Raw genomic sequence first — 110633 nt, 5'->3', positions numbered from 1 at the left:
CGTGGTCCGTCCCGGTGCCGAAGCGGTCGCGCTTGCTGGTGGGTACGTCGAACGCCCGGCAGGACAGCCCGTCCGCCAGGGCGAGACCGGCGCCGGGGACCACCGCCTGCCACTCCACCGGGCAGTAGCGTTCGAGCGTGCGCAGGACCCCCGAGCCGCTGAGCAGGGTCTCGTGCATCGCGGGTGTGGCGTACAGCCGCAGGGCGCGGGCCTCGCGCAGCAGAAGCAGGCCGAGCGTGTGGTCCAGCTCGGCGTCGGTGAGCAGCACCGCCTCCAGCGGCGTGGTGCGGCCGTCGTGCGGGTGCAGGCCGGGGAAGGCCTCGATCTGGGTGCGGACGTCGGGTGAGGCGTTGACGAGGAACCACCTGCGGCCGTCGGCGCTGACCGCGACCGACGACTGCGTGCGCGCGAGTCCGGTCCGGGAGCGGACCTCGGTGCACACCGGGCAGCCGCAGTTCCACTGCGGGGAGCCGCCCCCCGCCGCCGAGCCCAGTACGCGCAGCAACACTCCGGCACTCCGTTCGTCGAGGGTCCGGGCCCGTCACGGGCCCTGCGTTCACGGCCGCCCGTGGCCGTTCGCCGTCCGTGGCCGTACCGAGCGTCCGGAGGGCGCCGGACCAGGTCCGGCGCCCTCCCGCACCCGCCGGTCCGCGGTTCGCTAGTCCTCCAGCCGGGCGACGTACATGGTCACCTCGGCCGCGACCGCGATCTCCTCGAACTCGGGCGTCTCCCACACTTCGAGCTGGGACTCCATGGATTCACCTCCTCTCCGCCCGCCGGGGCAGGCTCCGGTCACGCGCTACGGCGATTCCGGGAGGGCGAAGACCATCAGGGCGCTTCCGTGCCCCGCACCAAGCATGCCGGGCAGGAATCCCTCGGCCCAGCCACCCCAGCCGACGGGCACGGCGATGTACTGCCTGCCCTCGACCATGTAGGTGGTCGGGTTGCTGTGGTGGCCGCTTCCGCACTGGAACTGCCACAGCGTCTCCCCGGTACGGGCGTCGAGCGCGACGAACTCCCCTGAGGGTTTACCGGCGAACACCAGGTCGCCGCCGGTGGCCAGCACCGAGGCGCACATCGGGAGTTCGTTGCGCCGGCGCCACTTCTCCTCGCCGTTCGCGTCGAACGCGCTGATGGACCCGGCCATGTCCTCGATGTCCACCTGAACGCCCGCGCCCCAGTACGGAATGCTCTCCTTGAACTCCCGGCGCCGCCGGGTGGCCGTGGCCCCGGTGTCCTGGACCGGGACGTAGAAGAGCTCGGTCTTGGGACTGTAGGCCGCGTGGGTCCATTCCTTGGCGCCGGCCGGACCCGGGTAGAAGTGGACCGGCACTCCCTCCTTGTCCGGGTACACCTTGGCCGTCACCTGGCCGTCCCGTGTGATCGCTCCCCAGGTGATGCGGTCCACGAACGGGGTGATCCGGATCCGCTCGCCGTTGGTGCGGTCGAGGACGAAGAAGTAGCCGTTCTTGTCGAAGTGACCGAGCAGCTTGCGGCCGTCGTGCTCGAAGAGGATGCACTCGGCGATGCTGTCGTAGTCCCACACGTCGTGCGGGGTGCACTGGTAGTGCCAACGGATCCGGCCGCTGTCCACGTCGACGGCGATGATGCTGTCGGTGAAGAGGTTGTCGCCCTCGCGGACGGCTCCGTCGAAGTCGGGCGCCGGGTTGCCGGTGCCGACGTACAGCAGGTTCGTCTCGGGGTCGAACGTGCCGGTGACCCAGCAGTTCGCCCCGCCCCGGGCCCAGGCCTCGCCGTCGGCGGGCCAGGTCTCCGAGCCCGGCTCGCCGGGCTTGGGCACCGTGTAGCAGCGCCACTGGTGCTCGCCGGTCTCGAGGTCGAACGCGTCGAGGTGGCCCCGTACGCCGAACTCGCCGCCGGAGCTGCCGACGATGACCATGTTCTTCACGACCAGCGGCGCGAGCGTGGCGCTCTCCCCGGCCCGGACGTCACCGTAGGTCCTGTCCCAGACCCGCTTGCCGGTGCTGGCGTCGAGCGCGATCACACGGGCGTTCGCCGTGACGAAGAAGACCTTCCCCTGGGCCACGGCGACCCCGCGGTTGACGTTCCCGCAGCACAGGGACACGTCGAAGGGGACCGCGTGCTTGTACCGCCAGATCTCCACACCCGTCTTCGCGTCGAGGGCCCAGACCCAGCCGTCCCAGCCGGAGACGAACATGACCCCGTCCACGACGATCGGGGCGGCCTCGAACGAGTAGGTCGACGCGCCCGCGATCAGGCCGGTCGTGCCGGCCTGGAACACCCACGCGGGGACCATGCGCTTGACGGTCTCCGTGTTGATCTGGTCCAGCGGACTGTACCGCTGCCCGTCGTAGGCGCCGTAGTAGGTGAGCCAGTTCTGGGGTTCCTGGCGGGCGTTGAGCAGGCGCTCGTAGTCGACGTGGGCCACCACGGGGGGCGCGATGTCCCCGCCCGCGACCTTGCCGCTCAGGGTTCCCTGGTCGACGGCCCAGCCCGCGTCCACGTAGTCGACGGACATGTGCTCCACCTCCTTCTTCCTACGGGCGCGGCTGTGCGGGGCGGTCGAGGCGGGCCTCCGGCGGAGCGTCGCCCATGACGACGATGGCCCCGGTCAGCCCGCGGCCCTCGTCGTTGCCGGTGGGCGAGCCGTACCAGTAGTAGCCGGGCCCGTCGAGGTTGAGGGCCGCCCGTCCTCGTGACTGGTTCACCAGCCAGATGAACTTCCGGTCGCCGTTGCTGGGCAGGAGCGCGCAGTGCGTGTTCTTGTCGTCATTGACGAGTTCGAGCTCGATGTCGCCTCCATGGGGCATGACCAGGATGGAGGGGTCCCAGGCCAGCTCGTCCGGGTTGATGCGAAGGGTGGCGTGCATGCGGCCGTCCGGCCCCACGGTGGCCTGCCCAATGGTTCCCGTCCCGAGCACCTGGCCCAGCGCTGCCTTGTTCTGTCCGACCAACCCGATCTTGTCCAGCAGATCGGATCGTTCCTTCGCGGTCGTCATCGGGGCTTCACTCTCCTCACCCGAATCCGAAAGGGTAAAAAATTGGTCATCGACAAGCACGCTACGCCGCGGGAACAACACCGGTCGGCTCCTGCCGTTCGTCCGCGATCGGCCGCCGTTCGCACCCGATGGGCCGCCGCCGGCAGGCACGCACACATCAGGCGGGCATCAGGCATCAGGCACCCGGCACCGGGGACCGGGCCAGGTCGTACCGATCGAGATTCATGACCTTGTCCCAGGCCGCGACGAAGTCCCGTACGAACTTCTCCCGCGCGTCGTCGCTCGCGTAGACCTCCGCGAGGGCACGCAGCTCGGAGTGCGCGCCGAAGACGAGGTCGACGCGGCTGGCGGTCCACTTGACCTCTCCGGTGGCGCGGTCGCGGCCCTCGAAGGTCTCCGCGGCCGCGGACGTCGGCTGCCATTCCGTGCCCATGTCGAGCAGGTTCACGAAGAAGTCGTTGGTCAGCGCCCCTGGCGTCGCGGTGAGGACGCCCAGCGGCGAGCACTGATGGTTGGCCCCGAGCACCCGCAGGCCGCCCACGAGCACGGTCATCTCCGGCGCGCTCAGGTTCAGCCGGCCGGCACGGTCGATCAGCGAGTGCTCGGGCGGCAGCCGGTCGCCCTTGCCACGGTAGTTGCGGAACCCGTCCGCGGCCGGTTCGAGCGCGGCGAAGGACTCCACGTCGGTCCACTCCTGCGAGGCGTCCGTACGCCCCGGGGCGAACGGGACCCGGACGTCGTGGCCGGCGGTCCTGGCGGCCTGTTCGACGGCGGCGGCTCCGCCGAGCACGATGAGGTCGGCAAGCGAGACCCGCTTGTACCCGTCCTGGGAGCCGTTGAAGGACTCCTGGATCCCCTCCAGGGTGCGCAGCACCTGTGCCAGTGTGTCGGGCTCGTTGACCTCCCAGCCCCGCTGCGGCTCCAGGCGGACGCGCGCGCCGTTCGCCCCGCCCCGTTTGTCGCCGGCACGGAAGGTCGAGGCCGACGCCCACGCCGTCGAGACGAGCTGGGGGACCGACAGTCCTGAGGCGAGGATCCGGCTCTTGAGCGCGGCGATGTCCGCCTCGCCGACGAGTTCGTGGTCCACGGCGGGTACCGGGTCCTGCCACAGCAGCGTCTCCCGGGGGACCAGCGGTCCCAGGTAGCGCTGGACCGGGCCCATGTCGAGGTGCGTCAGCTTGAACCAGGTCCGGGCGAACGCTTCCGCGAGCCGGTCCGGGTGTTCGAGGTAGCGCCGCGCGATGGGTTCGTAGACCGGATCCGAGCGCAGCGCGAGGTCCGTCGTCAGAATCGTCGGGGCGTGCCTCGCCGACGGGTCGTGGGCGTCCGGCACGGTGCCGGCCCCGCCGCCGTCCCTGGGGATCCACTGCCACAGCCCGCCGGGGCTCAGCTCCAGTTGCCACTCGTAGCCGAACAGGGTTTCCAGGAACCCGTTGTCCCAGGTCGTCGGGGTGGGCGTCCACGTACCCTCCAGGCCGCTGGAGATGGCGTCCGCGCCCTTGCCGGTGCCGTAACCGCTCTTCCAGCCCAGGCCTTGCTGTTCGAGCGGGGCGCCCTCGGGCTCGGGGCCGAGATGGGTGTCCGGGTCGGCCGCGCCGTGGGTCTTGCCGAACGTGTGGCCGCCCGCGATCAGCGCGACGGTCTCCTCGTCGTTCATCCCCATGCGCCGGAACGTGTCGCGGATGTCCCGGGCGGCGGTGAGCGGGTCCGGGACGGTGTTCGGCCCTTCCGGATTGACGTAGATGAGGCCCATCTGGTCGGCGGCCAGGGGGCTGTCCAACTCGTGGACGCCGTTGTGGCGTTCGTCGCCGAGCCAGGCGCGCTCGGGACCCCAGTGGACGTCCTCGTCGGACTCCCACACGTCCGCCCGGCCGCCGGCGAAGCCGAAGGTCGTGAAGCCCATCGTCTCCAGGGCCCGGTTGCCCGCGAAGACCATCAGGTCCGCCCAGGAGATCCTGCGGCCGTACTTCTTCTTCACCGGCCACAGCAGCCGGCGCGCCTTGTCGAGGTTGCGGTTGTCCGGCCAGCTGTTCAGCGGCGCGAAACGCTGCATGCCGGCACCCGCGCCGCCGCGGCCGTCGGCGGCGCGGTACGTTCCGGCGCAATGCCACACCATCCGGATCACGAGCGGCCCGTAGTGGCCGAAGTCGGCCGGCCACCACTCCTGCGACGTCGTCAGCACCTCGTCGACGTCCCGTGCCAGGGCGTCGAAGTCGAGGGTCAGGAACTCCGCGGCGTAGTCGAAGTCCGCGCCCATGGGGTCGGCCTCGGCGGGGTGTTTGCGGAGGACCCCCAGGTCCAGCCGGTTCGGCCACCAGTCGCGGTTGGCCGCGCCCCCGACACTCCTCCCGCCCCCGCTCCTCCCGCCAGCGACGGGACCCTGGCTGCCGGTCACGGGAACCTCCTTCCGGGACAGTGGTGGTACGGGCGGACTCAGAGGTCCAGTGCCCGGCGCACGGCCGGCGCGTTCCGCCGGGAGACCGGCACTACGCCGTCGGCGTGGCCGTCCATGACCAGGGACAGTTCGCCCTTGAGTCCGCGCTCGATCTCCCGGATGCGGTCGAGGTTGACCACGTACCGGCGGTGCACCCGCAGGAAACCGGCGTCCGCCAGCTCTCCGTCGAGCTTGTCCAGGCTCATGGAAGCGGCCCGCAGCCGGCCCTGATCGGTGGAGAGCCACACGTCGTTTCCCCGCGACTCGGCGAAGGAGACCTCCGGCAGCCGCAACAGCACCAGCCGGTTGCCGCGCACCGCGACCAGCCGGCGCGGCCCCACTCGAGGACGCGTGGGCCGGGGGTGTGCGGGCCGGGCGTCCGCGGGCCCCTCCACCCGCGGCACCCGCGCGCCGTCGGAGGCACCGAACGAGACCAGGTGCCCGATCAGGTGCCCGGACGAGAACACGGGCCGGAATCCGATCGACGTCGGCTCGTCGGCGAGGCGGGGGAAGATCTGCGTCGAGCCCACCCAGCCGGGGTCGTGGGCGGCCTGCCCGGTGGCGTACCGGACGGCCGCGATCAGCTCCGGCAGCCCGGGACTCCAGCGCAGTGTCGGGTCGACCGCCGGAGTACAGGCGGGGACGCCAAGGAGCACGCTCGCCATGTCGTCGGCGATCACCACCTTGCCCGCGGTGTCCACCGCCGCGAGCGCCCCACCGGAGTGCGCCCTGGCCTGGGCACAGGCCGCGACCAGCTCGGCGCCGCTGTCCCGGGCGCGCCTCTTCAGCGGGTACTGGGTCATGGTGAGCGCGTTCGCCAGCCACCCGCCCGCGGACTCGGGAAGCGGGTTGCGCCAGCAGCAGATGCCCAGGACCGCGAGCGGTTCCCTGGTCACCACGTCCCGTACCGCGACGCCCGCGCACACCCAGTCGTGGAACGCCCGGCACCAGTGCTCCGCGCCCGTGATCGCCACCGGGCCGTGCGCCTCCAGCGCGGTGCCCATGCCGTTCGTGCCGGCCGCGCACTCGGACCAGCAGAACCACGGCGCCAGACGGGACTCGCCGGCTCGGGCGAGCGTGGCCTGATCACCCCACTCGGCCAGGATCCGGCCGGTGGCATCCGTGACGGTGACGACGCCGCCGAGACTGCCCACCTCGTGCGCCACGGAGGCGGCACGGAAACCCAGCTCGGCGAACACGACATCCTGCTCGGGCGTGTGGTCGGGCTCCGCCACGGCCACCGGGGCCCGCGTGAGGTGCGGATCGACCCGGTACTGCTCCCGGCAGCGATGCCAAGAGATCGCCACCAGGGGCCTTACGTCCGGGACGTGGTCCTCGCCCTGCACGAACCGTTCCCACGCCGCGAGCACGCTGCCGCTGCCCCGGCTCGTCGGGACGGACTGGAGTCGATGTACATCCCTCATGGTTCAGAACCACCCTTGGCCCCTCCCCGTCACCACGGAACTGCATTCCCCACCCTAGTGCCGCGACCGGAAAGGTTCACCGGCTCGCGACGCCCGGCACTAAGTACCGCGGCCTGACTGCGCGCGTCCCTCCTCGGGGCGGTCCGAAGATCCCTTACTCCCCTGACCGTCGTATACGAGCAGTCCGTCCTCACGCAGACGCACACCCTCGCTCAGCCGGTGAGGGACGAGCCGGCCGTCGGGCATCAGGTGCAGGACGGGCCGTCCCCGGGCGAGTACCACGAAGTCGGCGACGATGCGTCGGTGGCAGCGCCACCAGACCGCCTCCGCGCACATGACGGCCGTCCGCCGCTTTGCGGCCTCGTCCAGGAGCTGCGCGATCGCGTCGACGAACTCAGCCGTGCGCGTATGTGCGGCGTAACCGCGGAAGGCGTCGTTGCGCCAGACCGTGTCGGGTGAGTCCGCAGGCAGTTTGCGGAAGCCGCCCAGTCGCGATTCCCAGCGGTAGGAGATCCCGGCCTCGGGCAGCCACTGCCGCAGCCGCTCACGGCCCGCATCCGGGTTGTGGCGGCTTCCGGGTGCGGTCCTGATGTCCACGACGGCGGCGATCCCCGCCCCGCGGACCAGCTCCGTGAGGCGTTCGCGGTCCGCCGTACCGTGTCCGAAGGTGACGAGCGGCTGCTGCTCCATGTTTCCAGGATCGCCGCTCTCAGGATCGCCGCTCTCAGGATCGCCGCTCTCAGGATCGCCGCTTCCAGGATCGCCGTCCGGCTCCGGAGCGTCGAAGGATCTCGCCCTGTGCGAGGGCGATGGGCACGGCCCCAGGACATACAAGGGCGATGTCGGATTCCCGCTAGCTCCGGCCCGTCCGGTGCCGGATGCTGGAGGCATGCAGAAAGGGATGCACACCCACCGGGAGCGCTGCGTGCGCGCGGTCCAGTCCAAGGACGCGCGCTTCGACGGCTGGTTCTTCACCGCGGTGCTGACCACCGGCATCTACTGCCGGCCGAGCTGCCCGGTGGTGCCGCCCAAGCCGGAGAACATGACCTTCTACCCAAGCGCGGCCGCCTGCCAGCAGGCCGGCTTCCGGGCCTGCAAGCGCTGCCGCCCCGACACCAGCCCCGGCTCACCGGAGTGGAACCAGCGCGCGGACGCCGTGGCCCGCGCCATGCGGCTGATCGCCGACGGAGTCGTGGACCGCGAGGGCGTGCCGGGACTCGCCGCCCGCCTCGGCTACAGCACCCGCCAGATCGAACGCCAGCTCCGCGCCGAACTCGGCGCCGGACCGCTCGCACTCGCCCGCGCCCAGCGCGCCCAGACCGCCCGGCTGCTGATCGAGACCACCGATCTGCCCATGGCGGAGATCGCCTTCGCCGCGGGCTTCTCCTCGATCCGCACCTTCAACGACACCGTGCGCGAGGTGTTCGCCCTGTCGCCGAGCGGGTTGCGCACGCGGGTTCCGGTGCGGGCGCGTACGACCGGGAGCGGCAAGCTTGCCGGCGCCCCGGGCACCCCGGGCGCCTCTTCGGGCACCCCGGGCGCGCTCTGCCTGCGCCTGCCGTTCCGTGCCCCGCTCAACCCGGACAACCTCTTCGGCCACCTCGCGGCCACCGCCGTACCCGGCGTCGAGGAGTGGCGCGACGGTGCCTACCGCAGGACCCTGCGCCTGCCCTACGGCCACGGGATCGCCGCGCTGACCCCGAAGCCGGACCACATCGCCTGCCGCCTCACCCTGGGTGACATGCGGGACCTGCCGGTCGCCATCAGCCGCTGCCGGCGCATGCTGGACCTGGACGCCGACCCGGTCGCGATCGACGACCAACTGCGCACCGACCCGTTCCTCGCGCCCCTGGTCGACAAGGCCCCGGGGCGGCGCGTGCCGCGCACGGTGGACGAGGAGGAGTTCGCGCTGCGGGCCGTGCTCGGCCAGCAGGTCTCCACAGCCGCCGCCCGCACCCACGCCGGCCGCCTGGCCGCCGCGCACGGCGAGCCCGTCGACGACCCCGAGGGCGGCCTCTCCCACCTCTTTCCCGCGCCCGAGGCCCTGGCCGCCCTCGACCCCGAGTCACTGGCGATGCCCCGCACCCGGCGCACGACCCTGCTCACCCTGGCCCGTCAACTAGGCGACGGAACACTTCACTTGGGCGTGGAGAGCGACTGGGAGGAGACCCGCGCCCGGCTTCTGGCACTCCCCGGCTTCGGCCCCTGGACCGCCGACGTCATCGCCATGCGCGCCCTCGGCGACCCCGACGCCTTCCTCCCCACCGACCTCGGCATCCGGCGCGCCGCACAGGAACTCGGCCTGCCGTCCACCCCGGCCGCGCTCACCGCCCGCGCGGCGGCCTGGCGGCCCTGGCGCGCGTACGCCGTGCAGTACCTGTGGGCGACCGACAGCCACCCGATCAACTTCCTTCCCGTCTGAGGACGTTCGCCATGAAGCGGTACACCGTGATCGACAGCCCCTACGACCTGCTCACCCTCGTCGCCGACGACGGCGTCCTGTGCGGCCTGTACATGACCGAGCAGCGACACCGCCCGCCTGAGGAGTCCTTCGGCGAGCCGGACGACGCCCCCTTCGGCGAGGCCGTCGAGCAGCTGGACGCCTACTTCGGGGGCGAGTTGAAGGAGTTCACCGTCCCCCTGCGCCTGCACGGCACCCCGTTCCAGCGCAGCGTCTGGGACCAACTCCGGAAGATCCCCTACGGCGAGACCCGCTCCTACGGCGACCTCGCCACCGCCCTCGGCAACCCGGGCGCCTCCCGCGCGGTGGGCCTCGCCAACGGCAAGAACCCCGTCGGCATCATCGTCCCCTGCCACCGCGTGATCGGCACGGGCGGCAGTCTCACCGGCTACGGCGGCGGCCTGCCCAGAAAGCAGCGCCTCCTGGACTTCGAACGGGGAGCGGCCCTCTTCTGAGGAAAGAGTTCGTGATCTGCCTGAGTATGGCCAACAGGTCCGGTCTCCATCAACCGTTGTCCTGGGCAGCGCCTATGGTGCACCCGTGAGTGTCCCAGATGCCATCCCGATCAGACATGAGCCTGACTACCGCACGAGCACGATCGGGCGGTGGCGGGGCGGCCAGTTCTTCGCCTCAGTCACCGCGGCCTTCCCCGAGGGCTGGAGTGGCGACGACTGGGAGTCCCAGAAGCGTTGGTGCGCTGTGCTGCATCAGTTCGACGAGACCGGCCGGCACCTGAACTCACGGATCCAGTTCACCGGCACCACGGCAGACGGCGAAAAGAAGGCGATCAGTGCAGCCCGTCGGCTGCTCGCCGAGTGGCTGGACGCCCTTCCGGAGCGGCAGTACCAGGACATCGCGATCGCACCCTTTTCCGTCCAGTTCGAGGGAGCCTTGTTCGGCCTGGTCCTGGAGGAAGAGGAGGAAGAGGAAGGCGACGACGCCGATGGCGTGTGGGCCGAGTTCTATCCCGACGGCCTGGGCTTCTACGCCCCCTGGGACGGCTGTTACGACACCTGAGTCCGAGCCGGCGAGGAGTAATTGGCACTACGTGTGGAGGAGCCGGCCCGGGTGGGGCTTGTTTCGTTACCGAACTTGAACTCGTGATGCCGGCCCAGGGTCTTGCCGTGCCCGCCCTGGGCATCGCGTGACGATTTCGGTGATCTCCGGCATCGCCAGGTTTTGCTCGGTGGTGACGATGCACAGCACCGTGCCCTTGTGAATGGTCGAGGTGCTGTTGGAGGTGCTGAACCGCACGGCAGCGCCGGGGCTGCCCGGCTGGTACCTGACGGCGTAGCCGACACAGGCAGCGCTCCCACAGCAGGCGGCGGTACTTGTCGAAGTCATACCCCCGGTCGGCATACAGGTCCCGGCTTCCGGTCGCTACGCGACGCTCGCAAGGAACGTGTGCATCTCGGCGGCGAGAGTGCGCATGTCCTCACCTGCCGCGTGCACCGTGGTGGTCTCGAGATGCCAGGTCTCGGACGGTGCCCGGTCGTGGATACCCCAGGTCAGTTCGACGTAACCACCGGAGCGGTGCTCCGCCGAGAAGATCGATGCCGACTCGGCGACGGCGACCGTGCAGCCAGGCGTCATCGGAAGCAGATTCGTGAGGGTCGTTCCAGGCGGTCGTTCAGCCGCCGATTGGGATCGCCCGCAATCCTTGCGGACGGAGCACGACCCGCGAAGTCTCTTCTTCCCCACCTGTCCTCCTGAGACCGCCTGGCGCCCTCTCGAGCTCCCCGCTGCGACGGAGACGCTGACGGTCCCGGCGGACCGCTACCCCGTTGGCCTAACAGCGGTGGTGGTGTGCAGCCGGTCGCGTCCAAGCTCGGATAGCCAACCCATGGTGTGCGCGCCGCACGGACAACGGCGTCACGCCTGGGCGAACGCGGCCACAGCGCGGCACGGCCAACGGTTCCTGCGACCGCCAGGAGGACGATGTGGTACTCACGGAGAGCGACCTGCTCGACGCCGGTGATGACGGCCTCGTGGAACTCTTCGGCAGGAGCCCGGCCGGTGACATTCCCAAGGGTCCGCTGGAGGGCACCGGCATCGTGCGGTGGGGTGGCGGTTGGCTCGCCCGTCCTCTCGCCCGGCTGGTCCGCGTGGCCGTGTGGCGGGGCAAGGTCTTCGACTCCGAGGGCTACCTGAGCAACCGGATGACCTCATTCGATGTGCTCGCCGTCCTGGCCCAGGTCTACAAGGGCCCGAGCCTGATGGACGAGCAGGAGTGCATCGTCATCGACTACTCCAGGATCTCCCTTGCCGCCCGCGGGGTACGCGACGAGATGCGCCAGGTCGGCCAGGGCCTGTATCTCGGTGTGGTCTGGCTGTTCGGGGTCAGGGTCGGCTGGTTCGCTCTCAGGGTGCCGGAGGTCGACCGCACACTTCCTGGGACCGGGGAAGCCGTAGCCGGATAGCCGCAGCGACGGGCCTGCCCCGTACCCGATCGGTCCGCGCCCGCCGGGCCGCTCGGCCGCCCGAGCCGACTACTCCAGTGAAAGGTTCACGGCCCATGAGCTCCTCTGGCATACCCGGCCGAAGGCCGGCATCCGTAAGTCGCCTCCGGAGGCAAAGACGCAAGGGGTCCTCGCTGTGGGCTTCTGCCGCTGCGGCGTCGGCGGCCATGGTTCTGGGCGTGGCGAACGTCCCGGCCTCGTCCCCAAGCGCAGCGCCGGGCCCGTTGCACGGCACCGTCACGGGCGCGGGCAAGCCTCTTCAGGGTGTCCAGGTCACGCTTTTCGCCGGCTCCCGCCAAGGGGTCAGGGAACTGGGCCGCGCGAGGACCGACGCCACCGGAGCCTTCGAGATTCCCTACGCCCGGACCGCTGCCGGAGTGCTGTACGTGGAGGCCGCACCGGCCGATGCCCGCCGACTGCGACTGCGCTCCGTGGTGGCGGTCGGTGAGGGCGGCGCGGTTCCCGCACGGACGACGAGCCAGGTACGGGTCAACGAACTCACCACCGTCGCAGCCACCTACGCCCTGGCCCAGTTCAGCGGTCAACACGGTATCGACGGGCCGGGTCCGGGACTGCAGAACGCCGCGGCGACGGCGTTCAACCTCGCCGACCCGGTCACCGGCAAGCCCGGCGGGGTGGTCACCGACGCCAACAACGGCAACACCAATGAAACCCTCGCCACTCTCAACACACTCGCCAACCTGGTCTCCCTCTGCGTGTCGGACACCACGCGGTGCGAGAGCCTGCTCCGGCTGGCGACACCGCCCGGCGGCGCGGCTCCCCGAGACACCGTGCAGGCGGTGCTGAACCTGGTCCGCAACCCCACACTGGCCCCGGCAGAGCTCCACCGCCTGGCGCGTACCTCGAACCACTACGCCCCGGCGCTCGCCGCGCCTCCCACGGCCTGGATACTGGCGCTGCGCTACACCGACACCAACCTGTACGCCCCCGGTCGCATCGCCTTCGACGCGAAGGGCAACGCCTGGGCGTCCAACAACTGGCTGCCCGGCACCCGGAACCCCACTCCGTACATCAGCGTGCTCGACCCGACGGGCCGCCCGATCCTGGGCAGTCCGATCCAGGGTGGCGGTATGAAGGGCGGCGACTGGGGTGCCGCCGTCGCCCCGGACGGCTCCGTCTGGATGAGCAGCTACGGAGGCAACTCGGTCGCGCATTACTCGGCCACCGGCAAACCGCTCTCGCCTCCCACCGGGTGGAAGAACGGCGGGCTCGTCCACCCGCAGGGAATCGCCGTGGACCAGCGGGGCAATGTGTGGATCGCGAACAACTACGGCCTGGAGACCGCACCGGGCGAGGGCAACGTGGTCGTCTACCCGCACGGTGACCCGTCCAAGGCGATCAAGATCACTGGCGGCGGTCTCAACCACCCGTTCGCCGTCCAGATCGACGGATTCGGACGGGCCTGGGTCAGCAACGCGGGCCTCGGCGGAGCCCAGTTGGTGAACACGCGCCTGGCGCCTCTCATCGGCAAGTTCGGCGGCAGCGTCACCGTGATCGGGCCCGACTTCAAACCCACGGCGACCTCGCCCATCGAGAGCAGCTCGTTCAAATGGCCCCTGGGCATCGCCATCGACTCCAAGAACAACGCCTGGGTCAACAGCTACTTCAGCAGCGCGGTCACCCGCATCACGCCCAACGGGACCGTCGCGGGCGTGCACAAACTGCCCGAGAAGACACTTCCCTGGTCGGTCGCCGTCGACGGATCCGACCGGGTGTGGGTCGCCGGCTTCCTCACCCCGAGCGTGTGGACGCTGTGCGGCACCAACACCGCTGCCTGTCCGCCCGGCAGCACCACCGGCACCATCCTGTCGCCCTCCCAGGGCTTCCGGAGCAAGGCGCTCCAGCACCTCACCGCGGTGCAGATCGACCAGTCCGGCAACGTGTGGCTGGCCAACAACTGGTCGAATCTCGTCCCACCCGCCGGCGGCACAGGGCTGGTGGAACTCATCGGACTCGCCACCCCGGTCTGCACCCCCCTCACCCCCGTACCGACGCGGCCCTCCTCAGCGACTCCCACCTCCTGCAGCCAGCAGACCGCGGCAGCCGATCCGCCCACCGGAAAGCGGACCGGGACTGTCGCCGACCCCTACATCGTGCAGCCCGGGGACACCCTCAGCAGCATCGGCCGTGCCCACGGTGAGTCCTGGTCGGCGCTGTACGGGAGGAACAAGACCGTCATCGGACGCGACCCGAACCTGATCACGCCGGGTCAGCGCCTCACCCTTCACTGAGCACTCGTACACAAGTGGCGGTGGCGCTCAGGAACCGGTCTCCCCAAGCAGGCGCAGCAGCTTGGGGAGTGCGGTCCCGATCGGTTCCCGTACGACTTCGTCGGCGATGTCGTCGTAAGGGGTGGGCTCGGCGTTCACGACAATGAGCCGCGCGCCGTGGTCGGCGGCCACGCCCGCGAGTCCGGCGGCCGGCTGCACCTGGAGGCTGGTGCCGACCGCGATGAACACCTGGCACGCCTTGGTGATCGCGACTGTCTCCCCGAGCACCACCGGGTCGAGTCGCTCGCCGAACATGACGGTCGCCGACTTCAGGATCCCACCGCAGTCCAGGCACGGCGGATCGTCCTCGCCTGCGTCGACGCGGGCGAGGACGTCCTCCATGGGCCCGCGTGCATGACACCGCGTGCACACCACACTGCGCGCGCTGCCGTGCAGTTCCAGCACTTTGCGGGCGGGCATCCCGGCGAGCTGGTGCAGTCCGTCCACGATCTGCGTGATCACCCTGACCGGCACCCCGGCCCGCTCCAGCTCGGCCACGGCCCGGTGCGCGGCGTTCGGCTCGGCGGTGAGCGCGCGGTTCTTGCGCCGCATCTGCCAGGACCGCCGCCGGATCTCCGGATCGCCCATGTAGTACTCGTACGTCACGAGCTTCTCGGCCTCGGGATCCCGCCGCCACAGCCCGTTCGGCCCGCGGTAGTCGGGGATCCCCGAATCGGTGGAGACGCCCGCACCGCTGAGGATGGCGACGAGGGGTTTGGTCATGCAGCCGAGGGTAGGGCGGCGGGGGCTGGGCGGCGAACGGATATTCGTGTGGGACCGGTCCGTGGGCGGCCTGGGGTCAGCCGGGGCGGTGGCCGTTCTCCAGTTCCGCCGTGCCCGTGCCGTCGGCGAGGACGTCGAGGGCGATCAGGACGCGGCGGCCCAGGGCGCCCGGCAGGTGGGCGGCGAGGTCGTCGCGGGCGACCAGGCGCCAGGACAGGAGTTCCTCCTCCTGGAGACGGATCGACTTGAGGTCGTCGTCGGTGAGGAGCCCGCCGTCGTAGACGTACGCCACCAGCGGCGGCCGTCCGGTCCCGGGGACCCAGTCCACGGTGAGCAGCCGCCCCGGCTCGCGGTCGAGACCGATCTCCTCCAGCGTCTCGCGGCGAGCGCCCTGGCGCGGGGTCTCCCCGTCGTCGGACTCGACGGTGCCGCCGGGCAGCGTCCAGCCGTCCCGGTAGTTGGGCTCGACGAGGAGCACGTGACCCTCCGCGTCACGGAAGACGCAGGCGGCGGCGGCGAGGACCCGGGGGAGCCCGGCGATGTACGTGGCGTAGTCCGCAGTGGTCATCCAAGAAGGGTAACGAGCCTCGTGACAGTCGGTGCGACGCGCCGAAGCGCCGGTCCCGCACCCAGGCGCCGGGACCGGCGCTTCGGCGTGCTCACATCCGGGCGGAGACCTTTCGGGCCAGCTCCTCCAGACGCCGGTCGTTGTCCGGCCGGTCCGCCACCACGGTCATCGCGACCCAGGTGCCCGACTTGCGGAACAGGAGCCCGAACGTCCCGTGCTCCTTGTCGTCGTAGGCGGTCGCCTCGTCGCCGATGCCGGCGAGCGGCTTGCGATCGGCTGCCCGGAGCATGTCGTCCATGAACTGCCGGGCCTCGTCCCCCTGAATGGTGGACGCGATCGGTACCCCCTCGTGGGTGTATCTGCAGCCGCCCGCGGTGTCCTCGCTCTTCTGTCCCTCGACGGATGTACCTCCCAGCTCCTGCGCCTCCTGAAGGGAGATGAGCGCGCAGGGGTCCGACGGGGCCTTCTTCGGCGGAGCGGAGGGGGCGGCTCCACCCTGTGAAACTGTCGCGGAAGGCGCGGTGCCGGCCGCGGGCGCCTTCTCGCCGGAGCCGCCGCAGCCTGCCAGGCCGAGGACAGCGAGCAGAGTCGTGGACAGCAGTGCCGAGCCTCGGTGCACACGGGTCAGGGTCATGGCGTTCTCCTGGTTTCTGGCGTCGCTTCTGGAGTCGCTTCTGCGTTTCTGCCGACCGTCAGGGCTGGTGGGGACGTTGCCGGACCAGGATCCCGGCTCGCGGGGTGGGAGTCCGCGTGTGTGCGGATTGGTGACCGTGGCGTGTTCATGTTGTGAAGAAGCGTGAGAAGACCGGACGGAACGCACCATGCCGTAGCAGAAGTCGGCGGCCACCGGACCCCGACTGTCCGGTTCCGTCAGGCGTCGAGGAGGGCCAGGCGCAGGGTCCGTTCGGCGAGTTCGCTGACGCGGACGCCGTCGAAGCCGAAGACCGCGCTGCGGACCGTGTCCTCGAGGGGATCCTTCCACTGGGCCGGTACGGCCGCCGCGCCCGTCATGACGCCGGCCACCGAGCCGGCCGTCGCGCCGTTGGAGTCGGTGTCCAGGCCGGCGCGGACGGTCAGCGCGAGGGTGCGGGTGAAGTCGCCGCCGCCGTAGAGCAGACCGGCCGTGATGACGGCGGCGTTCGGGACCGTGTGGATCCAGCCGAGGCCCGCGGTCTCGTCCGCGAGCACGTCGAGCGCGTCCTCCCAGGCCAGGCCGGCCTTGTGCAGGGCGACCGTCCGGCGCACCGTGCGGGCCAGGCGGCTGCCGGCCGGGATCACCGTCAGCGCGGTGTCGACGGCGGCGCGGACGGTCGGCGCGGTGAAGGCCGCCGCGATCAGTGCCGCCGCCCACATGGCGCCGTAGACGCCGTTGCCGGTGTGCGACAGCACCGCGTCGCGGCGGGCCAGCGAGGCGGCGCGGCGCGGGTCGCCGGGGCTGGTCCAGCCGTGGATGTCGGCGCGGATCAGGGCGCCGATCCACTCCTGGTACGGGTTGCCGTACGTGGCCGTCAGGGGTGGCTTGAGCCCGTTGGCGAGATTGCGGTACGCGGCCCGCTCCGCGGTGAACGTCTGGAGGTACGGCAGGCGCAGCAGCCACAGCTCGCCGACCTGCTCGGTGGTGAAGCCGAAGCCGTGCGTCTCCAGGAGGTCCAGGCCCAGGATCGCGTAGTCGACGTCGTCGTCGCGGCAGCTGCCGTGGATCCGGCCGCGTACGCAGCTTCGCCACTCGGGGCGAAGCGGCGGGCCGGCGTCGTCGACGGCCGGTTCGGGGAGGTAGTCGGTGAGCGGCAGCGCGCCGGCCGCGCGCAGATAGCGGTCGATGCGGTCGCGCGTCCACACCTCGCCCTGCTCCACCGGCTTGCCGAGCATGTTGCCGGCGATCCGGCCGAGCCAGCCGCCGAGGATGCGGTCGGCGAGCCCTGGTCCGGCGTCCACGGCGGTGTCCACAGCGCTCATGGGAACCGGTCTACCGGATTCCGGGGGTGGCCGCGCGGGGTTCACCGGCACGTCAGGGGCTTCTCACGGTCCGGGCGGGGCATGACGGCGGGGGCGGTCGCCGGTTAAGGTCGCAGCGGCGCGACTGGCCCTGACGTGCGGGGCCCCGGAGAGCAAGGGGATGTCAAGGTGGCGGACGCTGCAGTGGGAGGCACCCGGAGGGTGCTGGTCGCCGCGGACAAGTTCAAGGGCTCGCTGACGGCCGTGCAGGTCGCCGAGCGTGTGACGGCCGGGTTGCGCCGGGTCGCGCCGGACGTGGAGGTGGAGGCGCTGCCCGTCGCCGACGGCGGCGACGGGACCGTGGACGCGGCGGTCGCGGCCGGGTTCGAGCGCCGGGAGGTACGGGTCGCCGGTCCCCTCGGGGACGAGGTGACCGCCGCGTTCGCGCTGCGCGGCGACACGGCGGTCGTGGAGATGGCCGAGGCCAGTGGGTTGCAGCGGCTGCCCGCCGGTGTGTTCGCGCCGCTTACGGCCTCCACGTACGGCTCCGGGGAGCTGCTGCGGGCCGCGTTGGACGCGGGGGCGCGCACGATCGTGTTCGGCGTGGGCGGGAGCGCGACGACGGACGGGGGCGCGGGGATGCTGTCCGCGCTCGGGGCGCGGTTCCTGGACGCGGACGGGGAGCCGATCCCTCCGGGGGGCGGGGGGCTGGCGGAACTCGCCCGGGCCGACCTGTCCGGGCTCGACCCGCGGCTCGCCGTAGTGGAGCTGGTGCTCGCCAGTGACGTCGACAATCCGCTGACCGGGCCGAAGGGTGCGCCGGCGGTCTACGGGCCGCAGAAGGGTGCGTCGGTGGAGGACGTGGCGACGCTGGACGCGGCGCTCGCGCACTTCGCGAAGGTGCTGGAGGGTGTGGGCGGGGCCGGGAACCGGGCCGCTGATTATGCGGCGTCGCCGGGGGCGGGTGCGGCGGGTGGTATCGGGTTCGGGGCGATGCTGCTCGGGGCGCGGTTCCGGGCGGGGATCGAGGTCATGCTCGATGTGCTGGGCTTCGCCCCGGCGCTGGAGCGGGCCTCGCTGGTGATCACCGGTGAGGGATCCCTGGACGAGCAGACGCTGCACGGGAAGGCTCCGGCGGGGGTCGCGGCGGCGGCGCGGGCGGCGGGGAAGGATGTCGTCGCGGTCTGCGGGCGTCTTGCGCTGGCGCCGGAGGTTCTGGAACGTGCCGGGATCCGGCGAGCGTACGCGCTGACGGAGATCGAGCCGGACGTTGCCACGTGCATCGCGGAGGCGGGGCCGATCCTGGAGCGGGTCGCCGAACGAATCGGCACCGACTGTCTGGGCTGAGCCGCGCCCTGCCCACCGGCCTGTGGGCGCCTTTTGCCCGGGGCTCCGCCCCGGTTCCGGCCCACCCGCCCACCCGACTCGGTGGGTGCGGTGGTGCCCGTCCTCTGGGGCTCCGCCCCGGACCCCGGCGGGGCTGCGCCCTTGCACCCCCGGGGCGGGGCTCCGCCTCAGGCCTTGGCGGGCTCTGTCGCAGTCCGCGCCGGGGCTCCGCCCGGTTTCTGGCCCACCCGCCCGCCCGACTCGGTGGGTCGAGGGGGCCTGCTCTGGGGCTCCGCCCCGGACCCCGGCGGGACTGCGCCCCTGCACCCCGCGGGGCGCCGCCCGGGTTCTGGCTCAGCCGCCCGCCCGACTCGGTGGGTCGAGGGGCCGTGCCCTGGGGCTCTGCCCCGGACCCCGGCGGGACTGCGCCCCTGCACCCCGCGGGGTTCCGCCCGGGTTCTGGCTCAGCCGCCCGCCCGACTCGGTGGGTCGAGGGGGCCTGCTCTGGGGCTCTGCCCCGGACCCCGGCGGGACTGCGCCCCTGCACCCCGCGGCGCTCCGCCCCAGACCCCGGCGGGGCTCCGCCCCTGCACCCGTAGGGGTGCGCCCGTGTGTCCCGGCGGGGCGTCGTCCCAGGCCTCGGCTGGCTCCGCCCCCGTGTCCCGGCGGGGCGTCGTCCCAGGCCTCGCCCCCGCGGGGATGCGCTCCCCCTGTCGCCTCCGCCCAGCCCCAGCCCACCGCTCCTGCTTCCGCCCCCAAACCCGGTCCGCGCCCCCGGCGTCCCACCTCACAGCGAAGGGCCCCGAACCTCTCGGTTCGGGGCCCTTCGGAGTCCGGCGGGTGCAGCGGAGCGTTACGGCTGGGCCGCTCGTGCCTCGCGGCGGTTGTCGCGGAAGTTGTTCACTCGGCGGGCCGTGGCGAAGAGGGGGATCACCGCGCCCATGACCAGTTGCAGGGCGCAGCCGGTCTGGAGGAGGAGCTGGCCGCTGGGGGCGTCGAAGGCCCAGGCTGCCAGGAGGCCCATCGAGAGGACGATCCAGGACAGCATGGCCACCGCGAGGCGGCCCCTCGGCTTCGGGTACTCCACGCGGCTCACCATCAGCCATGCCGTGCCGAGGATCGCCAGCAGCGTGGCCACGAAGGGCAGCTCCAGCAGGACGATGGAGACCACCGTCAGCGCGCCGAAGGGCGAGGGCATGCCCTGGAACATGCCGTCCTTCAGCGTCACGCAGGAGAACCTGGCGAGCCGCAGGACCACAGCCAGCAGCACCACGATCGCGCCGAGGGCCGCCACCCTCTGGTGGGCGTCGTCCGCGACCATGCCGTAGACGAGGACGAAGTACGCCGGCGCCAGGCCGAAGCTGATCAGGTCGGAGAGGTTGTCCAGCTCGGCGCCCATGGGGGAGGAGCGCAGCTTCCTCGCGACCAGGCCGTCGAACAGGTCGAAGACCGCCGCGCACAGCATCAGGATGACCGCCGTGGCGGCGCTGTGCCGGGCCATGCCCGCCGACTCGTCGTTGCCGGTCAGGTGCGGGATCAGGATGCCGGTGGTGGTGAAGTACACCGCCATGAAGCCGCAGGTCGCGTTGCCCAGGGTGAGGGTGTCCGCTATCGACAGCCGCAACGAGAGGGGCATCTCCTCCTCTTCGTCCACCTCGTCCGCCTCCGGCACCCAGCCGGCCTGGGTCTCGGGATCAATCACGGTCAATGCGAGTCACCCCAGCCACGGTCTTCTGGCCGACCTCGACCGCGACGTCCACACCCTCGGGCAGGTACAGGTCGACGCGCGAGCCGAAGCGGATCAGACCGACCCGCTCGCCCTGCTCGACCTTGGTGCCGGACGGGATGTAGGGGACGATGCGGCGGGCCACCGCGCCGGCGATCTGCACCATCTCGATGTCGCCGAGCTCGGTGTCGAAGTGCCAGACGACCCGCTCGTTGTTCTCGCTCTCCTTGTTGAAAGCCGGAACGAAGCCGCCGGGGACGTGCTCGACCGACGTGACCGTGCCGGAGAGCGGGGCGCGGTTGACGTGGACGTTCAGCGGGCTCATGAAGATCGCGACGCGGGTACGGCCGTCCTTCCACGGCATGATGCTCTGCACCACACCGTCGGCCGGCGAGATGACGCGACCCTGGGCGATCTCGCGCTCGGGGTCCCGGAAGAACCACAGCATTCCCGCCGCCAGCGCGGTGGCGGGAACGGCTACGGCCTTGGCGGCACCCGAGCGGCGGGCGCGCAGCAGGCTGACGGCCGCGGTGGCGACGGTCGGGAGAAGCCACGGCGATGCTCCGCGCGCAAGGCGTACGCCGGCCAGGCTGTCACGATGTGCAGGGGTTTGGCTGTGGGGCATGGATGACCTTCGTAAGCGGATGATGCCGCGCTTTCGACGGGGGACGGCGGCTTTCCGCGATCGTAGCGGTTAAGGGCCACAACTGGGTAAGCCGAGCTGCCGAGTCGGCTGTCGAACACCGTTGACGGGGTGTGATCTTCTTCTCGAAGAAAACACCCCGTAGACGGACATTCAGCCCTGGAACCGATACTCTTCGAGCAGTCTGCGGCCGATGATCATTTTCTGGATCTCGGCGGTGCCTTCACCGATGAGCAACATGGGGGCCTCACGGTACAGGCGCTCGATCTCGTACTCCTTGGAGAAGCCGTACCCGCCGTGGATGCGGAACGCGTCCTCGACGACCTCCTTGCAGTATTCGGAGGCCAGGTATTTTGCCATGCCGGCCTCAAGGTCGTTGCGCTCGCCCGAGTCCTTCTTGCGGGCGGCATTGACCATCATGGCATGGGCGGCCTCGACCTTGGTGGCCATCTCCGCCAGCTTGAACTGGATGGCCTGGTGCTGGGCGATCGGCTTGCCGAAGGTGTGGCGCTGCTGGGCGTAGGCCACGCCGAGCTCGAAGGCGCGCTGGGCGACGCCGCAGCCCCGGGCGGCGACGTTCACCCGGCCGACCTCGACGCCGTCCATCATCTGGTAGAAGCCGCGGCCTGTGGTGCCGCCGAGTACCCGGTCGGCGGGTACGCGCAGGCCGTCCATGATGAGTTCGGTGGTGTCGACGCCCTTGTAGCCCATCTTGTCGATCTTGCCGGGGATGGTGAGGCCGGGGCGGACCTCCCCGAAGCCGGGCTCCTTCTCCACCAGGAAGGTCGTCATCGACTTGTGGGGCGCGGTGCCCTCGGGGTGACCCTCGTCACTGCGGACCAGGACGGCGACGAGGGAGGAGGTGCCGCCGTTGGTCAGCCACATCTTCTGGCCGGTCAGGACGTACTCGTCGCCGTCCTTGACCGCCTTGGAGGTGATCGCCGACACGTCGGAGCCAAGGGCGGGCTCCGACATGGAGAAGGCGCCGCGGATGTCGCCGGCCGCCATCCGGGGCAGGAAGTGGTCCTTCTGTTCCTGCGTGCCGTGCTGCTTGAGCATGTACGCGACGATGAAGTGGGTGTTGATGATGCCGGACACCGACATCCAGCCGCGGGCGATCTCCTCCACGCACAGGGCGTAGGTGAGGAGCGACTCGCCCAGGCCCCCGTACTCCTCGGGGATCATCAGGCCGAACAGGCCCAGTTCCCTCAGGCCGTCCACGATCGCTTGCGGGTACTCGTCGCGGTGCTCAAGGCCGGTCGCGACCGGGATGATCTCCTTGTCGACAAAGTCACGGACGGTGGAGACGATCTCCTGCTGCACGTCTGTCAGACCGGCGGTCTGGGCGAGTCGGGCCATGGCCTACTTCTCCGTCTTTTCCGAAGGGACGTTCGGCTCCGGGCGGCCCGGCTGCTCTCCGCCGCGCTCCTTGGTGTACGTCTCGGTCGGCACCATCACCTTGCGGCGGAAGACGCACACCAGCGTGCCGTCCTGCTTGTAGCCCCTGGTCTCTACGTGGACGATGCCGCGGTCGCTCTTCGACTTCGACGGCCACTTGTCCAGCACCGTCGTCTCGCCGTAGACCGTGTCGCCGTGGAAGGTCGGCGCCACATGCCTGAGCGACTCGATCTCCAGGTTGGCGATGGCCTTGCCGGAGACGTCCGGGACGGACATGCCGAGCAGCAGGGAGTAGATGTAGTTGCCCACGACGACGTTCCTGCCGAAGTCGGTCGTCTTCTCGGCGTAGTTGGCGTCCATGTGGAGCGGGTGGTGGTTCATGGTCAGGAGGCAGAACAGGTGGTCGTCGTACTCCGTGACCGTCTTGCCCGGCCAGTGCTTGTAGAGGGCCCCGACCTCGAACTCCTCGTAGGTCCGTCCGAACTGCATGCCGCTCAGGCCTTTCTAGTCGGTGGGCGTCTCGAACTTCGACGTGCGCCGCATGCCCGCCGCGCGGCCCTTGCCCGCGACGACCAGCGCCATCTTCCGGCTGGCCTCGTCGATCATCTCGTCGCCGAGCATCGCCGAGCCCTTCTTGCCGCCCGCCTCGGACGTGCAGTACTCGTACGCGTCCAGGATCAGCTCGGCGTGGTCGTAGTCCTCCTGGGACGGCGAGAACACCTCGTTGGCGGCCTCCACCTGACCGGGGTGCAGCACCCACTTGCCGTCGAAGCCGAGCGCGGCGGCCCGCCCCGCCACCTCACGGAAGCCCTCGACGTTGCGGATCTGCAGGTAGGGACCGTCGATCGCCTGGAGGTCGTTGGCGCGCGCGGCCATCAGGATCTTCATCAGGATGTAGTGGTACGCGTCCGCCGGATAGCCGGGCGGCTGCTCGCCCACGACGAGCGACTTCATGTTGATCGACGCCATGAAGTCGGCCGGGCCGAAGACGATCGTCTCCAGCCGCCCGGAGGCCTGCGCGATCTCGTTGACGTTGTTCAGGCCCCGGGCGTTCTCGATCTGCGCCTCGATGCCGATGCGGCCCACCTCGAAGCCCATCGTCTTCTCGATCTGCGTCAGCAGCAGATCGAGCGCCACCACCTGCTGGGCGTCCTGCACCTTCGGCAACATGATGCAGTCCAGGTTCCGGCCCGCGCCCTCGACCACCGTCACGACGTCGCGGTACGTCCACTCCGTCGTCCAGTCGTTGACCCGCACCACCCTCGTCTTGCCCGTCCAGTCGCCCTCGTTGAGGAACTTGACGATGGTGTGCCGCGCCTCCGGCTTCGCCAGCGGCGCGCAGGCGTCCTCCAGGTCCAGGAACACCTGGTCGGCGGACAGACCCTGCGCCTTCTCCAGGAAGCGGGGGTTGCTGCCCGGCACGGCCAGGCAGGAGCGCCGGGGACGAAGGCGGTCGAAAGAAGGCCGTGCGGCGGAGCCGCCCGTTGGAAGGGCGGTGGTGGGCGACGGGTGGGCGGTCATGCGGGGACCTCCAAGGGGTCGAGCTTGTTCGCTTTCCGGATCTCGTCGACGATACGGCCGATGATCCCGGTGATGTCGAAGTCCTTCGGGGTGAACACCGCGGCCACTCCGGCGGCCCTGAGCTGCTCGGCGTCGCCGTTCGGGATGATCCCGCCGGCGATCACCGGGATGTCGGCGGCGCCGGCCCGGCGCAGCCGCTCCAGCACGTCCGGCACGAGCCGGGCGTGCGAGCCGGACAGGATGGACAGGCCGACCGCGTGCACGTCCTCGGCCAGGGCCGCGTCCACGATCTGCTCGGGGGTGAGCCGTATGCCCTGGTAGACCACCTCGAATCCGGCGTCGCGGGCCCGTACGGCGATCTGCTCGGCGCCGTTGGAGTGCCCGTCCAGGCCCGGCTTGCCGACCAGGAAGCGCAGCTTGCCCACCCCGAGGTCACGGGCCGTCAGTTCCACCCTGCGGCGCACCCCGGCCAGCGCCGAGCCCTCCTCGGCGCTGACGGCGACCGGCGCCGACGACACGCCGGTGGGCGCCCGGAACTCGCCGAACACCTCGCGCAGGGCCCCGGCCCACTCGCCGGTCGTGACACCCGAGCGGGCGCACTCCAGCGTGGCCTCCATCAGGTTGCCGGTGCCCTTGGCCGCCTCCTTCAGCCGCTCCAGCGCCTTGCAGGGGCGCGGGTGGTTGAACGGCGGCTGGTAGCGGGTGTCGCGCCAGCGCTGGAGCGAGTCGGTCACGCGGGCCTCGACCGCCGGGTCGACCGTCTGGATCGCGGTGTCCAGATCGGCGGTGAGCGGGTTCGGTTCGGTGCCCTCGAACACGTTGACGCCGACGATCTTCTCCTGGCCCGACTCGATCCGGGCCCGGCGCTCGGCGTGCGAGGCGACCAGCTGCGACTTCAGGTAGCCGGACTCCACGGCGGCCATCGCGCCGCCCAGCTCCTGGATGTGCTCCATCTCGGCGAGCACCGCCTCGACCAGGTCCGCCACCTTCGCCTCGATCACCTTCGAGCCCTCGAAGATGTCCTCGTACTCCAGCAGGTCCGACTCGTAGGCCAGCACCTGCTGGATGCGCAGGGACCACTGCTGGTCCCAGGGCCTGGGCAGGCCGAGGGCCTCGTTCCAGGCCGGCAGCTGCACGGCACGCGCGCGTGCGTCCTTGGAGAGGGTGACGGCCAGCATCTCCAGGACGATCCGCTGGACGTTGTTCTCCGGCTGCGCCTCGGTCAGGCCGAGGGAGTTGACCTGGACGCCGTAGCGGAAACGGCGGTGCCTGGGGTCCTCGATGCCGTACCGCTCGCGGGTGATCCGGTCCCAGACGCGGCCGAACGCCCGCATCTTGCACATCTCCTCGACGAAGCGGACGCCCGCGTTCACGAAGAAGGAGATCCGTCCGACGACGTCGCCCATGCGCTCCTGCGGCACCTGGCCGCTGTCGCGCACCGCGTCCAGGACGGCGATCGCGGTGGACATCGCGTACGCGATCTCCTGCACCGGTGTGGCGCCCGCCTCCTGGAGGTGGTAGCTGCAGATGTTGATCGGATTCCACTTGGGCATGTGGGAGACCGTGTACGCGATCATGTCCGTGGTCAGCCGGAGGCTCGGGCCCGGCGGGAAGACGTGGGTGCCGCGGGACAGGTACTCCTTGACGATGTCGTTCTGCGTCGTGCCCTGGAGCTTGGTGATGTCCGCGCCCTGCTCCTCCGCGACGACCTGGTACAGCGCCAGCAGCCACATGGCGGTGGCGTTGATGGTCATCGAGGTGTTCGTCTGCTCCAGGGGGATGTCCTGGAACAGCCGGCGCATGTCGCCGAGGTGCGCGACCGGCACGCCGACCCGGCCGACCTCGCCGCGGGCGAGGATGTGGTCGGGGTCGTAGCCGGTCTGCGTCGGCAGGTCGAACGCCACCGACAGACCGGTCTGGCCCTTGGCGAGGTTGCGCCGGTACAGCTCGTTGGAGGCCTCGGCCGTGGAGTGGCCGGCGTAGGTGCGCATGAGCCACGGCCGGTCTCTGTCCCCGTGGGCCCTGGGTGTCTGACGCTCACTCATGTGCGCCTCTCAGATGTTCCGGAAGCGGTTGATGGCGTCGAGGTGCCGGGCGCGCATCTCCTCGTCGCGCACGCCGAGGCCCTCCTCGGGCGCCAGGCACAGGACGCCGACCTTGCCCTGGTGCACGTTGCGGTGCACGTCGTACGCCGCCTGACCGGTGTCCTCGAGGGAGTAGACCCGGGACAGCGTGGGGTGGATCTTTCCCTTGGCGATGAGGCGGTTGGCCTCCCAGGCCTCGCGGTAGTTGGCGAAGTGGGAGCCGATGATGCGCTTCAGGGACATCCACAGGTAGCGGTTGTCGTACTCGTGGGTGTAGCCCGAGGTGGAGGCGCAGGTGACGACGGTGCCGCCCTTGCGGGTGACGTAGACGCTCGCGCCGAACGTCTCGCGGCCGGGGTGCTCGAAGACGATGTCGACGTCCTCGCCGCCGGTGAGTTCGCGGATGCGCTTGCCGAAGCGCTTCCACTCCTTGGGGTCCTGGGTGTGCTCGTCCTTCCAGAACCGGTAGTTCTCGGCGGTGCGGTCGATGATCGCCTCGGCGCCCATGGCGCGGCAGATGTCCGCCTTCTGTTCGCTGGAGACGACGCAGACGGGGGTCGCGCCGCCGGCGAGGGCGAACTGCGTGGCGTAGCTGCCGAGTCCGCCGCTGGCTCCCCAGATGAGCACGTTGTCGCCCTGCTTCATGCCGGCGCCGTTGCGGGAGACCAACTGACGGTAGGCGGTGGAGTTGACCAGGCCGGGGGCGGCAGCCTCCTCCCAGCTCAGATGGCCGGGCTTGGGCATCAGCTGGTTGGACTTGACGAGCGCGACCTCGGCGAGGCCGCCGAAGTTGGTCTCGAAGCCCCAGATGCGCTGCTCCGGGTCGAGCATCGTGTCGTTGTGGCCGTCGCTGGACTCCAGCTCGACGGAGAGGCAGTGCGCGACGACCTCGTCACCGGGGTGCCAGGCGTTGACGCCGGGGCCGGTGCGCAGGACGACACCGGCCAGGTCGGAACCGATGATGTGGTACGGCAGGTCGTGGCGCCTGGTGAGTTCGCTGAGCCGGCCGTAGCGCTCCAGGAAGCCGAACGTCGACAGCGGCTCGAAGATCGAGGTCCACACCGAGTTGTAGTTGACCGAGGAGGCCATGACGGCCACCAGGGCCTCACCGGGGCCCAGCTCGGGCACCGGCACCTCGTCCAGGTGGAGGGACTTGCGCGGGTCCTTGTCGCGGGTGGCGAGCCCGGCGAACATCTCCGTCTCGTCCTTGTGCACGGTGATCGCGCGGTACGACTCGGGCAGTGGCAGGGCGGCGAAGTCGGCGGACGTGGCGTCCGGCGACTGGATCGCGTCCAGGATGTCCTTCACGGTCACGGTGTTGCCTCCGGCGTCGAGCGCCCCGGGGGAGGGGCGCTGAGGATTACGTCGGTGCTGCTGAGGGGCGGTGTGAGGGGGCCGGTGGTCCGGCCGGGTGCCGTCGGTTCGGCGGGTGGGGCTTTCGGCAGCGCTTTGTGGCGCGGGAGGTTGCCTGTGACGCAGGCGTCCGGGCGTGCGAGCCGTCATTGGCTTGCTGGGACAGCCGGCGTGCGTGCGGTTCTGCCGCCCGCCGGCCGCCCGGACTCCTTCAACGTATGACACCGCGTGTCATACGGCAAGGCACTCAGTGCCAGAATCCTCGCTCAGACGAAAACTTTACGCAACAGATGAGCGATGATCGATCGAACGGGGGCGCCGAGCCGGCGGAAAAAGGGCTCCGACATGCCAAAACGGCCACCCCGTGGGGTGGCCGTGAGTAGGTGCGCGTCCACGGTCCTCGCTGTCGCGAGGCTTCTCAGCGCTCTTTCAGCGCCTCCTCGATGGTGCGCATGACCTCTTCCAGCGGGGCGTCGGTGCGGGCGACCGCCACCAGCACCTCGCCCTGCTGGGACACCGCCGCCGAGGGCCCGGGACCGGACCCGGGCGCCGCCGCGCGGCCGGCCCCGATACCGGTGCCGAACGTCTTGCGCACGATCGCGAAGGCGTGGTCGAGCTGTGCCTCGACGTCTCCCCGGCCCTCGGCCCGCAGCCAGCGCCGCAGCACGTGGTTGTGCGCGGTGACCACGGCAGAGGCGGCGACCTCCGCGAGCAGCGGGTCGTCGTTGGCGTCGTCGGCGTGCACCCGCTCGTCGAAGTGACCCAGCAGATAACGCGTGAACAGGCGCTCGTAGCGGGCCACGGAGGCGATCTCCGCCTCGCGCAGCGTGGGCACCTCGCGGGTCAGCCGGTAGCGGGCGACCGAGATCTCCGGCTGAGCCGCGTACATCTTCATGACTTCCTTGATGCCTCGGCACACCGTGTCGAGCGGGTGCTCGTGCGCGGGGGCCGCGTTCAGGACCGCCTCGGCGCGGATCAGGGTGTCGTCGTGGTCCGGGAAGATGGCCTCTTCCTTGGAACGGAAGTGGCGGAAGAAGGTGCGCCGGGCGACCCCGGCCGCCGCGGCGATCTCGTCGACCGTGGTCGCCTCGTACCCCTTGGTCGCGAACAGCTCCATCGCGGCGGCCGCCAGCTCCCGGCGCATCTTGAGCCGTTGGGCGGCCGCGCGGGAGCCCGCGGCGCTCTCCGGCGCGTCGGGCGTGGCGGGTGTACGTGTGGACCTGGCGGGCTGGGGCATGACCCGAACGTACTGCATGTGCGCGGCCTGGTGCGCACGTCCCCGCCGTCCTCCGTCCCCGGTGGACGGGGGAGCGGCCGCCGGTTCCAGCAGGCCGCCCCACTCCCGTCCGTCCGCGGACCGGTCGCCGGAGCGGTCAGCGCCGGGCATATTCGCGGAAGCCGCGGCCCGTCTTGCGGCCGAGGCAGCCCGCGGCCACCAGATGCTCCAGGAGCGGGGCGGGGGCCAGACCCGGATCGCGGAACTCGCGGTGCAGGACCCTCTCGATGGCCAGCGAGACGTCCAGGCCGACGACGTCGAGCAGTTCGAACGGGCCCATGGGATAGCCGCCGCCGAGCTTCATCGCCGCGTCGATGTCGTCCAGGGACGCGTAGTGCTCCTGCACCATCTTGACGGCGTTGTTGAGGTACGGGAACAGCAGGGCGTTGACGATGAAGCCCGCGCGGTCCCCGCAGTCGACGGCGTGCTTCCTGATCCTGGCGCACACCTCGCGGACCGTCGCGTGGACGTCGTCCGCCGTCAGCACCGTGCGGACGACCTCGACGAGCTTCATCGCGGGCGCCGGGTTGAAGAAGTGCATGCCGATCACCTCGTGCGGGCGCGAGGTGGCACGGGCGCAGGCGACCACGGGGAGCGAGGAGGTGGTGGTGGCCAGGATCGCGCCCGGCTTGCACACCTTGTCCAGCGCCGCGAACAGCTGCTGCTTGACCGCCAGGTCCTCGGCGACGGCCTCGACCGCGAGATCCACGTCGGCGAAGTCGTCGAGGCTGCCGGTCGCCGTGATCAGGTCCAGGGTCCGCGCGGCGGCCTCGGCGGTCAGCCGCCCCTTGTCGACGGAGCGGGAAAGGGACTTGCCGATACGCGCCTTGGCGGTCTGCGCCTTCTCCGTGCTGCGGGCGGCCAGCACGACCTCGTACCCGGCCTTCGCGAACACCTCCGCGATCCCGGAGGCCATGGTGCCTGAGCCGGCGACGCCGACGGAGCGCACCGGGCGGCCGGGGCCGAGGACGTCGCCGGACGGCGGGGTCAGCGCGTCCCGCACGACGGCGCCGCTGCCCGGGGCCTCGTAGGTGTAGAAGCCGCGGCCCGCCTTGCGGCCCGTGAGGCCGGCCTCGCTGAGCTGCTTCAGGATCGGCGCGGGGGCGTGCAGCCGGTCGCGGGACTCGGTGTACATGGCCTCCAGGACCGTGCGCGCGGTGTCGACGCCGATCAGGTCGAGCAGTGCCAGCGGGCCCATCGGCAGTCCGCAGCCGAGCCGCATCGCGGCGTCGATGTCCTCGCGGGAGGCGTACCTGCCCTCGTACATCGCGGCGGCCTGGTTGAGGTAGCCGAACAGCAGCCCGTCGGCGACGAATCCGGGCCGGTCGCCGACCGCGACGGGCTCCTTGCCGAGTTCCAGGGCGAGGTCGGTGACCGCCTGGACGGCCTGCGGGGCGGTCAGCACCGAGGAGACGATCTCGACCAGCCGCATGGCCTGCGCGGGGTTGAAGAAGTGCACTCCCAGCACCCGCTCCGGGTGGGCGGAGTCGGCGGCCAGGCGGGTCACGGACAGGGCGTTGGTGCCGGTGGCCAGGATCGCCCCCGGCCGCACGATGCCGTCCAGCTCACGGAAGATCTGCTGCTTGGTCTCGTACGACTCCGGCGCCACCTCGATGACCAGGTCGGCGCCGGCCGCCGCGGTCAGGTCGGTGCACGTGCGCACGCGGGCGAGCGCGTCCGTGCGCTCCCGCTCGGTCAGGCGCCCGCGTTCCACGGCGCGGGCGGTGGAGTGCTCCAGGGCGGCGACGCACTGGGCGGCCGCCGCCTCGCTGATGTCGATGCCGACGACCTCGCGGCCCGCGCGGGCCAGGACCTCGGTGATGCCGGTGCCCATGGTGCCGAGGCCGACGACGGCGATCGTCTTCAGCGGGGACAGGGAGGTGTCGGAGAGGGGAGCGGCCATCGCGGGACTCCAGGAATGAGAGTGACGACTGGGAACGCGTCCCGGGGACGCCCAGGGGCGTACCGGGTGCGGAAGGAAGGAATCTGTGGGTGTTGCCGGGCCGGGAGCACAGGCCCGGCGCCGGTCGCCGCGGGCGCCTGTGCGCCCGGCAGCCGGTGAAGGCCGACCGGCTCTGTCCCGAAGCCGGGTCGTACTGCGGTACTCGGGGTACCGAACCGACAACACTCGTCGTGGCTGCGTCACCAGGCCACTGCGAGAGGATCGCGAGAGGGTGCCTCGCTCGTCTGAGCTTAACCGGTGGGTAACGAGCGCGCCACCCCTTTGGGTCTGTGATGTGGTCCCGCGCGGGTGGCCGCGCACCAGGGAGAGCGACTTGGCTCAGCGACTAGGGTGGCCGTCGTGGACGAAGAGTTGCGATCGCTCACGGAGCGCTTACGGCAGGAGTCGGGCGGGTCGGTGGCGTACGAGCACCTGGTCGCCACCTTGGACACGGACGAGCTGGCCGAGGTGCTCACGGCGCCCGGGCAGCCGCTGTGGGCCCGGGAGTTGGCCGCGTTCCGCCTCGGGCTCGCGGGGGACCGGCGGGCGTTCGAGTCGCTGGTCCTGCTGCTGAACCACCGCGACCCGCAGCGCTGCGTCGGCGCCGCGTACGCCCTGGCCCGCCTCGGCGACCCCCGAACCGCCCGCGCGGCGGCGGCCCTCGCCACCAACGAACTCCGCGTCGCCTACGCCCTGCATCCGGTGCGCCTGCTGGTGGAACTGCGCGCCCCCGAGTCCGCCCCCGCCCTGATCACCACCCTGGAGCGCCGGCTCCGCCCGCACGACCCCTACCGCCGCGTGGCCCTCGCCTGCGTCGAGGGCCTGGGTGCGCTCGGCGACGTCCGGGCCCGCCCCGTCCTCACCGAGGCCCTCGCCCATCCGGCGCTGGCGCAGGCGGCGGTGGCGGCCCTGGCCCGCGTACCGGAATCCGGGTGAGCGACCGGGACCCGCGGGAACCCGGCACTCGGGCGCCGCGACGGGGAACGGCTCTCTTGGCGATACGCCTCATTCGGGCAGTACGGCGAACGCCTCGACCTCCATCAGGAACTCCGGGCGGACCAGGCCAGCGACCTGGACGGCCGAGGAGGCGGGCAGGCGGTCCTCGGGCATGTGGGGGGCGCGGGCGGCGCGGAGCGCCGGGAGGTGGGCCGTGTCCGTGACGAAGCAGGTGAGCTTCACGACGTGGTCGAAGGTCGTGCCGGCGGCGGCCAGGCAGCGGCGGAGGTTCTCGAAGACCTGCCGGGCCTGCGCGTACGGGTCGCCCTCGCCGACGAGTTCGCCGTTCTCGTCCAGGGCGACCTGCCCGGAGACCGCGACGAAACGGCCGGTGCCCATGACGACATGGGAGCAGTGCGCGGCGGGGGCGACCCCGTCGGGGGCGGGGATCCTGGTGGGCTCACTCATGTGTCCAGGGTGGACCACGGGTGGGACATCCACGAGCAGGTCATCGCCCCCGACGGGCCGTCAGGCCGCTTGCCGCGCCCCGGTCGAGACGGCTGGGCCGCTCAGCCGCGGAAGCCGACGAGGGCGTGCAGCGCCGTCCCGCGTGCGGCGCCTGCCGGGGAGGTGGCCGACGGGGAGGTGGCCGCGGCGGACGGTGCCGCGCTCGCCGGCTTCGGGTCGGGCAGCCGCTTGCACACCGCGTCCGCGACGCCCTTTCCGCGCGGCACCTTGCCGTTGGTCAGATACGTCGCCAGGTGCTTGTCCAGGCAGGCGTTCCCGCTCAGCGTGATGCCGTGGTTGCCGCCGCCCTGCTCGACGACCAGGCTGGAGTTCCGCAGCAGCCGGTGCACCGTGACACCGCCGTGGTACGGGGTGGCCGCGTCGTCGGTCGCCTGGAACAGCAGCACCGGTGGCAGCTTGCTGTTGGCGACGTTCACCGGGCGTTTGGCGGGGACCGGCCAGAAGGCGCAGGGCGCGTTGTACCAGGCGTTGTTCCAGGTCAGGAACGGTGCCTTGGCGTGCGCGGCCCAGTTGTCCTTGCGCCACTGCCGCCAGTCGCGCGGCCACGAGCTGTCACTGCACTGCACGGAGGTGTAGACGCTGTAGCCGTTGTCGCCGGAGGCGTCCACGGCGCCGAAGTTCCCGTACGCCTCGACCAGCGGTCCGGTCTCCTTGTCGTTCGCGTACGCCGCGAACGCCTGGGCGAGGTAGGGCCAGTAGCCGTTGTAGTAGCCGCCCGGGACGAAGATGTCCTCCAGTTCGGAGGCGCCGACCTTCCCGCCGGCGGGCTTCTTGGCGAGCGCCGCCCGCATCGCGTACCACTTGGCCTCGATCCGCGCCGGGTCCTTGCCCAGCCCGTAGGTCGAGTCGTTCTTCGCGATCCATGCCAGGAAGGCCTGCTGACGGCCCTCGAAGGCGTAGTCCTGCTGGATGTTGTTGTGGTACCAGACGCCCGTCGGGTCCACGATCGAGTCGAGGACCAGCCGGCGTACGCGCTCGGGGAAGAGCTTGGCGTACACCGCGCCGAGGTAGGTGCCGTAGGAGTAACCGAAGTAATTGATCTTCTTGGCGCCGAGGGCCTTGCGGATGGAGTCCAAGTCGGTCGCCGCGTTGACCGTGTTGATGTGCGGCAGCACGTTCGCGTACTTCTTGCCGCAGGCGGCGGCGAAGGACTTCGCGCGCGCGAGGTTGGCGTTCTCGATCGCGGTCGTGCTCGGCACCGAATCGGGGCGCACCGGCTTGAAGGAGCCGGGCTTGCAGTCGAGCGCCGGGGAGCTCTTGCCCACCCCGCGCGGGTCGAAGCCGATGACGTCGTACTGGGCCGCGACCTTCTTGGGCAGGGACGAGGCGACGAAACCGGCGAGCGAGAGACCGCTGCCGCCGGGACCGCCGGGGTTGACCAGCAGGGGGCCCTGGTAGGTCTTGGCGGTGTGCGGGACGCGGGACAGCGCCAGCGTGATCGTCTTGCCGGAAGGATGCCGGTAGTCGAGCGGTACCTTCACGGACCCGCACTGCAGGGTGGGATGACTGGCGGTGCCGCACTTCTTCCAGGTGACCTTGGCGGCGGACACGGCGGCTGCGGAGTGCGGCGTGCTCGCGTCGGCGGGGACGGCCGTGAGGGATCCGGCCATGACGACGGCGGCACCGCACAGTGCGGCAGCGCTTTTTCTCATAGGTCCTCCGAGGACGGAGAGGCTGCGGACCGCGGTCTCGCGATCCTCGCCGCATCGTCCCGGAAAGACCTAGCGGAAGAACGCGTTCTGACAATTCTTGACCCAATTGGGCCGAGTGATGCGCTCGAACGATCTCAAATGAGCGTGAGTTGCGTCGGTTCGGGCATCGTGGACTGTTTCGGCTCGGCCGGCTGGATGCGGCGGGCCGCTCCCGCGCGTGCGGGTCCGATCCCGTACTCCCTTGCCAGTTCGTGCACCTGACGGGTGATCCGGCGCTGGTACCACTTGGGGGCGTAGGCGCCCTCGGCGTACAGCCGCTCGTAGTCGCGCACCAGACGCGGGTGGTGCTGTTCGAGCCAGGCCATGAACCACTCGCGGGCGCCGGGCCGCAGATGCAGTACCAGCGGGGTGACGGAGGTGGCCCCGGCCGCCGCTATCGCCCGTACGGTGTCGCGCAGTTGGGCCGGCCGGTCGCTCAGGAACGGGATCACCGGCGCCATCAGCACCCCGCAGCCGATGCCGTGCTCCCCGAGGGTCCGTACGACGTCCAGGCGCCGCTCGGGCGCGGGGGTGCCCGGCTCGACGGTGCGCCACAGCTCCGTGTCGGTGAAGCCCACCGAGACGCAGACGCCCACGTCGGTGACCTCGGCGGCCTGGGTGAGCAGGTCGAGGTCGCGCAGGATCAGCGTGCCCTTGGTCAGGATCGAGAACGGGTTCGCGTGGTCGCGCAGCGCGCTCAGGATGCCCGGCATCAGCCGGTAGCGGCCCTCGGCCCGCTGGTAGCAGTCCACGTTCGTGCCCATGGCGATGTGCTCGCCGTGCCAGCGGCGCGAGGCGAGCTGGCGGCGCAGCAGCTCCGGCGCGTTCACCTTGACCACGATCTGGGTGTCGAAGCCGATGCCCGTGTCGAGGTCCAGATAGCTGTGCGTCTTGCGCGCGAAGCAGTACACGCACGCGTGCGTGCAGCCGCGGTACGGGTTGACCGTCCACTCGAAGGGCATGCGCGAAGCGCCCGGCACCCGGTTGATGATCGAACGGGCCCGGATCTCGTGGAAGGTGATCCCGCGGAACTCGGGAGTGGCGAGAGCTTGCTAAGGGGGTTCTTTATTGGATGAACTGAAGGCATGTCATTGCAGCTTGCGGGGCGCGACGTCGTCGCGCGCGATTACAGACGCCTGTCCGACGCCAAGGGCGGCACGAGCATCGACCGGCAAGGGGCCGGGAACTCCACGGCGGCGATCGAGAACGGCTGGCAGCTCGGCGAGCCCTACTCCGACGACGGCCTCAGCGCCAGCCGCTACGCGCGAAAGCGCCGCGACGACTTCGACCGCCTGGTCGCCGACCTCGAAAGTGGCCCGACCGGACGGGAGTCCCGATTCGGCGCCGACGTCCTCATGCTGTGGGAGTCCTCCCGAGGCTCACGCAAGGTGGGCGAGTGGGTGTCGTTCATCGAGCTGCTGGAGGACAAGGGCGTCCTGATCTGGGTCACGACCCACGAGCGGCTGTACGACCCGCGCAACGGCCGCGACCGCAAGAGCCTGCTCGAGGACGCCGTCGACTCGGAGTACGAGTCGTACAAGACCCACAAGCGCGTCACGGGAACTGCGGAGTTCGAGGCCCGCCGCGGCCGGCCGAGCGGCCGTGCCCCGATCGGTCTGCGCGCCGTCTACGACGAGAAGACCGGCGACCTGATCACCTGGGTCGAGGACACCGAGCGCTCCGGAATGATCACGGAGCTGTTCCGCCTGCTCGAAGGCGGCACGAGTCTCACCAGCATCGAGCAGCTGTTCATCGAGAAGGGCTACCTCAACCAGTCGGGCACGCCGTACAGCCGTAGCCACCTGCGCAACATGGCGGTGAAGCACGCATACGCGGGCCTGCGCATCCATCACGGCAAGGTCTACGAAGGCACCTGGGACGGCATCGTGCCGCGCGAACGGTTCTGGAAGGTCTACCGCCTGCTCAACTCCCCACGGCGCCGCACGTCCCGCGACGGCCGCGCCAAGCACGAGCTGACCAATGCGCTGTGGTGCGGCAGGTGCGGCGACATCCACCGCGTCACCAAGAACAAGTCCGGTGTCCCCGTCTACGCCTGCCGCCAGGAATGCGTCACGATCCAGAAAGGCCCCGTCGACGCCTTCATCATCGGCACCCAGGAGGAGCCCGGCGTCCTGCTGCAGTACCTGTCCCGCCCGGACATTCACCAACTGCTTGCGGGGCCCGGCGTGGATGAGGCGGCCGTCGCCAAGGTGCGCGCCGAGCTGGCTCAACTGCGCGCCGAGCTCGACGAGCTGAACGAGGCCACCCCCAACAACCTCACCGAAGCGCGGACGTTCGCCAAGTCCATCGACGCCAAGCAGGCGGACATCTCAGCGCTGGAGGAAAAGGAGCGTGAGCTGACGCTGCCCCCGTCGGTCCTGTCCCTCATCGAGCCCGGCGCGGACGTCTGGACGTCGTGGCAGCAGGCGCCCATCGGTGCCCGCCGGGAGGTCGCGGGGATCGTCCTCGCGCCCCGGTACCTCGGCAAGGTCATCGTCCATCCCTCGCCGAGGACGGGACCCAATCAGGATGTGATCGAACGCCTCGAGTGGCGCAAGGAGTCAGGCCCCCTCCGTCTCATGAGGGCCTGACGTCAGCCACACGGTAGGCAGGAAGCAGCGGCGCGCTCGGCGCCCGCAGGCTCCTCGGCGGGCCTGTCCGTCGGCCTGTCCGTCGGCCTGCCGGTGGGCCTGCCCGTGGGCCTGTCCGCGGGCAAGCCGGGCGGCCCAGATGGGGAGTGGGACGGCTCATTGTCCTCGGCCGAAGGGCTCGGCGTGGCCCGGCCGTGCTCAGGGCCGGCGTCGGCGGGCCGAGCCGTGGGCGTCGGCGTGCGCTCGTCTGCAGGTGGCTCATCGTCGGTGGGAGCCGGTGCCGGGGAGGGGTCGGCCTGATGCGGCAGGCTGCTGGGGCTGGGTGACTCGCTGGGCCTGGGCGTAGGCGTGTCCGCGGCCGAGGCCTCGGGCAGCGTGGGCGAGAGGGGCTCGGGCACGCTGGCAGGCTCAGGCTCTGGTGCTTCCCGGTCAGCCTGCGGCGGCACACGCCACGGTGACGATGCGGCAGGTATGGGGATCGGGGGCGCGCCGTCGATCAGGTACGGCATCAGCGTGGCCGTGCTTGCGGCGGTGGCGCCGACCAGAGTGACGACGACCTGGTTGCGGGACGTGTGCCAGGCCTCGCGCAGCACTGCGCCGGCCGACGCCAGGAGCCCGACGCTCACGAAGGTGAGCATGGTCAGGTGCCGCTTGCCGCGCACCGCTACGGCTCCGTGGCGCGCCCTGGTGGCGGCTGCTGTTCGGCATCGGGTCTCCAGTTCTGCACCGAGGGGGAACGTTTCTGCGGCCGTGCGGAGCTGCTCGTCGGTGGCGGACTCTCGCGAGCCGCTCCCAGCTGACTGTCTGGCGAGGAGGTCGAAGCCTTCGGCGGCGATCTGCGCGGCGGCCTCGATCCGCCACTCTCGGTCGTCGTGGTCGTCGGCTCGGGGGCGTATGTCGTGGGTGGGTTGAGCGGGTCGGGGACGGCCGTACACCCTGAAAACAAGAGTGGTCGCGACCGTGAGCAGACATCCTGCTGCGACGGCCGCGACCACCTGAGCGACGTTGATCACTCCAGGCACCTATCCGTGAACGTGTACGTGACATATACGGAGTGTGATGCACGCGATCAGTCGCGATTACGTCACCGTCAGGCGCTATTCAGTCGATCGTGACTGGAACGTTACGAAGCGGAGCGGCTGCTTCGGGGGGCCGTCGGCGGGTCGTTCCGCCCTTCGGCTGCCCGCTGCTCCTCGATCTTCAGGCGGGCGCGCCGGTACGCCTCGTCTGCCTCTTCGGGCGACAGGTTCAGCCGGGCTGCCGTCATCTCGATGAGGTCCTGCAGGATGTCCAGCTCTCGGGAGGACAGCGTCGGCTGCTGCTCGGGTGCGGACCCGAGATCTCGTGCCGCGAAGGGCCCGCCCTCGGAGGTCGCCGTCGCTCCGGCGAGGGTGGGGGTGCCGCCGTTGAGCACACTGAAGACGGAGCCGTGCTCCCACCGAAGGGCTTCATCAAGGCCGCGCGAGGTCAGTTCGGTCGGCCGGTAGTCGCCGCGACGAATGGCGCGCAGTGCCTCGTACGAGATGCCGGCGGCCTGTGCCAGCTCTCGCCAGTTCATCCGTAGCGCGAGGCGACGCTGATTCATCGCCTCGTTGAGCCGCTCGTGCGGTTCTGGCATCAGCACCCTTCCTGACCAGCAAAACACAGGTTAACGCAACCTACCGCAGCATGCGGCTGGTGCACCTCCCGGGCACACCTACTTGCGTCCACTTGTGTTTTCTGGGCTTGCTACCTGTGTGGTCCTGCGTTAGCTTGTGGCGCATGCCAACCGCAGCAACAAGTTCAGTGAAGCGGGAGCGGCTCCGACGCGGTCTGACTCAGCAAGATCTGGCCGAAAAGTGCGCTAACGCGGGGGTCCCCGTGGACGAGTCGCACATCAGCCGAATCGAGCGCGGCATCTTCACGCCACGCCCGAGACTGCGGGCCCTCCTCGCCGAGCTCCTTGACCTCGACATCGACGACTTCGAGCGGCGGCCGCAGCCGGACGCCGAGACCAGGAACGTGGCGTGACGCGCGAGGAGCGGCGGCGGCTGATCCGTGAACTGGTCGACGCCGCACCGGCGCTGAGCCCGGAGGACGCCGACCGGATGCGCGCTCTGCTCCCCGTCGGAGCACGCGCCACGAGGCCGCCGGCTGTCCTTCCGCGGCAGGCGGAGCGCAAGGCCGCCTGACACAAGTACGGGGCCGTGCCCGGCTCCACCCGTGCACGACCCCTGAGCAACCCACACCCGCACCTACTGAGGAGTGGATCGCATTGAACGCATCTTCCCAGACCTCGCCCGGGGCGCCGCCCTGGGAACCCGCGGACCGGCCCGTGCCCGTGCCGCTGCCGGAGGCCTTCCGCGCCGCGACCGCCACGCCGCCGCTGCCCCCCGTCGCCCCCGCCCCGACCGCCGAGGTCGTGGCGCCGGTGTCGGCGGACGTGCCGCACCGCCTGCGGGCCCGGGCACCGGAGCCGGACGGCCCCGAGTGCTTCACCTGCGGCACCGACCAGAGTCTCCTGTACCCGGACCCCGGCGGCCGCTGCTACGAGTCCGGCGCCCCAGTCCTGTACTGCGGTCCTCACGTGTCCGACGGCAGCCCTGTCCGGGCCGCCGCCAAGGTCATGAACGCGGCCATGGAGAACGGCTCGGCCACGCCGCGCGAGCTCGCCCAGGCCGAGGAGGACGCCGGCCTCCTCTTCGACCCGCAGCGCGCCCAGGACATCGCCGACAACGCCCGCATTCAGGCCCACTTGGAGTTCGCTGTCGACCTCGGCCGCATGCAGGAGACCGTCGCCACGCTCTCGTACTTCAAGCAGCAACTCGACGGCATCCGCCGAGCGCTGTCCGGGCGCCCCGACAACGACCTCGTGTTCGTCCGGGAGGTCCTCGCAGCCGCCGACCCGCAGGCTCCGTTCGGCGCGCCGCTCCCGGTCACCTGGGACGGCATCGTGTGGGGCCCGAGCGGTGACACCGAGGGCGAGAACACGCTCGTCCCGATGACCACCTCCCACGGAGGCGCGGCCGCGCTCGTCCTGGACACCGAGCAGCGCCTCGCCCTTGGTGGCCTGCTGCTCACCCACGCGCACACCGGCTGCCCGACGCCCGGCTGCGGCATCGACGCCGTCACCGTCGACGAGGCCGATCCCACGATGTGGGGCTGGGTCCTCGTCCAGGTCGCCGGCACCGACACCCCGGCTCGCTGGTACTGCAACCCCTGGTGCGCGTCCGGTGCGATCACCGCGGCGGGCGCCGAGCTCGCCGCCGACGACCAGGCCGCGGCCGCCGACCCCGACGAGCAGGCGCCGGCCCCCGCCACGCCCGCCGCCGAGGAGGCCCCCGAGCCGTCCGCCACCGCCGTCGACGCGAGCGAGCCGCGTTGCGTGCGCTGCGGCTGCACCGACAACCAGGCGTGCCTGGGCGGCTGCCACTGGGTCGCCAACCGTCGCGACGTCCCCCTGTGCTCGGCCTGCGCCACCCCCGCCGAACTCGCTGTGTCCGGGGGCGCCCTGTGACCAGCGTGATCGAGACCTACCTGGGCTGGGAGGAGCCGCAGCACCTCGCGGCCTGCCGCAAGCCTGACTGGTCGGTCGACTTCCGCACGGACGACAACGAGTTCCGTGACCGCCACGGCAGCGACAAGCACGCCTGCCCGAACGAGGCCTGCGACCACGGCGACCGCTACCAGCGCACCACCGTGCGCATCGTGTGCACGTCCTGCCAGGCCGCGTTCGTCATCCGCGGCGAGGCGGACGGCATCAGCCGGGGCATGACGGCGAACACCACCTACGGGTACGGGCTGCCCCCGCGCCGCCTGGCCGGGCTGCTGCTGTGGCCCGGCGAGCCCTGGCTGAACCTCGGCAGCTACCGGAACGCCGACCCGTACGACTTCGTCGTCACCGCGCTGGGCGTGAAGCGCGTCGCGGAGGCCGACGTCGTGGGCGTGATCACCCAGTCCCGTGGCAAGCGCGGCGCGGTCACCTGGTCGGCCGGCGCCCTGCCCACCCCGGGACAGTACGGCCGCTTCAACTGGGGCCGCACGAACGAGGACACGCTGCGCTCCGTCGCCGCGGCCGCCAAGTGGATCGCCGCCCAGACCGCTGACACCCAGACGGGCGGTGACGGGCAGTGAGCACGGACAACACCATCGCGTTGCAGGCGGCTGTCGTCACCATGCTGCTGGCCAAGCGGCCCCAGCTCGCCACCCTCCCGATCGACTGGACGCTCAAGACCAACGGCTCCATCTACGTGGACCTGGCCATCTGCGCGCCGACGTCGTGCGTCCCGGCGATCGCGAGCGAGCTCGCCAAGGCGATGCGCGGCGCGGCGCTGGAGGTCAGCGGCCCCCTGCGGTTCCGCGACGGGCGCCCGTACCGGTCGTACCAGGTGCGCGGCAAGCACGCCGGCGTGCGGGTCGACTTCGACGGCCTGGAGCACCTCGACGGTGGTGACGAGTCGTGACCACCCTTCAGACCAGCGGCGCGCAGACGGCCGGGAAGAGCACCCGGGACAGCCGCCGGCTGTCCGCGGGCGAGGCCACCCGGACCCTGCCCCTGCCGCAGCTCCCGTACGCCGACGCCGTGCACGCCGCCCTTGCCGAGGCGCGGATCGCGCCGGACGTGGTCGAGGCGGGCCTGCGCAACGACCAGCCGCGTAACCCGCGCAGCAGGCCTGAGCTGTTCCTGCGGCTGGTCTGGCTCCCGGACCACGCGGCCCTGGCCTCGGCGGCCGCCGAGGAGGGCGGGCTGACCCTGCGCTGGTCGGGCGTGACCGGCTGGTCCGCCCACAACCACGCCGACGTCCGCCTGCTGCCCGTCGACGCGCTCGCCGACCCGGCGCTGATCGTGGACGCCGCCCGGCACTACGCCCGGCACGGCCTGACCAAGCAGTGGGTGCACCCCTTCGAGGCGCGCTGGTCCGAGGCGGTCTACCTCGACATCGCCCTCACACGGTTCGACGAAAGGGAGGGACTGCTGTGATCCACGCCGAGATGATCCTCGCCGCCCTGTGCATCGCGGCCCTCGCGGCCTGGCTGGTCCAGGCCATCGTCGACGAGCGGGCCTCCGCCGCGCCGCCGAAGCGGATCAGGCCGCACGTCCAGACCCCGCCGCCGGCGCCCGCCCCGCTCAACGCCGACCTGCCGCACGCCCGCATCGCGCGCGCCGACCGTGCACACGGCCGTCATCGCCACCCCGAGGAGCCGTCCTGATGAGCACCCGTCCCGGGCTCGTGGCCGAGGCCGCGATCGACGTCCTCGCCGCCCGCCTCTCGTACGAGATCCCCGGGCTCGAGCAGGACGAGATCCGCCGTATCGCCCGCGCCCAGGCCGCGGTCCTCACCCGCGATGGCTTCCGCATCACCGCCCCGGCCGCGGCCATCGCGACCACGCGCCGTCGCCTCAAGGCCACCCGCACCACCACCTGAACCCCGGGCGGGCGGGACATCGACCCGCTCTGTCCCGCTCGCCCGGCACTAAGCAGCTCTGGAGCACCCCGCATGTACAACCTCGCGCCCAAGACCGCGCCGTGGTTCGAACACCTGACCGACAGTGTCCGCGCTCTCGGCGAAGCCGCCCGCGAATGGAAGCTCGCCTCCACGGCGGCCTCCCTCGCCTACGCCCACGCCGACATAGATCGCCACCCCTGGCACGCGGGCAAGGTCACCGGACAGACCATCCCCGAAGAAGGCGGCTGGGCCGCCGAACTCGCCGCCACCCGCAGCCCGCACATGAACGCCGTGTTCGCCCTGCAGCGCCACTACCTCAACGCCAAGCACGCCACCGCCAACGGGTACGAGGACGCGGCCCTGCTCTTCGCCTCCGGTGCGGTTTGGGCCATCCGCCAGGTACGCGCCGGCGAGCAGCCCGGACGCGTGGTGTTCGCCATGGACAGGACCGACCAGCGCAACCTGGTCGCTGGCAGCTTGGACGCCGAAGCGGACGCCTTCAAGGAAGCCCGCTACAGCGAAGCGGCGAAGCTACGCGCCGCGTACGACCGAGCCATGGACTGCTTCCACGCCCGTTTCGACGCCGAGGGCATCGACGGCCAGGACTACATCGCGGACCACGAAGCCTCCGAGATGCATGAGCTCTGGGTCATCTCCGAGGGCCTGGCGGACGCCTCCTATTCCTACGGCCTGCTCGCCGAGCGCGCCCTGCAGTTCGTCCTCCTCGGCCCGAAGGACGCCCACCGCAAGCAGCTCGCCGAGCAGCGGGCCGCCCAGCAGCAGGCGACCACCGAGAGCGAGGCGCAGTGAGTGTCGTCGACCAGCACGCCGAGGCGCACCGGCTGAAGAACGAGCTCGGCTACGGCGCGCGCCGGATCGGTACGGAGCTCGGGATCACCCGCCACGCGGCCACCCAGCTACTCGACCGGCCGCTCCCTCAGCCGGTGGCTGAAGTGGCTGAGGTGACGCGGCAGCCGGCCGTGCCGGTGGCTGAGCGGGTGGCTGGCCACCTGGCCGTGATCGTCGGCCACCGCCCGCAGACGCAGCCGCTCGACGACGTCGACCGGATCCAGCGCCCGGCGGTGGCAGACCAGACGGAGGCGACCGACCAGCCCCCGGCCGCGCCGCCTGCACTGCCGCGCCGGGCGGCTGGGCCGCTGGCTGGGATCGACGTCAGCCAGTGGCCGGCACTACGCCGAGACCTGGCCATCCTCGCGCAGTGTGGCCGGTCCCCCGAGGCGCTGGTGCACCAGGCGGTCGTCACCCTCGCGCACAGCTACCGGCAGGCCCTGGCCAGGGGCGAACTCGCCCCCGGCCAGCCGTTCATCGCGATGGACATGACGCTCCGCCCCCTGCCGATGCCGGCGCCCCGGAACACCTGATGACCGGGCCGTCCGCCCCACCCCTCCGCACCCGGGGCGGGCGGCCCACCCGAGACGTGGCCGAGGAGGCCGTGATGATCCGAGCCCTGGCTGCCCTCATGGCGGCCGCCGCGGCCACGGTCCTGGCGGTGGCTGCCTGCCACGGCCCGTCATCGGCGGCCGCTCCCCGGCCGTGGCCGAACCCGGCTCCGGCCACCCCGGCCGCCGGCCCCCGGTAGCGGCGCCGTGGCTGGCTGGTGGGCCCCAACTGGCCTGTATGGCCTGCACGTCGACCTCGGCCACTACCACTCCCACCGGCGGGTGTGGCTGAGGCAGCCGGCCGCCCGGTTCACCTGCCGCCACGGCTGCATCGAGGAGGTCACCGGCCCCGAGGACGTCGCCGATCTCACCGCCCGCATCACCACCGACCACGCCTGCCCGGGCCCACCCCAACTCCATTGACCCTCCCCACCCCGGGCCGGGCCCCAGCACCGGGGCCCGGCCCCTATCCCCACAGCGAGGTACCTCCATGACCCACACCCCGCCCACGAGAACCGCCCCGACGCCCGGCGACCTCGCCAGCGCGCGCCCCCGGCCCCCGGCCGCACCCACCTCGTCCACCCGGCCCGCTGACGCCGGCGTCTACGACCGGCACCGGTGGGAGCAGGCCCTCCTCGCCGCCGACCTCCCGCACAGCAACGCGCGACTGCTCGGCCTGGTCCTGGCCCACCTCGCGGGCCCGGGCGGGTACATGCCGGCGGGCGGTATGCAGCACGCCGGACGGCTCGCCGCGACCGCCCGTATGACCGCCCGGCAGACCCGCATCTCGCTGCACTACCTGCAGGCCACCAAGCTCATCTACCGCCCGGACATCGCCGACTGGACCGCTACCGACGTGGTCCGGCCGATCACTCTCACGATGCCGCCCGCGGCCGCCGCCCACCGACCGCCCGGTGACGGCCGCCTATGAGCGACAGCCCGGAGCAGTTAGAGCTCCTGCCCCCGGACCCGCCGCGCTGGGGCGGTCCTTCCGCCGCCCCGGCCGAGCCGATCCGCACCCAGGGCCGCGTCGAGTTCGCCGTCCGCTGCGACGGCGATGACGGCTGCGGCATGGTCCACCGCCACATCAGCCCCGGCGTCCGCACCGCCCCGTGCGGCGCCACCTACACCGTCCCCGCCCCCGACCACGGTGGCGGGGACGGCCCCGCTGACGGCTGAACGTTTCCTCACCCGCCCGACCTTGGAGCACGCCGTGCACGACAACCCTCCGGACCGAGCGAGCGGCAGCGTCCCGCACACCTTCCGCCTGCGCATGGCCCGGCAGTGGGTTCCGCAGATGCCTCCCGAGCTGCGCCGCCAGAAGGCCTTCCTGTACGCCCTGGCGACCGTTGCGGCCATGGCGGACGCGGCCGGCCGTACGCGCTGGCACAGCAAGGACGGCGAGTTCGGGCGGGCGCTGCGGATGAAGGAGCTCGCCTCGGCGATGGGGTCGGACGAGAAGGACGCCCGTCGCTACCTGGCGGCCGCCATCGCGGCGGGAGTCCTGACCACTGAGCAGGCCCCGCGGCGTGGACGCACCACCGTGTATGTCCTCCTGGTCCCGCCGACGACGCCGCGGTGGGCGGCCGCGCACGCTGTGCTCACCGCCGGCTGTGCCGCCGTCACTGAGACCGACCCGCACGCGGCCGCCGGCCGGACCGAGTTCGGGGGAGCGTCCCCCGTTCTCGACTCACCCGCCCGCTACCGGAGTTCGGGGGACGCCTCCCCGAACTCGGCTGCTGTTACCGCCGGTCAAGTTCGGGGGACGTCTCCCCATTGCAGTTCGGGGGACGCCTCCCCGTTGAGAACGGGGGACGCCTCCCCCAATACAACCAGGGGTTCCCACGAACACCCCCACGAGATGGTTGCTGTAGGACCTCAAGTGCGGGATGCGCGGGGGCATGAAGCCCACGAGCGAGTCGATGACTCTCCGTCACCGGTCGGGCAGTTGCCGCTCCGCGTCGTGCCTGCGCCTCGGCCCGGCACCCGGTCCGGAGGGCGCACGCCCCGGATGCCCGAGGGACAGTCGCCGCTACTGATGCCCGTCCCGGGCCCTGCGCGCCCCTTTGAGCGCCCCGCGCACGCCCCGTCGGGTGATCGCTCCATCGGCGCCCCTCCGGAGGGCTGGAGGGCCGCTGTGGCTCGCGAGCGTCCCGAGGCGGCGGCCCGCACCTTCCGCGACCGCTGGACCGGCCCGCACGCCGACCTGCTGTCCGACCCCACCGGCACCTGATCTCCACCGACACCTGCCCCGAAAGGACTTCGACCTGCGATGCCGTACCCCGCCCCGCGCCCGCCCGCCGCCGCCAGCGGCCCCGGCCAGTGCCCCAAGTGCTGGCAGAGCGTGCTGTGGACCATCACCGCCGCCGGCAACCGCCAGCCGGTCAACCCCAGCCCCGACCCCGACGGCCGCGTCGCCGTGTACGCCGACGTCACCGGCCGCTACCGCTCCCGCCAGCTGTCCAACGACCGCCCCATCCCCGAGCACGCCGAGGTCCTGTACAAGGCCCACGCCGCCACCTGCACCGCCCCCCGCTCCCGCCCCCAGCGCCGCGGCGTCCGTCCCACCAGGCGGCAGCGGTGACCGCCCAGCCGCGCGAGGACGTCGCCGCGATGCTCCGCGCCGGCGCCACCTACCGGGCCATCAGGGAGCAGCTCGGGGTGTCCCACGGAGTGATCAGGAAGACCCGCATCGTGTACGAGATCCCCACGCCGCGCCGCAGCAGCCCGCAGGGCGCCGAGCTCCGCGCCGCCACCGAGCGCCGCTACCCGAAGGTGGCGGAGATGCTCCGGGCCGGAGCCACGCACCGGCAGATCACCGCGGCGACCGGCGCGAGCGCCCCGACGCTCGTGCGGGTCCGCCGGATCCTCGGCGTCCCCGTGCCGCCCCGCAACATGCGCAGCACCCGGACGATCGCCGAAGGCCTCGCTCTGTACACCGAGCCGTACGGCGACGGCCACGCCCGCTGGACCGGCCCGTACGCCGGCTGCAAGCCGCATCTGGCGGCGGGCGGCCGCCGCTACAGCGCCCGGCGCGAGGCCTTCCGCGCCCACCACGGCCGCCCGCCCGTCGGCACCGTCCGGGCGTCGGCGTCCTGCGAGGAAGCCGGCTGCATCGCCGGCGCCCACCTCACCGACCAGACCATCCGCGACGAGGCCCACCTCGACGCCCTCTACCAGGACATCTTCGGAGACACCGCGTGATCAGCCCCCTACTCATCCTCGTCGTCACCGCCGCGGCGACCGTCCTCGGCATCCGCCTCGGCTGCGCCGCCGAGCGGCTGGTCGCGCGCAGGCACGCCGGCGACCTGCCGGACGACGACCGCCGCCCCGAGCCGGCCGGTACCCGGTATGCCGCGGACCACCGCCGCACTATCGCCGACGCCCTCGAGGACTGGTGGCTCACCACCGACCCTGCCCTGCCCTTCGACCACGACCAGGTCGCCGAACACGTCGACCGCCTCCTGACCAACGCCGGCTACCGCATTACCCCCGGCATCAGGACCAGCTCCCCGAACATGCAGCAGCCCAGGCGACGGAGGCCGACCAATGCCTGAACCCGGAACCCTCGTCATCGCCGGTCTCGCCTGCGGGCTCGTCGGCTGCCTGTGCGGGCTGGCCGCCGTCATCACCTACCTCGTCCACACCCTCCGCCGCCTCCGCCGCAGGAACAGCACGTGAGCCCCGAGCAGGTCTTCCTCGTCGCAGCCATCGGCGGCATCGCCGGCACCGTCGGCCTGGCCGCGTTCGTCGGCCTCGCCCTCGCCGTATACGCCGCCGTCACCCGCTTCCACGAGGCCCTCGAAGGCCGCAAGGCCCGCCGCCGGGCCGCACGCGAGGACCTCGCCACCTGCCAGGCCATCCACGCCTTGCCCACCACCCACCACCCGACCGAGGAGCAGCAGTGACCATTCCGATCCGCGTCCCCGCCACTCAGCAGAAGCGCGGCGGCCGCCGTCGCCTGGAGGTGACCCTGCCGTGAGCGAGCGACTCGTCATCGACTGCCACCAGCTCTACGAGCGCCTTTACGGCACGGCGGACGGCATGCACGCTGTGCAGACGTGGCTCCGGGCTAACGGCATCGACCCAATGGACGTCCCGGTCCACTCGGAGATGGTCATCACCGACAGCGCGTTCGGCGTGGTCATCCGCTACACGGCGCACTTGCTGAACGCCGACGGCTGCCGGTACGTGGACCCGGACAACCCGGACCGAGGCGCTGCCGTGGAGGAGCGCACGGCGCTGCTGAGGCTCCCGCCGCCCGCCGACTGGCCGACCACGACGGGCGGTGAGCGGTGAACCCCGCCGAGGAACTCCTCACCGCCGCCGCGACGATGCGCGTGCTCCCCGGCCCGGCGGCCGAGCCGATCGCCCGCCTGCTCGAGGCCCTGGCGACGAGCGTGCACGACGAAGGCGCACCGTTCCGCGAGGAGGCCCTCGCTACGGCCCGGGCCATCAACGGGACGCGGTGAGCGCTGCGGCGACCAGACCGGCCTCGCACGCGGGCGCGCCTGCGATTGCGCGCGTGGAACGCAGGCGCGCCCGAGCGAGGGCCTTCCCTTACTGGCGAGTACGAGTGGCCGGAGTTCACCGGCCAGGAAGAACGATCATGACCACTGACGACCACACCATCTGGATCGGCTCCGCCGTCGACCGCGAGGGCAAGGCCGCCTGCCACTTGACGTGGGGCCGCCTGGAGGCGCTGCTGACGCCGCAGGTGGTGACGGACACCGCCCGGGACCTGGCGGCGGCCGCCGCGCACGACGTCGCACTCCTCTCCGTCCTCCGCAACACGCTCGGCCTCGACGTCCAGACGGCCGGCCACCTGCTCCTCGACGTCCGCGCCCGCCGCGCCATGCCGCCCACGCCCTCCGCCCTGCGAATCGAAGCCGTCGCCGGGATGAAGACCGGCATGCCGTACGTCCACGTCGCCCGCGGCTCCATGAAAGCTCAGCTCACACCGGACGAGGCCCGGGAGATGGCAGTGCTCTGGACGCAGGCCGCCCTCGCCGCCACCACCGACGTCCGCCTCCGGTACGCCCTCGGCGAGTGGGACCACCTCACCCCCGCCCAGATCGACGACCTGTTCCAGAAGATGCAGGAGCTCCACCGGTGAGCGCCTGCGCCCTCTGCCCCCGCGACGCGCCCGACGGGCAGCACGCCTGCCACGCGCACGCCGACGATCTGCGCGGCTGGCTCGCCGAACTCCCGCACCAGGTCCGGTGGCTGGAGCAGTTCGTGGCCCCGTCGGCGAGCCCCGCGCAGGGACGCATGGGCGGTACCGGCCGCGCGGACGCCCCCGTCCCGGTCGACATGCGCGTCCTGACCCTCCTCGCCCCCGGCCACGCCGAGCCGCCCGCGGACCGCGACGAGGACGACGACGAGACCGTGCCGATCCTCGCGTTCCTCGGCGCCTGGGCCGGCCACATCGCCTACCACTACCCGGCCGCCGGTCGCGACGCGTACGGCACCGCCCGCACCCAGCCCTGCGAGGAGGCCTGGCCGCGCCACTACGAGACGATCCCCGGCTGGTGCGCCTGGCTGACCGCGTACCTCCCGTTCACGCTCACCCTGCCCCCGGTCACGGTCGCCCAGTTCCACCGGCAGCTCGACGCCGTCGTCCACCGCGTCCGCGACCTCACCCACGCCGTGCCGCACCGCCACCCCCAGGCCGCGCCCTGCCCCGACTGCGAGGCCTTCGCCCTCGTCCGCACCGACGGGAAGTGGGGCATCACCTGCGAGGCCTGCGGCCACTACCTCGAGCCGGACGCGTACGACGAGCACGCCGCCCGGTTCCTGGAGGCCCTCCAGGGCCCCGCCCCTGACCAGACCCCCGCCGCATAACGCCCGCCCACACGAGAGGATCAGCCCCATGAGCACCCGAGTAACCGTCCGAGTCCTGCTGCTGATCGGTGACCAGGCCGAGATCGTCGCCGACGTCCCGCCCGCCGAGCGGGGCGAGCCCGTCCGCTACCCGGCCGCCGAGATCGCCGAGGCCGCCGGCGTGCCGGTGCGCGAGCTGGCAGGCCTGCGTCTGACCGCCGAGGCCGGCGCCGATGACCGCCTGTCCGGCTGGCGCCGCGCCTAGAGATCCCCAGGTCCCGGGGCTGGCGCAGGCCCCGGGACCTTTCTCTGACCCAGGGGTGTTGCAAAACACTAAGGGGCGTTGTAAGCTACTAACCAAGAGGTGAGGGGCCGCGAACCCCGACCCTCCGATCCATCTCAACTCAACAGTGGAAGGACAGTCACATGGCTGACCGTGAAGACGAGATCATGGAGGGCCTGGCCCACGGGATCTCCCTGGTCTACAGCCTCCTCGTCGAGGTCTGTGCGCTGCTCCCCGTGCCGATCGGCCTCCCGGCCGACCAGTACATCGCCGCCGACGCCGCGATCCCCGCAATCCAGCGGGCGGCCGAACTCGGCAAGGAGCAGCCGATGGGTGAGGCCCAGGAAGCGCAGCTGTTCAGCGGCTGCGTCCACCTCCTCGCCGCGATCGACCTCTACGCACTGTGTGCGATGAGGTTCACGGTGACCCGAGCGGAGGGAAGCGGAGCCAACCTCGTTCACGCCGAGGACTCGCTCAAGAACCTGGCGCTCTGGCTGACGATCAACTCGCTCGACTGATCCACCCCGCCCCCCGGCACCCGGCCGGGGGGCGGCCCCACTGAAAACGCAAAGACCGGCAAGGGCCTGGCCGAAGCCAGCGGCGCAAGCGCCGTCGCGAAACCCTTACCGGTCCGATCCATCCCCCAACAGGAGGACAGGCCCCCATGGTAGACCGCACGGCCACCCCCGAGCCGCGCCGCGAACCCGAGACCCTCGACGAGGCAGCCGCCCGCACCGGCCGCCCCGTCACCACGCTGCGCCACACCTACAGCCGCCACCCCGCCTGGCCCGCCCCCCTGCCCGAGCGGCGCGGCCGCCACACCCTGTACGACCCCGCCGCCATCGACGCCTTCCTCCGCGACCACGTCGACCGGGCCGTCCCCCAGCTCGAGCCCACCCGCCTCTACACCGCCCGCCAGCTCGAGGCCGCCGGCGTCGGCATCACCGCCGGCACCATCCGCGCCGACCGCACCCGCGGCCGCTGGCCGGCCCCCGACAGCGCCGACGGCGGCACCAACCGCTGGACCGGCGCCACCGCCACCAAGGCCCTCGCCAACCGGCGCGGGTACCGCAAGGCCACAGGAGAGCAGCAGTGATCCGGCGCGAGACGTTCTGCGACGGCAGGCTCGTCAAGGAGATCGACCAGGTCGACGTGAGCACCCGCAGCCTGCGCGAGCAGTTCATCGACGGCTGCTGGCGCTGGCTGCTCGATGGCGAAGAGGTTCAGGACGTGGAGGCCGAGGCCTTCCGCACTGTGTGGGATGCCCAGCACTGAAAGGGGCGCGCCTCCGCTCTCTGCCGTGCCACGCTGTCCCTGCCAGCACCAGACCGGGAGGCACAGTGACGCAGCGCTTCGAGATGCAGATGAGGCCGGAGTCCGGGGCGCCGTTCCGCCCCGGCGCGTTCGACCGCATGATCGGCGCGCGCGTCCCCATGACGATCGGAGGACGTCCTGTCGAGGGCGGCTGCAAGGTCGTGAGCGCCGAAGTCGCCGCCGACGGACGCTCCGTGGCCCTGACGCTGGAGGCGCCGGACGGCACCCTGCCGACCAGGCCCGACGCCGGCCGCGCCTTCACTATCAGCGAGGACGCACCGGCCGCCGCGCCCGGCCTCCCCTTCGAGGAGCGGCGCCGCCTGTTCTGGCTGTCCGACGCCGGAGTCACCGAGCTGCACACCCGCACGCCTGGTGACGCTCAGCGCTGAGAGGCAGGCGCCTGTCACAGGTCCGTGGCACACTGCCCGTGGCAGTAACTCCGACAGTCCCGGTCGGCGCTTCACAGACCCGCCCTGCACCCGAAGCAGGGCGGGTCGCTGCGTTTACCGGCGCAGCCGGGTAGACCGCACCCCCTCCTCGCGAGCCTCCCCCCAACGGCCCCCCGGACGCACGGTGCACGAACACCTGTTCCCATCAGACACTCATGGGCATCCACGCACCGACTCGCTCGCCACCACGGCGCACGCGACCGCACCGGAGGAGAAACCCCATGCCCAACTGGACACTGCTCCACGGCGACGCCCTAACCGTCCTGCCCACCCTCACCGACCCCATAGACGCCGTCATCTGCGACCCGCCATACAACTCCGGCGGCCGCACCATGACCGAACGCACCAGCCGCACCGCCCGCGAGAAGTACATGACCAGCGGCGGCCGCGAACACGGCTTCGACCTCGGCGACTTCACCGGCGAGAACCGCGACCAGCGCTCATACACCGCCTGGCTCGCTCTCAACCTCGCCCACTGCTACCGGCTCACCCGCCCCGGCGGTGCCGCACTCGTCTTCACCGACTGGCGCCAGCTCCCCGCCACCACCGACGCCCTGCAGGCCGCCGGCTACACCTGGCGCGGCGTCGCCGTGTGGCACAAGCCCCTGGCCCGGCCCCAGCCCGGCAGACCCAAGCAGGACTGCGAGTTCATCGTCTGGGGCAGCAACGGTGCCATGGTCCCCGGCAACGACCCCGTCTACCTGCCTGGCCACTTCACCGGCAGTCAACCCCGCGGCGCCGCCCGCCGCCACGTCACCCAGAAACCCATCGAGCTGATGCAGCAGCTGGTGCGCATCGTCCCGCCCGGCGGAACCGTCCTCGACTGGTGCGCCGGATCTGGCACCACCGGCGTCGCCGCGCTCCTCGAAGGCCGCGACTTCATCGGCATCGAGCAGTCCGCCCAGTATGCCGACACCACGCGTACCCGGCTCGCCGAAACCGCCGCATGAGCAGCCGCCGGCCCCTGGCTGGACAAGATCGCCACTTAGCGTCACACTCGCACCAGTAGCACACGTGTGCCCATCGGCTCCCATTTGATGATCACCAGCGCCGTAACTGCCGGACGTCGCGCACCGGCCCGCAGCCCCGGACCACCACGGCCCGGGGCTGCGGCATAGCCAGAACAGAACGGAGGCGCCATGCACCTCCTCCGCTTCACCACCGCCGAGGCCGCACAACGCGCCACCGCCTGGCGCCGACTCGTCTCCGCCGGCGCCGCCGAGGTCACCCCCGCCACCGTCCGCCAGTGGGCCAGCAGAGGCCACCTCAAGCCCTGCGGCCTCGACGAACGCGGCCACCCCCTGTACGCCCTCGCCGACCTCGCCCGCGCCGAGAAGGCAACCCGCAGCCGCGCCCTGCGCCTGGTCGGCATCCCCACCCGATAACCCCCGCTGCCCGACGACGGGACAGTCGGCCTCACAGACCACCTGCGGCAGGGTGGCGGAAAGGGTGCCGCCCGGGTGCCCCAACACCCGGGCGGCGCCCCACCACCATCAGCCTGCGGGACAGAGTTCCTCCCCCGCGTCCAGCCACTCCGCGTAAGCGCCCTCGTCCTTCATGTCCCACAACAGCACGCCCGCGTTGCCCTTCACGAACCCCGGTCGCGCGATCGTCCCGGTCAGCAGATAGTTCTCACCGTCCGCCGCGTTCAGGTAGGCGCCACCGTTGATCGCGTCACTGCACGCCATCACCACGTTCGACGTCTTCCACGGCCATCCCTTGCCCCACGACCCACGGGACGCGATCACACTGTCGTCGGTCTGGCGCACCGTATGCCCGGGGAACAGCGCGTCCTCCGTGGGCGACGGCTTGGGCTTGGGCTTGGGCTTGGGCTTCGGCTTGGGTGCCTGGCTGCTCGCCTCTGCGGAAGGCGATATTGACGGTTCACTCACCGATGGCTTTGGCGCCGGAGCAGACGTCGGCGGCTTGCTCGGCGCCGCGCTCGTCGATGGACTCCGGCTCGGCTCCGCACTCTCACCGTCCGAGTTCGAGCTGCCGCATCCCGCGCACGCGAGCCCAACGGCCGTCACCATCAGAAGAGTTCTCTTCAGTCCCATGCCCGCACACCCTGGCAGCGTGCGCGCTGCTACGGACCGAAGTGACCGATCTGTGACAGGTAGACAGACCCGCACCCACCACGACCCGGTGGAATCACCGCCATGCCCCGCACATCCCTCACTGTCACCAAGCTGTCCGACGCCGGCAGCCCCGACCCCGCCGAGGCCGCACAACGCGCCACCGCCTGGCGCCGACTCGTCTCCGCCGGCGCCGCCGAGGTCACCCCCGCCACCGTCCGCCAGTGGGCCAGCAGAGGCCACCTCAAGCCCTGCGGCCTCGACGAACGCGGCCACCCCCTGTACGCCCTCGCCGACCTCGCCCGCGCCGAGAAAGCCACCCGCAACCGCGCCCTGCGCCTGGCCGGAATCCCCACCCGATAGCTCCCGCTGCCCGGTGAGGCGGCCGGAAGCCCCCGCGTGCGCCCCAACGCCCGCGGCGCGGGCCCGGTACCGGGCAGCGGGACCACGTCACAGAACGGCCACACACCACGCACAGCGCCCCCATACAGCCGATGATGCCCCTTCAGCACCTACGTGTCCTTGGGGGGACATCGTGTTCAGAAGAGACCCGGAGAAGGCCGCGCAGAAGGAAGCACGTCGGGCAGAGAAGCGCAGGCAGCGCGAAGAGTGGGCCGCCAACAGGCAGGCCGAGAAGGAAGCCCTCAGCCAGTGGCGGAGCGCACACCCGGCCGAGAAGACCCTCAACACCGCGGCGATGATGCGTTCGTGGCCCAGCTCCAAGTTCGGCGAGACCACGCTCGGCCCCATCCGCGGCGGGCACGCAGAGTTCATCAACGCAGGCGCGCACAAGGGCTGGACAGCCACTCGGCTCGTCGCCGGCGCTGCCACGCTCGGTGTGTCCGCCGCCGCCACCGGGCGCAAGAACAAGGGCGCCGCGGTCATCAACGTCACGTTCGGCAACGGCGCAGCCCAGACCTACAACGTGACCCCCGAAAACGCGACCCTGCGCGCTGCCAACCAGTACGTCACCGCGTTCAACGCTCTCGCTGCGCAACTCGACAGCGAGGCTGAGCAGCCCTGACCCAGGGGAGGTGGCGCCCGTGGCCGGCAATCCCCGCAACGGGCGCCCCTACCGCCGACTCTGCGCCCAGCAACGCGCCCTCGGCCTGCCCTGCTGGCGCTGCGGCCAACCCATCGACTACAGCCTCACCGGAGCCGCCGCACAACGCTCCCGCTGGGCCTTCACCCTCGACCACGCCATGCCACTCAGCCTCGGCGGCGACCTCCTCAACCCCGCCAACGCCCGCAGCGCGCACCGCCGCTGCAACAGCGCCCGCGGTAACCGCATCACGCAGCCCATGGCCCGAACCTCACGGAGGTGGTGACCATGAGCGACCGGTGCACGGAGATGGCTCTCGCGGACCTGCTCCAGGGCTTCACCAACGGCGACGGTACCGGCTGGGACGAGGAACGAGCCTGGCTGGAGAAGAACCACCCACGCCGTCTGGCGCGCATCCGCTCCGAGATCAAAGCCGGGCTGTTCCCGCCCGTCCGACTCGACTTCAACGACCACTCAGTGGTCGACGGACACCACCGCATCGTCGCCGCGCTGCAACTCGGACGCCACACCGTCCCGGTGGCCGACGCCTGGGACGGCAGCGACTGGGCCCTGCACGCCAGCAAACGAGGCGGCGACGACCAAGAGGAGCCGGTGACCGTGAGCGACAGGCACCAGCTCACCCCACGCCAGGCCCCGCCACCACCACGCTGGTGGCAGTACAGCCACGCCGCCACCGGCCTCACCTACTGGCTGCGCTACCTCATCGGCGAGCCCCGCGAGTTCATCTACGTCGTGCCACGCCGCATCGCCTGCCGCCTCGGCTGGCACAACGTCACCTGCCGCGGCCGCCGCGACCACCCGAAGGGCCGGTGACCGTGAGCAAGCACGAGCAGGACCTCGCCACGCTGCAGGCACGTATCGTCACCGCCCTGCGCACGCGGCCGCCCCGCGTCCTGCGCTGGTACCGGCCCGGCGCCAAGGGCCTGGAACGCCAGATCCGAAGCGTCCTCGACGACCCGCGCAGCGCCGTCGCCCGCATCCCTGGCCGGCTCGCCTGCCGCCTCCTGCGACGGCACAACTGGACCTGCATCGCCCGCCCCGCCCCGCACCCCAGGACATGGTGACCATGAGCGAAGAAGCACAGGACTTCCCGGACTGGCTCGCCGAGCAGCACCGCCACGCCCAGACTCAAGCCGTCGGCGCGGCCCAGGTCGCCCAGGCCCTGTACGAACAGGCCGTGCAGCACGAGGACTACGCCCGCAAGAACGCCGGCAGCCGGTATCTGCGCGACAGCGTGGCCGAGGAACGCGGCCTGGCCCAGGCCTACAGCGCCCGGTCCGCCGAGGCCCGCGCACTCGCCGAGATGTGGGCCCACGTCGCCCGCGCCCTCGCCGACTTCTACCTGCCACCCGAACCCGTACTGCGTATCAGCACCGAGCAGCCGAACCAGCACCCCGACGCCGCCGGCCAGAAGGCCATCAGGGACCTGATCAAACGCCCATACCCCGGGTGAGACGAGCCCCGGGCCGGAGGTGACGCAGAGTGCTGTACGTCGTCACCGGCCTGCTGCACCGCATTGCACGGCGCTGCCCGACCCACGACCGAGCCTCACACGCCGTCACCAGTCGGCTAGAGCGCCAGCTCGGCATGAAGCCGAGTGCTCCGCCCGCCAGCTTCACGGACTCGTACAGCGACCCAACCCTGATCGACTGCAGGCACGCTTGGTGCCACACACGGAGGCGGTGATCGTGGACGACGAGGAACTGCGAGACCGCTGCTGCGGATGCGTCGGGCCGTACTGCTGCCGATGTGGTGAAGCGCCGTGCTCTACGTCGTGACCGGCCCGCCGGCCGCGGGCAAGAGCTCGTGGATCCAAGCGCACGCGACAGCGCGTGACATCGTCATCGACCTGGACCGCATCGCCCTCGCCCTCACAGGTCCTGGCGCGCCCCAGTGGAACCACGATCCGTTGGTTCAGCGGGTCGCGCAGCGTGCCCGGTTCGCCGCCATCGATGAGGCGGTCAGGCACCTGGACGAGGTCGACGTCTACCTGATCCACACCATGCCCAGCCCCAAGGCGAGGGCCAAGTACCAGCGCCTCGGTGCCCGGATCGTGGTGGTCGACCCGGGCGAAGACGTCGTGCGCGAGCGCGTGCGGACGATGCGCTCGGAGGGCATGGACCGCGTGGTCACTCGCTGGTACCGGACCTACCGGAAGGGCGGGTCACGCCCTGTCACGGTCCAGGCGTCCCGGGACTGGTGACCCTGGGCGAGGGCCGGCCCGGGGGCGCCGCCGGCCCCGACGTTGATCTTCGTCCGGGCCGCGGCCGCGAGTGGATCATGGGCCGGGGCGGGAGAGTGGATCAAAAGTTCAGGGCGAGGGTGGGCGACCCAAACGCCCTTGTCGCCCGGTTCTCTCCCCGCAGCGGAGATCCTAATCCGCCCGAACCGAGTTCGAATGAATTAGTGACGCTCCGTCACCATCTGTATGGTTACGCTCCGTTACGGATCACCCGTCACGTTGCGTCACTGTCTGTCCGGTTACAGGGGGTGATGCCCGATGGGTGACACTCCGAAGCGGCGCCTCCGCCGCGGCGCCGTCGCCGCGGCGACCACCACCCAGCTCGACGAGCTCGGCGTCGACCCCACCTCCACCGCCATGGCCGCGACCGCCCTCCGGCTCGCCGCCGAGGTCGACTCGGCCCCCGACACCAAGGCCGCCGCGACTGCCGCCCGCGAGCTGCGCCAGGCCATGGCCGTGGTGGTCGCAGCCGCTCCCCCGAAGGAGCGCGGCGACAAGATCGACGAGCTCAACGCCCGGCGCGCGCAGCGGCTCTCCCCTCGGGCCGGTAAGGGCACCGGGTGATCGGCTGCCAGACCCCGCGGATCCTGTCCGTCCCCTGGTACCGGCGCGTCGACACCGGCCGGTGGGACGGCACCGAGGACCAGGTCGCCCTGGACTACCGCTCGCCCGCGGGGCAGGAGTGCATCGAGCTCGCCGAGAGCGCCCACCTGAAGCTGGACCCGTGGCAGCAGCTCTCCCTGCACCACTCCCTCGCCGAGGACGACGACGGCCGGTGGACGTCGCTCGAGGCGGTACTCAACGTCGCCCGGCAGAACGGCAAGGGCGGCTTCCTCGAGGCCCGCCAGCTCGGCGAGGTCATCCTGTTCGGCGGGAAGCTCGTCATCCACACGGCGCACCAGTTCAACACCGCGCAGGAGTCGTTCCTGCGCCTGGACCAGATCTTCGAGGGCTCCTACGACCTGAGCCGCCGGGTCAAGCGTGCACGCCGCTCGCACGGCGAGGAGGGCTTCGAGTTCTTCAACGGCGCCCGCATCCGCTTCCTGGCGCGCGGCGGCGACTCGGGCCGGGGGTTCTCCGGCGACCTGGTCATCATGGACGAGGGCATGAAGCTGCGGGCGGCCCCCGTGGGTGCCCTGATGCCCGTGCTATCGGCCCGGCACAACCCGCAACTGATCTTCACCGGGTCGGCGGGGCTGGGCGACGAGAGCGAGCAGCTGGCGCTGCTGCGGGCCCGGGCGATGGCGGAGAACGGCCCGCCGGACCCGTCGCTGTGCTACATCGAGTTCTCCATCGACCACCACGTCAAGGAGTGCCCGGCCGATCCCGAGGGCCGGATCGTGTGCGAGGCGCACGACGACCGTGACGACGAGCGGTCGTTCGCCCGGGCCAACCCAGCGCTGGGGATCCGTATCCGGACCGCGTACGTGCGGCAGGAGATGCGGGCTATGCGGCCGGACCTGTTCGACCGCGAGCGCCTCGGTGTGGGCGACTACCCGGAGGTCGCGGACGAGACGTGGCAGGTCATCCCCAAGGACAAGTGGGACGCCGTCGAGGACCAGCGCTCGCGGCCTGGGGACCCGGTGGCGTTCGCGATCGACGTGAACCCGGAGCGGACGTGGGCGTCGATCTCCGTGGCCGGTGCGTCCGGTGACGGGGTGCACGCCGAGGTCGTCCGGCACGAGCCCGGTACCGACTGGGTCGTCGCCTGGGCTACCGAGCGTGACCAGAAGTGGGGGCCGTGCGCGTGGGTGATCGACGAGGGCGGCCCGGCCGGCACGCTGGTGCCGGCGCTGAAGAAGGCGCTGACGTACGAGGACAACCCACAGCGTGAGGACCGCTCTCACCTGGTGGTTTCCCCGAAGGTGCGTCAGCTGGCGCAGGCCTGCGGGCAGTTCTACGACCGCGTAGGGACCGGCACGCTGCGTCACCTCGGGCAGTCGAACCTGACCGCGGCGCTCGCCGGCGCGCGCAAGCGGGACTTGGGTGACGCATGGGCATGGGCGCGGAAGTCGGACGGTGTCGACATCAGTCCGCTCGTGTCCGCCACGAACGCGGTGTGGGGGTGGGAGATGTTCCACGACGTCGAGCCGGAGGAAGGGGCGCCGAACCTGTGGTGACGCCAAGGAGAGTGCTGCTGGCGTGCGAGGTCGCGTTCGTCGTCTTGGTCCTGGCGGGGGTGGCGCTGGTGAACGTACCGGCGGCGTTGGTGCTGGGCGGGCTGGCGGGGGTGCTGGCGTGCGAGCGTGCGCTGGCCGACAGACGTGCCGCTGGGGCGCGGCGCGGTGGGGATGCGGCGGGGGGTGAGCGGCAGTGAGCGGGCTGTTTGGCCTCTTCGAGGGCAGGGCGAGGCGGGGGCTGGAGAGCCCGACGCAGCCGCTCACCTCCGCCGCTCTGGCTGAGTTCCTCGGCGGGGTGCAGTCGGATGCCGGGGTGTCGGTGTCGGAGACGTCGGCGCTGCGGGCGTCGCCGGTGTGGCGGGCGGTGTCGCTGATCGCCGGAGTGTCGTCGGCGCTGCCGCTGCCGGTGTACAAGGACGAGACGAAGACGAAGGAGCGCTCTGACCTGCTGCGGAACCCGCACCCGGACCTGACACCGGTGGAGCTGTGGCGGTTCGCGTTCACATACCGGGTGCTGTGGGGCAACACGTACATCCAGAAGGTGCGGGACGGGGCGAAGCAGATCCGGGAGCTGTGGCCGATCTCCGCTGACCGGGTGCATGTGGACCGGGTCAGGCCCAGCGAGGCCAACCCGTCCGGGAAGCTGTTCGACGTCACGGACGACTGGGGCGTGCGGCATGTGCTGACGCCGTACGAGGTTCTTCACATCCCCGGGCTGGGTTACGACGGGCTGACCGGCTGCTCGCCCGTGCGGCTGGCGATGCAGGGGATCGGGCTCGCGCAGGCCGCCGAGAAGAGCGCGGCACGGCTGTTCGGCAACGGCAACATGATCGGCGGCGTGCTGCAGACCGAGCAGCGCCTTGATCCGGACCAAGCGGCCCGACTCAAGGAGCGGTGGAAGGCCAAGATGGGCGGGGTCCACAACTCCCATGAGATCGCTGTGCTGGACTCCGGGGCCTCCTACAAGCCCGTCGCCATGCCGAACACGGACGCGCAGTTCCTGGAGAGCCGACAGTTCCAAGTGGTGGAGATCGCCCGCATGTTCGGGGTGCCTCCGTTCCTGCTGATGTCCACCGAGAAGAGCACGTCGTGGGGCACCGGGCTGGAGCAACAGGCCCAGGGCTGGGTCACCTTCGACCTGAACCCGACGTGGCTGACGCCGACTGAGCAGCGGATCACCAAGGAGCTGCTGCCGCCGACGCAGTACGCGAAGTACCAGATGGGCGGTCTGCTGCGGGGCGACTCAGCGGCGAGAGCGACGTTCTACCGAGCGATGCGGGACGTGGGCGCCTACTCGGCGAACGACATCCTCGACCTTGAGGACAAGCCGCCGCTTGAGGGGCCAGAGGGCGACCTGCGGTTGCAGCCGATGTACATGGCGCCCCTCGGCTACAGCCCGTCCGCGGCGGGCAGCGAGGCGCCGGCGGCGGGGTCGAACAAGGCGCGGGCGGCCGCGCTGATGGCGGAGGCGCAGCGGCTGATGCTGACCCCCGACGATGAGGAAGGTTCCTGATGAGGACTCTGACGAGGACGACGACGGAGGAGCGCCGCCGCCTGCCTCTCGCAACGGCGGGTGTCGCGATCCGCGCGGACGAGGGCGTTGACGCCGGCGAGCGGTTCCACGGGTACGCCGCGGTGTTCAACTCCCGTACGGCGATCGGCAATCCGCTGCGCTGGGGGTTCTACGAGGAGATCGCCCCGAGCGCGTTCACCAAGACCCTCACCGAGGGTGACGCGCGGATGCTGATCGACCACGACTCGTACTACGTCGTGTCGAGAGTGTCGGCCAGCTCGCTGGCCTTGGCCGAGGACACGCGAGGCCTGGCCGTCGACTCCGCCCTCGACGAGGGCCTGTCGTACGTGTCGGACCTGAAGGCGAACGTCCGCAACGGCAACATCACCGGCATGAGCTTCGGCTTCTACGTCCTGAAGGACCAGTGGTCGACGGAGACGATCGACACCTCGGAGGGGCCGGCTGAGGTGGAGGTGCGGCGGATCCTCGAGGTCCGCCTCATCGAGGTCAGCGCGGTGACGTTCCCCGCGTACGAGGACACGGAGGCCGAGCTTGCCAGCGTCGCCTCGGCGCTCGTGCAGCGCGGCGACCAGGCGGCGATCGAGCGGCGTGCGCAGTGGCGGCCGGAGCTGCGGGACCTGCTGCAGCTGGTAGGCGCTGAGCGGCCCGCCGGGACCACAGCACCAGAACGTAAGGCAGTTGGCAGCGAGCCGGGTGAGTCCACTCGCGAGACCAGCACCACGGAGACCGCCGCGGCGGCGGACATCACCGAGCCGGCAGAGACCACTCGGAGCGACCATGCCGCGCGCGCACTCCGCATGAGGGCACTGGCCGCCCGCTACGGGCTGCCCAAGGCCTGCGCGTAACCACACTCACCCCGGAGGCCCCGCACCAACTGTGTGGGGCCTCCGCCATGCCTGGAAGGAACCGACATGAGCGTGCAGCTCAGGCGGCTCATCGACGAGCAGAACACGCTGTGGCAGCGGATGCAGGACATCCAGACCGCAGCCGAGACGGAGAACCGGGACCTGACCGCCGAGGAGCGGACCAACTGGGACCAGGCCGAGCAGCGGCTCACCGTCGTCTCCGGGGACATCGAGCGCCTCAACCGGATGGCGCAGCTGCAGACGATCGACCGCAGCCAGATCGTGTCCACCACCGGCGAGCCCGACAACGACCGCCGCGGCGGCGACGCCGAGGAGATGGCGCAGCGGTACGGCGAGGCGTTCGGGATCTACCTGCGCGGCGGCATGGACCGGCTCACCCCGGACCAGCGGAACCTGATGATGGACCACCAGGTCGACATGCGCGCCATGGGTGCGGGCATCGACACCGCCGGCGGGTTCACCGTGCCGGACGAGTTCCGCAACCTGATGACCGAGACGATGCGGGCCTTCGGCGGCCTGCTCGGTCTGGCCGACGTCATCACCACGTCGACGGGCGCGGACCTGAAGTGGCCGACCAACGACGACACCGCCAACGAGGGCGAGCTCCTCGGCGAGAACCAGCCCGCGGGCGAGCAGGACCTGGAGCTCGGCGGGAAGACGCTGAAGGCGCACATCTTCAGCTCCAAGCAGGTCAAGCTGTCGATGGCGCTCCTGCAGGACTCGGCATTCGACCTCGAGACGTGGGTGCCGAAGAAGCTGGGCGAGCGCATCGGCCGCAGGGCAGCCCGCGCGTTCACCACCGGCAACGGCGTGAACCAGCCCCAGGGCCTGACCACCGGCGCGGTCGTCGGCAAGGTCGGTGCCAACGGCCAGACCACGTCGATCACCTACGACGACATGATCGACCTCGAGCACAGCGTCGACAGCGCCTACAGGGCCAACGCCCGGTACCTGCTGCACGACCTGAGCCTGAAGGTGATCCGGAAGCTCAAGGACTCGCAGCAGCGGCCGCTGTGGGTCCCGATCCCCGCGCCCGGGTTCCCGGCCACGATCAATGGTTTCGCGTACGACCTCGACAACTCGATGCCGGAGCCCGGCGCCGGGAACAAGACGATCGCGTTCGGTGACTTCAAGGCCGGCTACGTCATCCGTCAGGTCCAGGCCGTGCAGACGCTGCGCCTCGTCGAGCGGTACGCCGAGTTCCTCCAGGTCGCGTTCCTCGGGTTCGCCCGCATGGACGGTGCGATCCAGGACGCGGCAGCGATCCGGCTGTACCAGCACTCGGCCACCTGACCGATCCGCCAGTACGGGCCCGGAGCAGCCTTGCTGCCCGGGCCCGTCGGCTTCACAGGAAGGAGCGCGTCGTGAGGGACGCGTACTCGAACACGGCCGCGCGGGTGGCCCTGGCGGCCAGCGTGCGCTCCGCCTCGGCGAACGGGACCAGCGTCGACCTCGCCGCTGGCGGCGCCGTGTACCAGGACGCTCTGATCCTGGTGCACGCCGGGACGATCACCGACGGCACCCACACCATCGACGTCCAGGAGTCCGACAACGACTCCACCTGGACGCCGGTCGCCGCCAGCCAGCTGCAGGGCAGCAAGCCCGCCCTCGTGGCGGCCGACAGCGGCAAGGTGCGCGCCATCGGCTACAAGGGCACCCGGCGGTTCCTGCGGGTCTCGGTGAGCGTGACCGGGGCGACGACCGGCGGGACGTACGGGGCGATCGTGCTGCTCGGCAACCCGCGCACGGCATCGGCGGTGCACGCCTGATGCCGCGGATCAGAGTGCTCGAGGCGATCGCCGGCGCCGACTTCTCGTGGGCGCCCGGCGACGTCGTCGAGGTGAGCGAGGAGGCGGCGGCCTCGTGGGCGGACGGGCACCGCGCGGTCCTCGCCGACGACGGCAGCGGCAGCCCGGCGCGGGTGGCCGACGGGGAGCGGATACCGCTCGTCGTCGGCGAGGACGGCCAGGAGCTCGAGGTCGTCGACGCGGTCGTCGAGGACTGCGATCCGCCGGACGGCGAGGACAACGGACTGTCCTGGTCGCGGTGGTCGGTCACCGTACGGCTGCCGGTGCCCCCGGTGCCCGACCCGGAGGAGCCGGGCGACCCCGCAGAGCCGGGCGACGTCGACGACCAGGAGGCCGAGGTGGAGACGCCGCTGTTCGATCCCAGCGAGCACAGCAACCGCGAGGTCCTCGCCTACCTCGACGGGGTGGGAGAGCGGGAGGCGCTGCGCGTGCTGGACGCCGAGGCCGCCGGGCAGAACCGGGCCGGGATCTCCAAGGCCCGGGAGCAGGTCCTCGAGGCCGCACGGGCGCGGGACGCCGCGGCTGGCGGCCGGGCGACGGCGGCGGACTACTCGCGGGGCGGGGGCCGGGCCGACGCGCCCGAGACCCGCGACTGGTAGGGGAGGCGAGCGGTGCCGTACGACCTCGGCGCGACCGCGCGCCTGACCGCCCAGTGCCGGGACCCGGACGGCACCCTGGCCGACGCGGACACCGCGGTGGTCACCGTCACCCTGCCGGACGGCACCACCGCCACCCCGGCAGTGGTCAACCCGCCCGCGCAGACGGGCCAGTACGTGGCCGACTACGTCACCGAGCAGCCCGGCCGGCACACGGTGCGGTGGCTGTTCGGCGGCCCGGCCTACGCGTACACCGACGTCCTCGACGTCCGGCCCGAGCAGCCCCCGGCGATCCTGTCCCTGGCCGATGCGAGGGAACACCTCAATTACAAGGGCAACAGCGGCACCAGCGATGACGACGAGATCCGCTACTGGATCAACGCGACGACGAGCGCGGTGGAGCATTTCACCGGCCCCGTCGTCGTCCGGCGGGTGACGGAAGACCACCACGTCGGCGTGGTCCGTGCGCTGGCCCTGCGGCGACCACCGGTACTGACGGTGACGGCGGTTGAGCCGCTCCTCGATGGCGGGTCCTCGTACCCGCCGGACTGGCTGAACGTGGACGGCCCGGCCGGGATCATCACCCGCCGCGACGGCGGTCTGCTGCACGGGCCGCTCCGCGTCTCCTACACGGCGGGCCGGCTGCTCATCGCAGACAACATCACGGCGGCCGCGCGGCTGATCCTCCAGCACCTGTGGCGCACTCAGCGCCCGGGCCGCAGCGGGGCCCTTGCCGGCAGCAGCGACGACTACAGCGTGACCGAGCCGATCCCCGGCCTCGGCTACGCGATTCCCAACCGGGCCGTGCAGATGCTCGACCCGGACCGACAACCCCCAGGACTGGCGTAGATGGGTTCACGTGTACCCGAAGTGATCGAGGCGCTGGTCGCGCTGGGGCAGGCGGACAGCCTGCTGAAGGGCGTGGTGGTCGCGGACGGCCCGCAGGTGACGGACTCCGCGGCCATGGAGTGGCTCGTCGTCGGGTTCGACGGTGACCCGTCCGGCGACTTCGAGGCGGCCGAGTCCATCGGCGGCTGGACCGGCCTCGGCACCCGCCGCGATGAGACGTTCCAGATCACCGTGGCGGCGATCGTCAACCGCGGCGACACGGACATCGTGGCCGCCCGCCGCCGCGCCTACGAGATTGCCGAACGGGTCGTGGCCTGGCTGTCGGCCAGCCCGAACCTCGGCCTGCTCGCGGTGGAGGCCGCCATCGGCACCACCCGCCTGGTGCAGGACCAGACCGAACAGGGCGCACACGCCCGGCTGCTGCTGACGGTGGCCGGCAGCGCCTTCACGTAGAGAGGAGCGCGCCGTGGGCGTGCGGATGAGGCACGACGGGATCGAGCCGGAGATCGAGGTCCCGGAGATCTCGGTACCGCAGTACGAGAGGTCCGGCTGGCAGACCGTAGACGGCCAGCCCGGTAAGGACACGGCCGCGGCGAAGGGCCGCCGTCGGGCAGAGGAAGGGAACAACTGACATGGCGACTCCGATCCAGCCGTCGACGCGGTACTACAGGCGCGGCATCACGAAGGTGCTGTGGGTGCCGGTGATCGTCAACAAGCTCGCGCCGACCCGGGCGGAGCTCGACGCGGGGACGGCGCTGGAGGGCGAGACCGGCGCAATGGCCGGCTGGCAGACCACCTCGGGCACCGTCCCGACCCCGGCGCTCGGTTCGCGGTTCACGCCGACGGTGGGCGGCGAAATCACGGCCGCCGACTCGTCGCTGACTCTATGGGCGTCGAAGGACGGTGACGACGTCCGCACCCTGCTGGTGCGCGAGGCCACCGGGAACGTCGTGTGGATGGACGAGGGCGACGAGCCCGGCCAGACCATGGACGTCTTCCCGACGCAGGTCACCTCGCAGGCCAAGGTCCGCGAGCTGGACCAGGCGGCACAGATCATGTGCCAGTTCGCCATCACCAGCGAGCCGGCCGAGAACGTCACGATTCCGACAGTGTCGGGCGGCTGACATGCCGGGGCCAGTACGGGTCCTGGGGACCGGGCAGCTGCTCGAGCTGTCACGGCGAATGCGCACGGCGGGCGGGCCGCGGCTGCGGCAGAACTTCTCCCGTCGCATCCGCCGGGCGGCCGAGCCGCTGCAGAAGGATCTGCAGCGTGCGATCCGTCACCAGCCGTTGGTGAGCGAGGGCCGCAAGGCTGGGAAGCGTGGCGGCCCCTCGCCGACGACGCGCCCGTTCAGGGCGATGCTCGCGGGTGGGGTCCGGATCAGCGTCCGCCAGGGCGCCAACCCCGGCGCCCGTGTGTGGATGGACAGCAGTCGGCTGGAGCCCGGCGCGCGCGGCGTCCCGAATCGGATCGACGAGGGCCGCCTGCGACACAAGGTGTTCGGCCACCGCAGGCGCTGGGCGACCCAGTGGGCGCGGCCAGCCGGGTGGTGGACACGGACCGTGCGCGCGGGTGAGCCGCGGATGCGGGCCGAAGTCGAGCGCGTCCTGGGCGATGTGCGCCGGGACCTTCAGTAAGAGAGACGATCATGATCATCACCTATGTGCAGGACGACGGCACCGAGCTGCAGGTGTCCACCGATGACCTGTCCGCGATCGAGTCCGCCCACATCGAGGAGGCCGTGGGCGACGTCCCGTGGCGGGCGATCGAGGACCGCCTGCGCGCGCAGGACCCCACCTGCATGCGGGCCGTGCTGTGGGCGGTCCGCCGGCGCGAGCAGAAGGACCTCAAGTTCACCGAGTTCGACGTCCCGGGGTGGCGGCGCCGGCTGAAGGCGCGCCTCGAGCGGGCGGAGATGGACGAGGTCCTGTCGAACATCCTGGCTGAAGCCCTGGCCAAGGGCGAGGACTCCGCGATCGACGCGATGATCCCGCACATGCGGAAGCTCGCCCACAACCGGGACGACGTCACCGCCGCGCTCGAAGCCGTGGGAAAAGGCCACCTGGCGCGGGCCCCCAAGGGCTCCGAGGGCTGATCGCCCAATACCGGTGGCTGCTCGCGCACTACCTGCACATCCGCCCGTGGGAGATCCACTACCTGTCCGCTGACGAGCTGGAGTCAGCGGTCGCCTGGATCAACCAGCACATCAGCCGGTGAGGAGGTGACCGGCGGTGTCCGAGCGTCTCACCTTCACGTTGTCCGGTCGCGATGAACTGTCCCGCGTCATGAACGGGACGGGGGACAGTGCGGACCGGCTGCGGCTGCGACTGTCCGGGATCGCAGCCGACGCCGACGGTCAACTGCGCGACCTGCGTGGACGGTTCCTGTCAGCCGACGAGGCGGCTCGCCGCCTGGGCGACTCCTCGCACGGCACCCGGGACTCGCTCGCCAACCTGCGCGACGAGGCCGGCAAGCTCGGCGAGTCCCTGAAGACGAACCTGATCAGCCTGCTGCCGGCGGCGATCCCGATGGCGGCCGGCCTCGCAGGCACGGCGGGCGCGCTCGCCACGCAGCTCGGCGCGGTCGCCCTGTCCGCGGCCGCGTTCGGGCTCGCGCTGGCGCCGCAGATCGGCGCCATCGGTGAGGCCATCGCCGCGCAGGAGGCGTACGACAACGCGGTGGAGTCGTCCGGCGCCACCTCGCAGGAGGCGGCCAAGGCGCAGGCCGACTACCTGAAGACGCTCAAGGACCTGCCGCCCGCCACCCGGGAGGCCGCGGTCGCGGTCGGGCTGCTCAAGGAGAACTTCGCGGACTGGTCCGACGACCTCGCCGGCGACGTCATGGCCCCCGTGAACAAGGGCATCGCGATCACGAACGCGCTGCTGCCCAAGACGACGGGCCTGGCCAAGGGCGCAGCAGGCCAGTTCGACCGGCTGCTCACCATGCTCGGCGGCGCCGTCGAGACGCCGGGATTCGACCGGATGACCGACAGGGTCACCACGTTCGCCAACCGCACCCTCCAGGACGGCGTGGACGGGCTCACCGTCTTCCTCGCCAAGGCACAGGCGGGCGAGCTCGACAACAGCGGGCTGGCCCGGTTCATGGACTACTGCCGCGACAACGGCCCCGCAGTGTGGGAGACGCTCGGGCACGTCGGCGAGGCGCTGGTCCACGTCCTCGACGCCGGCTCCGACATCGGCGTCGGCATGCTCGACATCGTCAACGCCCTGTCCGGGATCATCTCCGCAGTCCCGCCCGAGGGCATCGCCCTGCTCCTCCAACTCGCCATCGCCATCCGCGCGGTGCAGCTCGCCGCGGTCGGGGTGGGCACGGCCAAGGCGGCGCTCCTCGCCGTGGGCACCCAGCTCATGGCGATCCGCACGTCGGCGGCCGGGGCGCCCGGCGCTCTCGGCGCGGTCACCGCGGCGATCGGCGGACTGTCCCGCGGCGCGAAGTTGGCGATGGCCGGCACGGGGCTGGGCCTGCTGCTGATAGCGCTCACGGAGCTCCGGCAGCGCGGCAAGTCGACGCCCCCGGATGTCGACAAGCTGACCACGTCGCTGGCCACTCTGGGCCGCACCGGACGGGTCACGGGCGAGGCTGCGCGGGTGATGGGCAAGGACATGGACCAGCTGGCCGCGGCGGTCGACCGCGTGGCCGGCGGTGGCTCCGGTATGGACAAGTTCAACGACTTCATGAACATGCTCTTCACCGTGGGCACGTCGGACTCGAACTCCATGGCCAAGGCCAAGGAGGACCTCGACGGAGTCGACAAGGCGCTCGCCAACCTTGTCAAGGGCGGCAACGCCGACCTGGCGGCAGCTGCGCTGGAGCGGATGACCACTCAGTACCGCAAGGGCGGCGGCGACGTCGACGACCTCACCTCCCGGCTGGACGACTACAAGGACGCTCTCGCAGGGCAGGCTCTGGAACAGCAGCTAGCCGCCGACTCGATGGGCCTGTTCGGTGCGCAGGCGCAGGCCGTACAGAAGACGCTGGATGAGCAGAAGCGAAGCACGGATGGGTTGAGGCAGAGCATCCAGGCGCTCAACGACGTCAACCGGCAGGGCTTGTCGGGCATGATCGGGTTCGAGGCTGCGATCGACGCGGCCTCCGCGGCGGCCAAGAAAAACCACGGTGTCCTCAAGATGCAGGGCGGGGAGCTCGTCCTCACCACGGAGAAGCAGCGCGCGGCCGCAACCGCCCTGAATGATCTGGCCTCGAAGACGGACGAGGCCGCGGCGTCCGCGCGGGAGTCGGGCGCGTCCTGGTCCGAGGTCAACGGGATCTACGAGCGCGGCCGCCAGCAGCTCATCGCCAACGCCCAGCAGATGGGCCTCAACGAGTCCCAGGCCAAGGCCCTCGCGGACCAGATCCTCAAGACCCCGGACAAGACCGCCCGGCTGAAGGGCAACCTGGAGGACCTGGAGGGCAAACTCGCCGACGCCAAGCACAAGCTGAAGAGCGTGCCGGACTCCCGCCGGGCGAAGGTGCTCGCGGAGATCAGCGACCTGCAGCGGAAGATCGACCTCGCGAAACTGGAACTCGGCAGCCTCCGCAACAAAACGGTCCAGCTCGGCGTGCACATGTACATCACCGGGTCGTCCGAGGCGCGGGCGGCGGTCTCCAGGACTGGCGCCGGCAGGATCTTCGAGCACGCCTCGGGTGGCCGGGTGCGCGGCTACGCCGGCGGCGGCGACGTCCAGTTCTTCCCGGACGGCGGCTACATCTCGGGGCCCGGCGGTCCGCAGTCGGACAGCATCCTCGCGCTGCTCGCTTCCGGGGCGGTGGCCCGCGTCTCGGACACCGAGTACGTGGTCCGGTCGTCGTCGGTGAGTAAGTACGGCACGGCCTTTCTGGACGCGGTCAACCAGGGCGTGTTGAACCCGTCGCTGGTCCGGGCGGCGGGGTATGCCGCCGGCGGGCTCGCGGGCGGCGGGTTCACGTACTCGCCGACCGGGTCGTCGGCGGCGAGGATCTCCACGTCGACGGTGGCGGGCTGGTACGACCAGGACATGCAGCGCCTGAAGGAGGCGTGGGCCGAGCTCAACAAGGCCCTGCGGGACCAGGCGAAGCACAGCACCGCGGCGACGCGGAAGGCAGTGGCCGACGCCCGGAAGGCCGTGAACGAGGCGGACCGGGCGCTGGGCCTGAAGGCCGGAACGAAGGCCTCGGGGTTCAGCCTGACCGGCTACTCGGCGAACCTGAAGGACGCGGTCAAGAAGTCGGAGGCGTGGGAGCGTGACCTGCAGAAGATCGGCAAGAAGGCTGGCGCGGACGTCGAGTCGATCCTGCGGGACATGGGCGAGTCGGGGCGGGCCCTCGTTGCCTCGCTCGCCAAGGCGACGGGCAAGCAGTTCACCGACGTCGTCAACAATCTGAAGAAGTTGGCGCCCTCCGCCAAGGCCACGTTGGCCGACTACACCAAGCAGCTCAGCACCACGACCAGCGGCAGCAAGACGTTCCAGGACAACCTGCTGAAGCTGTCGGCCTCCGGCTACGGAGACCTGGCGATGCAGCTGGCGGGGCAGGGCGACGCGGACGCCATGGCGATCGCCGCCGCGGCGGTCAAGTCACCCTCGGCGGCGAAGAAGGCCAACGCAGCGGTCAAGGCCAACGAGAAGCTGCTGAGCTCGGATGAGCTGGCGGCGGCCTCGCAGTTGCTGGGTGCGCTGTCCGGGAAGAAGGGCGCCACGGTGGCGGACGTGGTGGCGGCCGGTGTGAGCTGGCCGATGATCGCGCACCTCGCGCCGCTCTACGCCAAGCAGATCAAGGCCATCCCCGGCAGCGCCGCGTTCGTGAAGGACATGAAGGAACGCGGCATCAAGCTCGCCGGGGGCGGGCTGCTGCAGGGCCCGGGCACGTCGACGTCGGACAGCATCCCGCTGTGGGGGTCGACGGGCGAGTACATGGTCAAGGCCGCCGCGGTCGCTCGGTACGGCGTGAAGTTCATGGACGACCTCAACTCCGTCCGGCTGCCGGTGGGCCGTGCGGCGGCACGGCCCGGTCTGCCCGCAGCGCCGGCGGTCGCCGCGCGGGCCGTGGCCAGTGACCAGCCGCCCGTGACGTACAACCTGTACCCGCGCAAGTCCGTGATCGATGTGGAGGACCTGCGGCTGCTGCAGCGGCAGGAGGAAGCGCGGCAGCGCGTGGGGAGGCCCCGGTAAATGCCCCTGATCACAGCACCGGTCATCACCCCGGTCCAGCCGCCGATCGAGATCCCGCCGCCGATCGAGGTCCCGGAGGTCGGGTTCGCGTCGATCACCTACGTCGACCCGACCGGGACCCGGTGGCCGATGACCGACCTCACCGCGGACTGGTACACCCTCGCTGAGGGCGTGTCCGGCCTGGGGGCGGCCAAGTACACGATCACGTCGGATCCGCACCCGCGGGGCGGCGCACGGCTGCGGCATGTCCAGCCGCAGCCGCGGACGATCGTCTGGCCGGTCCTGGTCAAGGGCCGCGATCACCTCGTGTTTACAGAGAACTGGCGGGACCTGGGCCGGGCCTTCACCCGCACCCTGCGGCTCGGGCCGGGCGATCGGCGGCCGCCGGGCAGGCTGGAGGTGGCCCGCCCCGACGGCACCATGCGGTGGATCGAGACCTACTACTGGGACGGCTGGGACGGACGGGGGCAGGCCGCGACCGGTATCACCTGGGACAGCGCGATCCTCACCCTGTGGTGTGAAGACCCGTACTGGGTGGACGCGCAGGCGGTCACGGTGCACCGCGAGACCGGCAGCCAGTCCGACTACCTGGTGCCGTACCCGACGGTGTCCAGTTCCCAGGTCCTGGGCGCCACCACCCTCGACAATCCCGGCGACGTCGAGGTGTGGCCGGGCTGGAAGGTCACCGGCCCCGCGTCGAAGATCCAGTTCACGCGGGAGGACACCGGCGCCTCATTCTCGCTCGATATGGCGAGGACCGGGCGCGGTCCGCTTCTCGCCGGCCAGACCGTGACCATCTCTACCGACCCGCCGCGCGTCCGCTCCGGCACCGCCGAGAACCTCATCAACGGGCTCAACTGGCCTGAGGCCGAGCTCTGGTCGCTGCCCCCAGGCACAACCCCGGTCACCTTCCAGCTGGACGGCTCCGGGCCCGGCAGCGCCGTCGACCTCGAGTTCTACCCGAGGTACGAGACCGCGTAAGGAGGTGAGCCGTGGCAGTCCAACTGCTGGTCACCGACCGCAACCTCAACGTCCTCGGCGACCCGCTGAGCAAGTGGACCAAGCTCGCCTGCGACCTCAACTACAACGCCCCCGCCGCCGGGTCGGTGGTGCTGCCGGCGTGGCCGGAGGTCATGGAGCTGCTACAGCCCGGCCACCGCATGGTCGTTGTCCGGGACAAAGGCGTGTGGTGTGCGGGACCGATGGAGGAGCCACAGGACTACGAGTGGGACCTGGAGCAGAATCCGGACCCGGGCACGGTCACCGTCCGCTGGAGTGACGACCTGGCGCGGGTGGCCGGCTACCTCACCTACCCCGAGCCCGCGAAGGCCTTCACTGCCCAGGACACGATCACTGACCGACTGCGGACCTTCACCGCCACAAACGCGGAGGTGATCATCAGGCAGTTGGTGAATGAGAACTGCGGGCCCGGCGCTCTGGCGGCCCGCCGCATCGAGCGCCTGGTGCTCGACGACGTCGCCGGCGTCGGCGGCAGCCGATCCCTCAGTACACGGTTCGAGCCGCTGCTCGACGCCTGCAGGACGGCGGCCGCCACCGACCGGCTGGGGTTCCGCACGCGGCAGGTCGGCAGCGAGATCCGGTTCGGGGTGTACAAGCCCAAGGACCGTACGGCCACCGCGCGGTTCTCCCGAGGGCTCGGCAACCTGCGCAGGCTCGGGTTCACACTGGGCGGCCCACTGGCCACCTCGGAACTGGTCCAAGGCGGCGGTGACCCGGACGAGCAGGCCACCCCACCGAACCGCCGCGTCTATGTCGAGGTCACCTCCGGCGCGGCCGCCGACTGGTACCGGGTCGAGAAGCTCGTCGACAAGACCGGCACCCTCGACGACTTCGGCGGGGAGCTCACCCAGGCTGGGACGCTCGCCCTCGGCGACGACAACCCCCAAGCCTCGCTCTCCACGGTGACCGTGGACACCGAGGACCTCAAGGCCGGCCGCGACTTCTTCCTCGGCGACAAGGTCACCGTCGCCCTGCCGACGGGCCTTGAGGTGGCCGACGTCGTGCAGACGATCCGGCTTGAGGCCACCCCCGACGAAGGCGAGGTCGTGACCTCCGTCGTCGGCAACTCCGACAAGACGACGACATCGGCCACGGTGCGCGCCGTGCGAGACCTGGGCCGCCGACTCGGGCGACTGGAAGTGAGGTAGCAGTAGTGGCACAGGATTCCTGGCCGAGCCCGTCCCACAACGGGAGGGCGATCAACGACGCTGAGTACGAGAAGGTCGCCGCGAGGTTCTCCGATGACGGCGTCTACGGCACCCCGCTGGACGCGGCGGTCGTGTCCGCAGGCACCGGCCTGCAGGTCAACATCCGCGCGAACGTGGAGGCGAGCGTGCGCGGGCACGCCTGGACGTCCGGCACGTCCACCGTTTCCCTGCCCATCGCCCCCAACTCGAGCGGGCAGTCCCGAACCGACCGCATCGTGCTGCGCCTGGACCGGGCGACCTGGACCGTGCGCGCGGTCCCCAAGCAGGGCACGCCGGGCGGCGGCACGCCGGCGCTGACGCAGCAGACCGGTGACACCGGCGTGTGGGAGGTGCTCCTCGCCGGGGTGACGGTGCCCAGCGGGGCAACCTCGGTGACCGTGACCCGCGGCGAGCTGTACGTGGGCAACCGGATCCGCCCCTGCACGTCAACCCACCGCAACCCGAACCCGGTCATCGGTGAGCTGTGCTTCGAGACCGACACCGGCATGGTGCGCGTCTGGACCGGCTCCGCCTGGCGGATCGTCTACGAGGACAGTGACCCGGTAGTGGCCACTTCCACCCTGTCGGGCTGGTCATCGGTCTCGGACACCGTGCTCGAAAGGCGGGCCGGCAGCGTGCACCTGCGGGCCGGCACGATCCAGCGGACGGGCGGCGCCATCCCCGCGGGCGTCGATACGCGCCTGCCGATCCTGATCCCGGCCGCGTACCGGCACCGCAACCGAGACCAGTACGTCCTGGCCTACATCGGGGGCGGGGGAATCGGCCGGATCCTGATCTACGCCAGCAATACCGACCGCGCGGGGCAGGCGTGGATGCTGGAGCACCCGCAGATCAACTCGGGGACCAACGTCATCCCGGAGAGCGGCGTGAGCTGGGTGGTGGACTAGATGGCACGGCAACTCTTCGGCGCCGGCCTCGCCGACTACGTCGTACGGCCCTCGGACGGGCTGTGGGCCGTGGCTATCGGCGCCGTGGTCACCTTCTGGGACGCAGCCGTGGACGGCACCCGGTACACCGACCTGCAGACCATCGACGGCGAGGCGATGACCGAGGTCAAGGTCTCCGAGTACGGCGGCCTGCCCCGCTTCCTGGGGCCCCCGGACGTGACCGGGATGTGGGCGGACGCCGGCGGATCCTCCCGCGCGTGGATCGAGGCGCACCGCGTGGCTACCGGCACCAGCACGGCCAAGCCCGTGCTCGACTGGCTGTCCATCAAGGACTTCGGCGCTCAGGGTGACGGGAGCACTGACGACACGGCCGCCGTGCAGGCCGCGGTCGATGCGGCCAGCGCAGCCGGAGGCGGGACGCTGTACATCCCGGCAGGCCGCCACATCATCAACGGGGTCATCACCTGGGCCAGCGGCGTCAACGCGGTCGGCGCGGGCGCGCGGTCGGCGATCTTGCAGTCGACCAACCAGAACCTGGACTGCATCACCGGCACCGACATCCGTGACGTCGCCCTGCAGGGCCTGCAACTGTCCGGCCCCGGCCGCGGCTTCGGCAGCGCCGTCCGCTTCACCCGCGTCAGCGCGCCGGCGACCACGGGCATCACCCTGCGCGACATGCTCATCCAGTCCTTCGGCGGCGACGGGGTGTTCTGCCACCAGCTCGCGGGCAGCGTCCTGCACCGGGTCCGGGTGCGCACGTGCGGCGGCGTGGGCTTCCACCTGCAGGCCCCGCAGGACACCGTCCTCGGCGGCGCCTCCACCTCCCTGGTCGGCTGCTCTGTTGAGGGTTGCGTGACCGGCGGGTACTGGCTGGACGGCATGGCCTACACCAGTCTGGCCGGCTGCGCTGTGCAGCAGTCCCCGGTCGGGTACCGGCTGGACGGCTGCACCGGCGTCTCGCTCACCGGCTGCGGCGCCGAGCAGTGCACCACCGGCCTGACCGTGTACGGCGGCACCGGTGCCACCGTCGCCGGTTTCACCACGAAGGCCTCCGACGGCACGAGCGTCTGGCTCACCAACTCGGCCAAGGGCGTGGTCCTGGCCGGCGTGGCCGAGGTGGCGCCCGCGGCCGCCGCGACGACGTGTCTGCGCGCCGACGCCGGCACCATCGCCACGGTGCTCGGCCTGACCGCGGTGAAGACGAACTCGCTGTTGGGGACTGTGAATCGGATAGACGCGGGCGACGGCTCCACGGTCCTGGCCGGGAAGACGATCGTCCCCAGCGGCGGCGGGGCCGCGCGGATGGGCACCGCGGTTCTGGTAGCCGGGACCGTCACCGTGAACACCACGGCGATCGCCACCGGCAGCGTGGTGCAGCTGACGACCCAGATCCCGGGCGGCACGGTCGGCACCCCCTACGTCAACTCGCGCACCGGCACCTCGTTCGTCATCAAGTCGACGTCGGGGACCGACACCAGCACAGTCGGCTGGCGCATCCTCGACCCGTCCTGATCGGAGGCCCCCGTGCCAGCAGCTCTCGCGTTCCAGACCCTGGTCGAACTCGGGCAGCAGGAAGCGGCGATCAAGTACCAGGAGGACCGCAGCGGAAGCACCTGGACGAACCTCAACCGGTACGCAAAGGAGACGCCCGGCATGGCCGGGTACGACGGGCAGTCCTGGTGTGTGATCTTCCTGCTCTGGCTCGCCCACCGGGCTGGCGACGTCAGCATCCTGCCGCAGACTCCGGCCTGCGACGTCGCGATCACCACCTACCAGTCGTGGAGCAGGTGGAGTTGGTACCCGGCCCTCGGCGCGCAGGTCATGCTCGGCTCGTACGGCCAGGACCACACCGGTCTGGTCTACCAGTACAACTCGACTCAGATCTGGACCATCGAGGGCAACACAAACCTGACCGGATCATCCGAGGGTGATGGCGTCTACCTGCGGGTACGCAACCGGTCCGACGCCAACGTGTACGGCTACGGCTACCCGAAATACTGCTCGCCGATGGTGACCGCGGACGCGAACTGGCGAGACGACCCGGCCCTGATCAAGACGTCGTCCGGCACCGCCGCGGCGTATGCGCCGTACCCCGGACAGGATTTTTTCCGGACCGGCCGGACGTCACCGTTGGTCCTTGCCGCGGCGAAGCGGCTGGTGGCCGTCGGCGCCGGGAGTTACACCCCGACCGCCGATATCGGCTCGGGCGACCTCAACGCATGGGGCGCCTGGCACGTCACCTGCGGCTCGCCGGGCGGCGCCTACGCCGGATACCCCAACGAAACGATCTGGCGAGCGCTGCAAGTACCCCACAGCCACTGACCCCCAGCCCCGTCACGTCCCCAGCCCCGCGCCACCACCGGCCGCGGGGCTATCTCACGCCCTGGAGACACCCATGTCTGTGAAGATCATCAGCCGTGCCGAGTGGGGAGCCAAGCCGTGGGACAACGACCCGCGGAGCAGCGGCCCCGCGGCCGTCGCCCTCGCCTCGCGCACTGAGTGGTTCGTCCACTACGACGGCGCGACACCCATCGTGAGGACCGGGTACGCGATCCCGCGCGCCATCGAGGCGGAGCACCTCGCCAACGGGTGGGCGGGCATCGGCTACTCGTTCGTGGTGGACCAGGCGGGCAACGCGTACGAGGGCCGCGGATGGGGCAGGCAAGGCGCGCACTGCCCCGGCCACAACGTGACCGGCCTCGCCGTACAGATCGCCGTCGGCGGCGACCAGGAGCCGACCCCGGCCGCCCTCGCTACGGCGCGGGCCCTGTACGACGAGGCGTGCGAGCGGACCGGCCGGACCCTCGCCCCGAAGGGGCACCGGGACGGCATTGCGACCCTGTGTCCCGGGTCCAGGCTGTACGCGTGGGTGCAGGCCGGCATGCCCGCGCAGGGCTACACGCCGGCCCCGAACCCGGGCGGCGCCCTCCCCGGCAGCGGCATCGACGTGGCCCGCTACCAGGTCGTCATCAACGGGCTCACCTACGGTTACGGCGCCGTTAGCGCCCACGTCACCCGGGTCGGCGAGGAGCTCGTCGCGCGTGGGTTCGGCCGTCCCTACACCAGCGGGCCCGGTCCAGTGTGGACCGACGCGGACACCCTCTGCTATGCGGACTTCCAGCGGTCGCTGGGCTACTCCGGCGCGGACGCGGACGGCGTGCCCGGTGCGACGTCGCTCCGGCAGCTGCTCGGCGCCCTCCCCGCCGTCGCGGCGAAGGCCACCGCCGCGCCGCCGTTCCCGGGCCGCCGGCACTTCCGCCCCGGCCAGTCGAACCCGTACGTGACCCAGCTCGGGAAGCAGCTCGTGAAGAAGGGGTACGGCCGCTTCTACACGCAGGGCCCCGGCCCGACGTGGACCGAGTCCGACCGCAAGTGCACGGAGGCCTTCCAGCGGGCGCAGGGCTGGACCGGCGCCGACGCGGACGGCTACCCGGGCCCGGAGACGTGGCGGCGCCTCTTCTCCTGACCTGCACGCCCTGCCCCCAGAGTCTCCCCTCCATCGCTGCCGCCAGCTCGCGCAGCGCGTTTGAGAAACGAGAACCCCATGTCCAACGACTTCAGCCTGCCCAGTGCGGACACCGTCGTGAAGACGGCCGGCACCTACGGCCGCGACCTCCTGGAGCGGGTGCTCAGCACCTTCCTCCAGGCTGCCATCGGCGGCCTCGTCATCACCCAGCCGCTCGACGGCAGCATGTGGTACGCGGCCGGGGCCGGAGGTGTCGGCGCCGTGCTCGCCCTCGGCAAGGGGCTCGTCGCCCGCTGGCGCGACGTCACCAACTCGGCGAGCCTCGCTAAGGGCGTCTGATGGCGGCCGCGGCGGCGCGGCGGTTGTCCCGGCGCCTGGGCCCGCTCGGCGCCGGGCTCCTCATCACTGGTGTGCTCTGGATCAACTGGGGCGTGGGCCTCGCTCTCGACCCGCGGTACGGCACGGTCCGGGGGGCCGCCGCTCTCACCGCGGTCGCGGGCATCTGCGTGTGGGGGTGGGCGTGGATCGTGGCCGGGGTGCTGTCCGGCGCAGCCGCGTTCCTCCCGAACCGGCTCACCTGGATCGGCCTTATCCCGGCGGCCGGGATCCCGTCGATCTGGGCTGCCGCCTACGTCATCGCACGCGCCCTCGGGGAGTTCCCGCAGGGCGCTACCAGCGGCCTGACGTGGCTCGGCTACCCGACGCTCCTCGGGCTGCTCGCGGCTGCGACCCGGCGTCTGCGACTGGAGCGGCGGCGGCGATACCGCACCGAGAGGGAGGTGGCGCACCTGCGGCTCACCGCCGCCAGCACGGCACGAGGGGGAACATGATGGACGGGCCCATGACGGCGTACGGACTGCTCGCGATCCTCGCGGGATCAGTCACGTCGGTGGTAATCGCGCTGATCAACAGAGACAGGGCCGATCCATCAGAGCCGGGCCCCGCCGCCATCGAGGACGTGGACGACCCGGATCTGACGACGGTGGAGGGCATCGCGCGGATGGTCGTCCGACAGGGCCGGCGCATCCGCCAGCTGGAGGTGGCACAGGCGGACGACCGAGCCCGACTCGGCGCGATGTCGCGCTACATGCACGTACTGAAACAAACGATCCGGGAACTGGGCGGGGCGGTCCCCGAGCCAGACCCGCGCGACTCCCACCTCATCGACCAGCCCTGACCACCACGGCCCCCGTCCTCCCCTGTGGGAGGACGGGGGCCGCTTTGTCGTGCTCTCAGTCCATCGCCGGCCACACTTCGGGGCCGCCGCCATGCCACTCCACCAGCGGCGACATCGCCACGTCGAGTTCGTCCAGGCCTTCAAGGCCGGCTCGCTCCATGAAGACCGACAGGTCGTGCAACGAGAACGCCATGCCGAGGACAGTCCCGTCGGCGCGCACCCTCCGGCCGCCGCCCTCCCCGGGCGGATCGACGATCACGCGAGCAGCCATGCCACCATCCTGCGACCGACACGGTCCGGCCGCACCGCGGCGTGGGTCAGTCGAGGACCCCGAGCGCGGTGTCGGGGCGGCAGTGGGAGCAAGCCGGCACCCCCTCGGCCAGTGCCCGCAGCGCGGCCTCACGAGGGACACCCCTCTGCCGCTTGCCCGCCATGTGGCAACCGCCGACGTGCACCGTTACGGGCAGCGCATCCCTGTTCAGAGCCTGCTCGAGGACCCAGTCCGGCGTGGGCGGCCGGACCTGTTCGCCGCGCTGCCGCTCGACCTCACGTCGCTCGACCTCGGCGATCCGTTCCCGCACCCGCCCGAGGCTGTAGACGAGCCAGGTCTCCAGCGTGCGGAGGCGTGGCAGGTCCGGCGGCAGATCGTTCACGCGTTCGATTCTAGGTTCGCCGGACTCGGGCGCAATCCACCCGGCCGCCGAAACGGAACAGTCCGCTCAGGCTCAGCTGAGACGGAGGTGGTGCAGCATCAGGAGCGCGGCAACGGCGTTCGCGGAGCGGATCTCGCCGCGTGCCACTAGGTCGGGCACCCGCTTCAGCGGCACCCATTCCCTGCGTGCGGACTCGAAGGCGTCGCGGGGCTCGCCGATGCGTTCGGCCTGGTCGGACCAGTACACGCGGTGGTGAGACGTTGAGATCCCCGGCATCGGGTCGACGGCCAGGAGCAGCTGCATCGGGCCCGGTCGCCAGCCGGTCTCTTCCTCGAACTCGCGCGCGGCCGCGGCCGCCGGGTCCTCGCCCTCGCCGGTGCCGCCGGAGGGGAGCTCCCATCCCCAGGCGTCGGTGATGAACCGGTGCCGCCACAGCAGCAGGACTTCGTTCGCCTCGTTCACGACGGTGGCCACGGCGACGGGTCGGAGGCGGATCACGGTGTGGTCCAGGTGCCGGCCGTCGGGCAACTCGACGTCGGCCATGTTCACCTGCACCCACCGGTTCTCGTAGACGGTGCGCTCGCCAAGGTTCTGCCACACTGACACGCTCAAGGCCTTTCGTCGGGTACGACCATCCCAGCACACCGGCTACAGGGGGATGCGGAGGGTGTCGTCGATCCGCTCGACGACCTCGGCCGTGACGCGGCTGCCCGTGGCATGCATGCCACGGCGCATCTTCAGTAGGCGGTCGTTGAGCCGCCGGGACTCCATACCCTGCATCGTCTCCAGCACGCTGTGCGCGGTCGCGGCGGCCTGGTCGGCGTCGCCGGCGCGCAGCTGGCAGTCGGTGAGGGTGGCCAGGCGGTGGACGCGGCCGCGTTCGTGGGCGCCGGTCGCAACGGCTTCGGCGGCGTAGGCCTGCGCGGGGGCGGTGTCGCCGAGCCGCATGAGGGCGTCGGCGAGGTTGGCTTCGAGCAGGCCCGGCTGCACGTAGCCGGTCTCGGCTGGTTCTTCGTCGTGGCGGATCTGCCCGGCCGCTGTCTCCGCCAGGGTCATCGCGCGGTGGGCAGAGGTCTGGTCGCCCATGCGGGAGAAGGCCTTGGCCTGCATGGCGTGCAGGTCGCAGGCGAGCGCGGGGGAGATGGCGTGGCCGGCTGTGCGTACCGCGGCCTCGGCGAACGCGACGGCCTGCCGGTACTCGCGCATGTACAGCGCCTGGTTGACGAGCAGGGCGAGGACGTACCCGCCGAACGCCCGGTCCCCGGAGGCCTTCGCGAGCCGCAGGGCTTGGTGGAAGTAGCGCTGGGCGAGGCCTTGGGCGTCGGAGTCGTACGAGCAGATGCCGGCGATGGCGACCAGCCCGCCGACCGCCCGGTGCAGCTCCCGCCCGGTCGGGTCCGAGTACGCGCCGCGCAGGAGCGGAGCGGTCTCGGTGTTGAGGAAGAGCAGGACCCGGCTCCGGGTCGTGACGCCGCCGGCCTTGCGGTACATCTGCTCGTAGTGCGCGCGGGCGCTGCGCAGCAGGTCGACGTCGGGCATGCCGACGCGGGGAGTGCCGGCGCGGGAGACGTCGGCGTCGTCCGGGGGGTTCTCCCACTCCCAGACGGGGCCGACTGCGGGCAGGCCGGTGATGACGGGGGTGCTCTGGAGTCCGGGGCGTTGCTGGAGGTCGCTGCGCCACAGGGCGGTGGAGCGGTCGATGAAGCCGGCGAGTGGTGTGGCGGGTTGATCGGTGTTGTTACCCATGCCGATGTCCTCGATGGTGAGCGGACGCCCGAGCCGTTCGCCGAGGACCTCGCAGATCAGTTCGGGGGTGATGTCGCGGGGGCGCTGTCCCTTGAGCCAGCGGATGACCGAGCTGTGGTCGTAGCGCATGGGCTTGCCGCGGGCGGCGCCTGCGGCGTTGACGCGCGTGGCCAGTCCGAGTCGGGACATGCCGGCCTCGTCGAGGAGGGCGTCCAGAAGTGTGTTCGATTCCATGTGGTGTGCCCCCGAATCACTCAGTGTGTGGAGCCTAGCCACACGCGCTTCACACAGTGTGTGAAACCAGCAATGCGACTCACCCTCCGTACACACTCCCGCACCTGTGGTCAGCGGCGCGACCATCCCGGCATGGAACCGCATCCCACGCCTGACCGGGCGCTACGCCCGGTCGAGCCGCAGCCCGGCGTGCTCGTGCACCCGACCGCGGACCGGAGACTGGCGGCCGAACAGTGGCTGCTGGCAACGGCCCCCACCCGTGAGGCCCGCAAGGAGGCGCGAACGTACTGGAACGAGTACGGGACGGCCGCGCTGCGACTTGGAACCCTGTTCTCCGCCGTACGGATCCCCGGGCGCCTGGTGTACGCCGTGGCCGGCTGCCGCTACGCCGAGGACACCTTTCACGAACACCTCCGGCACGTCGACGAGTTCCTCGAACAGGCCCTCGACGGGGGCCCCGTCATCTGCGATCCGCGTTACCGCCGCTACTACGCTCTCGTGCCCGCCAGCATGCCGACCACCTGGCGGCTAGCCAACGACGACTGGCGAGTGATGGACGTCGACTGCCTCGGCCGCGGCTGCGCTCTCGGTGTGCCGAAGGTGACCGCTGTGGACTTCAACCCGGCGAAGTGGGACCCGTACTGGTCGGTGCCCATGTCCTCTCTCGGGTGCCTGTGCGCCGGGCTCGACGTCGCCCGGCTGATCGCCGCCGCCCGGCACCAGGTCGCGGAGCTCGACGCGTGAGCCGCGACCGCCGCCAGCGCATCCTGCTGATCGTGTACCTGGCCGTCCTCGTCGGCCTCGCCGCCGCACTCGTGTGGGGCATCGCCAACTGCGGTTGCAACCAGTGACGACGCCCGTTTGAACAGCTGCAGATGCAGCTGCAACAGACTCCCGTCCCGGGCCTCGGCCCCTAGGCAAGTCGAACCATGGGACGGGCTGCAAGGCACCACAAGCTCTCAGAGGAGTGAGTATGTCTGCACCTGTTATGGAAGCCGTCTCGGCGAGGACCCTCGTCGACGAGGACTTCTTCATGCGACTGAGCGCCCGTGTGGCCACGAGTCACGGCCTGGACCAGGAGACGGCCGAGGCCATCACCGAACAGGCCCTGGCCTACCTGGCCACCTGTGCGCAGAAGCCGAAGGGGACGGCGTCCCTGTTCATGAGCCGGACCGTGGACCCGGCCTGGCACACGTTCTTCGAGTACACCCACCAGTACGACGACTTCTTCGCCTCCCGCGGCTGGCCCAAGGTCCACCACAACCCGTGTGACGGCCACGGCGGCGCGACGTACCCGCCCGCGGCCGAGGTGCTGCCGCTCACCGTGGCGGCGATCGAGGCCGCTGGGTACATCGTCCGCCCGGAACTGTGGGAGGCCGGCGTGGACTGTGAGGACACGTGCGGCGACGACGGCGGCGGCGGGAACCCGCTGCCGACCTGCGAGCACAGCGTCTGACCTGGGCAAGATCAGGTAGGTGGCGTCGGCCCCCGCCTCTACAGTGGCGGGGGCCGACGCGCGAGGAGAGGCGAAACAGATGGCGAAGGACATGTCCGGACGGGGCCGGGTCACGGTCTTCTCGATGCTGCATGACTGGCCGGGGCACTACTGCGTCCTCGCGTACACGACTGCTGGCCACTTCGGCGACACCGCCGTCCTCGGCGTCATCTCCATCGAGGGCCTCGAGTTCGAACCGGGCGACCTCTTCGCGATGGCGGGGCGGCACCAGCCGACCAGCCTGTATGGGCAGCCGCCGGAACACGCTCGCGCGGCGTGGCTGGCCTGCACCGGGTTCTCTGCCCGGCTCACCCCGAAACCCGACACGCTGGACATCGCCGACGCCGCCTGGTCGCTGGACATGACACAGCAAGTGATGATGGCCAAGCCCATGTACGGGCACGAGCACGTCGCTGCGGGACGGCTCCGGCTGGAGGACCCCGAGCTGATGGAGCGGGCCCGGGGCGTCTTCCAAGGACACCTGGCGGCCGCGTAGCAGACCCGAACTGGCCCCGCTCGTCCGCGCCCTCTGTGGCGGATGGGCGGGGCCTCCCGCTGTCTGGCCAGCTGCTCACACGCCTGACCCCACGATGCTCCGCTACGGCCCCGCGCGGGCCGGACGGGGCATCCGCGTATACCAGACCAGCCAGAGTTACACCCCTTAGTGAGGTCTTCGGGTGTCGAAGGTACGAGTGGTCACCGCGTCCGCCCCGAAGAGCGCGGCGTCGGCGGCCCGGCCGTGACCGGGGTCCCCGGAGTTCTCCGGGTCCACGGTGAGGTTGTCCCAGCGCATGGCGCCTCCTCCGGTAGTACTGGCCCCAGAATAGAACACATGTTCCCTTGATCGTGCGGCTGACCGTACGGGCTCCGTTCCCGATCACCCGCTGTGCCGGATCCGATCACTTGCGGGCCCCGATTTGGGGGGCCGGGCGGCGGGGTGATTGGCTTGGCCCAAGCCTGAGAACGGATGTCCTGGAGGAAGCCATGGCGCAGGTCGAGGCCACTACGGAGCGGGTCGTCGCCGCCGACGCGGAGACGGTGTTCGACGCGGTCGCCGACTACAGCGGCACCCGTCCGAAGGTGCTGACCGAGCACTTCAGCGAGTACGAGGTGCGCGAGGGCGGTGACGGCGAGGGCACCCTGGTCCACTGGAAGCTCCAGGCCACCAGCAAGCGGGTCCGCGACTGCCTGATGGAGGTCTCCGAGCCCACCGACGGCGAACTGGTCGAGAAGGACCGCAACTCCTCCATGGTCACCGTCTGGCGGGTCACCCCGGCCGGCGAGGGCAAGTCGCGCGTCGTGATCACCACCACCTGGAAGGGCGCCGGGGGCATCGGCGGCTTCTTCGAGCGGACGTTCGCCCCCAAGGGCCTCGCCCGGATCTACGACGGGATGCTCGCCAAGCTCGCCGGCGAGGTCGAGAAGTAGCCCGACCGGAGCAACTCCGCTGCCTACGGCCCCCGTTGGCTCCTCACCGGTTCGAGTGGAACTCCCCGCGGACCGGACGCCCGCCGTAACCCGTCGCCCTGCCCACAGTTGTCGCTTTGCGCGGCAATCGTGCGGCAGGTGCGACGAGGGAGCGGTACGTGGGCGGGATCACTCTGGTGCAGGACGAGCCGGTCGCGGCGCCCCCCAGGATCCCCTTCCCGCCGCCCGTACCCGCCGCACCGCTCGCCCCCCGCCGGGTGCGGCTGGTCTTCTTCGGGCTGATGCTCGCGCTGCTGCTGGCCGCCCTCGACCAGATGATCGTCGCCACCGCGCTGCCGAAGGTCGTCGGCGAGCTGCACGGCCTGGACCGCATGTCCTGGGCGATCACCGCCTATCTGCTCACCGCCACGGTCGGCCTGCCCGTCTACGGCAAGCTCGGCGACCTGATCGGCCGCAAGAGCGTCTTCCAGTTCGCCATCGCCGTCTTCGTCGCCGGCTCCGCGCTCGCCGGGCGGGCGCAGACCATGGACCAGCTCATCGCCTTCCGCGCCGTGCAGGGCATCGGCGCGGGCGGGCTGATGATCGGTGTGCAGGCCATCATCGCGGACATCGTGCCGCCCCGGCAGCGCGGCCGGTTCATGGGGCTCATCGGCGCGGCCTTCGGACTCGCCTCCGTCGCCGGACCGCTGCTCGGCGGCTACTTCACCGACCATCTGTCGTGGCGGTGGTGCTTCTACATCAACGTGCCCTTCGGCCTGATCACCTTCGCGGTGATCACCGTTGTGCTCAAGCTGCCCCGGCCCCGGGTCAGGGCCCGCTTCGACGTGCTCGGCGCGCTGCTGCTGGCCGCGGCCTCCACCTGCCTGGTGCTGCTGACCAGTTGGGGCGGCACCGAGTACGACTGGGGCTCGCGGGTCATCCTGGGGCTGGGCGCGGGCGCCGTCGCGGCCACCGCGCTCTTCCTCGTCGCCGAGCGCTTCGCCGTCGAACCCCTCATCCCGCTGCGGCTGTTCCGCGACTCCGTCTTCAACGTCAGCGCCCTGGTCGGGCTCGTCGTCGGTGTCGCGCTGTTCGGCGCGGCCAGCTACCTGCCCACCTTCCTGCAGATGGTCGACGGCGCCTCGGCCACCGAGTCCGGACTGCTGATGCTGCCCATGATGGGCGGCATCGTGGGCGCGTCCATCGTCTCCGGGCAGCTCATCAGCCACACCGGCCGCTACCGGATGTACCCCCTCCTCGGCACCGCCCTGTCCGCCCTCGGCATGTGGCTGCTGTCCCGGCTCGAGGTCAACACGCCCCGGCTCCACTACAGCGTCTGGATGGCCGTACTCGGCGCCGGTATCGGCCTGGTGATGCCGGTGCTCGTGCTCGCCGTGCAGAACTCCGTGCGCCCCGCCGACCTCGGCACGGCGACCAGCGCCAACAACTACTTCCGGCAGATCGGCGGCAGCGTGGGCGCCGCCGTCTTCGGCACCCTGTTCGCCGGCCGGCTCACCGACGCCCTGCGCCACCGCGTGCCCACGCGCGCGGGTGCCGCCCTCCCCGACCCCGAGTCGATCACCCCGCAGGCCGTGCGGGCGCTGCCGCCGGCCCTGCGCGACGCCTATGTGCGGGCGTACGCGGACGCCATGCCGCGGATCTTTCTCTACCTGGTGCCGGTGCTCGTCCTCGGCCTGCTCATCGCCTTCTTCCTTAAGGAGAGACCGCTGGTGTCCCACAACGCCCATGTGACCGACCCGGAGACCGCGCCGCTGAACCCCGGCGTGCCGCAGGCCCGCTCGCCCTTCGCCGCCGGTGTTCCCGTCTGCGGCACCGTGCAGCACCCGGACGGCACCGTCGTGCCCCGCGCGGCGCTCACCCTGATCGACGTAGCGGGGCAGCAGATCGGGCGGGGCGCGAGCGGCGACGACGGGCGGTACGCGCTGTCGACGCCGGGCACCGGTTCGTACGTCCTGATCGCGGCGGCCGGCGGGCACCAGCCGCAGGCCGTCTCCGTGACCGTCGGCGAGCGGCCGGTCGAACTCGACGTTGTCCTCGGCGGCGCCGGCCGCCTCACCGGCACCGTGCGCACCGCCGACGGCAGCCCCGTGCGCGACGCCACCGTCACGCTGACCAACGTGCACGGCGAGGTCGTCGCCAGCACTCGCAGCGGACGCGAGGGCGGCTACGCCATCACCGAACTCGTCGCCGGGGAGTACACCCTCGCCGCCAGCGCCCCCGCCTTCCGCCCGGCCGCGCTGCCGGTCAGCGTGCAGGCCGCGCGGGAGACCCGCCAGGACGTCGAACTCGCGGGCGGGGCCGTGCTGCGCGGCACCGTCCGGGCGGGCGGCGGGCGGCCCGTCGAGGACGCGCGCGTCACCCTCCTCGACGCCGCGGGCAACGTCGTCGACACGCTCACCACCGGACCCGACGGAACGTTCCGGTTCGTCGACCTGTCCTCCGGCGAGTACACCGTGATCGCGGCCGGCTACCCGCCCGTCGCCACGGTCCTCCAGGTGGCGGGCGGAGGCCGCACGGAACGCGATCTCCAGCTCGGACACGAGGACTGAGCGGCGTACTGGGGGAGCGCACCACCGCGCGCCGGCGCGCTCCCCCCGACGCCAATTCGGGTATTGCCGCACATCGTGACGGGCCGTCCCCGTACCGTGGTCCCCGGGGGAACAGATCTTGCGGAGCCGTGGGGGAGAGGGGCCTGAGGTCATGGACCGTGGCACCGAAAGGGACGTACCTCCGGGCCGCGGGGCCGTGAACCGCGCGGTGGAGGAGGTCGCCGCCGGACGGGTCCCGCTGGCCGTGGTCGTGGTCGACGACGACGGTCTGGTGTCGCACTGGAGCAGCGGCGCGCGGCGGCTGCTCGGCAGGGCCAAGGAGGAGGCGATCGGCCGGCCGGCGGCCGACCTGCTGCCCGTCTCCGGTGTCCTGCCCGACGAGGCGGACGGCGTCCCCCACCGGTTGCACGGCGGCTACGACGGGCTCGGACTTGGCCTGGAGCCCTCCCTGGGCGGACGGCTGTCCTACCCGGCTGCCGGACGGGCCAGGCTCGCCGTGCCGGAACGGGACCGGGTGGACCTCCTGTGGTGGGCCTACCCGCTGGTCGGTCCGGGGCGGGAGCGGCTGCTGGTGCTCGCCGCCGACGCGGAGGCGCTGCGCCGCGGCGACGGGCACGAGGAGGCGGACCGGGAAGGGGAGACGGGCGCCTTCGAACGGGTCGCACCTGCCTTCGCCCTGCACACCGACTTCCGCGGCGCCGAGGAACTCGCGCGCCGGCTGCCCGAGATCCTGCCCAGCATGAGCGTCGGCGAGAGCGCCCGCATCGCCGCACAGGTGCTCGAACTGGGCTATCCGGTCATGGAGTTCAGCCGGAACGACCGGGTGCCCGTCACCCCCGACTGGGGTGTGCCGCGGCGAGCCGGGCGCAGGGCGCGCCGTGAGCGTGCCGCGCGGGCGGTGGCCCAGGGGCTGCCCTTACCGGAGCCAGGGGCCGACGAGGAGGGCGAGGACCTGGAGTACGCCGCCGTGCGCGAGCGCCTGGAGTTCCTCAACGAGGTCAGCGGCAGGATCGGCACCTCGCTCGACCTCGCGCGGACCATCGTCGAGGTCAGCAGGGCCGTCGTGCCGCGCTTCACCGACGTCGCGGGCACCTACCTGCGCGAACAGGTCGTCGCCGGCGAGGGGTTCCCCGAGGGGGTGCCGGACACCAGGACCATGTGGCACCGGGTGGCTCTCGAACACACCGACGAACCCGGCCGCTGGGACGACGTGGTGCCGGTCGGCGAGGCCATGCCGTTCCCGGCGCACACGCCGTTCTTCCAGTGCATGACCTCGGGCGAGCCCGTGCTCGTGCCGCGGATCAGCGAGGAGATGGGCCATGCCATCGCCTCGCAGTTCGAGAAGCGGGACATCCGGCCGCTGATCACCCACCGCTCCATGCTCGTCGTCCCGCTGAAGGCGCGCGACGTCGTCCTCGGCTTCATGATCCTGCTGCGCCATCCGGAGCGGGCCGAGTTCAACGACATGGACCGGGTCACCGGAGCCGAACTCGCCGCCCGGGCGGGCCTCGTGCTCGACAACGCGCGCATGTACACGTACCAGGAGAGCGTCGCCGAGGCCCTTCAGGACAGCATGCTGCCGAGCATCCCGGCGCGGATGGCGGGCTGCGACATCGCCACCCGCTATCTGCCGGGCACGCTGCTCGGCCGGGTCGGCGGCGACTGGTTCGACTCGGTCAAGCTGCCCGGGGCCCGTACCGCCCTGGTCGTCGGCGACGTCATGGGGCACGGCCTGAACTCGGCGGCGATGATGGGGCAGTTGAGGACGGCCGTGCAGACCATGGCCGCGCTCGACCTGCCGCCCGCGCAACTGCTGCGCAACCTGGACGACCTCGCGCAACGGCTCGGCGACACCTACCTCGCGACCTGTCTGTACGCCGTGTACGACCCGATCGCCGGCGAGGTGCACCTCGCCAACGCCGGCCACATCCCGCCGGTCCTGGTGCACGCCGGAGACGGCCGCAGCGAACTGCTCGACCTGCCCACGGGTGCGCCCATCGGCGTCGGAGGGGTGCCCTTCGAGGCGGTACGCGTGCCCGTGCGGCCCGGCGACCGGCTGGTGATGTGCACCGACGGCCTGGTCGAGGTGCGCGGCGAGGACATCGGTGTGGGGCTCGCCACACTGTGCGCGTCCGCCGCCCACCCGGCCGCGTCCATGGACGACGCCTGCGACACCATCATCCGCGCGCTGAACACACGCGGTGGCCGCAAGGACGACGTGGCGCTGCTGATGGCCCGCCTGAACGGCATCGGGCCGGACGACGTCGCCGAGTGGCGTCTCGCCCGCGATCCGGCCGAAGTGGGCCGGGCCCGCGCCGTGGTCCGCGAGCGACTGCACGAGTGGGGCCTGGCCCGGCTCGCCGACCCCGCCGGGCTGATGGTCAGCGAGCTGGCCACCAACGCGGTACGGCACTCCCACGGCCGTCCCGTGGCACTGCGCCTCGTCCGCGGCGACACCCTGCTGTGCGAGGTGGACGACGACGACCACGACCTGCCCACCCTGCTGAGCGCCGGCCCGGCCGACGAGTCCGGCCGCGGCCTGCGTGTGGTCAGCACCCTGGCCCGCGAGTGGGGCACCAGCCGTACGAACACCGGCAAGACGGTCTGGTTCGAACTCACCCTCCCCCGCCGCTGACCCGCCCCGATCCGGGCCCCGCGTTCCCCGGGTCCCGTTCCGACTCCCCGCGGTTGTGGGGCCGGGCCTCGGCAGGTAGACCGGAGGAACCCGAACAGGGCTTTTTCTCAAGGGAGTTGGGCATGAGTGCGACGAGTCGGTACCGGCAGGCGTGGGAGGGGTTCTGGAGCGAGGCGCCCGAGGAGCCGGGTGCGGTGTTCTGGGACGCCGAGCCCGAGGTGACCGCCCAGCTCCATCTGCCCCTGCTGCGACCGCACCTGGCCGATCCGGCGTTGCCCCTGGTCGACCTGGGGTGCGGCAACGGCACGCAGACCCGTTTCCTCGCCGAACGCTTCGGGCGCGTCGTCGGCGTCGACATCGCCGCGGCGGCCGTCGAGCGGGCCCGGCGCGGCGACCGCGCGGGCCGGGCCGCGTACCGGGTGCTGGACGCCGCCGACAAGAGCGGGACGGAGGCGCTGCGCGCCGAGCTGGGCGAAGCGAACGTGTACATGCGGGGCGTGCTGCACCAGTGCGATCCGGACGACCGGCAGGCACTCGCCGACGGGATCGCCGTCCTCCTCGGCGGGCGCGGCCGGGCCCTCCTCGTCGAACTGTCCGAGTCGGCACGCCCGGTCCTGGGCCGGCTCGCGCAGGACCCCGCAGGTCCGCCGCCCCGCCTCGCCCCGGTCCTGCGGCACGGCATCGCGCCTGGCGAAGTCGCCGACGCCGCGGTGCCGGAGTACCTGCGCTCTGCCGGTCTCGCCGTTGTGGCGGACGGCGAAATACCCTTGACCACCAACGAGTTCACCGCAGACGGAGTCCGTGTCGAGCTGCCGTCGAGGTGGTTGGTGGCCGGCCGCACCCACTGACCGGCGCAGCCCGGTGGTTGTGCCCTGCGTGTCAGTGGGACGGCGTATTGTCGCATTGGCGTAGTTTGAAGGTGGCGGGGGCCGGAGCGACCCCTACACGCTGTAGGGTTACGCCCATCCCCCACGGAACGAACAGAGACGAGAGGTGGCCGTGTCGATCGTCGCGCCCGAGCCGGACGTCAGTGTCGTCGTCATCGTCTACAACGACGAAGAGCGACTTCCGACAGCCGTTGGTTCCGTCCTCGAGCAAACACTCCGCAATGTCGAGGTGATCATCGCCGACGACTGCTCGACGGACGGCTCCCACGAGGTCGCGAAGGCGCTCGCCGCGGCCCACCCCGACCGGGTGCGGGCGATCCGGCTGTTGGAGAACAGCGGCGGCTGCGGAGAGCCCCGCAACCAGGGCGTCAAGGTGGCCCGCGGCCGGTACGTGATGTTCCTGGACAGCGACGACACGCTGGAGCGGAACGCCTGCCGCAACATGATCGAGGCCGCCGACCGCACCGGAGCCGATCTCGTCTCCGGCCTCTGTGTCCGGGTTCACACCGACAGCCGGCACGACAAGCGGGTGCTCTGGTACCCCTGGCTGTACCGCGGCACCCGTACGCTGGACTCCGTCGCCGAGCTGCCGGACCTGTTCGTCTTCGACACCCTGTCGACCAACAAGTGCTACCGGCGCGAGTTCCTGATCGACAACGGCCTCGCCTTTCCGCGGGGCATCCACTACGAGGACCTGCTCTTCTCCGCGCAGGCCTATCTGGCCGCGCAGCGGATCACCCTCATCCCCAACACGGTCTACCACTGGAACGTCGTCCAGAAGACCGCCGTCAAGTCGATCAGCAACCGGCGCGGTGAGATCAGCAACTTCGCCGACCGGGTCGAGATCCACCGCCGTATCGACGCCATCCTGGACCGCCAGGGCCAGGACGAGCTGAAGCTGCGCAAGGACATCAAGTTCCTCAAGCACGACCTGGTGCTGTACCTGCGGGAACTCCCCTTCCTCGACGACGACTACCGCCACCGCTTCGCCGAACTGGCCCGCTCCTACGTCCAGGGCTTCCCCGAGGCGGCCTACGCCGAGCTCGACCGCGTCCACGCCATCTGCGCCCAGCTGCTGCTGCGCGAGGACTGGACCGACCTGATGCCGGCCATCGACACGCTCATCAACCGGCACAAGATCTCCGCGCCGCTGGCCGAGCGGAGCGGCCGGATCTACTGGACCGACCGCTACCTCGACGACCCCGAGATGCGCTCCGTCCTCGACGTCACCACCCTCGGCTACCACGCCAGGCCGCTCAACCGGATGGCCCTGCGCAACCGGCTCACCGAGTACGCGGTGCGCGGCGGCGACGTGGTGCTCGCCGGCGAGATCGTCAACCCGCTGCAGACCATCGACCCGGGCGCCGAGCTCAGCGCCGAGCTGGAGTTCCGGGCCCGCCGCCGCAGCCTCCAGACCTTCCGCTTCCCGGTGCCCGCCCCACGCCACGAGGGCGACGCCATCGCCTGGCGGGCCGAGGTGCCGCTGACCCGGCGGCTCAGACCGCTCGGCATCGTCGACGACGTCTGGGACGTCCGGCTGCACCTGACCGCCGGAGGCAAGCGCACCACCAGCCGGCTCACCGTCGGCGCCGTCGACCTGGAGAGCGCCGAGTCCCTGCCCGTCCGGCCCCGCCTGACCCGGCTCATGGCCGACCGGCTGGAGCCGCAGGTGTCCGCCAAGGGCCACCTCGCCTTCCGGCTCGCCCAGCAGGGCCGGCTCGCCCGCACCGGCCGCGCCGCCGTGGAACGCAACCTGCACGGGCGTCCCGCGCGGGCCGCCAAGCGCGCCTACCGCACGCTGCGGGCCGTGCGCCGCGACCTGAACTCCGGCGCCCGCAAGATCCAGGTCTACGACCGGATGCTGCGCAGGCTGCCCGTCCGCAAGGGCACCGTCGTCTTCGAGAGTCACCTCGGCAAGCAGTACAGCGACAGCCCGCGCGCCGTCTTCGAGGAACTGCGCCGCCGCAGGGCGCCGATCACCCCGATCTGGTCGTACGCCGGCGAGCGCCCCACCGGCTTCCCCAAGGACGTGGAGCTGGTGCGCCGCTGGTCCTGGCGCTACCTCAAGGCGCTCGCCCAGGCGGAGTTCTGGATCGACAACCAGGGCTACCCGCTGCGGCTGGCCAAGCGCCCGGAGACCACGTACATCCAGACCTGGCACGGCTCGGCGCTGAAGCGGATGGGCTTCGACGAGCCCACCTACCGGATGATGTCCGAACCGGAGCAGCGCTCCTACCAGCAGGCGCTGGACCGCTTCGACCACTTCGTCGTTCGCGGCGAGCACGATGTGCGCACCCTCGCCCGCGCCTACCGCATCCCCGAGGAGAAGCTGCTGCGCACCGGCTACCCGCGCAACGACGCCCTGGTGCGGGTCCGCGAGGGGGCGCCGCTGCCCGCCGAGGCGCAGCGGCTCGCCAAGCGGCTGGGCCTCGACCCGGAGCGGCGCGTGCTGCTGTACGCGCCGACGTTCCGCGCCCATCCCGACGGCCGCGTAAGGGACTTCGAGTTCGCCTTCGACATCGAGGAGTTCGCTGCCCGCTTCGGCGACGACCACGTCCTCCTCGTCCGCGCGCACTACCTGAACCGGCTCACCCTGCCGCCGTCGGTCGCGGGACGCGTGATCGACGTCAGCGCCGAACCGGACATCACCCCGCTGCTGCTGCTCGCCGACTGCCTGATCACCGACTACTCCTCGGTGATGTTCGACTACGCGCTGCTCCGCCGCCCCATCGTCTTCTACGCCCACGACTGGGAGGAGTACGCCAAGGACACCCGCGGCACCTACTTCGACCTGCTCGCCGAGGCACCGGGCCCCGTCCCGCGCACCGGGGACGAACTGTTCTCCGCCATCGGCGACCTGAGCACCGTGCGGTCGACGTACGAGGCCCGCCTGAAGGAGTTCGTGGACAAGTACGGCGAGTACGACCGCGGGGACGCCGCGGCGCAGATCGTGGACCGCTTCTTCGGCCCCACGGGAGAGACCCGATGACCCAGCGCGACATCTTCTTCGTGGCCAACGAGGTCGACGAGCTCGGCGGCGTGGGCCGCTGGCAGGCCCAGATGGCCGGACTGCTGGCCGGCCGCGGCCACCGGGTCACCGTCATCGGCATCGCGCCGGCCGGCCATCCGATGGACCTCGGCGAGCAGCCCCCGTTCCGGACCGTGACTCTCTACGCCCGCCGGCCCCCCGGCCGCCCCCGGGCGCGCCGCCTCCTCGGCCGCGCCGACCCCGCCGTCCGCCGCCACGAGACCCACATGCGCACGGCGGCGAGCCGGCTCACGGGCCTGTTCCGCGCCGCCCGGCCCGGTGCGGTGATCATCGTCGCCCAGGTCTGGGCGATGGAGTGGGTGGCGCTCGCGGACACCGCCGGCCACCAGGTGATCGGCATGACCCACGAGTCCTTCGAGACGGCCCGCAAGTCGTCGCGGTTCGGACGGGTGAAGCGGTACTACAAGGACGTCGACCGCCTGCTGGCGCTCACCCAGGAGGACGCGGACCGCTGGGTGTCCGAGGGCATGAACAACGTCGGCTTCATGCCGAACCCGCTGCCCATCGCGCCCGGCACGCCCTCGCCGCGCACCGAGAAGGTCGTGGTCAGCATCGGCAGGCTGTCCCACGAGAAGGGCGTCGACCTGCTCCTGGAGGCCTGGGCCGAGGCCGCGCCGAAGCAGCCGGGCTGGACCCTGCGCATCCACGGCAGCGGAGAGTCCGAGGCGCTGCTCAGACGGCAGTGCGCGGAGCTGGGGCTGAAGGACTCGGTGGACTTCGCCGGGCAGACGGACGACGTGCCCGGCGCGCTGCGCGCCTCCTCCGTCTTCGTCCAGTCCTCCCGCGGCGAGGGCTTCCCGCTGGTCCTCCTCGAGGCCATGGCGACCGGGGTGCCGTGCGTGGCGTTCGACTGCGCGCCCGGCGTCCGCGAGATCGTCACCCACGAACGGGACGGTCTGCTGGCCCGCCCCGGCAACACCTCCGAACTCGCCCGCCACCTCGTCCGGTTGATGGCCGACGAGCAGGTGCGCGACACGATGGGCGACCAGGCCCTGCGCAGCGTCCAGCGCTTCGATCCGGACGTCATCACCGGGCGCTGGGAAGAGCTCTTCGCCTTCCTGGAGCGCTGAGCCCGGACCGCCCGCCGCCCGCGCCCCGGCACCCCTCGGCGCCCGGGGCGCGGGCCGGGGGCGGGGCGCGTCCCCGCCCCTCCGCAGACTCGCCGACTTTCACCGCTTCTCCGTAGCCGGTTCGCTGATCGGCGCGTAACGTGACGCTCCATGAAGATCCTCATCAGCGCCGACATGGAGGGCGCCACCGGTGTCACCTGGCCCGCCGACGTGCTGCCGGGCACGCCGCAGTGGGAGCGGTGCCGGACGATGTTCACCTCGGACGTCGACGCCGCCGTGCGCGGCTTCTTCGACGGGGGCGCCGACGAGGTCCTCGTGAACGAGGCGCACTGGAGCATGCGCAACCTGCTCCTCGAACGGCTGGACGAGCGGGCACAGATGCTCACCGGGCGCCACAAGTCTCTGTCCATGGTGGAGGGCGTGCAGCACGGCGACGTGGACGGCGTCGCCTTCGTCGGCTACCACGCCGGCGCCGGCATGGAGGGCGTCCTCGCCCACACCTATCTCGCCAACTCCGTCACCGGCGTGTGGCTGAACGACGTACGCGCCAGCGAGGGGCTGCTCAACGCCCATGTGGTCGCCGAGTACGGGGTGCCGGTCGTGCTGGTCACCGGGGACGACGTGGCCTGCGAGGACGCCCTCGGGTACGCGCCGGAGGCGCTGAAGGTCGCCGTGAAGGACCATGTGTCGCGGTACGCGGCGGTGTGCCGTACGCCGTCCCGTACCGCGGCCGACATCCGGGCGGCCGCCAAGCAGGCGGCCGGGCTGGCGGTCCGCCACGAACCGGCCGACGGTGGCCCGTTCACCGTCGCGGTCGAGTTCGACGCCGAGCACCTCGCCATGGCCTGCACCGTCGTGCCGGGAGTGGGCCGGGCCGGCGAGCGCAGGATCGCCTACACCAGCGCGACCATGTACGAGGCGATCCGCACCTTCAAGGCGGTCACCACGATCGCCTCGTCCGCGATCGAGGAGCAGTATGGCTGACGCGCAGGCGCTGGACGAGGTCGTCGGCTTCACGTCCGACCTGATCCGCATCGACACCACCAACCGGGGCGGCGGCGACTGCCGGGAGCGCCCGGCGGCCGAGTACGCCGCCGAGCGGCTCGCCGGGGCGGGCCTGGAGCCCGTGCTCCTGGAACGCTCCCCGGGCCGGACCAACGTCGTGGCCCGGATCGAGGGCACCGACCCGTCGGCGGACGCGCTGCTCGTGCACGGTCACCTGGACGTGGTGCCGGCGCGCGCCGAGGACTGGAGCGTGCACCCGTTCTCCGGCGAGGTCCGCGACGGGGTCGTGTGGGGCCGGGGCGCGGTCGACATGAAGAACATGGACGCGATGATCCTCGCCGTGGTCCGCGCCTGGGCCCGGCAGGGACTGCGGCCGCGGCGGGACGTGGTGATCGCCTTCACCGCCGACGAGGAGGCGAGCGCCGAGGACGGCTCCGGCTTCCTCGCCGACCGGCACGCCGGACTGTTCGAGGGCTGCACCGAGGGCGTCAGCGAGTCGGGGGCGTACACCTTCCACGACGGCGCCGGACGGCAGATCTACCCGATCGCCGCCGGTGAGCGCGGCACCGCCTGGCTGCGGCTGTCCGCCCGCGGACGGGCGGGCCACGGCTCCCGGGTCAACCGGGAGAACGCGGTGACCCGGCTCGCCGCGGCGATCGCCCGGATCGGCGCCCACGAATGGCCCGTACGGCTCACCCCGACCGTGCACGCGGCCCTCACCGAACTCGCCGCCCTGTACGGCATCGAGACGGACCTGCGGGACGTGGACGCGCTGGTGGACAAGCTGGGCCCGGCGGCCCGGCTGGTCGAGGCGACCCTGCGCAACAGCGCCAACCCCACCATGCTGGAAGCGGGTTACAAGATCAACGTGATCCCGGGGGAGGCCGTCGCCCATGTCGACGGGCGGTATCTGCCCGGCGGCGAGGAGGAGTTCCGCGCCACCCTCGACGAACTGACCGGCCCGGACGTGGACTGGGAGTTCGAGCACCGCGAGGTGGCGCTCCAGTCGCCGGTCGACTCGCCCTCCTTCGCGGCGATGCGGGCCGCCGTCGAGGAGTTCGCGCCGGAGGGCCATGTCGTGCCGTTCTGCATGCCCGGCGGCACCGACGCCAAGCAGTTCTCGCGGCTGGGCATCACCGGGTACGGATTCTCGCCGCTGAAGCTGCCCGAGGGCTTCGACTACAACGCCCTGTTCCACGGAGTCGACGAGCGCGTCCCCGTCGAGGCGCTGCACTTCGGCGTCCGCGTCCTGGACCGCTTCCTGCGGACCGCCTGAGCCCATGGGGGAAAACGTGCGAACCCTGCCCTGCGGATCCTGGCCCTCGCCCATTGACGCGGCCCTCGCGGCCGCGCACGACGGCAGGCCGGAGTTCCCCGGATTCGTCGGCGACGAGGTGTGGTGGACCGAGCCGCGGCCCGCCGAGGGCGGCCGCCGGGCGCTGGTACGGCGGAACGCCGAAGGCTCGCAGTCCACGGTGCTGCCCGCACCGTGGAACGTGCGCAGCCGCGTCATGGAGTACGGCGGCCGGCCCTGGGCGGGAGCCGTCGTGGACGGCGTACCGCTCGTGGTGTTCGTGAACTTCGCCGACCAGCGCCTGTACCGGTACGAACCCGGCGCAGAGCCCCGCCCGCTCACCCCGCTCTCCGCAGTCGGCGGCGGACTGCGCTGGGTCGAACCGCAACTGCGCCTGGAACACGGCGAGGTGTGGTGCGTGCTGGAGGAGTTCACCGGGGAGGCGCCCACCGACGTACGGCGGGTCCTGGCCGCGGTGCCGCTGGACGGCTCGGCCGCCGAGGACAGGGCGGCGGTGCGCGAACTCACCGGCGAACGGCACCGGTTCGTCACCGGCGCCCGGCTCTCGCCCGACGGGCGGCGGGCGGCCTGGCTGGCCTGGGACCACCCGCGGATGCCGTGGGACGGCACGGAGCTGCTGGTGGCCGAGGTGCGCGCCGACGGCACGTTCGGCGCGCCCCGGACGGTGGCCGGCGGCCCCGAGGAGTCCATCGCCCAGGCGGACTGGGCCGCCGACGGCTCCCTGCTGTACGCGAGCGACCGCAGCGGCTGGTGGAACCTCTACCGTGACGGCGAGCCCCTGTGCGTCCGCGAGGAGGAGTTCGCCGGTCCGCTGTGGCGGCTGGGCCAGCGCTGGTTCGCGCCGCTGGACTGCGGCCTGATCGCGGTCGTGCACGGCCGCGGCACCACCGCCCTCGGCGTGCTCGACCCGGAGACGGGCGAGGTCGTAGACGCGGCGGGCCCCTGGACCGAGTTCGACGCGGCGCCGGTGGTGCACGGCGACCGGGTCGTCGCGGTGGCCGCCAGCCCCCGCAGCGCCTACGAGGTGGTCGAGCTGGACACCCGGACCGGCCGGGCGCGGGTGATCGGCGCCGCCCACGACGACCCGGTCGACCCCGCCTACTACCCCGAGCCGCAGATGCGCACCTTCAGCGGTCCTGACGGCCGGGAGGTGCACGCCCACGTCTACCCGCCGCACCACCCGGAGTGCGTGGCGCCCGCCGGCGAGCTGCCGCCGTACGTCGTGTGGGTGCACGGCGGACCCACCAGCCGCACACCCCTCGTGCTCGACCTGGAGATCGCCTACTTCACCTCGCGGGGCATAGGGGTCGCCGAGGTCAACTACGGCGGATCCACCGGGCACGGCCGCGAGTACCGCAACCGGCTGCGCGAGCAGTGGGGCGTCGTCGACGTCGAGGACTGCGCGGCCGTCGCGCTCGCCCTCGCCGACGAGGGCACCGCCGACCGCGCCCGGCTGGCGATCCGCGGCGGCAGCGCGGGCGGCTGGACCACGGCGGCCTCCCTGACCACGACCGACGTGTACGCCTGCGGCACGATCAGCTACCCGATCCTCGACCTGACCAGCTGGAGCACGGGGGAGACCCACGACTTCGAGTCGCAGTACCTGGAGTCCCTGGTCGGGCCGCTCGCCGAGGTGCCGGGCCGGTACGCCGAGCGCTCGCCCGCCGAGCACGCCGACCGGATCACGGCGCCCTTCCTGCTGCTGCAGGGCCTGGACGACGTGATCTGCCCGCCGGTCCAGTGCGAGCGGTTCCTCGCCCGGCTGGCCGGCCGGCGGCTGCCGCACGCGTACCTCGCGTTCGAGGGCGAGGGGCACGGCTTCCGCCGGGCCGACACCCTGGTACGGGCGCTGGAGGCGGAGCTGTCGCTGTACGCTCAGGTCTTCGGCCTGGACCCGGCCGGCATCCCGACCCTGGAGCTCGGCACGTGAAGGAACTCGTCCGCCCCGCCCGGCTCGCCCCCGGCGCCCGCGTCGCCGTCGTCGCACCCAGCGGGCCCGTGCCCGAGGAGCGGCTGCAGGCGGGCCTGGACGTGCTGCGCGGCTGGGACCTGGATCCGGTGGTGGCGCCGCACGTGACGGCACGGCACGGCACGTTCGACTATCTGGCGGGCGCGGACCGCGACCGCGCCGCCGATCTCCAGGGCGCCTGGTGCGATCCGTCGGTGGACGCGGTGCTGTGCGCCCGCGGCGGCTACGGCGTGCAGCGCATGGTGGACCTGCTCGACTGGGAGGCCATGCGGGCGGCCGGCCCGAAGGTGTTCGTGGGCTTCAGCGACATCACCGCGCTGCACGAGGCGTTCGCCACCCGCCTGGGCCTGGTCACGCTGCACGGGCCGATGGCCGCCGGTGCCGACTTCGTCAAGAACGACCGGGCGCAGCGGCATCTGCGGGCGACCCTGTTCGCGCCGGAGACGGTCCGCACGATCGCCTCCGGCGGCCCGGCGCTGGTCGCCGGGCGGGCCCGGGGGGTGACCCTCGGCGGCTGCCTGGCCCTGCTCGCCGGCGACCTCGGCACCCCGCACGCGCGGCCCGGCGCGGCCGGCGGTCTGCTGTGCCTGGAGGACGTGGGCGAGGAGGTCTACCGGCTGGACCGGTACCTCACCCAGCTGCTGCGCGCCGGTTGGCTCGACGGGGTGCGCGGGGTGCTGCTCGGCTCCTGGGAGGACTGCGAGACCCTGGACCGGGTGCGGGCCCTGCTCGCCGACCGGCTCGGCGGGCTCGGCGTACCGGTCGCGGAGGAGTTCGGCTTCGGGCACTGCGAGGGCGCGGTGACGGTGCCCTTCGGCGTCGCGGCCGAACTCGACGCCGACGCGGGCACGCTGACGCTCGACGAGCCGGCGCTGCGCTGACCGCGCGAAGCCGGCGCCGCGCCGACCAGGGCTGGGTCGGCTCCGTGGCACGCGATCCGCTGCCGACCGCGCGGCACCCGGCCTGCGCCGACCGCGCGACGGCCGGGCGCGTGGGCCGCGTAGGGTGACGGCATGCCGCACACCGCAGCCCGCTTTCTCGCCGAGGGGCCCCGCGTGGGCATCCGCCCCTTCACGCAGGAGGACGGCCCCGAGTTCACCGCCCGCGTCCGGGAGAGCGAGGACCTGCACCGTCCGTGGCTCTTCCCGCCGGACACGGCCGAGGCGTACGCCGGCTACGCCCGGCGGCTGCTCGAGGATCCGGCGAGGGCCGGCTTCCTGGTCTGCGAGAAGGACAGCGGCGCCCTCGCCGGGTTCGTGAACATCAACAACATCGCGCACGGCGCCTTCCGGTCCGGTGCGCTCGGCTACGGCGCCTTCGCGCACGCCGCCGGGCGCGGACTGATGCGCGAGGGCCTCGACCTCGTCGTCGGGTACGCCTTCGGCCCGATGCGGCTGCACCGGCTGGAGATCAACGTGCAGCCGCTCAACACCGCCTCGATCGCGCTGGCCCGCGCCTGCGGCTTCCGCCTGGAGGGCTTCTCGCCGGACATGCTCTTCATCGACGGGGCCTGGCGCGACCACGAGCGGTGGGCGCTCACCGCCGAGATGCGCGCTTGACGTTGACCTTCATGGTGTTCAGGTCCGTCACGGTCGACCGCAGGTCGCGAAAGCCGTAACCGAGGCCGCGCAGGGCGGTCTCCGCGCGGTCCTCGGCGATCGCGGCCGCCATCTCCTCGCCGTCGTCGGCGTCGCCGACCACGACGTAGCGCATCGAGAAGTGCTTCAGCGGGGACGGCTCGTACGACAGCGAGCCCTCCTCGGTGAACCGCATGCTGAGCATGCCGTGCTCGTCCGCCTCCGCGCGCAGCCGCTGTCGTGCCTCGTCGGTCAGTGCGTCCCAGGTGCCCCGGACGATCACCCGGTAGGTGTGCTGCTCGCTCATCGGATCTCCGTACTTCTCCATGCTCGGCCATGGCCCACAGGGGCCGACCGGCCGACTCTACGGCGCCCGCGACGCGCTGCCCACGGAATATCGGCGCGCCGCCCGCTCAGCCCCGGCGGTCCATGTACTCGTACACCGTGCCGTCCGGGTGCAGGGCGATCAGGTTGCGGCCGACCGGGGTCGGTACCGGCCCGGCCACGATGTGCGCGCCGAGTCCGGTCAGCACGCGGTGGGCCTCGTCGACGTCCTCCACGGCTATCGTCGCCGCGACCTTGCGCAGCACCTCCAGCTGCGACTCGGGGCCGCTCATCAGCAGAAAGCAGCCGACCGCGGCGACCTGGACGCCGGCCTGTTCGAAGCGGAGGGCTTTGGCGCCCGCGAGGCCTTCGTAGAAGGGGACGGCGGTGTCCAGATCGTTGACGCAGACGCGCAGGCTGGTTCCCAGAATCTCCATGCGTACGAGCGTAGTTGGGGGTGGCCCGGCAGGTGATCCTTTCACCGGATCGCCCGCGGGACCCACCTGCTCCGCCACATCCCCGGGCGGTGTTATGCGTACGCGTGTGCGGGTACCCGCGCTCCATGAAGGGCTTGGATCACTTGGAGCACTTGGACAAGCAACTGGTCGACGAACTGGCGCAGGTGGCGCGCGAGACGGTGCGCGACGAACTGCGCGAGCAGACCCGAAGGCAGCGTCGCACCGCGACGCTGTACGCCGCGTCCGGCGCCGTCGCCCTGTACGCGGGCGCGGCTCTCGCGCTCGCCGTGGGGCTGGCCCTCGCGATCGGCCTGCCCGGCTGGGCCGCCGCGCTGATCACCGCGGCGATCCTGGGCGCGGCGGCCTACGCGCTGCGCGAGGCCGCCCGCCCGTCGGCGTCGCATCCCGCACCGGGTCCCGGCACGGACTTCGCGTCCGGCGCCGACACGGGCGCCCAGCGGACGGGCGGCACCGGCGCGACGACGGGCGCGGCCGGCCGGGCAGCGGGCGCGGCATACCCGCCCACACCGCCGGTGCCGCCGGTCCCGCCCGCGCCTCCGGCCGGGACGACCCGTCCGGACCATCCCGGCGGGACCGACCCGGGACCGCAGCACCGGGCCTGACACCCGCTCGCGTTCCCGTGGGCAGAGCCCGGACGAATGTCACCGGGAGCCCGCTCGCGAGTTCGGCCGGGTTCGCGGGGCGGTGCCCTGCGGGCGGACGACTGGCCCGTCTCGCCGGCCGTGCGGGCTCCGCGCCCGCACGGACGCCATCGGCCTCCGGCGCGGGCCACGCCCGCGGGCGGGGCGCCGGGCCGGGGACGTGGCGTGCACTCGCGTTCCAGGATTGGCCTGGGACCGCAGCACCCCGGCCTGCCACCCTCGCGCGTTCCTGTGGGCGGAGCCCGGACGAATGTCACCGGGAGCCCGCTCGCGAGGCCGGCCCGGGTTCGGGAGCGGTGCCCTGCGGGCGGACGGTCGCCGTCGGCCTCCGGCGCGGGCCGCGGTCCACGGGCGGGTCGCCGGGCCGGGGCGTGGCGTGGCGAGGCACTCGCGTTCCAGGGTCGGCGTGCACCAGCCCGCGGCCCGACCCGGGAGGCCCGCGGGTCCGACCCGGGGCCTCAGTACCGGGCCTGACACCCGCTCGCGTTCCCGTGGGCAGAGCCCGGACGAATGTCACGGCGCGCCCGCCCGCGAGGCCGGCCCGGGTTCGCGCGGCGGCGCCCTGCGGGCAGCGTGCGCGGCCTGGAGGCGGAGGCTCGGATCGCCTTGGGGCAGCGCGTCGGCTGTGTGGGCTCCGCGCTCGGCGGCGACCTGTCGTGTTGGCCTGCGGGCGATGCGCCGGACGACTGACGCCTGGCCGCCCGTTCGCCGGGACAGGCGGCGGGCGTCTGCTCGTGTCCCACCGCGATCCGCGTTGCGCCGTGGGCCCCGGGGCAGCGGGAGCGCGTCGGTGGCCTGCTGTGGCCCCCGAGGCGGAAGTTTGGGGGTTTCGGGCAGGGGGACGCGGAAGGTCCTGTACCAGGTATGCGACCGTGCCGGAGGCGAACCGTGAGTCGACCCCGCATCGTGATCGTCGGTGCCGGCTTCGCCGGCTACCGCACGGCCCGGACCCTGTCGAGGATGTCCCGGGGCAAGGCCGACATCACGCTGCTGAACCCGACCGACTACTTCCTGTACCTGCCCCTGCTGCCCCAGGTCGCCGCGGGCCTGCTTGAGCCCCGCCGGACCGCCGTCTCCCTCGCCGGCAAGCTGCGCCACGTACGGCTGGTCCTCGGCGAGGCCGACGCCATCGACCTGGACGCGCGCACCGTGCACTACACCGGCCCCGAGGGCGGCGAGGGCACCCTGGCCTACGACCGGCTGGTGCTCGCCGTCGGCAGCGTCAACAAGCTGCTGCCGATCCCCGGCGTCGCTGAGCACGCGCACGGCTTCCGCGGTCTGCCCGAGGCCCTGTACCTGCGGGACCACATGATCCGCCAGATCGAACTGGCGAGCGGTGAGGACGACCCCGGAGCCTGCGAGGCCCGCTGCACCTTCGTCGTCGTGGGCGCCGGCTACACCGGCACCGAGGTCGCCGCGCACGGCAGGATGCTCACCGACTCGCTGGTGCGCCGGCATCCGCTCCGGCGGGACATCCGGCCGCGCTGGCTGCTGCTGGACGTCGCGCCCCGCGTGCTGCCCGAACTGGACGAACGGCTCTCGGCCACCGCCGACCGCGTGCTGCGGAGGCGCGGCGTCGAGGTGCGCATGGGCACCTCCGTGAAGGAGGCCACGCACGAGGGCGTGCTGCTGACGGACGGCGAGTTCGTCCGCAGCCGCACGCTCGTGTGGTGCGTCGGCGTACGGCCCGACCCGCTCGTGGAGAGCGCCGGGCAGCCGCTGGAGAAGGGGCGGCTCGTCGTCGACCCCTTCCTCCAGGTGCCGGGGCGGCCGGACGTGTTCGCGTGCGGGGACGCCGCCGCCGTGCCCGACCTGGACAACCCCGGCCGGTACACCCCGATGACCGCCCAGCACGCCTGGCGGCAGGGCAGGACCGCCGCGGTCAACGTCGCCGCCTCCCTCGGCGTCGGCGAGGCCCGGCCCTACCGCCACCGCGACCTGGGCTTCGTCGTGGACCTGGGCGGCGCGCAGGCCGCCGCGGACCCGCTCGGCGTACCGCTCTCCGGGCCGGTGGCCGGCGCGGTCACCCGCGGCTACCACCTCGCGGCGATGCCCGGGAACAGGGCCCGGGTGGCCGCGGACTGGCTGCTGGACGCCGTACTGCCGCGCCAGTCCGTCCAGTTGGGCCTCGTACGGTCCTGGTCCGTGCCCCTGGACACGGCCTCCCCGGAGCTGGCGCGGGTGCCGGGCGGCCCCGAGCAGCGGGCGAGGCCGCCGGCCGCGTCCACTCCCGCGTCCGCGCGGAGCAGCCCGGCCGGTGAGCCCGCGAGCGGCGCTCCAGGCGACGGGACCACCGGGAGCCACCCCGCCCCCGGCCCGGTCAAGCGAGACGACCTACCTGCGGAAGGAGACTCATGAACACCGACGAACTCGTCGAACTCGGCCAGCAGCTGCGCGTCGACAGCGTGCGTGCCGCCGCCGCGGCGGGCTCCGGGCACCCCACGTCCTCCATGTCCGCCGCCGACATCATGGCGGTCCTGCTGGCGAACCATCTCCGCTACGACTTCGACCGGCCCGAGCACCCCGGCAACGACCGCTTCGTGCTGTCCAAGGGACACGCCTCCCCCCTGCTGTACTCCGCCTACAAGGCGGCGGGCGCCATCGACGACGAGGAACTGCTCACCTTCCGCAAGCTGGGAAGCCGCCTGGAGGGGCACCCCACCCCGCAACGGCTGCCGTGGGTGGAGACCGCCACCGGATCCCTCGGCCAGGGCCTGCCCATCGGCGTCGGGATCGCGCTCAGCGGCAAGCGCCTCGACCACGCCGACTACCGCGTGTGGGTGCTGTGCGGGGACAGCGAGCTGGCCGAGGGCTCCGTCTGGGAGGCCGCCGAGCACGCCGGGTACGAGCACCTGGACAACCTGACCGTGATCCTCGACGTCAACCGGCTCGGCCAGCGCGGTCCCACCCGGCACGGGCACGACCTGGACGCCTACGCCCGCCGCTTCCGCGCCTTCGACTGGCACACGGTCGAGATCGAGGGCCACGACGTGGACGCCGTCGACCGCGCCCTCGGCGAGGCCGCCTCCACGAAGGGGCAGCCCACCGCGATCATCGCCCGCACCCTCAAGGGCAGGGGCGTCAGGGACGCCGAGGACCGCGAGGGCCTGCACGGCAAACCGCTGAAGGACCCCGACGAGGCGATCGAGGAGCTCGGCGGGGTCCGGAACATCCGCGTCCACGTGCACGAGCCCGGCTCGGTCCGCGCGCTGCACGCCGTGGGCGACGGCAGCCTCGAACTGCCCCGCTGGGACAAGGGTGAGGAGGTCGCCACCCGTGACGCCTACGGGCAGGCGCTCGCCGCGCTCGGCACCGCGCGCGGCGAGGTCGTGGCCCTCGACGGCGAGGTCGGCGACTCCACCCGCGCGGAGTTCTTCGCCAAGGAGCACCCCGAGCGCTACTTCGAGTGCTACATCGCCGAACAGCAGATGGTCGCCGCCGCCGTCGGGATGGCCCGGCGCGGCTGGGTGCCGTACGCCTCGACGTTCGCGGCCTTCCTGACCCGCGCGCACGACTTCGTGCGGATGGCCGCCGTCAGCGGCTCCGGCATCAACCTCAACGGCTCCCACGCGGGCACGGCGATCGGCGAGGACGGGCCCAGCCAGATGGGCCTTGAGGACCTGGCGATGATGCGTGCCGTGCACGGCTCGACCGTGCTCTACCCGTGCGACGCCAACCAGACCGCCGAGCTCGTCGCGCGCATGGCCGACCTGGACGGCGTCCGCTATCTGCGCACATCGCGCGGGGCCGGTCCGGTGCTCTACGGGCCCGAGGAGGAGTTCCCGGTGGGCGGCAGCAAGGTGCTGCGCTCCTCCGCGCGGGACCGGCTGACCGTCGTCGCCGCGGGTGTCACCCTGCACGAGGCGCTCGCCGCCGCGGACATCCTCGGCCGGGACGGCATCGCGCTCCGGGTGATCGACCTGTACTCCGTCAAGCCGGTCGACCAGGAGACGCTCCGGAAGGCAGCCGAGGACACCGGCTGCCTGCTCACCGTGGAGGACCACCACCCGGAGGGCGGCATCGGCGACGCCGTGCTCGACGCCTTCACCGACGGACGCCCGGTGCCGCGCCTGGTGCGGCTCGCCGTCCGGGACATGCCGGGCTCGGCCTCGCCCGCCGAGCAGCTGCACGCCGCGGGCATCGACGCCGAGTCGATCGTGGCCGCCGCGCGGCTGCTGGTGGAGGAGGCGGTCGTGCGGTGAGTGACGGGAGTGACGAGAGTGACGGGCCGCGCACGGTGCGCACCGGCCGCGGTCCCCGGAGATCCCGCCCCGTGTGTAAGAGACGTCCGCGCTCGCGCAGGTTTGGCCGTGGAGGTTGCGGCCACCCGAAGGAGAAGAGGTGGCCATGGTGAAGAAGGACAACACCGCGGAGTCGCAGGGCTCGGGAGAGCCGGTGTCCCGGCCGCGGCCGATGGAGGTGCTGCGTGAGGCGCGGGCCCAGTTCGCCGAGCTGACGGGTCTGACCCCCGAGTCGGTGACGACCTTCGAGCAGACGGAGGACGGCTGGTCGCTGGAGATCGAGGTCCTGGAACTGGCCCGGGTGCCGGACACCATGAGCCTCATGGCGAGCTACCAGGTCGACCTCGACCCGGAGGGGCAGCTCACCGGGTACCGGCGGCTGCACCGCTACGAACGCGGACGCTCCGACGCCCGCCGCTCCGGCGGCGGCCGCTGAGGCGGAACAAAGCCTCATACACAGACAACAGACGAGGAGTGCGGTTGGCATGACCGTTGTCCCGGCACAGACGTCCGGCGGCGGAGGCGGCAGCAGCGGCCTGTACGACGTCCTGGAACTCGTTCTCGACAGGGGGCTGGTGATCGACGCGTTCGTGCGGGTCTCGCTGGTCGGTATCGAGATCCTGAAGATCGACGTGCGGGTCGTCGTCGCGAGCGTCGACACCTACCTGCGCTTCGCCGAGGCCTGCAACCGGCTCGACCTGGAAGCGGGCCCCCGCAAGGCTCCGGGCCTGCCCGATCTGGTGGGCGAGGTCACCGAGTCCGGCGCGCGCGGCAAGGCGAAGGGGGCGTTGTCGGGGGCGGCGCAGACCGTTTCCGACGCCTTCCAGCAGGCCCGTGACGAGCGCTCGGGTGAGGGCGAGGGGCGGCCGCGGGCGCGCAAGGCGGCGCCGGCCCGTCGGAAGGAGGAGCAGGAGTGAGCACGTATGTGTACGGGATCACGGCCGCCTCGGATATGTCGTCGCTGCCCGAGGAGTTGGGCGGGGTGGGCGAGCCGGCGCGGCCGGTGCGGGTGCTGACGGCGGGTGGGCTGGCCGCGGTGGTCAGTGACGCGCCGGAGGGGTTGCGGCCCAAGCGGCGCGACCTGCTCGCGCATCAGGCGGTGCTCAGTGAGATGGGCACGGGCCGGTGTGTGCTGCCGATGCGGTTCGGCAGTGTCGCTCCGGACGACGAGGCGGTCACGAGTGTGCTCGCCGAGCGTGCCGAGCATTACCGGGAGCGGTTGGAGGCGTTGGAGGGCAGGGTCGAATACAACGTCAAGGGCAGTCATGTCGAGGACGCGGTGCTGCACCGGGTGATGGCCGAGAACCCGGAGATCCGGGGCATGGCGGAGGCCAACCGGCGTGCGGGTGGCGGTAGTTACGAGGACAAGATCCGCCTCGGTGAGATGGTCGCCGCGGCCGTGCAGGCCCGTGAGGCGGAGGACGCCCGCGAGGTGGTGCACGCTCTGGAGCCGCTCGCCGCCGCGGTCAGCGACGGCCCGCCGTCCACCGGCTGGCTGGTCAACACGTCGTTCCTGGTGGACCGGGAGGCGGCGGAGGAGTTCGTGACCGCCGTCGAGCGGGCCCGCAAGGACCTGCCCCACCTCGATCTGCGCGTCAACGGGCCGCTGCCGCCGTACAGCTTCGTCGAACCCGGCCCCGCCGAGCCCGCGAGCACCACGGCGGGGGCCGACGCGGGAGCGGAGTGACGCCATGGGACTCATCTCCGAGGTGCTGCTGCTGCCGCTCGCACCGGCGCGCGCAAGCGGCTGGGCGATCAGGCAGGTACTGCGCGAAGCCGAGCGCATCTACTACGACCCGGCCACGGTACGGGCCGAACTGGCGCGGTTGGAAGAGCAGTTGGAGGCGGGCGAGATAACCGAGGAGGAATACGACCGCCGGGAGGACGAGCTCCTGGACCGGCTGGAGACCGGCATGCGCGGGGGCCCGGGGACAGGTGAGGGGACGGCACGATGAATCGAGTGGCACTCGGCCTCGCGGTAGGGGCCGGCTACCTCCTGGGACGGACCAAGAAAGCGAAATTCGCCCTCGCCGTGGGCAGCATGGTGGCGGGCAAGAAGCTGAACCTCGGTCCGCGCGGAATCGCGGACCTGGTCAACCAGCAGCTGATGAACAACCCGCAGTTCAAGGAGATCGGGGACCAGCTGCGCCAGGAACTGCGGGGCGTCGGCAAGGCGGCTTCGGGGGCGCTGGTCGAAAGGCAGATGACCGCGCTCGCCGACCGGCTGCACGAGCGGACCGCCCAGGTCCGTGACGAACTCGCCGGCGTCGTGCCGCAACCTGACGAGCCTGACGAGGGGGAGAGCGAGGAGGAGACCGGGGGAGAGCGCGAGGAGGAGACCGAGGGGGCGCGCGAGGAGACCGAGGGGGAAGACGGGTACGAGGACCGGGAGGGCCGCGAGGCCGAGGAGGAGCCCGGGGGCGCGGCCGGGGACCAGGGTGCGCCGGCGCGGAAGGAAGCGGCGCGGAAGGCCCCCGCGAAGGAGGGGCCGACGAAGAGGGCTCCCACCAGGCAGACCGCGAAGAAGGCATCGGCGGATGCGCCGGCCGGGAAGGAAGCGGCGAGGAAGGCGCCCGCGAAGAAGGCCCCCGCCAAGAAGGCGGCGGCGACGAAGGCCGCGGCAGGCAGGACGGCCGCGAAGAAGACCGCCGCTCCCGGCGGCGCGACCCGTGCCGCCCGCTCCCGGCGGCCGAAGGGTGGTGGTGACCGATGACCGAGGCACTCGGATCCGCGACCTCCGCCGCCGGCAGTGCGACGGCCGGCGTGGCGAAGGACAATCCGCTGAGCGACCTCGCCCACAGCGAGGCCGCCGACCGCCTCAAGGCCGAGGCGCGGGACTACCTCGCCGCCCAGGCCCAGCGGCTGCTGGCCGGCTTCGGCCACAAGCTCGGCGAGACCACCGGCAAGCTGAACGACATCGCCGAGGGCAACAGCCCCGGCTTCGCCAAGCTCGCCCTCGACGCCGGCCGCAAGGTCGCCGAGGGCAAGGGGCCGGTGCGCTCGATCCTGGAGCTGGGTGCCTCCCGCGCCAAGGACCGCGTCGTGGGCGCGCTGAAGAACATCGGAGGCGGCGGGAGCAAGCGCAAGCGCGGCGGGGGCAACAAGCCCACCGTCATCATCGAGTCCGTCGACGTCGGCGTGCCGCTGCGCACCGCCTACGACCAGTGGACGCAGTACCAGGACTTCAGCACCTTCGCCAAGGGCGTCAAGAGCGCGAGCCGCGCCGACGACACCCACTCCGACTGGCAGCTGAAGGTGTTCTGGTCCAGCCGGAGCTGGAAGGCCCACACCACCGAGCAGGTGCCCGACGACCGCATCCAGTGGACGTCGGAGGGCGCCAAGGGCACCACGAAGGGCGTCGTCTCCTTCCACCGTCTCGACGAGAACCTCACCCGGGTCCTGCTGGTCATGGAGTACTACCCCAGCGGGTTCTTCGAGAAGACCGGCAACATCTGGCGGGCCCAGGGCCGCCGCGCCCGGCTGGACCTGAAGAACTACGTCCGTTACATCACCCTCAAGGGGGAGGCCGAGGACAGCTGGCGCGGTGAGATCCACGACGGCGAGGTCGTCCGCAGCCACGAGGACGCGGTCGCGGAGGAGGAGCGGGAGGCCGCCGAGAGGGACGAGGAGCCGGACGAGGAAGAGGGCCCGTACGCCGAGGAGGAGAACGGCGAGTACGAGGAAGAGGAGGAAGAGCCGGAGGAAGACGCCGAGGAGCAGCCGGAGGAAGAGTACGAGGACGAGGGCGGGGAGCAGCCGGACGAAGAGGCCGAGGGCGAGTATGAGCCCGAGGAAGAGGAAGGGCCCGAGGAAGAGGAAGAGGAAGAGCCCGAGGAAGAGGAAGAGCCCGAGTACGCCGAGGGCAGGGGCCGCCGATGACGACGCCCGGCCGACTGCCCGAACCGTACGGCCCGAGCAGCGGGGCGAACCTCGCCGACATCCTCGAGCGCGTGCTCGACAAGGGCATCGTCATCGCGGGCGACATCCGCATCAACCTGCTCGACATCGAACTGCTCACCATCAAGCTCCGGCTCGTCGTCGCCTCGGTCGACAAGGCCAAGGAGATGGGTATCGACTGGTGGGAGAGCGACCCGGCGCTCTCCTCCCGCGCGCGACGCGACGAGCTCGCCCGGGAGAACACCGAGCTGCGCGAGCGGCTGGCACGACTGGAGGAACTGGAGCTGGACCGCGGTCGCCGGGAGCCCGACCACCTGGACCGCGGCCGGGCGGACCGGGACCGGGACAGCCTGGACCGGGGCCGCGCGGATCGGGGCCGCGCGGATCAGGATCGTGCCCGCAAGGAGGAACGATGACCGGACTGCGGTACGTCTACGCCGTCTGCCGGCCCCTCGGCGCACCCCTCCAGGCGCAGCTGACCGGGGTGGCGGGTGCCCCGGCGAAGCAGCTCAACCACCACGGCCTGGTCGCCGTCCTCAGCGAGGTGCCCGAGCGCGACTTCGGTGAGGAGCCGCTGCGCGCCCATCTGGAGGACCTCGACTGGCTCGCCGCCACCGCCCGCGCCCACCAGGGCGTCATCGACGCGCTGACCGTCGTCACCACACCGCTGCCGCTCAGGCTCGCCACCGTCTTCCGCGACGACAGCGCCGTGCGCTCGATGATCGAGGCCCGCGAGGAGCATATCCTCCGCACCCTGGACCGGCTGGAGGGGCGCGTGGAGTGGGGCGTCAAGATCTACGCCGAGACCGAGCAGCCCCAGCAGGCCGCGCAGCCCGCGGCGAAGGCGGTCTCCGGCCGGGACTACCTGCGGCAGCGGCGGCAGCAGACGCGGGCGGGGGAGGACCTGTGGCAGAAGGCGGAGGCCTTCGCCACCCACCTGCACGAACAGCTCTCCGCCTTCGCCGAGGACTCCCGACTGCACGCCCCGCAGAACCCCAGCCTCTCCGGCGCGGCGGGGCGCAACGTGCTCAACGCCGCCTATCTGGTGCCGCGCGGGCACTCCGAGGAGTTCGTGGAACTCGTGGACCGCACGAAGGACGACGTACCCGGACTGCGCGTGGAACTCACCGGGCCGTGGGCGGCGTACTCCTTCGCAGGGGAGGAGGCATGACGGTCGTCGAACGCCGTGAGATCGCCCTGGTCGACCTGCTCGACCGGCTGCTGGCCGGCGGTGTCGTCATCACCGGGGACATCACCCTGCGCATCGCCGATGTGGACCTCGTCCGCATCGACCTGAACGCGCTGATCAGCTCGGTGAACGCACAAGTGCCGTCGCCCTTCGAGGAGCAGTAGTGGCCCCGCGCAAGCATATGG

The 110633-nt window shown here is 71.7% G+C and carries 126 protein-coding genes and 2 pseudogenes (2 of these 128 running past the window's edge); 95 read left to right on the top strand and 33 right to left on the bottom strand.

The features are described from left to right. From pqqB to ACIOWN_RS13980, 7 genes are all read right to left on the bottom strand, one after another. On the bottom strand, positions 1-508 hold the 5' portion of the coding sequence (gene pqqB, locus ACIOWN_RS14010) for a pyrroloquinoline quinone biosynthesis protein PqqB (RefSeq protein ID WP_401982310.1). Its footprint begins 380 nt before the window's first position; 508 of the gene's 888 nt are visible here — the first part of the coding sequence; the start codon lies at positions 506-508; its stop codon lies beyond the left edge, outside the window. 150 nt (positions 509-658) lie between these two features. After that, a complete protein-coding gene (pqqA, locus tag ACIOWN_RS14005) occupies positions 659-754 on the bottom strand; it encodes a pyrroloquinoline quinone precursor peptide PqqA (RefSeq protein WP_100566564.1) in 96 nt (31 codons plus the stop codon). A gap of 45 nt (positions 755-799) precedes the next feature. After that, positions 800-2500, bottom strand: a complete 1701-nt coding sequence (locus tag ACIOWN_RS14000) for a PQQ-dependent dehydrogenase, methanol/ethanol family (RefSeq protein ID WP_362353994.1) — start codon at positions 2498-2500, stop codon at positions 800-802. Between the two features lie 19 nt (positions 2501-2519). After that, positions 2520-2981 carry an MSMEG_3727 family PQQ-associated protein gene (locus ACIOWN_RS13995; RefSeq protein WP_362353992.1) on the bottom strand — a complete coding sequence of 154 codons (462 nt, stop codon included), beginning with the start codon at positions 2979-2981 and terminating at the stop codon, positions 2520-2522. A 175-nt stretch (positions 2982-3156) separates the two neighbouring features. Continuing rightward, a complete protein-coding gene (gene katG, locus ACIOWN_RS13990) occupies positions 3157-5376 on the bottom strand; it encodes a catalase/peroxidase HPI (RefSeq protein WP_401982307.1) in 2220 nt (739 codons plus the stop codon). 38 nt (positions 5377-5414) lie between these two features. Then, on the bottom strand, positions 5415-6839 hold the full coding sequence (locus ACIOWN_RS13985; RefSeq protein WP_362353988.1) for a LytTR family transcriptional regulator DNA-binding domain-containing protein: 1425 nt from the start codon (positions 6837-6839) through the stop codon (positions 5415-5417). 99 nt (positions 6840-6938) lie between these two features. Next, entirely contained in the window at positions 6939-7529 is a 591-nt protein-coding gene (locus tag ACIOWN_RS13980) for a DUF488 family protein (protein ID WP_401982306.1), read from the bottom strand. Between the two features lie 199 nt (positions 7530-7728). On the opposite strand from ACIOWN_RS13980, the gene ACIOWN_RS13975 reads away from it, so the two are divergent. From ACIOWN_RS13975 to ACIOWN_RS13965, 3 genes are all read left to right on the top strand, one after another. After that, complete coding sequence (locus tag ACIOWN_RS13975) at positions 7729-9261, top strand: AlkA N-terminal domain-containing protein (protein WP_362353985.1); 1533 nt, start codon at positions 7729-7731, stop codon at positions 9259-9261. 11 nt (positions 9262-9272) lie between these two features. After that, positions 9273-9755, top strand: coding sequence for a methylated-DNA--[protein]-cysteine S-methyltransferase (locus ACIOWN_RS13970; protein ID WP_362353983.1), 483 nt, complete (start codon positions 9273-9275; stop codon positions 9753-9755). 85 nt (positions 9756-9840) lie between these two features. Further along, positions 9841-10317, top strand: a complete 477-nt coding sequence (locus tag ACIOWN_RS13965) for a hypothetical protein (protein WP_401982304.1) — start codon at positions 9841-9843, stop codon at positions 10315-10317. 363 nt (positions 10318-10680) lie between these two features. Here the strand turns inward: ACIOWN_RS13965 and ACIOWN_RS13960 are convergent, their stop codons facing one another. Continuing rightward, on the bottom strand, positions 10681-10893 hold the full coding sequence (locus ACIOWN_RS13960; protein WP_362353979.1) for a DUF6228 family protein: 213 nt from the start codon (positions 10891-10893) through the stop codon (positions 10681-10683). A gap of 347 nt (positions 10894-11240) precedes the next feature. On the opposite strand from ACIOWN_RS13960, the gene ACIOWN_RS13955 reads away from it, so the two are divergent. Next, positions 11241-11720, top strand: coding sequence for a hypothetical protein (locus ACIOWN_RS13955; RefSeq protein ID WP_362353978.1), 480 nt, complete (start codon positions 11241-11243; stop codon positions 11718-11720). A gap of 218 nt (positions 11721-11938) precedes the next feature. Further along, positions 11939-14011, top strand: a complete 2073-nt coding sequence (locus ACIOWN_RS13950) for a LysM peptidoglycan-binding domain-containing protein (RefSeq protein WP_401982302.1) — start codon at positions 11939-11941, stop codon at positions 14009-14011. Between the two features lie 27 nt (positions 14012-14038). On the opposite strand, the gene ACIOWN_RS13945 is transcribed toward ACIOWN_RS13950, so the two are convergent. The 4 genes from ACIOWN_RS13945 to ACIOWN_RS13930 all read right to left on the bottom strand — a co-directional run bounded on the left by ACIOWN_RS13945 (position 14039) and on the right by ACIOWN_RS13930 (position 17297). Then, positions 14039-14773 (bottom strand): SIR2 family NAD-dependent protein deacylase, encoded by a 735-nt coding sequence (locus tag ACIOWN_RS13945; protein WP_401982301.1) that lies wholly within the window; start codon positions 14771-14773, stop codon positions 14039-14041. 76 nt (positions 14774-14849) lie between these two features. Beyond that, entirely contained in the window at positions 14850-15341 is a 492-nt protein-coding gene (locus ACIOWN_RS13940) for an NUDIX hydrolase (RefSeq protein ID WP_362353972.1), read from the bottom strand. Positions 15342-15432: 91 nt separating this feature from the next. Beyond that, complete coding sequence (locus ACIOWN_RS13935) at positions 15433-15975, bottom strand: DUF3558 family protein (RefSeq protein ID WP_362353970.1); 543 nt, start codon at positions 15973-15975, stop codon at positions 15433-15435. A gap of 236 nt (positions 15976-16211) precedes the next feature. Beyond that, on the bottom strand, positions 16212-17297 hold the full coding sequence (locus ACIOWN_RS13930; protein ID WP_401982299.1) for an ADP-ribosylglycohydrolase family protein: 1086 nt from the start codon (positions 17295-17297) through the stop codon (positions 16212-16214). Positions 17298-17480: 183 nt separating this feature from the next. On the opposite strand from ACIOWN_RS13930, the gene ACIOWN_RS13925 reads away from it, so the two are divergent. Beyond that, complete coding sequence (locus ACIOWN_RS13925; protein ID WP_401982376.1) at positions 17481-18623, top strand: glycerate kinase; 1143 nt, start codon at positions 17481-17483, stop codon at positions 18621-18623. Between the two features lie 832 nt (positions 18624-19455). On the opposite strand, the gene pssA is transcribed toward ACIOWN_RS13925, so the two are convergent. The 9 genes from pssA to ACIOWN_RS13880 form a co-directional block, all read right to left on the bottom strand. After that, positions 19456-20274 carry a CDP-diacylglycerol--serine O-phosphatidyltransferase gene (gene pssA, locus ACIOWN_RS13920; RefSeq protein ID WP_100566767.1) on the bottom strand — a complete coding sequence of 273 codons (819 nt, stop codon included), beginning with the start codon at positions 20272-20274 and terminating at the stop codon, positions 19456-19458. A 22-nt stretch (positions 20275-20296) separates the two neighbouring features. After that, positions 20297-20953 carry a phosphatidylserine decarboxylase gene (locus tag ACIOWN_RS13915; protein ID WP_100566584.1) on the bottom strand — a complete coding sequence of 219 codons (657 nt, stop codon included), beginning with the start codon at positions 20951-20953 and terminating at the stop codon, positions 20297-20299. A gap of 171 nt (positions 20954-21124) precedes the next feature. Continuing rightward, on the bottom strand, positions 21125-22330 hold the full coding sequence (locus ACIOWN_RS13910) for an acyl-CoA dehydrogenase family protein (protein WP_362353584.1): 1206 nt from the start codon (positions 22328-22330) through the stop codon (positions 21125-21127). Between the two features lie 3 nt (positions 22331-22333). Further along, positions 22334-22858 carry a MaoC family dehydratase gene (locus tag ACIOWN_RS13905; protein ID WP_362353586.1) on the bottom strand — a complete coding sequence of 175 codons (525 nt, stop codon included), beginning with the start codon at positions 22856-22858 and terminating at the stop codon, positions 22334-22336. A 15-nt stretch (positions 22859-22873) separates the two neighbouring features. Continuing rightward, complete coding sequence (locus tag ACIOWN_RS13900; protein ID WP_362353588.1) at positions 22874-23890, bottom strand: CoA ester lyase; 1017 nt, start codon at positions 23888-23890, stop codon at positions 22874-22876. Then, positions 23887-25935 (bottom strand): protein meaA, encoded by a 2049-nt coding sequence (locus ACIOWN_RS13895; protein WP_362353590.1) that lies wholly within the window; start codon positions 25933-25935, stop codon positions 23887-23889. The genes ACIOWN_RS13900 and ACIOWN_RS13895 overlap by 4 nt, the downstream gene beginning before the upstream one ends. A gap of 9 nt (positions 25936-25944) precedes the next feature. Beyond that, a complete protein-coding gene (ccrA, locus tag ACIOWN_RS13890) occupies positions 25945-27282 on the bottom strand; it encodes a crotonyl-CoA carboxylase/reductase (protein ID WP_401982375.1) in 1338 nt (445 codons plus the stop codon). A gap of 463 nt (positions 27283-27745) precedes the next feature. Beyond that, on the bottom strand, positions 27746-28564 hold the full coding sequence (locus tag ACIOWN_RS13885; RefSeq protein ID WP_326804876.1) for a TetR family transcriptional regulator: 819 nt from the start codon (positions 28562-28564) through the stop codon (positions 27746-27748). A gap of 136 nt (positions 28565-28700) precedes the next feature. After that, a complete protein-coding gene (locus ACIOWN_RS13880; protein WP_401982296.1) occupies positions 28701-30506 on the bottom strand; it encodes a 3-hydroxyacyl-CoA dehydrogenase family protein in 1806 nt (601 codons plus the stop codon). 399 nt (positions 30507-30905) lie between these two features. On the opposite strand from ACIOWN_RS13880, the gene ACIOWN_RS13875 reads away from it, so the two are divergent. Continuing rightward, positions 30906-31481, top strand: a complete 576-nt coding sequence (locus tag ACIOWN_RS13875) for an adenylosuccinate lyase (RefSeq protein WP_401982295.1) — start codon at positions 30906-30908, stop codon at positions 31479-31481. 69 nt (positions 31482-31550) lie between these two features. Here the strand turns inward: ACIOWN_RS13875 and ACIOWN_RS13870 are convergent, their stop codons facing one another. The 3 genes and pseudogenes from ACIOWN_RS13870 to ACIOWN_RS13860 all read right to left on the bottom strand — a co-directional run. Continuing rightward, a complete protein-coding gene (locus ACIOWN_RS13870) occupies positions 31551-31949 on the bottom strand; it encodes a RidA family protein (protein ID WP_362353596.1) in 399 nt (132 codons plus the stop codon). A 101-nt stretch (positions 31950-32050) separates the two neighbouring features. Beyond that, positions 32051-33661 (bottom strand): alpha/beta hydrolase, encoded by a 1611-nt coding sequence (locus ACIOWN_RS13865; protein WP_362353598.1) that lies wholly within the window; start codon positions 33659-33661, stop codon positions 32051-32053. 134 nt (positions 33662-33795) lie between these two features. Continuing rightward, a pseudogene (locus tag ACIOWN_RS13860) lies at positions 33796-34740 on the bottom strand (Rv2578c family radical SAM protein); the annotation flags it as partial. A 45-nt stretch (positions 34741-34785) separates the two neighbouring features. On the opposite strand from ACIOWN_RS13860, the gene ACIOWN_RS13855 reads away from it, so the two are divergent. Then, entirely contained in the window at positions 34786-36291 is a 1506-nt protein-coding gene (locus ACIOWN_RS13855; RefSeq protein WP_401846523.1) for a recombinase family protein, read from the top strand. A 1123-nt stretch (positions 36292-37414) separates the two neighbouring features. Here ACIOWN_RS13855 and ACIOWN_RS13850 read toward each other — a convergent pair. Continuing rightward, complete coding sequence (locus ACIOWN_RS13850) at positions 37415-37909, bottom strand: helix-turn-helix domain-containing protein (RefSeq protein WP_401846526.1); 495 nt, start codon at positions 37907-37909, stop codon at positions 37415-37417. 50 nt (positions 37910-37959) lie between these two features. Here ACIOWN_RS13850 and ACIOWN_RS13845 point away from each other — a divergent pair, with 50 nt between their 5' ends. The 30 genes from ACIOWN_RS13845 (at position 37960) to ACIOWN_RS13700 (ending at position 52371) form a co-directional block, all read left to right on the top strand. Beyond that, positions 37960-38301: a multiprotein-bridging factor 1 family protein gene (locus ACIOWN_RS13845; RefSeq protein WP_401982293.1), complete on the top strand. Its 342-nt coding sequence runs from the start codon at positions 37960-37962 to the stop codon at positions 38299-38301. Then, complete coding sequence (locus tag ACIOWN_RS13840) at positions 38298-38462, top strand: hypothetical protein (protein ID WP_401846529.1); 165 nt, start codon at positions 38298-38300, stop codon at positions 38460-38462. Before ACIOWN_RS13845 ends, ACIOWN_RS13840 begins: the two co-directional genes overlap by 4 nt. A gap of 83 nt (positions 38463-38545) precedes the next feature. After that, a complete protein-coding gene (locus ACIOWN_RS13835) occupies positions 38546-39787 on the top strand; it encodes a hypothetical protein (RefSeq protein ID WP_401846532.1) in 1242 nt (413 codons plus the stop codon). Then, entirely contained in the window at positions 39784-40404 is a 621-nt protein-coding gene (locus ACIOWN_RS13830; protein ID WP_401846534.1) for a hypothetical protein, read from the top strand. Before ACIOWN_RS13835 ends, ACIOWN_RS13830 begins: the two co-directional genes overlap by 4 nt. Beyond that, positions 40401-40733, top strand: coding sequence for a hypothetical protein (locus tag ACIOWN_RS13825; protein ID WP_401846537.1), 333 nt, complete (start codon positions 40401-40403; stop codon positions 40731-40733). The genes ACIOWN_RS13830 and ACIOWN_RS13825 overlap by 4 nt, the downstream gene beginning before the upstream one ends. Beyond that, positions 40730-41251 (top strand): hypothetical protein, encoded by a 522-nt coding sequence (locus tag ACIOWN_RS13820; protein WP_401846540.1) that lies wholly within the window; start codon positions 40730-40732, stop codon positions 41249-41251. The genes ACIOWN_RS13825 and ACIOWN_RS13820 overlap by 4 nt, the downstream gene beginning before the upstream one ends. Next, positions 41248-41481 (top strand): hypothetical protein, encoded by a 234-nt coding sequence (locus ACIOWN_RS13815; RefSeq protein WP_401846543.1) that lies wholly within the window; start codon positions 41248-41250, stop codon positions 41479-41481. The genes ACIOWN_RS13820 and ACIOWN_RS13815 overlap by 4 nt, the downstream gene beginning before the upstream one ends. Further along, the gene (locus ACIOWN_RS13810; protein ID WP_391455519.1) at positions 41481-41696 is read left to right on the top strand and encodes a hypothetical protein; all 216 of its coding nucleotides are present in this window, start codon (positions 41481-41483) and stop codon (positions 41694-41696) included. The genes ACIOWN_RS13815 and ACIOWN_RS13810 overlap by 1 nt, the downstream gene beginning before the upstream one ends. 72 nt (positions 41697-41768) lie before the next feature. After that, positions 41769-42527: a hypothetical protein gene (locus ACIOWN_RS13805; RefSeq protein ID WP_391455517.1), complete on the top strand. Its 759-nt coding sequence runs from the start codon at positions 41769-41771 to the stop codon at positions 42525-42527. Beyond that, positions 42524-43099 carry a hypothetical protein gene (locus tag ACIOWN_RS13800; RefSeq protein WP_401846547.1) on the top strand — a complete coding sequence of 192 codons (576 nt, stop codon included), beginning with the start codon at positions 42524-42526 and terminating at the stop codon, positions 43097-43099. Before ACIOWN_RS13805 ends, ACIOWN_RS13800 begins: the two co-directional genes overlap by 4 nt. A gap of 74 nt (positions 43100-43173) precedes the next feature. After that, positions 43174-43317 carry a hypothetical protein gene (locus ACIOWN_RS13795; RefSeq protein WP_401846550.1) on the top strand — a complete coding sequence of 48 codons (144 nt, stop codon included), beginning with the start codon at positions 43174-43176 and terminating at the stop codon, positions 43315-43317. 7 nt (positions 43318-43324) lie between these two features. Continuing rightward, the gene (locus ACIOWN_RS13790) at positions 43325-43540 is read left to right on the top strand and encodes a hypothetical protein (RefSeq protein WP_401846553.1); all 216 of its coding nucleotides are present in this window, start codon (positions 43325-43327) and stop codon (positions 43538-43540) included. 67 nt (positions 43541-43607) lie between these two features. Further along, complete coding sequence (locus ACIOWN_RS13785; RefSeq protein WP_401846556.1) at positions 43608-44048, top strand: hypothetical protein; 441 nt, start codon at positions 43608-43610, stop codon at positions 44046-44048. Beyond that, positions 44045-44296: a hypothetical protein gene (locus tag ACIOWN_RS13780; protein WP_401982291.1), complete on the top strand. Its 252-nt coding sequence runs from the start codon at positions 44045-44047 to the stop codon at positions 44294-44296. The genes ACIOWN_RS13785 and ACIOWN_RS13780 overlap by 4 nt, the downstream gene beginning before the upstream one ends. 1093 nt (positions 44297-45389) lie before the next feature. Beyond that, a complete protein-coding gene (locus ACIOWN_RS13775; RefSeq protein ID WP_401846561.1) occupies positions 45390-45701 on the top strand; it encodes a hypothetical protein in 312 nt (103 codons plus the stop codon). After that, the gene (locus tag ACIOWN_RS13770) at positions 45698-46321 is read left to right on the top strand and encodes a hypothetical protein (protein ID WP_401846564.1); all 624 of its coding nucleotides are present in this window, start codon (positions 45698-45700) and stop codon (positions 46319-46321) included. The genes ACIOWN_RS13775 and ACIOWN_RS13770 overlap by 4 nt, the downstream gene beginning before the upstream one ends. Beyond that, positions 46318-46674: a hypothetical protein gene (locus ACIOWN_RS13765; RefSeq protein WP_401846567.1), complete on the top strand. Its 357-nt coding sequence runs from the start codon at positions 46318-46320 to the stop codon at positions 46672-46674. Before ACIOWN_RS13770 ends, ACIOWN_RS13765 begins: the two co-directional genes overlap by 4 nt. Further along, positions 46667-46798 carry a hypothetical protein gene (locus ACIOWN_RS13760; RefSeq protein WP_401846569.1) on the top strand — a complete coding sequence of 44 codons (132 nt, stop codon included), beginning with the start codon at positions 46667-46669 and terminating at the stop codon, positions 46796-46798. Before ACIOWN_RS13765 ends, ACIOWN_RS13760 begins: the two co-directional genes overlap by 8 nt. Next, positions 46795-47025: a hypothetical protein gene (locus ACIOWN_RS13755; protein ID WP_401846572.1), complete on the top strand. Its 231-nt coding sequence runs from the start codon at positions 46795-46797 to the stop codon at positions 47023-47025. Before ACIOWN_RS13760 ends, ACIOWN_RS13755 begins: the two co-directional genes overlap by 4 nt. A 70-nt stretch (positions 47026-47095) precedes the next feature. Continuing rightward, positions 47096-47416 (top strand): hypothetical protein, encoded by a 321-nt coding sequence (locus ACIOWN_RS13750; RefSeq protein WP_401846575.1) that lies wholly within the window; start codon positions 47096-47098, stop codon positions 47414-47416. Further along, positions 47413-47589: a hypothetical protein gene (locus tag ACIOWN_RS13745; protein WP_401846578.1), complete on the top strand. Its 177-nt coding sequence runs from the start codon at positions 47413-47415 to the stop codon at positions 47587-47589. The genes ACIOWN_RS13750 and ACIOWN_RS13745 overlap by 4 nt, the downstream gene beginning before the upstream one ends. A 137-nt stretch (positions 47590-47726) precedes the next feature. Further along, entirely contained in the window at positions 47727-48233 is a 507-nt protein-coding gene (locus tag ACIOWN_RS13740; protein WP_401846581.1) for a hypothetical protein, read from the top strand. Continuing rightward, on the top strand, positions 48230-48961 hold the full coding sequence (locus ACIOWN_RS13735) for a hypothetical protein (RefSeq protein ID WP_401846583.1): 732 nt from the start codon (positions 48230-48232) through the stop codon (positions 48959-48961). Before ACIOWN_RS13740 ends, ACIOWN_RS13735 begins: the two co-directional genes overlap by 4 nt. 28 nt (positions 48962-48989) lie before the next feature. After that, a complete protein-coding gene (locus ACIOWN_RS13730) occupies positions 48990-49205 on the top strand; it encodes a hypothetical protein (RefSeq protein WP_391455493.1) in 216 nt (71 codons plus the stop codon). 161 nt (positions 49206-49366) lie between these two features. Further along, complete coding sequence (locus ACIOWN_RS13725) at positions 49367-49741, top strand: hypothetical protein (protein WP_401459847.1); 375 nt, start codon at positions 49367-49369, stop codon at positions 49739-49741. 146 nt (positions 49742-49887) lie between these two features. Continuing rightward, positions 49888-50319 (top strand): hypothetical protein, encoded by a 432-nt coding sequence (locus ACIOWN_RS13720; RefSeq protein ID WP_401846585.1) that lies wholly within the window; start codon positions 49888-49890, stop codon positions 50317-50319. After that, positions 50316-50498 carry a hypothetical protein gene (locus ACIOWN_RS13715; protein WP_401846587.1) on the top strand — a complete coding sequence of 61 codons (183 nt, stop codon included), beginning with the start codon at positions 50316-50318 and terminating at the stop codon, positions 50496-50498. Before ACIOWN_RS13720 ends, ACIOWN_RS13715 begins: the two co-directional genes overlap by 4 nt. A gap of 65 nt (positions 50499-50563) precedes the next feature. Next, positions 50564-50926 carry a hypothetical protein gene (locus ACIOWN_RS13710; RefSeq protein WP_401846589.1) on the top strand — a complete coding sequence of 121 codons (363 nt, stop codon included), beginning with the start codon at positions 50564-50566 and terminating at the stop codon, positions 50924-50926. Positions 50927-51207: 281 nt separating this feature from the next. Next, positions 51208-51936: a DNA-methyltransferase gene (locus ACIOWN_RS13705; RefSeq protein ID WP_401459841.1), complete on the top strand. Its 729-nt coding sequence runs from the start codon at positions 51208-51210 to the stop codon at positions 51934-51936. Positions 51937-52125: 189 nt separating this feature from the next. Continuing rightward, positions 52126-52371, top strand: coding sequence for a MerR family transcriptional regulator (locus tag ACIOWN_RS13700; protein WP_401459839.1), 246 nt, complete (start codon positions 52126-52128; stop codon positions 52369-52371). 108 nt (positions 52372-52479) lie between these two features. Here the strand turns inward: ACIOWN_RS13700 and ACIOWN_RS13695 are convergent, their stop codons facing one another. After that, positions 52480-52878: a hypothetical protein gene (locus ACIOWN_RS13695; protein WP_401846591.1), complete on the bottom strand. Its 399-nt coding sequence runs from the start codon at positions 52876-52878 to the stop codon at positions 52480-52482. Positions 52879-53145: 267 nt separating this feature from the next. On the opposite strand from ACIOWN_RS13695, the gene ACIOWN_RS13690 reads away from it, so the two are divergent. The 30 genes from ACIOWN_RS13690 (at position 53146) to ACIOWN_RS13545 (ending at position 78065) form a co-directional block, all read left to right on the top strand. Further along, the gene (locus tag ACIOWN_RS13690; protein ID WP_401846593.1) at positions 53146-53424 is read left to right on the top strand and encodes a MerR family transcriptional regulator; all 279 of its coding nucleotides are present in this window, start codon (positions 53146-53148) and stop codon (positions 53422-53424) included. A gap of 172 nt (positions 53425-53596) precedes the next feature. Next, the gene (locus tag ACIOWN_RS13685) at positions 53597-54085 is read left to right on the top strand and encodes a hypothetical protein (protein ID WP_391455482.1); all 489 of its coding nucleotides are present in this window, start codon (positions 53597-53599) and stop codon (positions 54083-54085) included. Between the two features lie 19 nt (positions 54086-54104). Next, positions 54105-54389, top strand: coding sequence for an HNH endonuclease (locus ACIOWN_RS13680; protein ID WP_358732263.1), 285 nt, complete (start codon positions 54105-54107; stop codon positions 54387-54389). 2 nt (positions 54390-54391) lie between these two features. Further along, positions 54392-54937, top strand: coding sequence for a hypothetical protein (locus ACIOWN_RS13675; protein ID WP_401846595.1), 546 nt, complete (start codon positions 54392-54394; stop codon positions 54935-54937). Between the two features lie 2 nt (positions 54938-54939). Further along, positions 54940-55188 (top strand): hypothetical protein, encoded by a 249-nt coding sequence (locus ACIOWN_RS13670; protein ID WP_401846597.1) that lies wholly within the window; start codon positions 54940-54942, stop codon positions 55186-55188. Between the two features lie 2 nt (positions 55189-55190). Then, positions 55191-55577 (top strand): hypothetical protein, encoded by a 387-nt coding sequence (locus ACIOWN_RS13665; RefSeq protein WP_401846599.1) that lies wholly within the window; start codon positions 55191-55193, stop codon positions 55575-55577. A 309-nt stretch (positions 55578-55886) separates the two neighbouring features. After that, positions 55887-56327 (top strand): AAA family ATPase, encoded by a 441-nt coding sequence (locus ACIOWN_RS13660; RefSeq protein ID WP_401846601.1) that lies wholly within the window; start codon positions 55887-55889, stop codon positions 56325-56327. A gap of 297 nt (positions 56328-56624) precedes the next feature. Further along, positions 56625-56930 (top strand): hypothetical protein, encoded by a 306-nt coding sequence (locus tag ACIOWN_RS13655; protein ID WP_391455468.1) that lies wholly within the window; start codon positions 56625-56627, stop codon positions 56928-56930. After that, entirely contained in the window at positions 56927-58486 is a 1560-nt protein-coding gene (locus ACIOWN_RS13650) for a terminase (RefSeq protein WP_401982290.1), read from the top strand. The genes ACIOWN_RS13655 and ACIOWN_RS13650 overlap by 4 nt, the downstream gene beginning before the upstream one ends. A gap of 193 nt (positions 58487-58679) precedes the next feature. Continuing rightward, positions 58680-59999 (top strand): phage portal protein, encoded by a 1320-nt coding sequence (locus ACIOWN_RS13645; RefSeq protein WP_401846605.1) that lies wholly within the window; start codon positions 58680-58682, stop codon positions 59997-59999. Then, positions 59999-60865 carry an HK97 family phage prohead protease gene (locus tag ACIOWN_RS13640; protein ID WP_401846607.1) on the top strand — a complete coding sequence of 289 codons (867 nt, stop codon included), beginning with the start codon at positions 59999-60001 and terminating at the stop codon, positions 60863-60865. The genes ACIOWN_RS13645 and ACIOWN_RS13640 overlap by 1 nt, the downstream gene beginning before the upstream one ends. A gap of 66 nt (positions 60866-60931) precedes the next feature. Further along, positions 60932-62179 (top strand): phage major capsid protein, encoded by a 1248-nt coding sequence (locus ACIOWN_RS13635; RefSeq protein WP_401846609.1) that lies wholly within the window; start codon positions 60932-60934, stop codon positions 62177-62179. A 71-nt stretch (positions 62180-62250) separates the two neighbouring features. Then, on the top strand, positions 62251-62655 hold the full coding sequence (locus ACIOWN_RS13630) for a hypothetical protein (RefSeq protein WP_401982289.1): 405 nt from the start codon (positions 62251-62253) through the stop codon (positions 62653-62655). After that, positions 62655-63293, top strand: coding sequence for a hypothetical protein (locus ACIOWN_RS13625; RefSeq protein ID WP_401846613.1), 639 nt, complete (start codon positions 62655-62657; stop codon positions 63291-63293). The genes ACIOWN_RS13630 and ACIOWN_RS13625 overlap by 1 nt, the downstream gene beginning before the upstream one ends. Before the next feature lie 12 nt (positions 63294-63305). Next, the gene (locus ACIOWN_RS13620) at positions 63306-64139 is read left to right on the top strand and encodes a hypothetical protein (protein WP_391455459.1); all 834 of its coding nucleotides are present in this window, start codon (positions 63306-63308) and stop codon (positions 64137-64139) included. Next, positions 64140-64592: a hypothetical protein gene (locus tag ACIOWN_RS13615; protein WP_391455457.1), complete on the top strand. Its 453-nt coding sequence runs from the start codon at positions 64140-64142 to the stop codon at positions 64590-64592. Positions 64593-64605: 13 nt separating this feature from the next. Continuing rightward, on the top strand, positions 64606-64770 hold the full coding sequence (locus ACIOWN_RS13610; protein ID WP_401982287.1) for a hypothetical protein: 165 nt from the start codon (positions 64606-64608) through the stop codon (positions 64768-64770). Position 64771: 1 nt separating this feature from the next. Next, positions 64772-65263 carry a hypothetical protein gene (locus ACIOWN_RS13605; RefSeq protein WP_401846617.1) on the top strand — a complete coding sequence of 164 codons (492 nt, stop codon included), beginning with the start codon at positions 64772-64774 and terminating at the stop codon, positions 65261-65263. A gap of 1 nt (position 65264) precedes the next feature. Continuing rightward, complete coding sequence (locus tag ACIOWN_RS13600) at positions 65265-65777, top strand: hypothetical protein (protein WP_401846619.1); 513 nt, start codon at positions 65265-65267, stop codon at positions 65775-65777. Between the two features lie 11 nt (positions 65778-65788). Continuing rightward, positions 65789-66235: a hypothetical protein gene (locus ACIOWN_RS13595; RefSeq protein ID WP_401846621.1), complete on the top strand. Its 447-nt coding sequence runs from the start codon at positions 65789-65791 to the stop codon at positions 66233-66235. Positions 66236-66371: 136 nt separating this feature from the next. Next, entirely contained in the window at positions 66372-70307 is a 3936-nt protein-coding gene (locus ACIOWN_RS13590) for a hypothetical protein (RefSeq protein ID WP_401846623.1), read from the top strand. Beyond that, positions 70308-71288: a phage tail protein gene (locus ACIOWN_RS13585; protein ID WP_401982285.1), complete on the top strand. Its 981-nt coding sequence runs from the start codon at positions 70308-70310 to the stop codon at positions 71286-71288. A gap of 11 nt (positions 71289-71299) precedes the next feature. Further along, positions 71300-72475, top strand: coding sequence for a siphovirus ReqiPepy6 Gp37-like family protein (locus ACIOWN_RS13580; protein WP_401982284.1), 1176 nt, complete (start codon positions 71300-71302; stop codon positions 72473-72475). Positions 72476-72480: 5 nt separating this feature from the next. Further along, positions 72481-73422 carry a hypothetical protein gene (locus ACIOWN_RS13575; RefSeq protein ID WP_401982282.1) on the top strand — a complete coding sequence of 314 codons (942 nt, stop codon included), beginning with the start codon at positions 72481-72483 and terminating at the stop codon, positions 73420-73422. Beyond that, positions 73423-74934, top strand: a complete 1512-nt coding sequence (locus tag ACIOWN_RS13570) for a glycosyl hydrolase family 28-related protein (protein WP_401982281.1) — start codon at positions 73423-73425, stop codon at positions 74932-74934. A 12-nt stretch (positions 74935-74946) separates the two neighbouring features. Next, complete coding sequence (locus ACIOWN_RS13565) at positions 74947-75744, top strand: hypothetical protein (RefSeq protein ID WP_401982279.1); 798 nt, start codon at positions 74947-74949, stop codon at positions 75742-75744. Between the two features lie 73 nt (positions 75745-75817). Further along, positions 75818-76888: a peptidoglycan-binding protein gene (locus ACIOWN_RS13560; protein WP_401982277.1), complete on the top strand. Its 1071-nt coding sequence runs from the start codon at positions 75818-75820 to the stop codon at positions 76886-76888. Between the two features lie 78 nt (positions 76889-76966). Then, positions 76967-77227 carry a hypothetical protein gene (locus ACIOWN_RS13555; protein WP_401982276.1) on the top strand — a complete coding sequence of 87 codons (261 nt, stop codon included), beginning with the start codon at positions 76967-76969 and terminating at the stop codon, positions 77225-77227. Next, the gene (locus ACIOWN_RS13550; RefSeq protein WP_401982274.1) at positions 77227-77718 is read left to right on the top strand and encodes a hypothetical protein; all 492 of its coding nucleotides are present in this window, start codon (positions 77227-77229) and stop codon (positions 77716-77718) included. The genes ACIOWN_RS13555 and ACIOWN_RS13550 overlap by 1 nt, the downstream gene beginning before the upstream one ends. A gap of 11 nt (positions 77719-77729) precedes the next feature. Further along, positions 77730-78065, top strand: coding sequence for a hypothetical protein (locus ACIOWN_RS13545; protein WP_401982272.1), 336 nt, complete (start codon positions 77730-77732; stop codon positions 78063-78065). Positions 78066-78120: 55 nt separating this feature from the next. Here ACIOWN_RS13545 and ACIOWN_RS13540 read toward each other — a convergent pair whose 3' ends face one another. The 4 genes from ACIOWN_RS13540 to ACIOWN_RS13525 form a co-directional block, all read right to left on the bottom strand. Continuing rightward, positions 78121-78336 carry a hypothetical protein gene (locus tag ACIOWN_RS13540; RefSeq protein WP_401846644.1) on the bottom strand — a complete coding sequence of 72 codons (216 nt, stop codon included), beginning with the start codon at positions 78334-78336 and terminating at the stop codon, positions 78121-78123. Between the two features lie 46 nt (positions 78337-78382). After that, positions 78383-78718 carry a DUF6233 domain-containing protein gene (locus ACIOWN_RS13535; RefSeq protein WP_401982269.1) on the bottom strand — a complete coding sequence of 112 codons (336 nt, stop codon included), beginning with the start codon at positions 78716-78718 and terminating at the stop codon, positions 78383-78385. 72 nt (positions 78719-78790) lie between these two features. Beyond that, entirely contained in the window at positions 78791-79324 is a 534-nt protein-coding gene (locus tag ACIOWN_RS13530) for an NUDIX domain-containing protein (RefSeq protein WP_401982266.1), read from the bottom strand. A gap of 42 nt (positions 79325-79366) precedes the next feature. After that, positions 79367-80698 (bottom strand): transcriptional regulator, encoded by a 1332-nt coding sequence (locus ACIOWN_RS13525; protein WP_401982263.1) that lies wholly within the window; start codon positions 80696-80698, stop codon positions 79367-79369. A gap of 132 nt (positions 80699-80830) precedes the next feature. On the opposite strand from ACIOWN_RS13525, the gene ACIOWN_RS13520 reads away from it, so the two are divergent. The 3 genes from ACIOWN_RS13520 (at position 80831) to ACIOWN_RS13510 (ending at position 82689) form a co-directional block, all read left to right on the top strand. Next, positions 80831-81442 (top strand): hypothetical protein, encoded by a 612-nt coding sequence (locus tag ACIOWN_RS13520; protein ID WP_401982261.1) that lies wholly within the window; start codon positions 80831-80833, stop codon positions 81440-81442. A gap of 229 nt (positions 81443-81671) precedes the next feature. After that, on the top strand, positions 81672-82154 hold the full coding sequence (locus ACIOWN_RS13515; RefSeq protein WP_401982259.1) for a hypothetical protein: 483 nt from the start codon (positions 81672-81674) through the stop codon (positions 82152-82154). A 79-nt stretch (positions 82155-82233) separates the two neighbouring features. Then, on the top strand, positions 82234-82689 hold the full coding sequence (locus ACIOWN_RS13510; protein WP_401982256.1) for a hypothetical protein: 456 nt from the start codon (positions 82234-82236) through the stop codon (positions 82687-82689). A gap of 180 nt (positions 82690-82869) precedes the next feature. Here ACIOWN_RS13510 and ACIOWN_RS13505 read toward each other — a convergent pair. Further along, positions 82870-82986 (bottom strand): annotated as a pseudogene (locus ACIOWN_RS13505) (radical SAM protein); the annotation flags it as partial. Positions 82987-83177: 191 nt separating this feature from the next. Here ACIOWN_RS13505 and ACIOWN_RS13500 point away from each other — a divergent pair. From ACIOWN_RS13500 to ACIOWN_RS13450, 11 genes are all read left to right on the top strand, one after another. Further along, entirely contained in the window at positions 83178-83621 is a 444-nt protein-coding gene (locus tag ACIOWN_RS13500; protein WP_362353602.1) for an SRPBCC family protein, read from the top strand. 158 nt (positions 83622-83779) lie between these two features. Beyond that, positions 83780-86170: an MFS transporter gene (locus ACIOWN_RS13495; protein WP_401982254.1), complete on the top strand. Its 2391-nt coding sequence runs from the start codon at positions 83780-83782 to the stop codon at positions 86168-86170. A 151-nt stretch (positions 86171-86321) separates the two neighbouring features. Further along, entirely contained in the window at positions 86322-88805 is a 2484-nt protein-coding gene (locus ACIOWN_RS13490; RefSeq protein ID WP_401982252.1) for a SpoIIE family protein phosphatase, read from the top strand. A 122-nt stretch (positions 88806-88927) separates the two neighbouring features. Beyond that, positions 88928-89653, top strand: coding sequence for a class I SAM-dependent methyltransferase (locus ACIOWN_RS13485; RefSeq protein ID WP_362353608.1), 726 nt, complete (start codon positions 88928-88930; stop codon positions 89651-89653). A 151-nt stretch (positions 89654-89804) separates the two neighbouring features. Then, complete coding sequence (locus ACIOWN_RS13480) at positions 89805-92681, top strand: CDP-glycerol glycerophosphotransferase family protein (protein ID WP_401982248.1); 2877 nt, start codon at positions 89805-89807, stop codon at positions 92679-92681. Further along, positions 92678-93811 (top strand): glycosyltransferase, encoded by a 1134-nt coding sequence (locus ACIOWN_RS13475; RefSeq protein WP_362353612.1) that lies wholly within the window; start codon positions 92678-92680, stop codon positions 93809-93811. The genes ACIOWN_RS13480 and ACIOWN_RS13475 overlap by 4 nt, the downstream gene beginning before the upstream one ends. Before the next feature lie 150 nt (positions 93812-93961). Next, complete coding sequence (locus ACIOWN_RS13470) at positions 93962-94795, top strand: M55 family metallopeptidase (protein WP_362353614.1); 834 nt, start codon at positions 93962-93964, stop codon at positions 94793-94795. Beyond that, entirely contained in the window at positions 94788-96092 is a 1305-nt protein-coding gene (locus tag ACIOWN_RS13465) for a M20/M25/M40 family metallo-hydrolase (protein ID WP_362353616.1), read from the top strand. The genes ACIOWN_RS13470 and ACIOWN_RS13465 overlap by 8 nt, the downstream gene beginning before the upstream one ends. Positions 96093-96096: 4 nt before the next feature. Further along, positions 96097-98061 (top strand): LpqB family beta-propeller domain-containing protein, encoded by a 1965-nt coding sequence (locus ACIOWN_RS13460; protein WP_362353618.1) that lies wholly within the window; start codon positions 96097-96099, stop codon positions 98059-98061. Further along, complete coding sequence (locus ACIOWN_RS13455; protein ID WP_401982244.1) at positions 98058-98981, top strand: LD-carboxypeptidase; 924 nt, start codon at positions 98058-98060, stop codon at positions 98979-98981. The genes ACIOWN_RS13460 and ACIOWN_RS13455 overlap by 4 nt, the downstream gene beginning before the upstream one ends. Positions 98982-99113: 132 nt before the next feature. Beyond that, the gene (locus tag ACIOWN_RS13450) at positions 99114-99659 is read left to right on the top strand and encodes a GNAT family N-acetyltransferase (RefSeq protein ID WP_401982242.1); all 546 of its coding nucleotides are present in this window, start codon (positions 99114-99116) and stop codon (positions 99657-99659) included. Here ACIOWN_RS13450 and ACIOWN_RS13445 read toward each other — a convergent pair. After that, the gene (locus ACIOWN_RS13445; RefSeq protein ID WP_326804993.1) at positions 99637-99984 is read right to left on the bottom strand and encodes a DUF6204 family protein; all 348 of its coding nucleotides are present in this window, start codon (positions 99982-99984) and stop codon (positions 99637-99639) included. The genes ACIOWN_RS13450 and ACIOWN_RS13445 overlap by 23 nt on opposite strands. Before the next feature lie 106 nt (positions 99985-100090). Next, positions 100091-100438 (bottom strand): VOC family protein, encoded by a 348-nt coding sequence (locus ACIOWN_RS13440; RefSeq protein ID WP_362353626.1) that lies wholly within the window; start codon positions 100436-100438, stop codon positions 100091-100093. A gap of 125 nt (positions 100439-100563) precedes the next feature. Between ACIOWN_RS13440 and ACIOWN_RS13435 the strand changes: the two genes are divergently transcribed. The 13 genes from ACIOWN_RS13435 to ACIOWN_RS13375 all read left to right on the top strand — a co-directional run. Next, positions 100564-101082 carry a phage holin family protein gene (locus ACIOWN_RS13435; protein ID WP_401982240.1) on the top strand — a complete coding sequence of 173 codons (519 nt, stop codon included), beginning with the start codon at positions 100564-100566 and terminating at the stop codon, positions 101080-101082. 903 nt (positions 101083-101985) lie between these two features. After that, positions 101986-103479: an NAD(P)/FAD-dependent oxidoreductase gene (locus ACIOWN_RS13430; RefSeq protein ID WP_401982237.1), complete on the top strand. Its 1494-nt coding sequence runs from the start codon at positions 101986-101988 to the stop codon at positions 103477-103479. Beyond that, positions 103476-105323 carry a transketolase gene (locus tag ACIOWN_RS13425; protein WP_362353632.1) on the top strand — a complete coding sequence of 616 codons (1848 nt, stop codon included), beginning with the start codon at positions 103476-103478 and terminating at the stop codon, positions 105321-105323. Before ACIOWN_RS13430 ends, ACIOWN_RS13425 begins: the two co-directional genes overlap by 4 nt. 145 nt (positions 105324-105468) lie before the next feature. Next, positions 105469-105798: a gas vesicle protein gene (locus ACIOWN_RS13420; RefSeq protein WP_326804998.1), complete on the top strand. Its 330-nt coding sequence runs from the start codon at positions 105469-105471 to the stop codon at positions 105796-105798. Positions 105799-105847: 49 nt separating this feature from the next. Continuing rightward, positions 105848-106279, top strand: a complete 432-nt coding sequence (locus ACIOWN_RS13415) for a gas vesicle structural protein GvpA (protein ID WP_362353634.1) — start codon at positions 105848-105850, stop codon at positions 106277-106279. Further along, on the top strand, positions 106276-107049 hold the full coding sequence (locus tag ACIOWN_RS13410) for a GvpL/GvpF family gas vesicle protein (protein WP_401982234.1): 774 nt from the start codon (positions 106276-106278) through the stop codon (positions 107047-107049). The genes ACIOWN_RS13415 and ACIOWN_RS13410 overlap by 4 nt, the downstream gene beginning before the upstream one ends. A gap of 4 nt (positions 107050-107053) precedes the next feature. After that, positions 107054-107317, top strand: a complete 264-nt coding sequence (locus ACIOWN_RS13405; protein ID WP_362353637.1) for a gas vesicle protein GvpG — start codon at positions 107054-107056, stop codon at positions 107315-107317. Beyond that, positions 107314-108075, top strand: a complete 762-nt coding sequence (locus ACIOWN_RS13400; RefSeq protein ID WP_362353639.1) for a hypothetical protein — start codon at positions 107314-107316, stop codon at positions 108073-108075. The genes ACIOWN_RS13405 and ACIOWN_RS13400 overlap by 4 nt, the downstream gene beginning before the upstream one ends. Then, positions 108072-109241, top strand: coding sequence for an SRPBCC family protein (locus tag ACIOWN_RS13395; RefSeq protein ID WP_362353641.1), 1170 nt, complete (start codon positions 108072-108074; stop codon positions 109239-109241). The genes ACIOWN_RS13400 and ACIOWN_RS13395 overlap by 4 nt, the downstream gene beginning before the upstream one ends. Further along, on the top strand, positions 109238-109675 hold the full coding sequence (locus tag ACIOWN_RS13390; protein ID WP_362353643.1) for a gas vesicle protein: 438 nt from the start codon (positions 109238-109240) through the stop codon (positions 109673-109675). The genes ACIOWN_RS13395 and ACIOWN_RS13390 overlap by 4 nt, the downstream gene beginning before the upstream one ends. Next, on the top strand, positions 109672-110430 hold the full coding sequence (locus ACIOWN_RS13385; RefSeq protein WP_362353645.1) for a GvpL/GvpF family gas vesicle protein: 759 nt from the start codon (positions 109672-109674) through the stop codon (positions 110428-110430). Before ACIOWN_RS13390 ends, ACIOWN_RS13385 begins: the two co-directional genes overlap by 4 nt. After that, complete coding sequence (locus ACIOWN_RS13380; protein ID WP_100566620.1) at positions 110427-110612, top strand: gas vesicle protein; 186 nt, start codon at positions 110427-110429, stop codon at positions 110610-110612. The genes ACIOWN_RS13385 and ACIOWN_RS13380 overlap by 4 nt, the downstream gene beginning before the upstream one ends. A 17-nt stretch (positions 110613-110629) precedes the next feature. Further along, positions 110630-110633, top strand: partial view of a gas vesicle protein K gene (locus ACIOWN_RS13375; RefSeq protein ID WP_199836477.1) — the start only. Its footprint extends 260 nt past the window's final position; only the first 4 of its 264 coding nucleotides appear in the window; its start codon is at positions 110630-110632; the stop codon falls past the right edge of the window.

The sequence above is a fragment of the Streptomyces sp. NPDC087787 genome (assembly GCF_044743035.1).
Lineage (GTDB): Bacteria > Actinomycetota > Actinomycetes > Streptomycetales > Streptomycetaceae > Streptomyces.
This window is presented reverse-complemented; position numbering and strand designations above follow the sequence as displayed.

Bases quoted from the DNA above. Each gene is read 5' to 3' on its own strand.
- pqqA (WP_100566564.1), bottom strand. From the start codon at position 754: ATGGAGTCCCAGCTCGAAGTGTGGGAGACGCCCGAGTTCGAGGAGATC.
- ACIOWN_RS14000 (WP_362353994.1), bottom strand. From the start codon at position 2,500: ATGTCCGTCGACTACGTGGACGCGGGCTGGGCCGTCGACCAGGGAACC.
- ACIOWN_RS13995 (WP_362353992.1), bottom strand. From the start codon at position 2,981: ATGACGACCGCGAAGGAACGATCCGATCTGCTGGACAAGATCGGGTTG.
- ACIOWN_RS13985 (WP_362353988.1), bottom strand. From the start codon at position 6,839: ATGAGGGATGTACATCGACTCCAGTCCGTCCCGACGAGCCGGGGCAGC.
- ACIOWN_RS13980 (WP_401982306.1), bottom strand. From the start codon at position 7,529: ATGGAGCAGCAGCCGCTCGTCACCTTCGGACACGGTACGGCGGACCGC.
- ACIOWN_RS13975 (WP_362353985.1), top strand. From the start codon at position 7,729: ATGCAGAAAGGGATGCACACCCACCGGGAGCGCTGCGTGCGCGCGGTC.
- ACIOWN_RS13970 (WP_362353983.1), top strand. From the start codon at position 9,273: ATGAAGCGGTACACCGTGATCGACAGCCCCTACGACCTGCTCACCCTC.
- ACIOWN_RS13960 (WP_362353979.1), bottom strand. From the start codon at position 10,893: ATGACGCCTGGCTGCACGGTCGCCGTCGCCGAGTCGGCATCGATCTTC.
- ACIOWN_RS13945 (WP_401982301.1), bottom strand. From the start codon at position 14,773: ATGACCAAACCCCTCGTCGCCATCCTCAGCGGTGCGGGCGTCTCCACC.
- ACIOWN_RS13940 (WP_362353972.1), bottom strand. From the start codon at position 15,341: ATGACCACTGCGGACTACGCCACGTACATCGCCGGGCTCCCCCGGGTC.
- ACIOWN_RS13935 (WP_362353970.1), bottom strand. From the start codon at position 15,975: ATGACCCTGACCCGTGTGCACCGAGGCTCGGCACTGCTGTCCACGACT.
- ACIOWN_RS13930 (WP_401982299.1), bottom strand. From the start codon at position 17,297: ATGAGCGCTGTGGACACCGCCGTGGACGCCGGACCAGGGCTCGCCGAC.
- ACIOWN_RS13915 (WP_100566584.1), bottom strand. From the start codon at position 20,953: ATGCCCCACAGCCAAACCCCTGCACATCGTGACAGCCTGGCCGGCGTA.
- ACIOWN_RS13910 (WP_362353584.1), bottom strand. From the start codon at position 22,330: ATGGCCCGACTCGCCCAGACCGCCGGTCTGACAGACGTGCAGCAGGAG.
- ACIOWN_RS13905 (WP_362353586.1), bottom strand. From the start codon at position 22,858: ATGCAGTTCGGACGGACCTACGAGGAGTTCGAGGTCGGGGCCCTCTAC.
- ACIOWN_RS13900 (WP_362353588.1), bottom strand. From the start codon at position 23,890: ATGACCGCCCACCCGTCGCCCACCACCGCCCTTCCAACGGGCGGCTCC.
- ACIOWN_RS13895 (WP_362353590.1), bottom strand. From the start codon at position 25,935: ATGAGTGAGCGTCAGACACCCAGGGCCCACGGGGACAGAGACCGGCCG.
- ACIOWN_RS13885 (WP_326804876.1), bottom strand. From the start codon at position 28,564: ATGCCCCAGCCCGCCAGGTCCACACGTACACCCGCCACGCCCGACGCG.
- ACIOWN_RS13880 (WP_401982296.1), bottom strand. From the start codon at position 30,506: ATGGCCGCTCCCCTCTCCGACACCTCCCTGTCCCCGCTGAAGACGATC.
- ACIOWN_RS13870 (WP_362353596.1), bottom strand. From the start codon at position 31,949: ATGAGTGAGCCCACCAGGATCCCCGCCCCCGACGGGGTCGCCCCCGCC.
- ACIOWN_RS13865 (WP_362353598.1), bottom strand. From the start codon at position 33,661: ATGAGAAAAAGCGCTGCCGCACTGTGCGGTGCCGCCGTCGTCATGGCC.
- ACIOWN_RS13855 (WP_401846523.1), top strand. From the start codon at position 34,786: ATGTCATTGCAGCTTGCGGGGCGCGACGTCGTCGCGCGCGATTACAGA.
- ACIOWN_RS13850 (WP_401846526.1), bottom strand. From the start codon at position 37,909: ATGCCAGAACCGCACGAGCGGCTCAACGAGGCGATGAATCAGCGTCGC.
- ACIOWN_RS13845 (WP_401982293.1), top strand. From the start codon at position 37,960: ATGCGGCTGGTGCACCTCCCGGGCACACCTACTTGCGTCCACTTGTGT.
- ACIOWN_RS13810 (WP_391455519.1), top strand. From the start codon at position 41,481: ATGAGCACCCGTCCCGGGCTCGTGGCCGAGGCCGCGATCGACGTCCTC.
- ACIOWN_RS13805 (WP_391455517.1), top strand. From the start codon at position 41,769: ATGTACAACCTCGCGCCCAAGACCGCGCCGTGGTTCGAACACCTGACC.
- ACIOWN_RS13795 (WP_401846550.1), top strand. From the start codon at position 43,174: ATGATCCGAGCCCTGGCTGCCCTCATGGCGGCCGCCGCGGCCACGGTC.
- ACIOWN_RS13785 (WP_401846556.1), top strand. From the start codon at position 43,608: ATGACCCACACCCCGCCCACGAGAACCGCCCCGACGCCCGGCGACCTC.
- ACIOWN_RS13780 (WP_401982291.1), top strand. From the start codon at position 44,045: ATGAGCGACAGCCCGGAGCAGTTAGAGCTCCTGCCCCCGGACCCGCCG.
- ACIOWN_RS13775 (WP_401846561.1), top strand. From the start codon at position 45,390: ATGCCGTACCCCGCCCCGCGCCCGCCCGCCGCCGCCAGCGGCCCCGGC.
- ACIOWN_RS13760 (WP_401846569.1), top strand. From the start codon at position 46,667: ATGCCTGAACCCGGAACCCTCGTCATCGCCGGTCTCGCCTGCGGGCTC.
- ACIOWN_RS13740 (WP_401846581.1), top strand. From the start codon at position 47,727: ATGACCACTGACGACCACACCATCTGGATCGGCTCCGCCGTCGACCGC.
- ACIOWN_RS13730 (WP_391455493.1), top strand. From the start codon at position 48,990: ATGAGCACCCGAGTAACCGTCCGAGTCCTGCTGCTGATCGGTGACCAG.
- ACIOWN_RS13725 (WP_401459847.1), top strand. From the start codon at position 49,367: ATGGCTGACCGTGAAGACGAGATCATGGAGGGCCTGGCCCACGGGATC.
- ACIOWN_RS13720 (WP_401846585.1), top strand. From the start codon at position 49,888: ATGGTAGACCGCACGGCCACCCCCGAGCCGCGCCGCGAACCCGAGACC.
- ACIOWN_RS13705 (WP_401459841.1), top strand. From the start codon at position 51,208: ATGCCCAACTGGACACTGCTCCACGGCGACGCCCTAACCGTCCTGCCC.
- ACIOWN_RS13700 (WP_401459839.1), top strand. From the start codon at position 52,126: ATGCACCTCCTCCGCTTCACCACCGCCGAGGCCGCACAACGCGCCACC.
- ACIOWN_RS13690 (WP_401846593.1), top strand. From the start codon at position 53,146: ATGCCCCGCACATCCCTCACTGTCACCAAGCTGTCCGACGCCGGCAGC.
- ACIOWN_RS13675 (WP_401846595.1), top strand. From the start codon at position 54,392: ATGAGCGACCGGTGCACGGAGATGGCTCTCGCGGACCTGCTCCAGGGC.
- ACIOWN_RS13665 (WP_401846599.1), top strand. From the start codon at position 55,191: ATGAGCGAAGAAGCACAGGACTTCCCGGACTGGCTCGCCGAGCAGCAC.
- ACIOWN_RS13655 (WP_391455468.1), top strand. From the start codon at position 56,625: ATGGGTGACACTCCGAAGCGGCGCCTCCGCCGCGGCGCCGTCGCCGCG.
- ACIOWN_RS13640 (WP_401846607.1), top strand. From the start codon at position 59,999: ATGAGGACTCTGACGAGGACGACGACGGAGGAGCGCCGCCGCCTGCCT.
- ACIOWN_RS13635 (WP_401846609.1), top strand. From the start codon at position 60,932: ATGAGCGTGCAGCTCAGGCGGCTCATCGACGAGCAGAACACGCTGTGG.
- ACIOWN_RS13625 (WP_401846613.1), top strand. From the start codon at position 62,655: ATGCCGCGGATCAGAGTGCTCGAGGCGATCGCCGGCGCCGACTTCTCG.
- ACIOWN_RS13615 (WP_391455457.1), top strand. From the start codon at position 64,140: ATGGGTTCACGTGTACCCGAAGTGATCGAGGCGCTGGTCGCGCTGGGG.
- ACIOWN_RS13605 (WP_401846617.1), top strand. From the start codon at position 64,772: ATGGCGACTCCGATCCAGCCGTCGACGCGGTACTACAGGCGCGGCATC.
- ACIOWN_RS13600 (WP_401846619.1), top strand. From the start codon at position 65,265: ATGCCGGGGCCAGTACGGGTCCTGGGGACCGGGCAGCTGCTCGAGCTG.
- ACIOWN_RS13595 (WP_401846621.1), top strand. From the start codon at position 65,789: ATGATCATCACCTATGTGCAGGACGACGGCACCGAGCTGCAGGTGTCC.
- ACIOWN_RS13585 (WP_401982285.1), top strand. From the start codon at position 70,308: ATGCCCCTGATCACAGCACCGGTCATCACCCCGGTCCAGCCGCCGATC.
- ACIOWN_RS13570 (WP_401982281.1), top strand. From the start codon at position 73,423: ATGGCACGGCAACTCTTCGGCGCCGGCCTCGCCGACTACGTCGTACGG.
- ACIOWN_RS13560 (WP_401982277.1), top strand. From the start codon at position 75,818: ATGTCTGTGAAGATCATCAGCCGTGCCGAGTGGGGAGCCAAGCCGTGG.
- ACIOWN_RS13555 (WP_401982276.1), top strand. From the start codon at position 76,967: ATGTCCAACGACTTCAGCCTGCCCAGTGCGGACACCGTCGTGAAGACG.
- ACIOWN_RS13550 (WP_401982274.1), top strand. From the start codon at position 77,227: ATGGCGGCCGCGGCGGCGCGGCGGTTGTCCCGGCGCCTGGGCCCGCTC.
- ACIOWN_RS13545 (WP_401982272.1), top strand. From the start codon at position 77,730: ATGACGGCGTACGGACTGCTCGCGATCCTCGCGGGATCAGTCACGTCG.
- ACIOWN_RS13540 (WP_401846644.1), bottom strand. From the start codon at position 78,336: ATGGCTGCTCGCGTGATCGTCGATCCGCCCGGGGAGGGCGGCGGCCGG.
- ACIOWN_RS13525 (WP_401982263.1), bottom strand. From the start codon at position 80,698: ATGGAATCGAACACACTTCTGGACGCCCTCCTCGACGAGGCCGGCATG.
- ACIOWN_RS13520 (WP_401982261.1), top strand. From the start codon at position 80,831: ATGGAACCGCATCCCACGCCTGACCGGGCGCTACGCCCGGTCGAGCCG.
- ACIOWN_RS13515 (WP_401982259.1), top strand. From the start codon at position 81,672: ATGTCTGCACCTGTTATGGAAGCCGTCTCGGCGAGGACCCTCGTCGAC.
- ACIOWN_RS13510 (WP_401982256.1), top strand. From the start codon at position 82,234: ATGGCGAAGGACATGTCCGGACGGGGCCGGGTCACGGTCTTCTCGATG.
- ACIOWN_RS13500 (WP_362353602.1), top strand. From the start codon at position 83,178: ATGGCGCAGGTCGAGGCCACTACGGAGCGGGTCGTCGCCGCCGACGCG.
- ACIOWN_RS13490 (WP_401982252.1), top strand. From the start codon at position 86,322: ATGGACCGTGGCACCGAAAGGGACGTACCTCCGGGCCGCGGGGCCGTG.
- ACIOWN_RS13485 (WP_362353608.1), top strand. From the start codon at position 88,928: ATGAGTGCGACGAGTCGGTACCGGCAGGCGTGGGAGGGGTTCTGGAGC.
- ACIOWN_RS13475 (WP_362353612.1), top strand. From the start codon at position 92,678: ATGACCCAGCGCGACATCTTCTTCGTGGCCAACGAGGTCGACGAGCTC.
- ACIOWN_RS13470 (WP_362353614.1), top strand. From the start codon at position 93,962: ATGAAGATCCTCATCAGCGCCGACATGGAGGGCGCCACCGGTGTCACC.
- ACIOWN_RS13465 (WP_362353616.1), top strand. From the start codon at position 94,788: ATGGCTGACGCGCAGGCGCTGGACGAGGTCGTCGGCTTCACGTCCGAC.
- ACIOWN_RS13460 (WP_362353618.1), top strand. From the start codon at position 96,097: ATGGGGGAAAACGTGCGAACCCTGCCCTGCGGATCCTGGCCCTCGCCC.
- ACIOWN_RS13450 (WP_401982242.1), top strand. From the start codon at position 99,114: ATGCCGCACACCGCAGCCCGCTTTCTCGCCGAGGGGCCCCGCGTGGGC.
- ACIOWN_RS13445 (WP_326804993.1), bottom strand. From the start codon at position 99,984: ATGAGCGAGCAGCACACCTACCGGGTGATCGTCCGGGGCACCTGGGAC.
- ACIOWN_RS13440 (WP_362353626.1), bottom strand. From the start codon at position 100,438: ATGGAGATTCTGGGAACCAGCCTGCGCGTCTGCGTCAACGATCTGGAC.
- ACIOWN_RS13435 (WP_401982240.1), top strand. From the start codon at position 100,564: ATGAAGGGCTTGGATCACTTGGAGCACTTGGACAAGCAACTGGTCGAC.
- ACIOWN_RS13430 (WP_401982237.1), top strand. From the start codon at position 101,986: ATGCGACCGTGCCGGAGGCGAACCGTGAGTCGACCCCGCATCGTGATC.
- ACIOWN_RS13425 (WP_362353632.1), top strand. From the start codon at position 103,476: ATGAACACCGACGAACTCGTCGAACTCGGCCAGCAGCTGCGCGTCGAC.
- ACIOWN_RS13420 (WP_326804998.1), top strand. From the start codon at position 105,469: ATGGTGAAGAAGGACAACACCGCGGAGTCGCAGGGCTCGGGAGAGCCG.
- ACIOWN_RS13415 (WP_362353634.1), top strand. From the start codon at position 105,848: ATGACCGTTGTCCCGGCACAGACGTCCGGCGGCGGAGGCGGCAGCAGC.
- ACIOWN_RS13405 (WP_362353637.1), top strand. From the start codon at position 107,054: ATGGGACTCATCTCCGAGGTGCTGCTGCTGCCGCTCGCACCGGCGCGC.
- ACIOWN_RS13400 (WP_362353639.1), top strand. From the start codon at position 107,314: ATGAATCGAGTGGCACTCGGCCTCGCGGTAGGGGCCGGCTACCTCCTG.
- ACIOWN_RS13395 (WP_362353641.1), top strand. From the start codon at position 108,072: ATGACCGAGGCACTCGGATCCGCGACCTCCGCCGCCGGCAGTGCGACG.
- ACIOWN_RS13390 (WP_362353643.1), top strand. From the start codon at position 109,238: ATGACGACGCCCGGCCGACTGCCCGAACCGTACGGCCCGAGCAGCGGG.
- ACIOWN_RS13385 (WP_362353645.1), top strand. From the start codon at position 109,672: ATGACCGGACTGCGGTACGTCTACGCCGTCTGCCGGCCCCTCGGCGCA.
- ACIOWN_RS13380 (WP_100566620.1), top strand. From the start codon at position 110,427: ATGACGGTCGTCGAACGCCGTGAGATCGCCCTGGTCGACCTGCTCGAC.